We start from the raw sequence: 111,243 nt of genomic DNA on the forward strand, positions 1-111,243 counted from the left end.
GGGGCACGGCGAGCAGGGCCAGGAGGACCGGCAGGACGAGGCCCGCGCGACTCCGGCGGGGCGGGGCCGGCCGGGCGGTGCGGGGCGGTCGCGGCGCCTCCTGCGCGGGCCTCGGCCCTCGCGTCGCGTCGAGCGGCACCACCGCCATCACGCCCCCCATCGTCGCCTTCGGTCACGGATCAGGCGCAGAGCGTAGCCAGGGGGTGGGCGGGGGCGGTTCGCGGGCGGGGGCGACACGACGTGCGCGGGCGTGCGCGTCCCCCGTTCGGCCCCCGGATCAGGGCCCGCACCCCAGGCACGTAACAGGATGAAGTGGTCGATTCTCGGCGAGAAGGCGGTACGGGCATGCAGTTCGACGACGACGCCAACCTGGACACGTCAGAGGTCCAGGACGTGCGCGGCAGCCGGGTCCCCGGGGGCAAGGCGACCATCGGGGGCGGTCTCGCCGGGCTGATCGCGCTGTTCTTCGGCCTGTTCTTCGGCACGAACGAGTTCGGGCTCTCGTCGGACGACACCGGCGCGCCCGCGACGACGGTGTCGAGCGCGGCGCAGGTGCAGCAGCAGTGCCGCACGGGATCGGACGCGAACACCAAGGAGGACTGCCGGATCGTCGCCGTGGTCAACTCCGTCCAGGACTACTGGCGCCAGGAGTTCCAGCGCCGCAGCGGCAGCTACGGCGCCGCGTCCACGGTGTTCTTCACCAACCGGGTGCCCACGGCGTGCGGGCAGGCGACGTCGGCGGTCGGCCCGTTCTACTGCCCGGGCGACCGGAAGGTCTATCTCGACCTGGGGTTCTTCGACGAGCTGCGGACCAAGTTCGGTTCGAGCGGCGGGCCCTTCGCGCAGGCGTACGTGGTGGCGCACGAGTACGGGCACCACGTGCAGAACCAGATGGGCACCCTGCAGCGCTCGCAGGACGGGCGCACCGGGCAGAACAGCAACGCCGTGAAGGTCGAGCTGCAGGCCGACTGCTACGCCGGCGTGTGGGCGCGGCACGCCACCACGACGCCCGACGAGTCGACCGGCAGGCCGCTCATCACGAGCCTGACCGACGCCGACATCCGCGACGGCCTGGACGCCGCGGCGGCGGTCGGCGACGACCGGATCCAGGAGCGGTTCCAGGGCCGGGTGACGCCCGAGTCATGGACGCACGGCTCGGCCCAGCAGCGCCAGCAGTGGTTCTACCAGGGGTACAGGAGCGGCGACATGGCGCAGTGCAACACCTTCCGGTGAGCCGCGCCCAGGCGCCTAGGCGCCGCCGGTGTGCACCTGGAAGGCGGCCCGGCGGACCGCCTTGGCGAGCGCCGGGTCGGGGTGCGCGGCGGCCAGGGCGACCAGGACCTGGACCGTGCGGGGGTGGCCGACGGCCCGTACCTCCGCGATCAGCGCGGGCACGGTGGGCTGCACCGCGGACTCCAAGTGCCGTACGAGGAGCGGGGCTTCGCCGTGGTCGGCGACCGCGGCGGCGGTGTCGACCCAGAGCCAGGTGGCCTCCTCCCGGGTGAGCACGGTGTGCACGTCCTCGGGGTCGGCGCCCTCGTACTCGGCGAGCCACAGCAGCGCGTAGGGCCGCAGGTGCGGGTCCTCGGCGGCGCGGCGGACCTCGGGTTCGGCGGGGGCGCCGACGACGCGCAGCGCCTCGAAGGCGAGGCCGCGCAGCAGGGCGTCCTCGCCCCGGGCGCCGTCGAGGAGTTCGGTGATGGCGGTGCCGACGTCGCGGGCGGCGAGCCAGGCCCGGTACTCGGCGCGGGCCGCGTTCGGGCGGAGCCGGGCGCAGCCGCGCAGCATGTCCTCGGCGGACTGCTCGATGTTGCCCGCCGGGGACTGGGCGGCGACGCAGATCTGCTCCAGCTTGACCCAGACCGCCCAACTCCCCAGCGGGGTCAGGGTGGCGTGCCCGTCGGCGTACGTCAGCGCGCCGACGGCGGCGAGGCCGCGCAGCGCCCAGTCGAGCAGCGGCAGGAGCGGGGTGTCCTGCGGCGGCACCGGTTCCGGCTGGGGCCCGAAGGGGATCTCGCAGCGCTCGGTGCGCAGCTCGGTGACGCGCTGGTCGAGGAGGTCGAGGAGCTGGGCCGCCGGGACCGGGTCGGCCATCAGCTGGAGGAACGAGAGCAGCTGCGGCACGGCCTCGACGGCCTCGGCCACCGCGGCGGCCTCCAGGGAGTCCGGCGCCGGGTGGACGAGCGACCACGCGTCGAACAGGGCGACCCAGCCGCGCAGTACGGCGGTGTCGTCGCGGTCCCAGGCGCGCAGCCGCCAGCCGGGGCGCGCGGTGTCGCCGTGCACCTCGACGAGTCCGGCCAGCCGTGCGGTGTCCCAGTCGGCGCGGACCTGGCGCACCGTCAGACCGAGGTCGTCGGCGGCGCGCCGGGCGGTCGCGTCGGAGAGGGTGCCCTTTCCGTCGCCGGCCGCCGTGTCGTTGCCGGGGCTCAGGGTGGCATCCGCCCAGCGGGCCACCCGCACGGCGGCGGCCAGGCCGAGCCGTGCGGTGCGGGCGAGTTCGGCGGGGGGTGGGGTGCCCTCCGGGGGACGCGGCGCGGGGCGGCGGGTCGCTGCGCGCGGGGCGGCGGCGGCCAGGGGCTGGCGGCGTGGGCGGACAAGTCGGAGCCGGGAGTCGCGCGGGGTACGGGACGTCACTGGAGCAGTCTCCAGGGTGACCCTCCGAATTCCCAAACGGGAGCTTCTGTTCGGGGTTCGGTCCGCGGTTCGTGGCGGCTTCCGGTTCGGCGGGCCGACACCGGTCGAACCGTCACATCAACGGCGTGAGGAAGCGTCGCAGGGCCTCTTCGTAGCCCGCCGGGTCCGCGTTCCACATCGCGTTGTGCGGGGCGTCGTCGACGGTGTGCAGGGTGACCAGGTCGCGGCGCCGCTCGGCCAGGCGGCGGGACAGGGACCAGGGGGCGACCTCGTCGTCGGGGCCGTGCACGACGAGCGTGGGGACCTTGAGGGCGGCCGGATCGGCGGCCTCGGCGAGGCGGTCGCCGCTCAGTCCCGTGCGGCCCTGGGCGGCGCGGACCGCGAGCGGCAGCAGCGGGCCGGGGGTGCGGCGGGCCCGGGCGAGGGCGCGCAGGGTCGCCTCCCAGGAGAGCACCGGGGAGTCGAGGACGAGGCCGGTGACGCGGTCGCGCAGCGCGGAGTGGGCGGCGGCGTGCAGGGCCATCGCGGCGCCGGTGGACCAGCCCATGAGGATGACGCGCCGCGCCCCGTAGCGCACGGCGTAGCGGATCGCCGCGTCCAGGTCGCGCCACTCCGTCTCGCCGAGGTGGTTCAGGCCGTCCGGGGAGCGGGGCGCGCCGAGGTCGCCGCGGTAGGCGAGGTCGAGCACCGGGAACTGGTGGCGGTGCAGGAACTCCATGAGGTTCATGGGGTGTTCGCGGGTGGTGCCGAGGCCGTGCACGGTGATGACCCAGGTGTCCCGGACGCCGGGCACGAACCAGGCGGGCAGTGCGCCGAGCTCGCCGGGCACGTCGACGTCGGCGTGGTCGAGGCCGAGCGCGGACTTGGGGTCGCCGATGTGGACCTGGGGCGTGAGCCAGGCACGGGCGCCGGGTTCCAGGACGCCGTGGGTGACCCGCTCCAGTCTGCGGACGACGGCGTCGGCCTCGTGCGGCGCCGACTCGACGACCGGGCCGATGACCGCGTGGAAGCCGTCGCCCGCGAGCCCGTAGGTGCCCGCGCGCCGGGAGGCCAGGTCACGGGTGAGGGTGATCTGGCCGGCCGCGGTGGCGTGGACCGTGAGCCGGGGTTCGGTGGGCAGCGGGCGGCCGGCGGGCGCCTTGAGCGCGGCGTCGCTGGCCAGTCGGCCGGCGGCGATCGCGGCGGCCGAGGCCCCGAGGACGGCGGTGACGGCAGCGGCCGTCGCTTTGGCGGTGCGCACCCGTCCAGTGTCGACGGACGGGCGCGCCGCGGCCAGCGGGGCGGTGGGCAGGGGTGACGGCGGTGGGCCGCCGGGGCGGGTGGGGCGGGATTTCCGTGCGTCACGGGGATGGCGGCCGCTGCCCGTATCCGCTGAGCCGCTCCCCCGCCGCCCGCAGCTGCTCGTCGGTGAGGAGCGACGGGGTCAGCCCGGGCACGGAGTGGGCGGTGAGCCACAGCCGGCACATCCACTCGAGCTGCGCGGTGCGGTCGTAGGCCTGGGAGAGACTGCCCCCGTATGTGACGGTTCCGTGGTTCTGCAGCAGACACCCGGTGCGCTCGGCCAGCGCCATGAGCATGTTCTCGGCCAACTCCTCGGTGCCGTACGTGGCGTAGGGGGCGACGCGGACGGGACCGCCGAGGGCCGCCGCCATGTAGTGGACGGGCGGGAGCTCGGGGACGAGCGTGGACACGGCGGTGGCGTGCACGGCGTGGGTGTGCACGACGGCGCGGGCGTCGGTGTGCCGGTACACGGCGAGGTGCAGCGGCAGCTCGCTGGTGGGTTCGAGGGTGCCCGCGTGCCGCTCGCCGTCGAGGTCGACGGCGACGACGTCGCGCGGGCCGAGCCGGTCGTACGGGACGCCGCTCGGGGTCACCAGGACGATGCCGTCGCCCACGCGCACCGAGACGTTGCCGGAGGTGCCGACGACCAGTCCGTCGGTCACAGTCCTGCGGGCCGTCGCGACCAGTTCTTCCCACGCCTGCTCGAGTTCCGTCATGGCGGGCATCCTGCCAGCCCGCGAGCGCGGCGGGCCGGTGCGGATCCCGGGGATCCGGAAGCCCTCATATGGGCATAGATCCCCTTCTGAGGACGATTGGCTTGGCTTCGACGGGCAAGACGGGATCATCCGGTAATCTCTGGGAGATTTGTCATGCACGTCGCCATCCGGGGGGAAATATGGCTCGTGATCACAAACCGTCCCGCCGTCGCGCCCGCATCGCCGTCGCGACCTCCGTCGCCGCTCTGACCCTGGGGGGAACCGCGCTCGCGGAGCTGCCGGCCCAGGCGGCGGGGAAGCCGAGGGGGCACGACGTCTCGTCGCACCAGAAGAAGGTCAACTGGCAGAAGGCGAGGAACAAGGGGGCCCGGTTCGTCTACGTGAAGGCGACCGAGTCCACGACCTACCGCAATCCCTACTTCACGCAGCAGTACAACGGCGCCCGCAACGCCGGGATCATCCGCGGCGCCTACCACTTCGCCCTGCCGAACAAGTCGTCCGGCGCGACGCAGGCCTCGTACTTCGTGCGCAACGGCGGTGGCTGGCGACGGGACGGCTGGACGCTGCCGCCCGCGCTCGACATCGAGTACAACCCGTACAGCGCGAAGAAGTGCTACGGCCTGAGCAGGTCGAAGATGGTCCGGTGGATCTCGTCCTTCAGCAACGAGGTGAAGCGCAGGACCGGGCGGCGCCCGGTGATCTACACCAACTACCACTGGTGGAAGCGGTGCACCGGCAACAGCGGCGCCTTCGCCACCAACCACGCCCTGTGGCTCGCCCGCTACGACGAGAGCGCGGGGTCACTGCCCAAGGGGTGGTCGTACTGGACGTTCTGGCAGTACGGCAACAGCGGTCGCCTGCCGGGTGATCAGAATCTCTTCAACGGGTCGATGACCCAGCTCAAGAGGTTCGCCCGGGGATAGGTCCGAAGGGCCTTGCCGAGAGTCCCGGAGCCCGAGATTCCGGGGCTTTCGGAGGGTCGGGCCGGGGGCGATCCGGAATGCGTGCCACCGCCACGTGTCAAGCGGAGCGGGGGGCCTCCGGATCGGGTCACCGTGCCGCCCGACCCAGTTCATCTTCCGTTCACCCAGCTTGCCTACGTTCACCGTGCCACTGACGTCCAACCGAAGCCTGGGTAAATGGAACACATCACGCTGCTCCTTGCGATCGTGATCGTCACCGCGCTGGTTTTTGATTTCACCAACGGTTTCCACGACACCGCCAACGCGATGGCGACGACCATCTCGACAGGCGCTCTCAAGCCGAAGACGGCGGTGGCCATGTCCGCCGTGCTCAACCTCGTCGGCGCGTTCCTCTCCGTGGAGGTCGCGAAGACCATCTCCGGCGGCATCATCAACGAGGACGGCCTCAAGACAGAGGTCATATTCGCGGCGCTCGTCGGCGCCATCCTCTGGAACCTGCTGACCTGGCTGGTCGGCCTGCCGTCCAGCTCCTCGCACGCCCTGTTCGGCGGCCTCATCGGCGCCGCCGTCATGTCGATGGGCTGGTCCTCGGTGAACGGCGGCACCGTCGTCACCAAGGTGCTGCTCCCCGCGGTCGCCGCACCGATCGTCGCCGGCCTCGCCGCGATGCTCGCCACGCGCCTGACCTACCGCATCAGCAAGAAGACCGACCAGAAGGCCACCGCCAAGGGCTACCGCGCCGGGCAGATCGCCTCGGCCGGCCTCGTCTCGCTCGCGCACGGCACGAACGACGCGCAGAAGACGATGGGCATCATCACGCTCGCCCTGATCACCGGCGGGGTCATCGCGCCCGACGCCGACCCGCCGCTGTGGGTCATCGTCTCGGCCGGCATCGCCATCGCGCTCGGCACGTACCTGGGCGGCTGGCGCATCATCCGCACCATGGGCAAGGGCCTGACCGACCTGCAGCCGCAGCAGGGGTTCGCCGCGCAGACCAGCGCCGCGACCGTCATCCTCGCCTCGTCGCACCTGGGCTTCTCGCTCTCCACCACGCAGTCGTGCTCCGGCGCCGTGATGGGTTCGGGTCTCGGCCGCAAGGGCGGCGTGGTCCGCTGGTCCACCGCCAACCGGATGTTCGTCGCGTGGGGCCTGACCCTGCCGGCCGCCGGTCTGGTCGGTGCGGGCGCCGAGTTCCTCACCAAGCAGGGCCCGTGGGGCATCGGCCTGACGGCCGCGCTCCTGGTCGCCGGTTCCGCGGTCATCTGGAAGCTCTCGCGCCGCAACTCCATCGACCACCGGAACGTCACCGACGACGAGGTCGGCACCCCGGCCGCCGCCGAGGAGCCCGCGGGCGTCGTGACCACGGCCATCGCCGCCGTCACCCCGCCGCCGGCCGGCACCCTCACCACCGAGGAGTCCGCGGTCGCGGCGGAGGTCAAGGCGACCATCCCCGCCCCGGCCCCGGCCGACCCCGCGCGCCCCGCCGGCGCCACGCTGTAAGGAAGCAGGACCAGCTATGAAGATCGACTGGGCAGCTCTCGGCTCCGTGTTCGGAGTCAGCCTCGTGGTCACCGTGGCCCTGGTGGGCCTGTTCACCCTCGGCATCGTCGGCCTCTCCAAGAAGGAGGCCGCGGCGGAGCGGGGCGGGTCGGCCGCGGCCGTCACGTCCGGTGCGTACCTCTGCTTCGCGCTGTGTGCGGCGGCTGTGGCGTACGGGATCTATTTGATCGTCGCGTGATCGGAGCCGGTCCGCCTTCACTTGTCGAACGCGAACCGGCCGGGACAGCACCCGAGCGGGGTGCGGGACGTACGGCGTCCCGCACCCCGCTTTCGCGTTCGAGTCGCCGCCGGAACGGGCACGCATGCCGGCCACAGGCGACGGGTGGGAATGGCGGTACTTCGCGGCCGCCGCTCACGGACTCGACCGCACCGATGGTGCTGGTGATGCGCCTGGCACGGGAGTGACGGACTCCGGCGGCCCCGGCGGCCCGGCCGCACCCGAACCCACGGGCACCGGCGGCGAGCCCGGCGCACCGGTGGACGGGGCCTCGTACGGCGTCGTGGTCATGCACGTGTCGGACGACGACGGCCGCACCGAGCGGGCGGACCGCGGACCGCTCTCCGTCTGCCGGTTCCAGCCTAGGGACGCCCGGTTTTCGACACCTAGAGGAAACCCGGCCCTGTGGCGCGGCCACGCATCCCGTTGTGGACCTCCCCACACTCACCCACCCCAGGTCAACAGCAAGTTGACGCACCTTCTCGGAGCGTGGTGGACTTCCCCCGCCATATACGGCAGCAGTTGAGGAAGCCGGTGCGAATCCGGCGCGGTCCCGCCACTGTCAGTCCCCTTCGTGAGGGGGCGAGCCAGGAACTCACGCTGTCGGTCTCGTCGAACCAGGGCGTGGACACCCTGAGTGAGGACAACCACCGCCATGTTCGCCCTTCGCGGCGCCGGGCGGGCCGAGCGCGTGTATGCGTGCGGGGCCGCCGCAGGACTCCTTGCCGATCTGCTGCTCGGCGATCCGCGCCGCGGGCACCCCGTCGCCGGTTTCGGCCGGGCCGCGGGCGCCGTCGAGCGGCTGCTGTGGCGGGACCACCGGGGCTGGGGCGCCCTGCACACCGCCGTGTGTGCGGGCGGGGCCACCGCCGTCGGTCTGGCCGCCGCGCACGCCGTACGCCGCTCCCCCGCCGCCTCCGTCGCGCTGACGGCCGCCGCGACCTGGGCCGTGGTCGGCGGGACCTCGCTGGGCCGGGAGGCCCGGGCGGTCGGGTCCGCGCTGGAGGCCGGCGACGTGGCACTGGCCAGGGAGTTGCTGCCGCGCCTGTGCGGCCGGGACCCGGCCGGTCTCGACGCCGACGGGATCGCCCGGGGCGTCGTCGAGTCCGTCGCCGAGAACACCTCCGACGCCGTCGTGGGCGCGCTGGTGTGGGGGGCCGTGGGCGGAGTGCCGGGGCTGCTCGCCTTCCGCGCCGTGAACACGCTCGACGCGATGGTCGGGCACAAGTCCGCGCGGTACCGCAGGTTCGGCTGGGCCTCGGCCCGGCTCGACGACGTCGCCGGATGGCCGGGAGCCCGGCTGACCGGGGCGCTCGCCGTGCTGGCCGGGGGGCGTCCGCGCGCCGCCGTACGGGCCTGGCGGGCCGACGCGCACCGGCATCCGAGCCCGAACGCCGGGGTCGTCGAGGCCTCGTTCGCGGGGGCGCTCGGGGTGCGGCTCGGCGGGACGTTGTCGTACGGGGGCAGGGTCGAGCACCGGCCCGTCCTGAACGCGCCGGGGCGCGCGGTCGAGGTGCGTGATGTGGAACGGGCCGCGCGGTTGTCGCGGCGGATCGGTCTTGCGGCGTGGGGAGTCTGTGTGGGCGGGCGGTTGCTGTGGAGGCTTCGATGACCGGGCGCAAGGGCGGCGGGCTGCTCGTCGCGGGCACCACCTCCGACGCGGGGAAGAGCGTCGTGACCGCCGGGATCTGCCGGTGGCTGGTGCGCCAGGGCGTGAAGGTCGCGCCGTTCAAGGGGCAGAACATGTCCCTCAATTCGTTCGTGACGCGGGAGGGCGCGGAGATCGGCCGCGCCCAGGCCATGCAGGCGCAGGCCGCCCGGGCCGAGCCGAGCGCGCTGATGAACCCGGTGCTGCTCAAGCCGGGCAGCGACCGGAGCAGTCAGGTCGTGCTCATGGGGAAGCCCGTGGGCGAGTTGAGCGCGCGGGGCTATCACGGCGGGCGGCAGGCGGCGCTGCTGGACACCGTCGTGGGGTGCCTGGAGGAGTTGCGGGGCAGTCATGATGCCGTGATCTGTGAAGGGGCGGGCTCTCCCGCCGAGATCAATCTGCGCCGCACCGACATCGTGAACATGGGCATCGCGCGGGCCGCGCGGCTGCCGGTGCTCGTCGTCGGCGACATCGACCGGGGCGGCGTCTTCGCATCGTTCTTCGGGACGACGGCGCTGCTCGCGCCGGAGGACCAGGAGCTGATCGCCGGGTACCTCGTGAACAAGTTCCGGGGCGACGTGACCCTGCTGGAGCCGGGCCTCGACATGCTCGAGTCCCTGACCGGGCGGCCGACTTACGGAGTGCTGCCGTTCCAGCACGGGCTGGGCATCGACGAGGAGGACGGCCTGCGGGTGTCCCTGCGGGGCACGGTGCGGGAGTCCGTGGTGGCGCCGCCGGTCGGCGAGGACGTGCTGCGGGTCGCCGTGTGCGCGGTGCCGCTGATGTCGAACTTCACCGATGTCGACGCGCTGGCCGCCGAGCCGGGTGTCGTGGTGCGGTTCGTGGACCGGGCCGAGGAGCTCGTCGACGCGGACCTGGCCGTGGTGCCGGGGACCCGCGGGACCGTCAGGGCGCTGGAGTGGCTGCGGGAGCGCGGGCTTGCCGACGCGCTGGTGCGGCGGGCCGCCGAGGGGCGGCCGGTGCTCGGGATCTGCGGCGGCTTCCAGCTGCTCGGCGAGCGCATCGAGGACGAGGTGGAGTCGCGGGCCGGGGTCGTGGACGGGCTCGGGCTGCTGCCCGTACGGGTGCGGTTCGCCGCCGGGAAGACGCTGGAGCGGCCGGTGGGTTCGGCGCTCGGCGAGCACGTCGAGGGCTACGAGATCCACCACGGGGTCGCCGAGGTGCTGGGCGGGGACCCCTTCCTCGACGGGTGCCGGGTCGGCGCCGTGTGGGGCACGCACTGGCACGGGTCTCTCGAATCGGACGGGTTCCGGCGGGCGTTCCTGCGCGAGGTCGCCCGGGACGCGGGGAGACGGTTCGTGCCCGCGCCCGACACGTCGTTCGAGGCGCTGCGCGAGGAGCAGCTGGACCGGCTCGGCGATCTGGTGGAGCGGTACGCCGACACCGACGCGCTGTGGCGGCTGATCGAGGGCGGGGCGCCCGCCGGGCTGCCGTTCGTGCCGCCGGGGGCCCCGACGTGAGCGCGTCGATGCCCGCGTCCCGCGGCACGGCCGCCGACCGGCACAGCCCCGCGCCCCGCACGGGACGCGCCGAAGACCATCTGGAGGGTCGATGACCACGCCGTACCCGTTCACCGCCGTCGTCGGTCAGGACGATCTGCGGCTCGCCCTGATCCTGAACGCCGTGTCGCCCGCCGTGGGCGGTGTGCTGGTGCGCGGCGAGAAGGGCACCGCCAAGTCCACGGCCGTACGCGCGCTCTCGGCGCTGATGCCGGACGTCGACGTCGTCGCCGGCTGCCGGTTCTCCTGCGACCCGGGGGCGCCGGATCCGCAGTGCCCGGACGGGCCGCACCCGGACACGCCCGGGACCGCGCGGGCCGCGCGGATGGTCGAGCTGCCGGTCGGCGCGTCCGAGGACCGGCTCGTCGGGGCGCTCGACATCGAGCGGGCGCTCGCGGAGGGCGTGAAGGCGTTCGAGCCGGGGCTGCTGGCCGACGCGCACCGCGGGATCCTGTACGTCGACGAAGTGAACCTGCTGCACGACCACTTGGTGGACCTGCTGCTCGACGCGGCCGCCATGGGCGCCTCCTACGTCGAGCGCGAGGGCGTCTCCGTCCGGCACGCCGCGCGCTTCCTCCTCGTGGGGACGATGAACCCCGAGGAGGGCGAGCTGCGCCCGCAGTTGCTGGACCGGTTCGGGCTGACCGTGGAGGTCGCCGCGTCCCGGGAGCCGGAGCAGCGGGTCGAGGTCGTCAGGCGGCGGCTCGCCTACGACGACGATCCGGAGACGTTCGTCGCCCGCTGGGCCGAGGCGGAGGCCGAGGTGCGGGAGCGGATCGTGGCCGCGCGGGAGCTGCTGCCCCGGGTGACGCTCGGGGACGGGGCGCTGACGCAGATCGCCGCCACGTGCGCCGCGTTCGAGGTGGACGGGATGCGGGCCGACATCGTGATGGCCAGGACCGCGACGGCGCTCGCCGCGTGGGCCGGGCGCGCCGAGGTCCTCGCGGAGGACGTGCGGCAGGCCGCGCTGCTCGCGCTGCCGCACCGCAGGCGACGCAATCCGTTCGACGCGCCGGGCCTCGACGAGGACAAGCTCGACGAGACGCTGGACGAGTTCGGGCCCGACGACGACCCGGAGCCCCCCGACGGTCCTGACGGCGGGCCCGACGACGGCGGCTCCGGTCCGGACGGTGGCGGCGGGGTGCCGCCCCAGGCGTCCGAGCCGTCCCAGCCGTCGGAAGCGTCCGAGCCGGCCGGTGAGAGCGGCGGGGAGTCCCCGGAGAGTCCTGCCGAGTCGCCCGCCGAGGCCCCCGCGGCCGGTGCCGGCGGCCGGCAGCAGCAGGCCGTGTCGGCCGGCGACCCCTTCCGTACGAAGATGCTGAGCGTCCCGGGTCTGGGTGACGGCGCTGCGGGGCGCCGGTCCCGGGCCCGTACCCAGCACGGCCGGACGACGGGGTCGACGCGGCCCCGCGGCGCCCTCACGAAGCTGCACCTGGCGGCGACGGTGCAGGCCGCGGCGCCGCACCAGCGGGCCCGCGGCCGGTCGGGCCCCGGGCTCGTCGTGCGCCGCGACGACCTGCGGCAGGCGACCCGCGAGGGCCGCGAGGGCAACCTCGTGCTCTTCGTGGTCGACGCCTCCGGGTCGATGGCGGCGCGGCAGCGGATGGGCGCGGTCAAGGGCGCCGTCCTGTCACTGCTGCTCGACGCGTACCAGCGGCGCGACAAGGTGGGGCTCGTGACGTTCCGGGGCACGGGCGCCGAGGTGGCGCTGCCCCCGACGTCGAGCGTGGACGCGGCCGCCGCCCGCCTGGAGACCCTGCCGACCGGTGGCCGCACGCCGCTGGCCGCCGGACTGCTCACGGCGCACGAGGTGCTGCGGGTGGAGCGGCTGCGGGATCCGGCGCGCCGGCCGCTGCTGGTGGTCGTGACCGACGGGCGGGCCACCGGCGGCCCGGAGCCGGTGCAGCTGGCCGGGCGCGCGGCGGGGCTGCACGCCGTGGAGGGCACCGCCTCCGTGGTGGTCGACTGCGAGTCGGGCCTGGTCCGGCTCGGGCTCGCCCAGGAGCTGGCGGGTCGACTCGGCGGCACGGCCGTCACGTTGGACGAGCTGCGGGCCGACGCCATCGCCGGCCTCGTCAAGGACGTACAGAGCACACACGGAACGCCGAACCACACCAGCAGGAGGGCCGCCTGATGCCGCAGGGACAGCCGAGTGTCGTACCGGACGACGGACTGACGACGCGTCAGCGCCGCAACCGTCCGCTGGTGTTCGTGCACACGGGCATCGGCAAGGGCAAGTCGACGGCGGCCTTCGGGCTCGCGCTGCGCGCCTGGAACCAGGGCTGGCCGATCGGGGTGTTCCAGTTCGTCAAGTCGGCGAAGTGGAAGGTCGGCGAGGAGAACGCGCTGAAGGTGCTGGGCGCCTCCGGCGAGGGCGGCACCGTCGACTGGCACAAGATGGGCGAGGGCTGGTCCTGGGTCCAGCGCGACGATCAGGCGGACAACGAGGAGAAGGCGCGCGAGGGCTGGGAGCAGGTCAAGCGGGACCTGGCCGCCGAGACGTACAAGCTGTACGTGCTCGACGAGTTCGCCTATCCGCTGCACTGGGGCTGGATCGACGTCGACGAGGTCGTGCAGGTGCTGCGCGACCGGCCCGGCACCCAGCACGTCGTCATCACGGGCCGCAACGCCCCGGAGAAGCTGGTGGAGTTCGCGGACCTCGTGACCGACATGTCGAAGGTGAAGCACCCGATGGACACGGGTCAGAAGGGCCAGCGAGGCATCGAGTGGTAGTGACCGTTCCGCGGCTCGTGGTCGCCGCGCCCGCCTCCGGGTCCGGCAAGACGACGGTGGCGACCGGGCTGATGGCCGCGTTCGCCGAGCGGGGGCTCGCCGTGTCGCCGCACAAGGTGGGGCCCGACTACATCGACCCGGGCTACCACGCGCTGGCGACGGGCCGGCCCGGCCGCAACCTGGACGCGTACATGTGCGGGCCCGACCTCGTCGCGCCGCTCTTCGCGCACGGCGCGCAGGGCTGTGAACTCGCCGTCGTGGAAGGCGTGATGGGCCTCTTCGACGGGGCGTCGGGCGAGGGCGAGCTGGCGTCGACGGCGCACGTCGCCAAGCTCCTGAAGGCGCCCGTCGTCCTCGTCGTCGACGCGTCGTCGCAGTCGCGGTCGGTGGCGGCGCTCGTGCACGGCTTCGCGTCCTTCGACCCGGAGGTCCGGCTCGCGGGCGTCATCCTGAACAAGGTCGGCTCCGAGCGCCACGAGCTGCTGCTGCGGGAGGCGCTGGAGGAGGTGGGCGTCCCGGTGTACGGGGCCCTGCGCCGCACCCCGCAGGTCGCCACGCCGTCCCGGCACCTGGGCCTGGTCCCGGTGGCCGAACGCAGCACGGACGCGGTGGACTCGGTCCGTGCGTCGGCGGCGATGGTCCGCGAGGGCTGCGACCTGGAGGGTTTGCTGGCGCTGGCAAGCACGGCTCCCCCTCTCCACACGGAGGCATGGTCCCCGACTCCTTCAGGGGCGCGGGGCAGTGTCGATCAGCGGCTCCGCCGCGGGGCGCGACCAGCCACGACGGACCCGCACCCGCCCACGAACCCGGTGGTGGCCGTGGCAGCAGGCGCAGCCTTCACCTTCTCCTACACGGAACACACGGAGCTCCTGCGGGCGGCGGGTGCCGAGGTGGCCCCGTTCGACCCCTTGCACGACGAGTCCCTCCCGGAGGGCACCGCCGGGCTCGTGATCGGCGGCGGCTTCCCCGAGGTCTACGCCCCGGAGCTGTCCGCCAACGACCGGCTCCGCAAGCAGGTGGCCGAGCTGGCCGCCGGCGGCGCCCCCGTGGTGGCGGAGTGCGCGGGCCTGCTCTACCTCGCCCGCTCCCTCGACGGCCGGCCGATGTGCGGGGTGCTGGACGCCGACGCCACGATGACGGGCCGGCTCACCCTCGGCTACCGCGACGCCGTGGCCCTGACCGACAGCCCGCTCGCCGCGGCGGGGACCCGGCTGCGCGGTCACGAGTTCCACCGCACCGCCCTGGAGCCGGGCGCCGGGCCGACGCCCGCGTGGGGCATGCGGCTCCCGTCCCGGCGGGTCGAGGGCTTCGTGCAGCAGGGCGTGCACGCCAGCTATCTGCACACGCACTGGGCGGCGCTGCCCGGCATCGCCCGGCGCCTGGTCGAGTGGTGCGGCACTCCGTGAGGTCAGCCCGCGAGGCCCACCACGAGCCAGATGAAGGCCGCGCCCGCGACCGTGCACAGCAGGGTCGAGCGGGCCGGATGGTCGTGGTGGGCCTCCGGCAGGATCTCGGCGGCGGCGAGGTACAGCAGCACACCGCCGAAGAACCCCAGATAGCCACCGAGCAATTGCTCCGGAATGGTGAACAGGAGCGTCGAGGCCGCGCCCACGACGGGCGCCACCGCGTCCGCGAACAGCATCATCAGCGCCTTGCGGCGGGCGTTCCCGTACAGGCTCGTGAGCGTGTACGTGTTGAACCCGTCGGCGAAGTCGTGGGCGATCACGGCGAGCGCCACGGCGAGGCCCATGCCGCCGCCGACCTGGAACGCGGCGCCGATCGCCATGCCGTCCATCAGGCTGTGCCCGACCATCGCGGACGCGGCCGTCAGGCCCACCTCGGGGACCCGGCCGTTCGCGTGCTCGTCGGCGCCGTGCGCGGCCTGCCGCTGGGCGAGGAGGTGTTCGAGGACGTGCGCGGCGAGGAACCCGGCGACGAACAGCAGCAGCGCCGCCGGCACTCCGAACACGTCGCCGCCGGCCGCGTCCAGCGCCTCCGGCAGCAGGTCGAGTCCGACCACGCCGAGCATGAGTCCACCCGCGAGACCGAGCACCAGGTGGCGCCGGTCGGTGACCCGTTGCGCGGTCCAGCCGCCGACCAGGGTCATCACAAAGGCGCCGAGCGCCACGAACACCGCCATGGGCCCTTGCTAACCCATCCGACCCCCGCGCCGCACGTCCTGACCGCTTCCGGACGTGTCGGCCGGGTCGTGGTCGGGGTCGGCGCCCGCGCCGGGGTGGCGGCCGACGAGGTGCTCGGTCTGGTCCGGGCGGTGCTCGCCGAGGCGGGCGCCGGTGCCGCGGACCTGGTGGCGCTGGCGACCGTCGACGCGAAGGCGGCGGAGCCGGGGATCGTGCGGGCGGCGGAGGTGCTCGGGGTGCCGCTGGAGACGTATCCGGCGGAGCGGCTCGCGGCGGTGCCCGTGCCGCATCCGTCGGAGGGGGTGCGTGGCGCCGTCGGCACGCCGTCCGTCGCCGAGGCCGCCGCGCTGGTGCGCGGGGGGCGGCTGCTCGTCGCGAAGCGGGTGTCGGCCGGGGCGGGCGGGGCGCCCGGCCGGGTGACGTGTGCGGCGGCCCGGACCGGGTAGGGTCCGGTCCTCGCTCGCCCCGTTCCCCAACTCCCCTCTGAGATACACCCGTTCGCAAGGAGCTCGTCCGTGCACACCCCTCCCCCGGCCCTGCTCGCCGCACTGGAGCAGCGGCTCGACGACGTCCTGGGCGGCGGTGCCCGCACCCCCTACGACCGGGCGGGCGTGACGGTGCTCCTGGTGGGGGCCGGCTCGGCCGACCCTGCCGTCAATGCCGAACTCGTGGCGGCGGCGCGGCTGTTGTGGGAGGGCAGCGGATACGCGGGGGTCGAGACGGCGTTCGTGTCGGGGGCGGCGCCCGATGTGCCGTCGGGGCTCGACCGGTGCGCGGCGCTCGGTGCGCGGCGGGTCGTCGTGCTGGCGTGGCCGGGCTCGGCCTCCGAGCGGTGGGCGGCGCAGGCGGAGGGGTGGGCGGCCGCGCACCCGGAGGTGTCGGTGGAGCGGGCGGCCCCGCCGGAGGAGCCGGTGGCGGTCGGCGACGGCCCGGATCTGCGGCACCACGGGGACGCCGAAGTCCGGGACGACGGCGAGAAGTTGACGGATCTCGCGGTGAACGTGCGCACGGGTACGCCGCCGCGCTGGCTGCGCGAGCGCGTCATGGGTTCGGTGGAGGGGCTCGCCGCGTATCCCGACGGGCGGACGGCGCGGGCGGCGGTGGCGGCGCACCACGGGGTGCCGGTGGAGCGGGTGCTGCTGACGGCGGGGGCGGCGGAGGCGTTCGTACTGCTGGCGCGGGCGCTGCGGGTGCGGCGGCCGGTCGTCGTGCATCCGCAGTTCACCGAGCCGGAGGCGGCGCTGGCGGACGCCGGGCATGCGGTGGGGCGGGTGCTGTTGCGCGAGGAGGACGGGTTCCGGCTCGATCCGGCGCTGGTGCCGCCGGACGCGGATCTGGTCGTCGTGGGGAATCCGACGAACCCCACGTCGGTGCTGCATCCGGCGGACGTGCTGACGCGGCTCGCACGGCCGGGACGGTTCCTGGTGGTCGACGAGGCGTTCATGGACGCGGTGCCGGGTGAGCGGGAGTCGCTGGCCGGGCGGACGGACGTGCCGGGGCTCGTGGTGCTGCGGAGCCTGACGAAGACGTGGGGGCTCGCGGGGTTGCGCATCGGGTACGTGCTGGCCGCGCCGGAGGTCGTCGCCGCGCTGGAGGGGGCGCAGCCGTTGTGGCCGGTGTCGTCGCCTGCGCTGGTGGCGGCGCAGGCGTGCGTGTCGGAGCGGGGGGTGGCGGAGGCCGCTGCCGCCGCGGTGTCGGTCACGGGTGACCGGGAGCATCTGGTGGGTCTGTTGCGGGAGTTGGCGGGGGCCGGGGTGTCGGTGGCCGGGCCGGCGGAGGGGCCGTTCGTGCTGGTGCGGGTCCCGGGCGGCCGGCTGGTGCGGGAGCGGCTGCGCGGGGTCGGGTTCGCGGTGCGGCGGGGCGACACGTTTCCGGGGCTGGGGCAGGACTGGGTGCGGGTCGCCGTGCGGGACCGGGAGACGAGTGCGCGGTTCGTGGCGGCGCTGGCCGGAGTGCTGGCCGGCTGACGGGCACCGGGGGTGCGCGCCGGTGCCGCCCTCGCCGCGGGCTCAGGAAGAAGTGACGATCTGCGGCCGCAGCGGTGCGAGCCGGTCGGCGATCGTCGCGATCAGCTCGGCGGAGACGCCCGCCTCCGTCAGGGAGGCCGCCAGATGGGTCACGACGCGGTCGAAGTCGCCGTCGGCCAGGCCCAGTTCGGCATGGGCCTCGCCCACGGGACGGCCCTGGTACGCCTCGGGGCCGCCCAGCGCCGTCGTGATGAAGGCGCGCTGGTGGGCCTTGAGGGCGGGCAGCGCCGTGGTCCGGAAGTGGGGTGCCAGGTCGTCGTCCGCGAGGACCTTGGCGTAGAAGAGGTCGACCACCGCGGCCACGGCGGGGGCGCCCCCCACGGTCTCGTAGAGGGACGGGGACGCCGGTCCGTCATGGGGATCAGTCATGACGATCGAACGTATCTGCGGAATCCGGCATTCGGAAGCCGGTGCCGGAACACCGCCCCCACGGCAGCGCTCCGGCACCGGGAGACCCACTAGACCCGGGAGCGGCCCCGGCGGGCCATCGCGACCGCGCCGCCGCCCGCCACGAGGAGGACGATCGCACCGCCCGCGACGTACGGCGTCATGGAGTTGCCGCCGGTCTCCGCCAGGTCCGCCTTGGCGGGTGCCGCGACCGGCTTGTCGGCCTTGGCGCCCTGGGGCTGGACCTCACCGGGCTCCGCGGGCTTCGGCGAGGCGGGTGCCGGGGCCGCCTTCGGGGCCTCGCAGGTGGCGCCCGCGAGGGTCACCTCGCCGTTGACCTCGGCCACGTTCAGCTTCAACGGGTTGACGGAGACCTTGAGTTGGAGTGCGGAGGCCGCCGCCGTCGTGGAGGTCGTCGATGTGTTGGACAGGCCGAGCGTCACCTCGCCGACGCCGGGCACCTCGACCTCGGTCGTGCCGCCCGTGGACAGCGTGACCTTCTTGCCGAGGACCGTGACGGAGCCGAGCAGGTTCGACTCGGCGACCGGCTTCTTGCCCGCCTCGCACAGCGCCTTGGAGGTCACCTGGTCGACCTCGATCAGGGAGAGCAGCGGCAGGCCGGGGACGTGGATCTTGGCGTGGGCGAGCTGGGTGAAGCCTTCGGCCTTCTTGTCGTCGACCGTGGCCCTCGCCTTCGCCACGTCGGCCTGCAGCACGCTGAACGGCTGTCCGCCGTCCACGCCGTCGAGCTTCACGGTCAGCGCGGTCTTCTCGGCGCTCGCGGGGGCCTGCACCTCGTTCAGGGAGACCTTCAGCGGGACGTTCACGGTCTTGTTCAGGAGCGAGACGTCCAGGCCGGTGCGGAGCACGACCGCGCCGGCCCGCCCGCCGTGGTCGCCGGTCGCCGCCGCCGGGCCGGCGGCGGCGAGCGCGACGGGTCCGGCGGCGAGCGCGGTGGCGGCGGCCGTCGCGACGAGACGGCGGGCGGGCGTGGTCAGGGCGGTGGTCAGGGTGAAGCTGGGCATGCTGGTGGGACCCCCAGGAACATGGGACAGAAAAGGACATGGAACAAAGGACAGAGGACCGGGGAACCGCGATGCTGTCGGGGCGGGCGCCATGGGGACAGCGCGCGGAGCCGCCGACAGCGCCGACCGGTCATCGATGAAGGAATCTTTACGCACTGAGAGTGAACAGGCCACAACTGGGCGTGAGTTCACCCCAAAGGGGGGTTTCCGCGCATGTCTTCGAATCCAGGGGCTCGCTTGTTCCTTGAAGTCCCTCTGAACCCAGCCGAACCGCACGGCCCCGTTGACATGCCCCGCGCGGCCGAGTTGTGTGCAACGAGCAGCGGGACCCGCAGGTCACGCTGCGTCAACTCGCCCGTTCCTTACCGGATCCAGGAGACCGATGCCGCGCAACGTCGTTCTGATCACCGCCGACCAGTGGCGCGGCGACTGTCTGTCCGGGGCCGGGCATCCCGTCGTCCGTACGCCGTACCTCGATCAACTGGCCGCCCGTGGCGCCCGGTTCGAGCGCGCGTACACGGCGGTGCCGTCGTGCATCCCGGCCCGGGCCGCGCTGCACACCGGTCTGGCCCAGACCTCGCACGGCCGCACCGGCTACCGGGACGGCGTGCCGTGGGAGTATCCGGTGACGCTGGCCGGTGAGTTCGGGCGGCACGGGTACCAGACGCGGGCGATCGGGAAGCTGCACGCGTATCCGGAGCGGAACCGGATCGGTTTCGACGAAGTCACCCTGCACGACGGTTACTTGCACGCGGCCCGCGACCGGCGTACCGATCCGCGCTGCCACGACGACTACGCGGCCTGGCTGGAGCGGCAGCCCGGCGGCGGCGACTACACGGACCACGGGCTCGACTGCAACAGCGTGGTGGCGCGGCCCTGGGACCGGCCCGAGCGGCTGCACCCCACCAACTGGGTGGTGACGGAGGCGATCGACTTCCTGTACCGCCGGGATCCGACCGCGCCGTTCCTGCTCCACCTCTCCTTCCACCGGCCGCATCCGCCCTACGATCCGCCGCGCTGGGCGTTCGAGCAGTACCTGGACGCGCCCGCGTACGAGCCGGTGGTCGGGGACTGGGCGGACGCGCTCGAAGGATGGCGGGACGACGCGCGCGCGGACGCCAACTACGCGACGTACGACGGCCGTACGGCGCATCGGGCCCGCGCGGGCTACTACGGCCACATGTCCCACATCGACCAGCAGGTCAACCGGTTCGTGCAGGCGCTCGGCGAGTTCCGGCTCGCCGACGACACGTGGATCTGCTTCACGTCGGACCACGGCGAGATGCTCGGCGAGCACCGGTTGTGGCGGAAGGCGTATCCGTACGAGGGGTCGGCGCGGGTGCCGCTGATCCTGTCGGGGCCGGGTGGGGAGCTGCCCGGGGGGACCGTGGTCGGTGCGGACACCGTGGCCGAGCTGCGGGACGTCATGCCCACGTTGTTGGAGTGTGCGGGGCTCGGCGTGCCGGACGGGCTCGACGGTCACAGCCTTCTCGCGGCGGCGCGGGGCAAGGAACTTCCCTCCCCCCGGCCCTACTTGCACGGTGAGCACGCTCTGTTCGGGGAGTCGATGCACTGGCTCACGGACGGGCACGCCAAGTACGTGTGGTTCTCGGGTGAGGGGCGTGAGCAGCTCTTCGATCTGGACGCGGATCCGCAGGAACGGCACGATCTCGGGCCCGCGTCGCCGGGTGAGCTCGCTGTGTGGCGGGCGCGGCTCGTGGCGGAGCTGATGGGGCGACCGGAGGGGTACGTCGCGGCGGGCCAACTGGTCGCGGGCCGCCCCCCGACGGACCAACTGCCTCCCGGCTGGGCGCCGGCCGCGTCTACCGGGCCGACCAGGGCCTGAGCGGCCCTTGCCCGAAACCCCGACTGCGTCTGCCGGGCTGGTCTCTCATCGGCCCCTGCAGGCCGGTGGCACTCCTCGCGCAGTTCCCCGCGCCCCTAAAAACCCGACTGCATCCACCACCCTGAGCTCTCGTCGCGGCCTGCGGGCCGGTGGGGGCTGGCCGCGCAGTTCCCCGCGCCCCTGAGATGCGCACTTCGTGCGGCATCTCCCCGCCCGGGGAAGGCTGCGCGTCAGCGCATGCCTTCAGGGGCGCGGGGAACTGCGCGAGAAGCCCCACCAGGCCGCAGCCCGCGACGAGACACCGGTCGGGCAGACGCAGTCGGGTTTCCAGGGGCGCGGGGAACTGCGCGAGAAGCCCCACCGGGCCGCAGCCCGCGACGAGACACCGGTCGGGCAGACGCAGTCGGGTTTCCAGGGGCGCGGGGAACTGCGCGAGAAGCCCCACCGGGCCGCAGCCCGCGACGAAAGACCGGTCGGGCGGACGCGGTCGGGATTTCAGGGGCGCGGGGAACTGCGCGGCCAGCCCACACCGGAGCCGCGGACACCGTCAGACGCGCACCGCTAACCCACCACCGCGCCGCGCAGCACGACGCGGCGGGGTGCGGCGAGGACGGTGACGTCCGCTCGGGGGTCCGTCTCGTACACGACCAGGTCCGCGGACGCGCCCTCCTCCAGGCCCGGCCGCCGAAGCCACGCCCGCGCGTCCCACGCCGTCGCCGAGACCGCCTCGACGGGCGGGATGCCGGCCCGGACCAGCTCGGCCACCTCCCCCGCGACCAGCCCGTGCGCCAGGGAACCCCCCGCGTCGGTGCCGACGAAGACCGGGATCCCGGCGTCGTAGGCGTCGCGGACCGTGTCGTAGCGGCGCTCGTAAAGCCGCCGCAGATGCGCCGACCAGCGCGGGAACTTCCGCTCGCCGCCGGCCGCGAGATCCGGGAACGTGGCGATGTTGACGAGGGTCGGGACGATCGCGACGCCGCGCTCCGCGAAGAGCGGGATCAGCTCGTCGGTGAGGCCCGTGGCGTGCTCGATGCAGTCGATGCCCGCCTCGACCAGGTCCCGCAGGGAGTCCTCGGCGAAGCAGTGGGCCGTCACCCGGGCACCGAGCCGGTGCGCCTCGGCGATCGCCGCCTCCACCGCGCCGCGCGGCCAGCACGCCGTCAGATCGCCGACCTCCCGGTCGATCCAGTCGCCGACCAGCTTGACCCAGCCGTCGCCGCGCCGCGCCTCCTGGGCGACGTACGCGACGAGGTCGTCCGGCTCGATCTCGTGCGCGTAGTTGCGGATGTAGCGGCGGGTGCGGGCGATGTGCCGGCCGGCCCGGACGATCCGGGGCAGGTCGTCGCGGTCGTCGATCCACCGGGTGTCCGACGGCGAACCGGCGTCGCGCAGCAGGAGCGTGCCCGCGTCGCGGTCGGTCAGGGCCTGCTTCTCGGCGGTCTCGGCGGGGACGGGTCCGTGGGCGTCGAGGCCGACGTGGCAGTGCGCGTCGACGAGTCCCGGCAGCGTCCAGCCCTCGACCGTCGTCACGTCGAGGCCCGTCGTGCCGGGGCGGTCGTACGTGATCCGGCCGCCGATCACCCACAGTTCGTCGCGCACGTCGTCGGGTCCGGCCAGGACCCTGCCCTTCACGTGCAGCACCTCGCGGTCGCTCATGGCACTCATGAGCGCAGCCTATGGGGGCGGTGGGTACGCTCGTCAGCGGCATCCCGTCCGAACCCGTGACCGAAGAGAGCACCACCGTGACGCATCCGTTTCTCGATCTGGCCCCGCTGAGCGCCGCACACTTCGCCTCCGTCGAGGACCGCGTGGCCCGGCTGATGGACACGTCGCAGGACGTCGTGATCATGCAGGGCGAGGCGCTGCTGCCGCTGGAGGGTGCGATCCGCGGGACGGCGGGTCCCGGCACCGTCGCCCTGAACGTGATCACCGGACCGTACGGGCAGACCTTCGGCGACTGGCTGCGCGACTGCGGTGCCACGGTGCACGACCTGGCCGTGCCGTTCCACACCGCCGTCACCGCCGAGCAGGTGCGGGAGGCGTTCGCCGCGCACCCCGACATCGACTTCGTGTCACTGGTGCACGCGGAGGCCGCGACCGGCAACACCAACCCGGTCGCCGAGATCGGTGAGGTGGTGCGGGAGCACGGCGCGCTGTTCTACCTGGACGCCGTCGCGTCGATCGCCGCCGAGCCGGTGCTGCCGGACGCCTGGGGCGTGGACCTGTGCGTGATCGGCGCGCAGAAGGCGATGGGCGGCCCGGCCGGCGTCTCGGCCGTGTCGGTGAGCGCCCGGGCCTGGGAGCGGATGGCCGGCAACCCGCAGGCGCCGCGCCACTCGTACCTGTCGCTGCTCGACTGGAAGCAGCGGTGGATCGACGGCGGCCGCAAGGCGCTGCTGCACGCGCCCGCGCAGCTGGAGATGCTCGCCCTCGAGGCGTGTGTCGAGCGGATCGAGAGCGAGGGTCTGGACGCCCTGATGGCGCGGCACGCGAGCGCCGCGGCGGCCACCCGGGCCGGCACGCTCGCCCTGGGCGGCGGGCTGGAGCCGTACGTGCACGAGGCGAAGGACGCGGCGCCGGTCGCCACGACGCTGCGGGCGCCCGCCGGGACCGACGCCCGGGAGCTGGTCGCCAGGGCGCTGGCCGTGGACCCGGTGCTGCCGCTGGTCGCGGGCGGCGGCGCGCTCGCCCAGGAGATGATCCGCGTCAACCACTACGGCCCGCAGGCCACGCGCGGCGTCGTGCAGTCCTCGCTCGCGGCGCTCGGCGGGGCGCTCGCGGAGGCCGGGCTCGCGGTCGACCTCGAAGGGGCCCGCAAGGCGGTCGCCGCCGCCTGGCAGTAACCCCGCCGGTCCCGTCAGTCCCGTCTGCGCACACCCACATCGGCGCCGCCCATTCAGGGCGGCGCCTTTGCATTTCCGCAGACATTCTTCAGGCATTTTTCATGTGTTTATTGGAGGCAGCTTCACGTTCTGCTTCTGCCCGCTTTTTCGGGCCGTAAACGCAAAGATTTCAACAACAGGAAACGACGTAATTCGGACGCGTCTCGTGACGGTTTCCAGCTTGTGACGCACTCCACACCTAGATCACTTTGCACCTTTTGACCCGAGCAAATGCCCCCATAACGCGGACGCCTCGCGCGCAGGCTCACCCGCGCGCGATAACACAGACGGGCTCCTGCCGTAACCCCTCCCGCAGATGCAATCCCAAAAATTGCTCGGTAAATTCAATTCGCATGACCGCCGCACAAGCGCAATTCCAGCTCGACCATCCAGGCGTGGCCGACGGAGCCGCGATCTGGCGTATCGCACGTGACTCCAAGGTGCTCGACCTCAACTCGTCCTACAGCTATCTGCTGTGGTGCCGGGACTTCGCCGCCACCTCGGTGGTGGCCCGCGACGAGGCGGGCTCGATCGCCGGGTTCGTCACCGGATACGTCCGGCCGGAGCGACCGCACACGCTCGTCGTGTGGCAGGTCGCCGTGGACGCGGCCCACCGCGGCCGCGGCCTGGCCGGCGAGATGCTGGACGGGCTGACCGCCAAGGTCCTCGGCGCCGGGCGGCCGGTCACGACGGTCGAGACGACCATCACTCCGGACAACTCGGCGTCGCAGGCGCTGTTCCTGTCGTACGCCCGCCGGCACGGTGCCGGCGTGGAGCGCACCGTCCTGTTCGACGCGGGGCTGTTCCCGGACGACGGGCACCTGCCCGAGGAGCTGTACCGCATCGGTCCGCTGGCCTGAGCGAACTCAGACCCCACCCTCCGCCAACCCCCCTCAACTCCCCTCCCAAGAGGAGCATTTGCTGTGACCATCACCCAGCCGGACCTGAGCGTCTTCGAGACCCTTGAGTCGGAGGTGCGCAGCTACTGCCGCGGCTGGCCCACCGTCTTCGACCGGGCCCAGGGCAGCCGCATGTACGACGAGGACGGACACGAGTACCTCGACTTCTTCGCGGGTGCGGGCTCGCTCAACTACGGCCACAACAACCCGGTGCTGAAACGCGCCCTGATCGACTACCTGGAGCGGGACGGCGTCACGCACGGTCTCGACATGTCGACCTCGGCCAAGCGCAACTTCCTGGAAGCGTTCCAGAACATCGTGCTGCGCCCGCGTGACCTGCCGTACAAGGTCATGTTCCCGGGCCCGACGGGCACCAACGCCGTCGAGTCGGCGCTGAAGCTGGCCCGCAAGGTCAAGGGCCGCGAGTCGATCATCTCGTTCACGAACGCCTTCCACGGCATGTCGCTCGGCTCGCTCGCGGTGACCGGCAACGCGTTCAAGCGGGCCGGCGCGGGCATCCCCCTCGTGCACGGCACGCCCATGCCGTTCGACAACTACCTCGACGGGCAGACCCCGGACTTCATCTGGTTCGAGCGGCTCCTGGAGGACTCCGGCTCGGGTCTGAACACCCCGGCGGCCGTGATCGTCGAGACGGTGCAGGGCGAGGGCGGCATCAACGTGGCCCGCGCCGAGTGGCTGCGCAAGCTCGCCGACGTCTGCGAGCGCTGGGACATGCTGCTGATCGTCGACGACATCCAGATGGGCTGCGGCCGCACCGGTGCCTTCTTCTCCTTCGAGGAGGCGGGCATCACACCGGACATCGTGACCGTTTCGAAGTCCATCAGTGGGTACGGGCTTCCCATGTCCCTGTGCCTGTTCAAGCCGGAGCTCGACATCTGGGAGCCGGGCGAGCACAACGGCACGTTCCGCGGCAACAACCCCGCGTTCGTGACGGCCGCCGCCGCCCTGGAGACCTACTGGACCGACGGCCCCGCCATGGAGAAGCAGACCCTGGCACGCGGTCAGCAGATCGAGGAGACGCTCAGCGCGCTGCGCGCGGAGTACCCCGAGGACACCGTCGAGTACCGCGGCCGCGGACTGGTCTGGGGCATCGAGTTCCGCGACAAGGACCGGGCGAACAAGGTGGCCAAGCGCGCCTTCGAGCTCGGCCTGCTCATCGAGACCTCCGGCCCCGAGAGCGAGGTCGTCAAGCTGCTTCCGGCGCTGACGATCACGCCCGAGGAGCTGGACGAGGGGCTGCGCACGCTCACCCGGGCCGTGCGCGAGACCGCCTGACGCACCATCAGGGGTGCGGGCATCCCCCTCATGACGTAGAAGAGAAAGGCAGCAACTCACCGTGATCGTCCGTTCGTTCAAGGAGATCGAGAACACCGACCGGCACGTGAAATCGGCGTCCGGCACCTGGGAGAGCAAGCGCATCGTCCTCGCGAAGGAGAGGGTCGGCTTCTCCCTGCACGAGACGATCCTCTACGCGGGCACGGAGACCGACATGTGGTACGCCAACCACATCGAGGCCGTGCTGTGCGTCGAGGGCGAGGCCGAGCTCGAGAACCGGGAGACCGGGGAGAAGCACTGGATCGAGCCGGGCACGATGTACCTCCTGAACGGCCACGAGCGCCACACGCTGCGCCCGAAGACCGACTTCCGCTGCGTGTGCGTGTTCAACCCTCCCGTGACCGGACGGGAGGACCACGACGAGAACGGCGTCTACCCGCTGCTGACCGAACCCGAGGAGGTCTGACCCGTATGAGCACCGACCTGTACCCCACCCGCGGCAGCTCCGAGGTGGCGACCCCGCGTGTCGACCCGGTCGTCTGGTCGGCGCCGGGGGCCCGCGGTCCGATCCGCCAGTCGGACCTCGCGGCCTTCGAACGGGACGGCTTCCTCTCGATCGAGGAGCTGGTCGGTCCTGACGAGATCGGCACGTACCAGGCCGAGTTGAACCGGCTGATCTCCGATCCCGCGATCAAGGCCGACGAGCGTTCCATCGTCGAGCCGACGTCGCAGGACGTGCGCTCCGTCTTCGAGGTGCACAAGATCAGCGAGGTGTTCGCGAACCTGGTGCGCGACGAGCGCATCGTGGGGCGGGCGCGGCAGATCCTCGGTTCGGACGTCTACGTCCACCAGTCGCGGATCAACGTCAAGCCGGGCTTCGGCGCGAGTGGCTTCTACTGGCACTCGGACTTCGAGACCTGGCACGCCGAGGACGGTCTGCCGAACATGCGGACGGTGTCCGTCTCCGTCGCGCTGACGGAGAACTACGACACCAACGGCGGGCTCATGATCATGCCGGGCTCGCACAAGACGTTCCTCGGCTGCGCGGGTGAGACGCCGAAGGACAACTACAAGAAGTCGCTGCAGATGCAGGACGCTGGCACGCCGAGCGACGACGCGCTGACCAAGTTCGCCGACCGGCACGGCATCCGCCTGTTCACCGGCAAGGCGGGCTCGGCGACGTGGTTCGACTGCAACGCCATGCACGGCTCGGGCGACAACATCACCCCGTTCCCGCGCTCGAACGTGTTCATCGTGTTCAACAGCGTGGAGAACGCGGCGGTGGAGCCGTTCGCGGCACCCGTGCGGCGCCCGGAGTTCATCGGGGCACGGGACTTCACCCCGGTGAAGTGAGGCTCACCCGCGGACGAGTCGGGACAGCAGTCGGGGCGGGACCGTGCACGGTCCCGCCCCGACTGCTGTCCCGGGGGACGGACTACCGGGTGGGGTAGTCCGTGTAGCCCTTCTCGTCGCCGCCGAAGAACGACGACGGGTCGGGGGTGTTGTACGGGCCCTCGGTCCGCAGGCGGTCCGGGAGGTCGGGGTTGGCGAGGAACAGGGCGCCGAAGGTGACGACGTCGGCGAGACCGTCCTCGATCAGGGTGAGCGACGTGTGGTCGGTCGGGCCCTCGGTGAACGCGTTGAGCAGGAAGGTGCCGCTGAACCGCTTGCGCAGGTCGGCGGTGACCTCGCGGACGTCCGGGGTGGCCTCCAGGACGTGCAGGTACGCGATGCCGAGCGGTTCGATCTCCGCGAGCAGCGCGTGGTAGACCTCGGCCGTGTCGGTGCCCGGCATGGAGTTGTACGGGTTCAGCGGGGAGATGCGCAGTGCGGTGCGCTCGGCGCCGATGGCGGCGGCGACCGCCTTGACCACCTCGGCGGCGAACCGGGCGCGGTTCTCCGCGCTGCCGCCCCACTCGTCGGTGCGCAGGTTCGCGCCGGGCGTGAGGAACTGGTGGATCAAGTAGCCGTTGGCGCCGTGCAGTTCGATGCCGTCGAAGCCGGCCTCGATCGCGCCGCGGGCCGCGTCCGCGTAGTCGGCGACGGTGGCGCGGATCTCGTCGGCGGTCAGCTCGCGCGGGGCGACGAAGTCCTGGAAGCCGTCGTTCGTGAAGGCCTTGCCCTCGGGGGCGACGGCCGACGGCGCCACCGGCAGGCCGCCCGCCGGCTGGAGCGACGGGTGGCTGATCCGGCCCGCGTGCATGATCTGGGCGAAGATCGTGCCGCCCGCGGCGTGCACGGCGTCGGTCACCTTGCGCCAGGACGCGATCTGCTCGGCGCTGTGCAGACCCGGGGTCCAGGCGTAGCCCTGGCCGGCCTCGGAGGGCTGGATGCCCTCGCTGATGATCAGGCCCGCGGACGCGCGCTGCGCGTAGTACTCGGCGGTCAGCTCGGTGGCGATGCCGCCCTCACCGGCCCGGCTGCGGGTCATCGGGGCCATGGCTATGCGGTTGGGGAGCCGGCGGCCGGCGAGGTCGTGGGAGTCGAAAGCGGTGGTCATGGCTACTCCGATCAACAGGATCAGGGAATTATGTGGTCGGCCAATCAATCGCGCTGACGCCACTGTAGCGCATTAATTGGTCGACCAAGGTAATCTCTGGGTGAAGGACCGACCAGCCGCCCGCAGGAGCCCTCATGACCAAGCCCGACGACCCCGTCTGTACCGATCACACGCCCCTGGCCGCCCGCGGCGGACCGGTCAGCCTCGCGCTGGCCCGGGTCGCCCGGCTGCACCGCACCGCGGCGGGACGGAGGCTGCGCGGGCTCGGCCTCTACCCGGGGCAGGAGTTCGTGATGATGCACCTGTGGGACCAGGGGCCCGTGCGGCAGTCGGAGCTGATCAAGGCGGTCGACCTCGATCCGTCGACGGTCACCAAGATGCTGCAGCGCCTGGAGCAGTCCGGGCACGTGACGCGCTCCCCCGACCCGCGGGACCGGCGCGCGGTGCTCGTCGAGGCGACCGAGGCGAGCTGTCGGCTGCTGGAGGACGTGGCCGGGGTCTGGGCGGCCCTGGAGGAGCAGACCCTGGCCGGGCTCTCCGGGCCGGACCGCGCGGAGTTCGTGCGACTGCTCGGCCTGGTGGAGGGCAACCTCTGCACCGAGGCCGGGGACTGCCCCGACTGACGCCGGGAAGAACCGCCGCTCAGAGCCAGGCGAGCCGTGCCGCCTGGTCGAGGACGGACCGGGCGGCGTCCTCGTCGCCGCCGACGCTCCTCGGGACGGTGCCGGGGGTCGCCCTGCCGCCGATCAGCAGACAGAAGTCGAGGGAGTCCAGGACGAGTTCGGCGCGCACCGGCTCGCCCTCCGCGCCCACGATCCACTCCGTGGTGCGGCCGGCGTCGGTGACGGTGAGGGCGACGGTCGGGGCCTGCGGGCCCAGGGCGAGACCGAGGATCCGCACGGCGAGCCTGACCAGGCGCCACAGGTGCGCGGCGGGCGGCGGCGGGACCGGGCGGTCCAGGGCGCGGCCGATGTCGTCGGCGTGGATCCAGGTCTCGAAGGCGCGGACCAGGAAGTGGTCGGCGACCGGCAGCCGCACCCCCAGCAGGGTCGCGGCGCGGGCGGCCTGTTCGCCGTCGTGCGCGGCCGGGGTGGCGAGCAGCGCCGCGGCCTGCTCGCGCCAGGTGGCGACGGTGGCGTGCGGCGGCCTGGCCCGCTCGTGGGCGATGACGCGCTGGGTGCGGGTCGCCCAGGCCGTGCGCCACCGGTCCCCCGCGGCGGGTGCCGGGGCCGGGGGTTCGTTGGCCGGGAGACCCAGGTGCACGGCGAGGTGTTCGTCGGCGGCGACGAGGTGCGCGACGGTGTCCTGCACGCTCCAGTCGTGGATCACCGGCGTCCCCCAGCGCAGACCGCTCTCCGTGAGCTCGACGAGCAGCGCCTGCAGGGCCGCGACCGCGGCGGCGTAGGGCTCGGCGTGCGGGCCGGTGCGCGGCACGGGCGGTCGACGGGCGAGGGCCCGGGCGAGGATCTGGTTCATGGGGTGCGACCCGGAAGACGGTGCGGCGGACTCGGCCGGCTCGGCGGAGGCCGGAGCGGTGGGGGCGGGGCCGTCCAGGTGACGGACCGTGGTGCGGAGGCGTTCCGCCTCCGCCGCGCACTCCTCGCAGTCCGCCAAGTGGGCCGGGACCAGGCGCTGTTCGGCGGGCGGCAGGGCGTGCACGGCCCAGGCGCCGAGGAGTTCGCGTACCGACGCGTGGTCGTGGGCGTCCGTCGTCATGTCACGCACCCCTCTCGTAGGCCGGGTCGGGCGGGTCCGCCAGGGTTTCGGCCAGGCGGTGCAGGGCCGTGCGCAGGCGGGTCTTGGCGGTGCCTTCGGGGATGCCGAGTTCGGCCGCCGCCTGACGGTACGTCCGGCCCGCGAAGTACGCCAGGTGCACCACCTGCCGTTGCGGCAGCGGGAGTTCGGCCAGGGCCGAGTGGAGGAGGAGGCTGCGCTCGCGGTCCACGACCCGTTCGTCGGGGCCGGGCTCGGCGGCCGGGATGGCGTGCAGGACCTCGTCGTCGGCGGCGGCCGCCTTGCGGTGCCGGGCCTCGCTGCGCACCCAGTCGACGGCGCGCCGGTGCGCCAGCATGGACAGCCAGGTGCGCAGCGAGCCGCGGCGCGCGTCGAAGGCGTAGGGCCGGGTCCACAGGTGGGCGAAGACCTCCTGGGCGACGTCGTCGGCGGCGCCGGCCGAGCGGGTCACCCGGACGGCGACGCCGCGGACCAGCCCGCCGTAGGTGTCGTACACCTCGGAGAGCGCGCTCTCGTCGCCGTAGACGAGGCGCTGGTGCAGATCGGCGTCGCGCGTCCGTGGGCCTGTCCGGTCCACCGGGTCGGTCGGGTCAGTGCGAGCCACCGGCACCACCACCTTCAGGCCCCTTCCTAGCGTCCGGCGGGACCGGACGCCAGGGGGCGGGCCGGCTTCAGCCGGTGAGTGCGTCGAGCAGCCGGTCGACGTCGGCGACGGTGTTGTACAGATGGAACGAGGCCCTCAAGTTCCCCGCCCGGTCGGAGAGTTCGATTCCGCGCTCGTGCAGCGCGGACTGGCGCGCGCCGAGTCCGGGGACCGACACGATCGGGGAGCCGGGCGCCGGGACGGGCTCGTGCCCCAGGGCAGCGAGGCCGTCCCGGAACCGGTCGGCCAGGGCGAGGTCGTGGGCGCGGATCGCGTCGGGGCCCAGCTCCTCGACGAGGGCGAGGGAGTGCCGGGCGCCCGTGTACGACAGCAGGCCCGGCGTCTCGTCGAACCGGCGGGCGGAGCGGGCGAGTTCGGTGACGGGGCCGTAGCAGCTGTCCCAGGGGCGCTCCCCCGCGACCCAGCCGCCGAAGACCGGGTCGAGGGACTCCAGGTCCTCGGGGCCGACGAAGAAGGCCGCGCCGCGCGGGCAGGTGAGCCACTTGAAGGCGACGGAGGAGACGTAGTCGGCCGCGGCGGCGTGCTCGGCGAGCGGGAACCAGCCGGCGGCCTGCGAGGCGTCGACGTAGAGACGGGCGTCGTGGTCCCGGGTCGCGGTGCGCAGCGCGGCGAGGTCCGCCACGCGGCCGTCCGCCGACTGGGCCGCGCTGACCGCGACCAGGGCCGTGCCGGGCCGGACGGACTCGGCGAGCGCGTCCAGCGGCACGATGCGCACCTTGAGGTCACGGCGCACGTGGAAGGGGTTGATCGTGGAGCTGAACTCGCCCTCCGCCGTGAGGACTTCGGCCCCCTCGGGCAGCGATGCGGCGATCAGGCCGGTGTAGACGGCCACGGAGGCGCCCGTCGCCACGCGGCCGGCCGGCACCCCGGCGATCCGCGCGAAGGCGGCCCGCGCCTCCTCCACGTCGGTGAACAGGGAGTCGATGGGGCCGCCCTGCGCCATGGCGGTGACGGCGTCGCGGACGGCGTCCGCCGCCCGCCCGGGCAGCAGGCCCGAGCTGGCGGTGTTCAGGTAGGTGGTGGCGGGGGTGTACTGGGCGCGGACCAGTTCCAGGTCCAGGACGGGGCCGTGGTGCTCACCGGAGGTCTCCATGGCACCACTGTGCCCCGCCGCCAACTACCCGTCCATTGCGAATAATTGAGCAGTATCTCTAAGGAACCCTTATCAGTGCTGGTCAGGCACCCGGGACCGCGCAGCCGCCGGGGCCGCAGGCGTCGCCGCCGCCGGCGCTGTCGATGACGGTCAGCGGGGAGCGGGCGCCCCAGGCCTGGGTGAGGGCCTGGGTGAAGACCTCGGCGGGCTGGGCGCCGGAGACGCCGAACTTGCGGTCGAGCACGAAGAACGGCACGCCGTTCGCGCCCAGCTCGGCCGCCTCGCGCTCGTCGGCGCGCACCTCGTCCGCGTAGGCGGTGGGGTCGGCGAGGACGGCGCGCACCTCGGCCTCGTCGAGACCCGCCTCGACGGCGAGCCGGACGACGTGCTCCTCGTCGGCGAAGACGGAGCCCTGGTCGGCGAAGTTGCCGCGGTACAGGGCGTCGATCATGGCGTCCTGGACGCCCTTCTCGTGCGCGAGGTGGAGCAGCCGGTGCAGGTCGAAGCTGTTGCCGTAGTCGCGGCCCTCGGTGAGGTAGGGCAGGCCGAGGGCTTCGGCCTGCTGGCCGAGCCCCTTCTCGTTGGCCGCGGCCTGGGCCTCGCTGATGCCGTACTTCTTGGCGATGTGCGGGACGACGAGCCCGGTGTCGCCCTTGGCGATGGTCGGGTCCAGCTCGAAGGACCGGTGCACGACCTCGACCTCGTCCTTGTGCGGGAACGCGTCGAGGGCCTGCTCGAACCGGGACTTGCCGATGTAGCAGAACGGGCAGTTGATGTCGGTCCAGATCTCGACGCGCATGGGGGTCTTCTCGCTTCAGCCGGTGTCGTACGGGCGCAGGTCCACCCTGCGTCCCTGGTACAACCGGATGCCCCCTCCGCTCATTCCCGACGCCCACCCGCGCCCCCGGAAGGGGCGCGGGGAACTGCGCGACCGGCCCCCACCGGCGGACAGCCGACCGTCAAGAGCCGTCGCGCAGCCCCTGCGGCCAGTTCGGGCGGAACTCGATGCCGTCGTACGTGACCACGCACCCCTCCCCCACCGGGGACTGCGCCAGGAAGCCCACGTGGGCCGCCGCCGCGGACTTCTCGTCACCGAGGGAGAAGATCCGGACGAAGGTCCACTTCTCGCCGTCGAGCGAGGCGTGGAACGCGAACGCGGCGCCGGTGCGGCTGATCCGCAGCCAGACCGAGGACCCGGCCACCACGAAGGCGTTCGCGTCGTCGGAGTGGCCGCGGGTGACGACCGTGCAGATCGTCGGCTCGTCCGGGGAGCGCTCGAAGCAGAGCTTCGCCCACTCCCGGTCCCCCACGTGCAGGTAGAGGACGCCCGCGTCGAACGCCGCCTCGAAACCGACCGTGACCCGGGCGATCAGCTGGAAGTCGCCGACCGGCGCCCCGAGCAGCCGGGGCGCGTCGGAGGCCGGTTCCAGCGCGTCACCGGTCGGCGGCACGAAACGGTCCTGGCGGGGACCCGCCCAGCCGGTGAGGGCCCCGTCCTCGTACGACCAGTGGCCGTCGGGGCCGTAGGTGCGCAACGGGAAGGGCAGCTCGGGGAGTTGGAGTTCCATGCCCTCAGTTTTCCAGGCGGCCGTCGTAGCGGCGCGGCAGCCCCAGCGGGTTGTCGTCCCGCAGCTCCGGCGGCAGCAGCGCCTCCGGCGTCGTCTGGTACGAGACCGGGCGCAGCCAGCGCTCGATGGCGGTGCCGCCCACCGAGGTGGAGGTGGAGGTCGTCGCCGGGTACGGGCCGCCGTGGTGCTGGGCGGGGGCGACGGCGACGCCGGTCGGCCAGCCGTTGACCAGGACGCGGCCGGCCACCGGGGTCAGCTCGGCGAGGATCTCGGTGCCCCGGCCCTCGCCCGCGGCCTCGCCGGCCGACAGCTGGACGGTGGCCGTGAGGTTGCCGGGGAGGCGGGAGAGGACCGCGGTGATCTCGTCGGCCGTCTCGTAGCGGGCGACGACGGTGACCGGGCCGAAGCACTCCTCCAGGAGCAGGTCGTGCGGGCCGCCCTGCTGGGCGAGGTGCCCGGCCGGGACCGTGAGGAAGCCGGGGCTGACGGTGTGCTCGCTGCCCGCGCCCGGGGTCACCGGGGCGTCCACGTCCGGCAGCTCGGCGCGCGCGGCGACACCGGCGATGAAGTTGTCGCGCATGCGGTGGTCGAGCAGCACGCCGGCCGCGGTGTCGCTGACGGCGGCCGTGAGCGACTTGACCAGGCTGTCGCCCGCCTCGCCGCGCGGCGCGAAGACCAGGCCGGGCTTCACGCAGAACTGGCCGACGCCGAGCGTCATGGACCCGGCCAGACCGGTGCCGATCTGCTCGGGGCGCTCGGCCGCCGCGGCCTCGGTGATCACGACCGGGTTCAGGGAGCCCAGCTCGCCGTGGAACGGGATCGGCACCGGGCGGGCCGCCGCCGCGTCGAACAGCGCCCGGCCGCCGCGCACGGAGCCGGTGAAGCCGGCCGCCGCGACGAGGGGGTGCTTGACCAGCTCGACCCCGGCCTCGAAGCCGTGGACCAGGCCGAGCACGCCCTCCGGGATGCCGTGCTGGACGGCGGCCCGGCGGATCACGGAGGCGACCAGCTCGGAGGTGGCCGGGTGGTCGGGGTGCGCCTTGACGACGACCGGGCAGCCGGCCGCGAGGGCGCTCGCCGTGTCGCCGCCGGGGACGGAGAAGGCGAAGGGGAAGTTCGACGCCGAGTAGACGGCGACGACGCCCAGCGGGATCTTGTAGCGGCGCAGGTCCGGGATCGGCGGCGTCGCCGTGTCGTCCGGGTGGTCGATGACGACGCCGAGGAAGGCGCCCTCGTCGACGATGTCCGCGAACGCCCTCAGCTGGAAGCAGGTGCGGGCGAGTTCACCGGTGAGCCGGACGGGGCCGAGCGCGGTCTCCGCGTCCGCGGCCTCGACCAGGTGGTCCTTGGCTTCGTCGAGCAGGTCCGCGGCCGTGCGCAGGAACGCGGCGCGGACGGTGCGGTCGGCGAGGGCGGCGCGGGCGTCCTGGGCGGCACGGACTGCCTGGTCCACTTCCTGGGCCGTGGCCTCGACCGCAACCTGTTCCCGCTGCTTCCCGGTTCGGGGGTCGACACTCCAGACTGGTGCTGCTGCCACGACTGCCACGACGGATTTCCTCCAGCTTTTCTCGCGGCTCGCAGGACGGGCCCCGAGGGTCGTTCGATATACTGAACGCTGTCTCTGATGATGAACTCTACGGAGACTATTTCTCGTCGAACGAAGGGGTCAAGGGCGATGTCGGCAGGCGAGACGGGGGCGGCAGCGGGCGCCGGAGCGGGTGGCGCACAGGTCAAGTCGGCGGTGCGCACGGTCGAACTGCTCGAATACTTCGCGGGGCGGCCCGGTATGCACTCCCTGGCCGCGGTCCAGGAGGCCGTGGGATATCCCAAGTCCAGCCTGTACATGCTGCTGCGCACGCTCGTGGAGCTCGGCTGGGTGGAGACCGACGCGACCGGGACGCGGTACGGGATCGGGGTGCGGGCGCTGCTCGTCGGCACCTCGTACATCGACGGCGACGAGGTCGTGGCCGCCGCCCGGCCCACCCTCGACCGGCTCTCCGACGACACGACCGAGACCATCCACCTGGCGCGGCTCGACGGCACGAACGTGGTGTACCTGGCGACCCGGCAGTCGCAGCACTACCTGCGGCCCTTCACCCGGGTCGGGCGCCGGCTGCCCGCGCACTCCACGTCGCTGGGCAAGGCGCTGCTCGCCACCCACACCGACGAGCAGGTCCGCAAGATGCTGCCGGAGACGCTGCCCGCGCTGACCGAGCACACGATCACCGACCGCGAGAAGCTCATCGAGGAGCTGCACGTGGTGCGCGAGCAGGGGTTCGCCGTGGACCGCGAGGAGAACACGCTGGGGCTGCGCTGCTTCGGCGTGGCGATCCCCTACCGGACCCCGGCGCGGGACGCCATCTCGTGCTCCGTGCCGGTGGCCCGGCTGACGCCCGCGCACGAGCAGATGGTGAAGGACGCGCTGTTCGACGCCCGGGACCGGCTGACGCTCGCCACGCGCCGGCTCTGAGGGACGGCCCGCCTCCCCCGCGCGGTGGAGGGGGATCAGCACCGGGCAGGACGTCCGGCGTGCGCGCCGGGACCAGCCTGGACGTATGACTCCCACCACCCGTTCCGTCCTGCGCGCCGGCGCCGTCCTCGCCTGCGTTCCCTATCTCGCCCTGAAGGTCGTCTGGATCGCGGGCGGCCGGATCGGGATCCCCGACGGGAGCGCGCTGCTCGACCACCGCGGCGTCATGGCCGCCGCCAACGCCTTCACCGTGCTGCTCGACGGCGCGGTCGTCGTGCTCGCGCTGCTGCTGACCCGGCCGTGGGGACGGCGGGTGCCCGCGTGGTCGCTCGCCGTGCCGATGTGGGTGGCGACCGGACTGCTCACACCGATCATGACCGGGTTCCCCGCGCAGCTGGCCGTCCGGGCCTTCGCCGGGTCGGCGCCCGCGGCGAAGGAGCGCGAACCGTTCCTCGACGACTGGGTGTTCGCGGTCGTCTACCCGGCCTTCATCGTGCAGGGGCTCTGCCTGGGCGCCCTGTTCGTCGACTACGCCCGGCAGCGGTGGGGACACCTCTGGCAGGGCCGGGTGCGGGACCTGGCCGGGCCGGCGCCGCGCGGCGCCGCCGTGGTCGCCGCCGTGCTCGCGCTGTTCCCCGGGGTGGTGCACCTGCTGTGGGCGGTCGGCGCCGACACCGGGCTCACCGCGGCCCGCGCCGACAGCAGGACCGGCGACTTCTTCGTCATGGAGGCCCTGAACGCGCTGTACCTGGCCACCGCCGTCGCCGGCGGACTGCTGCTGGCGTTCCGGCGGGGCCGGGACCTGCCGGTGAAGCTGCCGCTGGCGATGACCTGGGTCGGGGCGGGCGCGGTGGCGTGCTGGGGCGGCTGGCTGGGGCTCGCCTCGCTGATCGGTCTCGCCGACGACGCCGACCGGCCCACGGCGCTGATGAACCTCACCTACGCTGGGCAGATGATCACCGGTCTGCTCGTCGCCTCCGTCGGGGTCCGCTGCTTCGCCGCCCGCGCGCAGACCCCCGTACGGGCATGAGACGCGCCGCCCGCGCCCTGTTCGGCCGGGTCGCCCGCCGCCGGTGGGTCCATCTGATCCTCGGCGGCGCGCTCGCGATGCCGTACGTACTGGTGGGCTCGGTCGTCGTCGGACCGCTGGTCGGCGCGGACGACGTGTTCACCGATCTGCCGCTCCAACTCCTTTCGTTCCTGGTCGGGTTGCCGCTCGCCGCGGTCACCGCGCTGTTCCCGCTGACCCGGCCGATGTCGGTGGCCGCCGTGCGGGCGCTGTGCTCGGTCGACGGCGGGGCGCTGGCGGACGGGCCGCCGCGCAGCCGGGCCGCGCGGGGCCGCACCGTCGCCTGGTTCACGCTGCACCTGGGGTTCGGCGGGGTGCTGAGCGGGATGACGCTGGCGCTGCCGCCGTTCGCGGTGGCGCTGATCGCGCTGCCGTTCCTCCCGGGGCTGCGGGACTCGAAGCCGGCGCTGCCCGGCGTCCTGCGGCACGGCTGGGCGCTGGTACTCGCGCCGGTCGCGGGCGCGCTGATGCTGGTGGCGCTCGCGGCGGTCGTGGCGCTCGCCTCGGGGCTGCTCGCCCGGTGGGCGCCCGCGCTGCTCGGACCGACCCCGGCGGACCGGCTCGCGGCGGCCGAGGCCCGCGCCGCCGATCTGGCGGTGCGCAACCGGCTCGCACGCGAGCTGCACGACTCCGTGGGCCACGCGCTGAGCGCGGTCACGCTCCAGGCGAGCGCCGCGCGCCGGGTGCTCGACAGCGACCCGGACTTCGTCCGCGAGGCGCTCGCGGCGATCGAGGACACCACCCGCCGCACCGTGGGTGAACTCGACGCCGTCCTGGGCGTGTTGCGGGAGGCGGGCGACGCCTCGGACACCGCACCCGCGCCCACGCTCGCCGACGACCTCGGCGGTCTGCTGCGCCGCACCCGGGCCGCCGGTCTCGACGTGTCGGCGCGGGCCGACGTCGATCCGGCCACCGTTCCGCCGCTCGTCTCCCGGGAGGCGTACCGCATCGTGCAGGAGGCGCTGAGCAACGCCCTCAGGCACGCGGGGACCCCGCTGGAGCTGCGGCTCGTCCGGGACGGCGACGCCCTGCGCATCACCGCCGAGAACGCACTGCCCGCGCACCCCGTCGCCCCGGCCCGCGCGGGCGGCGGCCACGGCCTGTCCGGTGTCGCGGACCGGGCCCGGCTGCTCGGCGGCAGCGCCACGGCCGGGCCCGACGACTCCGGCACGTGGCGCCTCGACGTACGGCTCCCCCTGACCGGCCCCGCCCCGAAAGGACCCACGGCCCCGTGACCGAGCAACCCCTGCGCGTCGTCCTCGCCGACGACGAGCGCATGGTCCGCACCGCGCTGCGCGCCATCCTGTCCGCCGAGCCCGACATCGACGTCGTCGGCGAGGCGGCGACCGGCGCGGAGGCGGTCTCCGTGGTGCGGGAGCTGCGGCCCGACGTGGTCCTCATGGACGTACGGATGCCGGAGGTGGACGGGATCCGGGCGACCGAGCAGATCCTGCGCGGCGCGCCGGAGGGCGCGCCGCGCATCGTCGTCGTCACGACCTTCGAGAACGACGCGTACGTGTACGAGGCGCTGCGCGCGGGCGCGGCCGGGTTCCTGCTGAAGCGGGCCGACGCCGACGCGCTGGTGGGGGCGGTGCGGCTGGTGGCGCGCAGCGACAGCCTGCTCTTCCCGGCCGCCGTGCGGGCGCTGGCCGCGGAGCACGCCACGCGGCAGGCGGTCGCACCCTGGGTGGCGCGGCTCACCGGGCGGGAGAGCGACGTGCTGCGGCTGATGGCGGCCGGGCTGACGAACGCGGAGATCGCCGGCCGGATCGGGGTGGGCGCCGCCACGGTGAAGACGCACGTGGCGGCGGTGCTCGCGAAGACCGGGGCCCGGGACCGTACCCAGGCGGTGATCGCCGCGTACGAGGGCGGCTTCCTGCGGCGGGATTCGTGAGAGGTTTCTGAGAAAAGCAGGACTATCGGAACGAATCGATCGGGTTCGCTCGTCTTCTGTGCGGGATGAACAAGACGATCAGGCGTGCCTCCGTCTTCACGCTGCTGCTCATACTCGCCCTGCTGGTCAGGGCGACCTGGGTGCAGTTCTACGACGGCCAGGCCCTCGCGGACAACGACAAGAACCGGCGGAAGACGATCGCGCAGTACGCGTATCCGCTGGGCGACATCATCGTGGGCGGAAAGGCGGTGACCGGCTCGGCGAGAACGGGAGGCAGCAGTGACCTCGCGTACAAGCGGACCTATGAGAACGGCTCGCTGTACTCGGCGGTGACCGGCTACACGTCGCAGGTGTACGGCTCGACGCAGTTGGAGTCGATCTACCAGGGCGTGCTCGACGGCACCGACGTCCGGCTGAAGAACCCCCTGGACACGCTCACGAACAAGCGCGCCGACCCCGGTGACGTGGTCACGACGATCGACCCGGCCGTGCAGAAGGCCGCGTACAAGGCGCTCGGCGACAAGAAGGGCGCCGCCGTCGCGATCGACCCGGACACCGGGAAGATCCTCGGCATGGTGTCGACGCCCTCGTACGACCCGTCGAAGATCAGCGGTTCGGGCTCGTCGGACGCCCAGGCGTGGAAGGCGCTGACCGAGGACGAAGACTCGCCGACCACGAACCGGGCGCTGAAGCAGGCGCTGCCGCCGGGCTCGACGTTCAAGCTGGTGGTCGCCGCGGCCGCGCTGGAGGACGGGCTGTACGGGTCGGTCGACGAGAGGACCGACTCGCCGAACCCGTACCTGCTGCCGGGGACCAGCACGTACCTGAAGAACGAGAGCGCGAGCGCGCCCTGCGAGGACGCGACCATCCGGACCGCGCTCCAGTACTCCTGCAACAACGTCTTCGGGAAGCTGGCCGTCACTCTCGGACAGGACAAGGTCAGGGCGATGGCCGAGAAGTTCGGCTTCGACGACGCGAAGCTGGACGTGCCCGTGCGGGCCGCCGAGAGCGTGTACCCGTCCGGCATGGACAAGGCGCAGACCGGGCTCTCCGGCATCGGCCAGTTCGACGTCACGGCCACGCCGCTGCAGATCGCCATGGTCTCCGCGACCATCGCCAACGGCGGGAAGCTCGCCTCGCCCCACATGGTGTCCGAGGTGACGGACGCCGACGGCGACGCGATCACCAGCTACCCGGACTCCGACGACTCCCGGGTGGTGAGCGAGTCGACCGCGTCGCAGCTGCGGTCGGCGATGGAGACGGTGGTGTCGAAGGGCACCGGTACGAACGCGCAGATCCCGGGGGCGACGGTCGGCGGCAAGACGGGCACGGCCCAGCACGGCGAGAACAACAGCCAGACGCCGTACGCCTGGTTCACGTCCTACGCGAAGGACGACTCGACCGGGAAGAAGGTCGCGGTCGCCGTGCTCGTGGAGCAGTCCGACGCCGCACGCTCCGAGGTGAGCGGCAACGGGCTGGCGGCGCCGATCGCGAAGGCGATGATGGCCGCCGCGCTGGCCGGGTAGCGGTCCCCCGGCCGCTCAGCGGCGGCGCGACCACCACCGGCGCCGCGCCCGTTCCCCCGCCCGCTCCCGCCCGGATTCCGCGGGAGCGGGCGGCGGCGTCTCCGGCCGCTCCGCCCCGGGCCGCTTGTACCAGGCGTAGACGACCCAGGTGCCGCACGGCTCCCAGCCGTCGTGGGCCAGCTCCGCGTCGCGTGCGCCGCGGTCGCCGGACACCACCTCGCGGCGGTACTCCCAGTGGCGGGGGCGCTCGGGGTCGCGGCGGCTGACGAAGCGGCCGAGCGCGTCGACGTCCTCGACCTCCCAGCCCTCCTCGCCGAAGCGGTCGAGCAGCGTCTCGTCGGCGTAGGTGTCCGCTGACCAGCGCCAGATCTCGAAGCGTTCGTCCGCCGCCGCCCGCCCGGGGGCCAGCCGGCGGGCGAGCTCGGCCGCCGGTCCGAACGCGTCGGCCGGGTCCGGCGACCCTGGTCCGCCGCGGTGCGCCCCGAGTTCGGCGACGGTCGCCGCGGCGTGCTCCGGCGGCAGGCCGCGCGCGCTCAGGAGCCGGGTCAGCTCGTCCCAGTACGCCGGATGGGCCGTCATCCCACGCCCCTTCTCGTGCTTCTCGTGCGCTTCCCGTGCACCGCATTTTCCCCTGTGCCGGATTGGCCGGAACGAGGCGCTCCTAGATGTCCGGTATCACGGACGCCCTTCGAACCGCCGTACGGAACGCTGGTAGCCTCTCGCATCCCGTCGGGCCGCACAGTGAGGGAGGGATCAGCGTGAGCACCGTCGTGGACGACGCCTCCTCCGCCGAGTTCCATGCCTTCTTCGAACGGCATCACGCCGAACTCGCCCGCCTCGCCCACCTGTTGACGGGCGAGCCGGACGCCGCCGACGATCTCGCGGCCGATGCGCTGCTCGCGCTCTGGCACCGCTGGGACCGGGTCAGGGCGGCCGAACACCCCGTCGCGTACGCGCGCGGCGTCGTCGCCAACCTCGCCCGCACCCGGATCCGCAGCGCGGTCCGCGAGCGGCGCCGGGTCGCCCTGTTCTGGTCGGGGCGCCAGGAGCGCACCGAGGGACCGGACGTTCCGGCGGTCGTCGACGTGCAGGGCGCGCTGCGGGAACTGCCGTTCCGCAAAAGGGCGTGTGTGGTGTTGCGGCACGCCTTCGACCTGTCGGAGAAGGAGACGGCGCTCGCCCTCGGGATCTCGGTGGGTACGGTGAAGAGCCAGACCTCGAAGGGCCTGGCCGAGCTGGAGCGCCGGCTCGGCCAGGCCTTCGGTCCCGGTGGGGTGAACGAGCCGACGCCCCGGCGCGTACCCGCGGTGGGCGCGAGGATCGATGCCACGGAAGGAGGCGGGCGATGAGCGACGACCTGCACCAGCAGCTGCGCGAGGCGGCCGACGCGCACCGCCCCGACCGTGCGCGGATGCTCGCCCGCATCGAGCGCGGCATGGCCGAGCCGCCCGGATCGCACGACGTCCCGCCCGACCGGCGCGGACCGGTCGTCGGCTGGGTTCGGATCGCCGGGGTCACCGCCGGGGTCGCGGGCGTGCTCGCCGTGGGCGGGTTCGCGGTCGGCGCGGCGCTGCGCCCGGACGAGGCTCCGCAGCAGAAGGTCGCCGTGTCCCCGACGCCCACCCCGTCGCCGTACGCCACGTCGCGCGAACCCCGGCCGTCCGCGTCGTCGGACCGGCGGACCCCGTCGGCGTCCGCCACCACGCCGGCCCGCTCCGCCTCCGCGCCCGCGAAGCCGTCGGCGAGCTCCGGCCCGGACGACCACGCACCGCCCGCGTCGACCGCCCCTGACACCTCCGACGGGCCGCTGTGGTCGGACGGCTCCGTCGACCCGGGGTCCAACGACTACTGGGCCCAGAGCAACGTCACCTTCAAGTCGAAGGAGCAACTCTCCGCGCTGACCGTCGAGTTGCGGATCTCCCAGACCGGGAAGGTGGTCGGCACGGGCAACTGGCGCTCGCTGCCCGCCGAGGACTTCGACGTGTCCGTCGCCGAGCGGGATGGCTTCCTGGTGTACCGCTGGGTGCTGAAGTCCGGCCGGACGGTGCCGGCCGGCGAGTACGTCTTCGCCGGCCAGTACGACCACGCCGCCGGCAGGCGGGACGCCGGCGACGACGCCTTCGCGGTGACGGCGCGCACGGACGCCGGTGAACGGGCCGCCGTGGGCGGGGACTTCGCGTAGCCCCGAAACAGCGGCGGCCGGGCGGCAACCCTTCCGCGCGGTGCGACGACTAGGGGGCATGACCAAGAAAACCAACCACCCCCCACGTCACCGCCGCCGCGCCACCAGGGGCCGCGTCGCCATCGGCGGCCTCGCCGCGCTCGCGCTCACCGGCGGCGCCCTCGCCACGAGCGGCATGCTCAGCACCGCGGGCGCCGCGACCGCCTGGCCGGAGGCCAAGGGCACCCAGGCCGTGAGCAGCACGATCTCGGTGTCGGGCACCCTCGACGGCGGCTACAAGCGGTACTACGGCTCCGGCGACCTCGGCGGCGACGGCCAGGACGAGGGCCAGGACCCGATCTTCGAGCTGAAGGACGGGGCCACCCTCAAGAACGTCATCATCGGCTCCCCCGCCGCCGACGGCGTGCACTGCGCGGGCAGTTGCACGCTGCAGAACGTCTGGTGGGAGGACGTCGGCGAGGACGCCGCCACCTTCAAGGGCAAGTCGACCTCGTCGGTCTACACGGTGTACGGCGGCGGCGCGAAGTCGGCCTCCGACAAGGTGTTCCAGTTCAACGGCGCCGGCAAGCTCGTCGTCACCAAGTTCCAGGTGTCGAACTTCGGCAAGCTGGTCCGCTCCTGCGGCAACTGCTCGACCCAGTACAAGAACCGCAACATCATCGTCAACGACGTGGACGTGACCTCGCCGGGCAAGTCCATCGTCGGCATCAACTCCAACTACGGCGACACCGCGGCGCTGCGCAACGTCCGCATCCACGGCGACAGCAGCAAGAAGATCAAGCCGTGCGTCCGGTACGAGGGCAACAACACCGGCGCCGAGCCCAAGGAGGTCGGCAGCGGCCCCGACGGCACGTACTGCCAGTACACGGCGTCCGACCTGAGTTACGACTAGATCACTGATCCTGGGCCACTCGGAACCGAGACGCCCCCGCCGGTGGGACCCGGCGGGGGCGTTCTCCCGTCAGCTGACGTAGTACGTCGGGTTGGGGAACTTGTACGTGCGGTCGGCGTGACCGCCCTCCAGGTCGGAGTACTGGTCGCCGAAGTTGCCGACGATGTCGTAGCCGAGGGACTCGATGTGCTTGCGGGTGCCCGCCTTGTACTGGACCGTGGTGCAGTTCCAGGCGGCCGGGGTGGCGCACGAGCTCAGGTAGGCGGGCGGGTCGGTCTTGTCCTTGAGGAAGACGTGGCCGGCGTCGAGGTTGACGTCGATGCCGACCTTCTTGAGGTTCTCCACGGCGGCCGCGCGCTGCGACTCGCCGAGGCCGGAGTTGTAGAAGACCTCGACGCCCTTCGACTCCGCGTAGGCGATGAGCTCGGGGGTGCCGAACACGGCGGGCCGGTCGGCCTTGTTGACGTACTCCTTCCAACTGGCGTCGCTGTAGACGTAGTTGGTCTTCCGCTCGTAGTCGAAGCTGAGCAGCAGCGTGTCGTCGATGTCGAAGATCACGGCGGGCCGGTCGCCCTTGCCGTGGTACTTCTTCGCGGCCTTGGCGATCTGCTTCCTGGCGCCGGCCTGGACCCGCGCGAGGTCCTGTGCGTACTGGCTGTCGGCCGAGGCCTGCCAGACGCCGTCGGCGTCCTGGGTGGCCCCGTAGTAGGAGTCGATCTCCTTGACCAGGAGGCCGATGTTGTGGGGTTCCGCGGTGCTGTGACCGGTGGTGGGACCCGCGTCGGCGGAGCCGACGACGGCGAGCCCCGAGAGGGCGAGGGCGGCGACCGTCGCGGTGGCGGCGGCGAGGTGGCGCTTGCGCATCGGTGACGTGATCCGAATCTGGCCGTGGGGCCGTCGGGGACAGGAACTCCCTGGGGGGTTCCTGCAGGTTGCGGCATGTCTACGCGCATCACATCAGTCGTGCGGCACCCTTTACCCGATCGATACCGGCGGTGCGGCAATCACGGCCATTGCCCAGGTCTGAACCTCGCTTGACCTGGTGTTGAACCCGGCCATCTAAGGTCAGCAGCACACGCACGACACAGCCGGACATTCAGCGAGGACGAGACCACCGTGACTGCCGGAACCACCTTCGCCGCCGCGGGGCACGGGCCGTCGCCCGTGATTCTGGGTGCCTTTCTGCTCGGTGGAGTCGTGGCGGTCTGGACCGGTGTGAACTGGGCGCTCGACCTCCGCGGGATCAGCACCCGGCGGGGCGCCGCGGCGCCCACGGTGTTCGCGCGGCCCGGCTATCTCCGGCTGCTGGGCGCGCTGATGGCGGTGGCGGGGCTGCTGCTGATCCTCGTGGCGTACGCCCTGTGGCACCTGGGCTGAGGACGCGGGTGGTTCAGCGGCGGGGGCCCGCGTGGTGGGTGACGTACGCGGTGACGGCCGGTGCGGTGGGCCGCGGCCGGTAGGCGTAGCCGGGGAGTCGGCGCGGGTCCCAGCCGGTGTCGGAGGTGTAGCCGGCGCCGATGACGGCCGCTGCCCGGGTGTCGAGGTGGGCGGGGTGGCCGTCGATCCAGGAGCCTTCGTCGTGGAAGGCGGTGCCGCCGTAGGCGCCGATGACGGTCGGGGCGCCGTCCCCCGCCTCGTACGCGAAGACGTTGCGTTCGCTGACGACGGCGGATTCGACGCCGACGCCGAGCGCGTACTCGGGGCGGGCGCCGGTGTAGAGGTTGTTGTAGACGTGCACCTGGCCGAAGCGGACGCGCGGGGCGCGCTGCACGATGTCGTGGAACCAGTTCCGGGCGAAGGTGATCTTCAGTTTGCCGCGGTCGCGGTCGCCGCGGCTGTCGCCGGAGCCGATGAGCAGCGCCTTGTCGTGGTCGGTGAAGCGGCTGTCGGCGACGGTGATGTGGTTCGAGCCGTCCTCGATGTCGAGGAGTCCGTCGTGGCGTTGGACGGGCTCGCCGTGGAAGCCGGTCGGCGCCTTGGAGTCGGGGTGGCGGCCGTCGGTGAAGGTGCAGTGCTCGACGAGGATGCGGCTGCCGGTGACGACGGCCATCGCGTCGAAGCGGGCGTTCCAGTTGCCGCTCGCGCCGTCGTCGGGTGACCAGGTGGTGAAGTGGTCGACGGGTGCCTCCAGTTGGAGGTCGCGCACGATGATGTTGGTGCCGGTGTTGACGGTGAGGAAGACGCCGAGGAACCGGGCCCCGTGGACGCCCTGGAGGGTGGTGTTGGCGGGGACCGTCAGCTGGATCTGGAGCTTCTGCCGGTTGGAACCGGTCTGGCGGAGCTGGCGCTGCTGCTTGCAGTCGTCGTAGCGGGTGTCGGACCATTCGGCTCCGTCGGGGCCGAAGCACGCCATGTACCGGGTCCGGTCGTAGCCGGGGGCGTAGTCCTGTTCCCCGAGCAGCCGGCCGGTGCCGTCGTCGGCCTCGGCGCCGTCGATGTCGACGGCGACCCGGATGATCTTGGGTGCGGTGGGTGCGCCGTGGTTGGCGAGGGCCTCCTTGAGTTCGGCGCGGGTGCGCACCGTCCACACGGAGGCGGGGTCGGCGCCGGCGCCGCCGGTGACGGTGCCGCCGTCGGCGCCGGCCCAGCCCTCGACGGTCGGGACGGGTTCGGAGGCGGGTGCCGGGGCGGCGGCGGTCAGCAGGAGGGCGGCGGCGAGGGTCGCGAGGGCGGCGGGGATGGTTCGACGAAACATGACGTGCGGGTCCTTTCGTCGGTGGGGGGTACGGACGGGTGGTCCTCCAGGACGTCGTCCGGCCAGGCGGGTACCGCGTCCTGCACGGGGGCGGCGAAGACGTGGCCGTGCCCGGGCCGGGTCTCGGTGCGCAGCCGCTGCCCGGCGTGGCGGGAGCGCCGGACGGCGTGGTGGAACGCGGGACGGCTGCCGCGCACCGGTTCCGCGGCGGCGGCTCCCGTCCCGGGCCGGCGGGCCCCGACCGCCTCACGCACGGGGCCGCCACTCCCCCAGGTACGTCGCGCGGGTGTGCTCGGCGGCCTGGGCGGCGGTGAGCTGGGGCCGGTTCGCGGGGACGGTGATCGCGGCGCCGGGGCCGGTGTTGCGGTACTCGGCGAAGCGCTGGTCCTGCCACGGGAAGCCGGCGGACATGGTGGCGTAGGGGGCGACCGCGTCGATGCCGGCGCCGAGGTGGGTGTCGCGGACGACGAGCGCGGGCCGGGCGGTGGTGTCGGAGCTGGGCACCCAGGGGCGGGCCAGCTTGTAGAAGGCGTCCGGGGCGGTGGAGGTGACGCGGCTGCGGGTGACCAGGTAGCCGCGCGGGTTGGCGCCGGCGGTCGAGGGCGCGAACACGAACCCGTGGGGCGGGCCGGCGAGGTCGGTCCTGGCCAGGGTCCGGAAGTGGCAGCGGTCGAGGACCGCGGTGGCCCGGCCGAAGACGAAGTCGACGTCGCCCTCGACGTGGCAGTCGCGGAAGTACTGGCGGGCGAAGGCGGTCAGGGACGTCGAGTCGGCGTACAGGGTGTCCTGGTGGCCGAGGAACCGGCACCGGAAGAACGCCGAGCGGTCGCCCTGCACCTTGAGCGCGACGGCCTGGGTGCCGGTGATGCCGGGGTGGTCGGCGCGCAGCCAGTCGTTGGCGAAGGTGAGCGCGTGCGCGGTGAAGCCGTCGGCGCGCAGGGTGACGGTGGCCGAGCCGGTCGTGCCGTACGTGCCGGAGCCGTCGGGCTTCGGGGTGCCGGCGGCGTTGTCGTACACCACGACGGTGTCGCGGGGGTCGCCGGAGGCGCCGATCCAGGTCGCGCCGGTGGCGGTGGCGGGGGCCGAGACGGTCTCCCGGTAGGTGCCCGGGGCGATGACGAGGGTGTGGCCTTCGCCGGTCGCGGCGGTCGCGGCGGCCTGCACGGTGGTGAAGTCGCCGGCGCCGGCGGCGTCGACGTAGAGCGTCCGCTCGGTGAGGCGGGCCTTCGGCGATCCGTAGCGGCCGAAGGGGTGGTTCCTTCTGTCGGTGGCCGTGGCGGGGGGTGCGCCGAGGGCGGCGAAGGCGAGGGCGAGGGCGGCGCTCCCTCCGAGGAACCCTCTCCGGTTCGGGTGCGGGGTCATGGCGTGCTCCTTCGGGGTCGGCGGGTCCACTCGTCTGCCGGGTCGGTGCGGTGGGCTGGTGCGGGTCCGGTGGGGGCTGGTCGCGCAGTTCCCCGCGCCCCTGGAGCATGCGGCTTCGCCGCAGCCCCATCGGCGCCCCCTGAGACGGCGCACGAAGTGCGCCTCGCAGGGGCGCGGGGAACGGCGCGAGAAGCCCCGCCCACCCGCGCCCGACAACGAACTCAGCGGAGCGCTTGCGCTCCTGCGCCCCTCGACACGATCCCCGGCACCACCTTCGCCGGGTCGACATGGCCCCGCAGGACCGGAGTCCACCCCGCCCCGGAGCGGAGCGTCTCCTCCGGGATCTCGGCGTTGTGGACGGCGACGAGATCGACCGGCTTCCCGTTCACGAGGTTCCCGTCCGCGGTGATCGGCGCCTCGGACCACTTCTTCAGGATCTTCGCCGGACTCACCCCCGCGGCCAGCGTGAACGCGTTGTGCTCGGCGACGATCTGCGACTCCTTGCCGACGCCGAACGAGTAGCTGAAGTCGCCGTCGCCCACGAAGTGGTTGTTGTACGAGTCGACCTGCCCGAAGCGGACGCGCGGCGCGCGCTCGACCAGGTTCCTGAACAGGTTGTGGTGGAACGTGACCTTGAGGTGTCCGCGGTCGATGGCGGTGGTCGCCGCGTTGTCGCTGTTGCCGACGAGGATCGTCTTGTCGTGGTCGGCGAAGACGTTCCAGGAGGCGGTCACGTGGTCGGCGCCCTTGACGACGTCGAGTTCGCCGTCGTGCTGCTGGAAGATCCGGCCGTAGTAGCTGGGCAGCGTCGAGTCGGGGTGGGCGCCGTCGGTGAACGTGTTGTGGTCCATCCACACGTGCGTGGAGCCGTTGACGACGGCCGAGTCGTACTCGGAGTTCCAGTTGCCGTCGGCGGTGTCGGTGGGGTCCCACTGCGGGAAGCAGTCGAGCGGGGACTCCAGGGTGAGGCCGCGCACGATGACGTTGTCGACGCCGCCGATCTGGAGGCTGCCGCCGACGATCCCGGGGTTCCTGCCGACGCCGATGATGGTGGTGTTGGCGGGGACGTCCGCCTTGATGGCGGCGGCCTGGCGCGCGGCGGACAGGTTGCGCAGGTACTCCTGGGTGCCGGGGGTCTGCTTCTGCTCCTCCAGGTCGGTGTCGCGGCCCCAGACGGCCGGGTCGTAGTCGGCGAGGTACTGGTCGAAGTCGTAGCCGTCGACGGCGAAGTCGTCGCAGGTGGCGCCGTCCGCGTCGAGGGTTCCCTTGATCTTGATGATCCGCGGGGCGGTGCCGTCCTGGGCGAGGGCGGCCCGGAACTCGTCCCAGGTGGTGACGGTGTGGACGCGGTCGGGCGCGGCGGCGGCGCCGCCGGTGGTGCCGGTGCCCTCGGCGGCCCAGCCGTCACCGGCGGGCAGCACCTGGCGGGCGAGGTCGCGGCCGTGGGCCTGGGCGGCGCCGGTACCGGTGACGGCGAGCACCAGGGCGGTGCATCCGACGACCCCGGCTATGACACGCCCATGACATATCTGTGTACGCACTGTGCGGCTCCTCAGGCGGGTGGACTCACAAGAGACGGACGGGGATCTGGCGAGATTCGAGCAGGCGATCAAGCGATCGGGCGATCGGGCGATCGGGCGAGAACCGGGCAGGGGCTCAGGCGGGTGTCGTCCCGGGCAGCCAGCTCAGCCGGGACTGCCACGCCGGTGCCAGCTCGTCGATCTCGTCGCCGAGCCGGCGCACGTCGCGGGCCGGCAGGACCCGGGCGCGCAGCAGCTCGCGGGCGGCGAGGCGGGCCACGGCGATGGCGCCAGGCGGGTTGAAGTGGGTGTTGTCCTGCTCCGTCGCGGTCCAGTTGAAGTAGACCTTCGTCCGCTCGGCGCCGAGCTCCTGCCACAGCGCGAGGGAGAGCGCCTCGACGTCGAGCAGGGCGACGCCCTCCGCCTTCGCCAGGGCCCGCATCGCCGCCGGGTAGTCGCCGTGCGTGGGCAGGGCGGCACCGTTCGCGTCGAACTTCCGGCGCTCGACGGAGGTCGCGAGCACCGGGCGCGCACCCTTGGCGCGGGCCCCGTCGAGGTAGCGCTTCAGATACTGCTGGTACGTCGACCAGGGCTCCGTGTAGCGCGTGGGGTCGGCGCTCTTCTCGTCGTTGTGCGCGAACTGGACGAGCAGGAAGTCGCCGGGGCGGATCGTGGCGAGGATCGCGTCGAGGCGGCCCTCGTCGACGAAGCTCTTCGAACTGCGGCCGTTGACGGCGTGGTTGGCGACCTCGATGCGGTCGGCGAGGAAGAACGGCAGGGCCGTGCCCCAGCCGGTCTCGGGTTTGGCGTCGGCGTACTTCTGGGCGGCGGTGGAGTCGCCCGCGATGAACAGGGTGCGGCGGCCCGGGGCGGTCCCGGCGGCGGCCGGGGAGGCGAGGGCCGCCGCCAGGGGCAGCGCCGCGAGCGCGGCCAGCGTGGTTCTTCGAGTGGTCGACACGACGGCGTGCCGTCCTTTCGTGAGGGGGCCGGCGGCGGGAGCGGCGCGACGTGAGGCATCCCGCGGCCGGCCCGGTCGAGCGGGCGAGGGCAGTGGGAACCGGCTAGTTGGCCTGTTCCTTCCACTCCGCCTGCGCCTTGTTCAGCTGCTCGGCGAGGGTGTCGAGGAACTGCTTGGCGGTCTGCTTGCCGAGGAGCACCTTCTGGAAGTCGTCCTCGTTGTCGGCCTTGGAGATGGTGTTCCAGTCGGGCAGGTAGTACGGCAGCTGCACGATCTTGGTGGAGCCGGACTCCAGGGCCGCGGCGGCGAGCTTGGTCGGCTCGGACTTCTGGACCCAGTCGTCCTTGGCGGCCTCGGTGTTGGCCGGGATCTGCTTGGCCGACTCGTTCCACTTGCTGTTCTCCGCGTGCGACGCGGCGAACTCGATGAACTGCCAGGCGGCCTTCTTGTTCTTGCTCGCCTTGAACAGGCCGAGTCCGTCGACCGGGTTGGAGACCTGCACGCGCGTGCCGGTGTCGCCGGTCGGGTTGGGCAGGCCGCGGAACTTGTCGCCGAACGCCTTCACGTGGTCGCCGTAGGAGCCCAGGTTGTGGCTGAGCATGCCGATCTTGCCGTTGTCGAACTGCGAGACCATCTTGGTGAAGTCGTTGTTGACGTCGGCGGACGGCGTCGCCTTCTTGTACAGGCCGGCGTACTTCGCCAGCGCCGCGACGTTCTTCGGGTCGTTGACCGTCGTCTTGGTGTTGTCGGCGTCCCAGAACGAGGTGATGCCGCTCTGGCCGTACATCACGTCGAGGGCCTGGGCGATGGAGCCCTCGCCGCCGCGGATGGTGTAGCCGAACTCGTTCTTGCCGGTGGCGGTGAGCTCGGTGGCCGCGGCGAAGAACTTGGTCCAGGTCTCGGGGGCGTCCAGGCCCGCCTTCTCGAAGAGGTCGGTGCGGTAGTACAGGACGCCGTTGTTGGCCGAGGTCGGCACCGTGTACAGGTCGGATCCCGAGCCGCCCGCCGCCTTCACCGACTCCAGGAAGGCGTTGTTGAGCTTGCCGTTGAGGGAGCTGGTGGCGAGGCGGTCGTCGAGCGGTTCGAGGGCCTGCTGCGCGGCGATGCCGGCGAGCATCGCGGTGCCCACGCCGCCGACGTCGGGCAGGCCGCCGCCCTGGATGGCGGTGTCGTACTTGGACTGCACGTTCTCGGCGGGGATGCCGACGTACTTGACCTTGATGTCCGGGTACTTCTTCTCGAAGTCCTTGATGATCTCCATCCAGACGTCGCGGCGCACCGCCGTGTTGTTGTCCCAGAAGGTGATCTCGCCCTTGCCCGAGCCCTCGTCGCCCTTGCCGCCGCCACCGCTGCTGCCGTCGTCGCCGCAGGCGGTGGCGGTGAACGCGAGCACGGTGGTCAGGGCGAGGGCGGTGCCGGTGCGGAGCGCGCCTCTGCGCGTACGGATGTTCATGTTCGGCTCTCTTCTTCCGGTTCTTCTGCTGGATCCGACTAGGGGTTTCTCAAGGAGGCCTGGGGGCCGGAGAACTTCTTGACCAGGGCGGGCACGGCGGCGGCCGGGTCCAGGTGGTAGCGGTACTGGGCGCGCGGGTCGAAGGCGTCGCCCCAGGCGTCGGTGCGGCCCGTGGTGTTCTTCAGGATCGAGCCGCGCTGCACCAGTTCGGCCGTGGCGTCGGCCTGGTAGGGGTGCTGGACGCTGTCGTAGTAGCTGTTCTCGATGACCATCTCGGTGCGGCCGCGGGACCAGTTGCCGTACGTCCATACGGGGTCGCCGGGGTCGTTCTGGGCGGTCAGGTAGTTGTTGTAGAGGTGCGCGTACCGGCAGTTGTCGGCGGACGGGTTGCGCTGCTTGGTGCCGGTGAACCAGTTGTGGTCGATGGTGATCTTCGTGATGACGTTCGTGGTCCAGCCGATGCCGAACGTCTTGTTGTTGTTCTCGAACCGGTTGGCGGAGACCGTGATGTAGTCGCTGTCCTTGCGGATGTCGAGCTGGCCGTCGCAGATGTTCGAGAACCGGTTGTGGTCGATCCACACGTGGTCGGCGGTGTCCATCTGGATGCCGTCGAAGTCGGTGTCCTTGCAGTCCCAGTTGCCCTCGATCGCGGAGTCGCGGATCGTGAGGTTGCGGATGACGACGTTGCTGGTGCCGGGGTTCAGGTGGAGTTCGCCCTGGACGAGTTCGCCCCGCGTGCCGACGCCGACGATCGTCTTGTCGGAGGCGACGACCACGTTCGCGCCGAACGGCTCGGCCGTGATCGTGGCGGCGACGCGGATGACGTAGGGCTCCTCGGCGGCCGCGTACTTCTCCAGCTCGGCCTGGGTCGTGACGGTGACGACCCGGCCGCCCGCCCCGCCGGTGGTGCCGCCGGCCAGGGAGGCGAAGCCGTGCGCCGTGGCGGCCGGGCGGTCGATGGGGGCCGCCTGCGCCGACGGGCTCAGGGTGGTGAGGCCGAGGGCGGCGGCGAGCGCCACGAGGGCGGTTCTGGTCCGGTGGCGCTTGCTGCGGTGGAGGTGCATCGTTGCGGCTCCCAACAGGCGGGCGGAATCGGTCAGTTGTCGGTGATCCGGAAGTGCGTGAACAGGGCGGTCCCGGCCGGGCCCGTGCCGCTGGGGCCGGTCCCGGCCGGTGCCGCGGCGAACAGGCCGAGCAGGGCCCCGACCCAGCGCCACGGCAGCGCGGCGAACACCTGGCCCGAGGGCCGGAACCCGTCGCCGGTGTCGACGGAGAAGCGGCAGCGCGCCCCGTCGGCGACGTCCACGCGCAGCCGGGCCGTCCCGTCGGGTGCCGGGCGCGGGTGCGCGGCGTCCCGTTCCTGGTCGGCGACGGACTCGGCGAACCGGTGCACGACGTGCGCGGCGCCGTCCGTGCCGCGTTCCAGTCCGATCCAGGAGTAGGCGTCGCCGAGCACCACGAGTCCCGCCCTGGCCCCGGGCGTCGTGCTGGTGAGTTGGAGGTCGACCTCGACCCGCGACGGCAGCAGCGGCAGCCGCTGGGTCAGCAGGTGCGGGACGCGGCGCAGGTCGCGCACCCCGTCCGCGGAGCGCACGCAGGCGAGCCGGAGCCCGTCCCCGGCGTGCGAACTCGCCCATCCGTCACGGTGGTTGGCGGTCCACTGCCACTGCCGGCCGTACCGGCCGCCGGGAAAGTCGTCGTCCGTGGCGGGCGCGGCGGCGGGCTGCGGCGGCAGTGCGGGCTTGCGGTGGACGAGGACGGGGGCGCCGTCCGCGCCGAGCACCGGCCAGCCGGAGTCGTCCCAGCGCATCGGCTGCAGGTGCACCACCCGCCCGTACGGGCCGCGCTGCTGGAAGTGGAGGAACCAGTCCTCCCCCGCCGCGGTGCGCACCCAGCCGCCCTGGTGGGGTCCGTTGACGGCGGTGTCGCCCTGTTCGAGCACGACGCGCTCCTCGTAGGGTCCGAAGAAGTCACGGGAGCGGAAGGCGCCCTGCCAGCCGCTCTCCACGCTCCCGGCCGGGGCGAGGATCCAGTACCAGCCGTCGTGCCGGTACGCCTTGGGGCCCTCGACGGTGAACCAGCCGGGGATCCGGTCCCCGTCGATCACCACCCGTCCCTCGTCGAGGAGTTCGCGGCCGTCGAGGCTCATCCGGTGGCCGGTGAGCCGGTTCTTGATCCCGGCGCGGGACTTGGCGTAGGCGTGCACGAGGAACGCCTCGCCGCTCTCCTCGTCCCACAGCGGGCACGCGTCGATGAGGCCCTTGCCCGCCTTGAGCAGGTGCGGCTTCGTCCACGGTCCCCTGACCGAGGGCGAGTTGATCTGGTAGACGCCGTGGTCGGGGTCGCCCCAGAAGATCCAGAAGCGGCCGTCGTGGTGCCGGAACGACGGCGCCCACACACCGCAGTCGTGGCGCGGGGTCGCGAACGCCTCGGCGGGTTCGAGGCGGTCGAGGGCGTGCCCGACGAGGGTCCAGTTGACTAGGTCGCGGGAGTGCAGCAGCGGCAGTCCCGGTGCGCGGCCGAAGCTGGACGCGGTCAGGTAGAAGTCGTCGCCGACGCGGACCACGTCGGGGTCGGACCAGTCGGCGGCGAGCACCGGGTTGCGGTAGGTGCCGTCGCCCAGGTCGCCGGTGCGCGGTGCGGCGCTCATGCGGCCACCGCCCTGCGGACCAGGCTCGCGGCGCGCTTCCGGTCGAGGCGGCCGTCGGCGACGACGGTGACGACCCGGCGGACGGCGGTGCCGCCCGCGGGGATCGCCAGGCGCGCGTCGCAGGCGAGCGAGGAGCCGACGCCCGGGTACTCGCCGGTGCGCACGAACCAGGGGTCGCGGCGGGTCTCGGCGGTGGCGCCGGCGAACACCAGGGTCCAGCCGTCGCCGGTGAGCGCCAGCCAGTCGGCCGGGCGGCCGTGCACGGCGGACTCGCCCTCGGCCGTGGCGGTGAACACGGCGGGCGCGGCCGGTTCCTTGGGGGCGCGCCAGAAGAAGCCTCCGTAGGCGGCGCCGGGGCGGCCGTTGGTGGCGGGGCTGCCGATGGTCAGGTCCTCGGCCGCCGGGTTGGTGAGCGCGAAGGTGAGGTCGAGCGCCCACGCGTCGTCGCCGAGCCGGGTGACGGCGACGGTGCGCCGCTCGCGCAGCAGGACGCCGCTGTCGGCCCGCCACTGGAGGTCCTCGACGAAGCCGTCGGGGTCGCTGAGCTTGAACTCGGCGTGCCGCTGCTCGCCGTGGTTGTCGAGCTCGGTGGGGCCCTGGCCGCGTACGTAGGTGCGGCCGCCCCAGAAGTTGCGTCCGGCGACGTCGGGGACGGCGACGCTCACGCCCAGGTGGTGGGCGTGGTCGGCCGGGGCGGACTCGGTGACCGGGGTGCCGGCCAGCGTGGTGACGGGGTGCAGGTAGGGGCGCGGCGCGAGGCGGGCCGGGAGGTCTGGGCGGGTCTCGTAGCGGGCGACGGGGCGGCCCGCGCAGGTCAGGGTCAGGGGGGCGGTGGCGAGTCGGTTCACGGTGCGGCCTCCAGTCCTTGCCTGGCCCAGAACGCTCCGAGCCCGGCGTAGCCGGTGAGGGTGTCGGCGCTGGCGGCGACGAGTCCGTCGACGCCGTGCACGACGCGGCGGTCGGCGCCGCCCCGCTCGCCGGGCACGGCGGTCCACGCCTCGGCGGGCAGGGCGCCCGGTTCGGGCGCGGTGCGGATCGCCTCGACGACCCGCATGAAGGCGCCCGTCGCGGCGGGGGTGACGAGGAGTTCGGTGGCGCCGTCGGTGGTGAGGTGGTCGACCAGGTTCTCCAGGAGGTCCGTGCGCGCGTGCACGGTCTCCTCGGGCCCGTGTCCGGCGCGCTGCACGAGGACGCGGTCCTGCTTGTACCAGAAGGTGATCCGGCCCCGGCTGCCGTGCACGACGACGTACGGCTCGTCGGGGCGTTGCGCGCACAGGGTCGCGGCGACGGTGACGCGGGAGCCGTGCCGGGTGGTGATCCCGACGTACGAGGTGTCGTCGGCCTCGATGTCGTTGGCGCGGAAGAGTTCCGTGCGGATGTCGGCGAGGTCGTCGCCGCCGGTGGCCCCGTCGAGGGCGAGGGCGGTGGCGACGGCGTGGGCGAGGGGGTTGGTGAGGACGCCGTCGACGACATCGGTGCCGTCGTCGTAGCGGCGGCGTCCGGCCCACGGCGCGCGGCGGAAGTACGCCTCGTCGCGGGCCCAGGCGCCTGCGGCGCCGATGCCGAGGGGGTCGCCGATGAGGCCGTCGGACACCAGGTCGCGGATGCGGGACACGGCGTCCGAGCCGAGGGACTGGAATCCGATCTGGCAGGCGATGCCGGCGGCGGCGACGCCGTGCGCCATCCGCTCGTACGCGGCGTACGAGGGGGCGGGCGGCTTCTCCAGGAGCAGGTGCACGCCCCGCCGGGCGGCGACGAGCGCCAGGTCGGTGTGTGTGGGGATGGGGGTGCAGACGATCGCGACGCGTGCGCCCGTCGAGTCGAGCAGTGCCCCGAAGTCGGCGTCCTGGGCGACTCCTTCGAACCCGGCGAGCTCGTCGGCGTCGAGCGGCTTCAGCTCGCAGACCCCGGCGAGCCTGACCCGGCCCGCGGCGGTGAGGCGGCGGATGTTGGCCAGGTGCCAGCGGCCGTGGCCGCGGGCACCGGCGAGGACGACGGGGACCGGTTCCCGTACGCGCAGGGTCGTCATCCCTTCACCGCCCCGGCGCTGAAGCCCGTGACGAGCCACTTCTGGATGAAGGCGAAGACGATCACGACGGGCAGGGCCGCGACGACACCGCCGGCGGCGAGCGCGCCGAGGGCGACGGAGTCGGCGCCCATGAGGGTCGCGAGGCCGACCGGGATCGTCTGCTTGCCCTGGTCGGAGAGGAACATCAGGGCGAACAGGAAGTGGTTCCAGCTGTGCACGAAGGCGAAGGAGCCGACCGCGATCAGTCCGGGCCGCAGCAGCGGGAGCACGACGGCGCAGAAGGCGCGGAAGCGTCCGCAGCCGTCGACCCAGGCGGCCTCCTCCAGGGACATCGGCACGTTCTTGATGAACCCGCTGATCAGGATCATCGTCAGCGGCAGCTGGAACACGGTCTCGGCGATGATGACGCTGCCGAGCGAGTTGATCATCCGCAGGTTGGCGAAGATCTCGAACAGCGGCACCAGCATCAGCGCGCCCGGGATGAACTGCGAGCACAGCAGCGCCAGCATGAAGCCCTGTTTGACGCGGAAGTTGAAGCGGGCGAGCGCGTAGCCGCCGGCCAGGGCGACGACGGTCGTCATGAGCATCGAGGCGACGCCGACGAGCAGGCTGTTCTGGAAGAAGGTCGCGAAGGCCCGCTCGTTCCACACCTTGTCGAAGTGTTCGAGGGTGAGCGGCCACGGCACGAGCGAGGTCGAGCCCGCGGGCCGGAACGCGAAGAGCAGCATCCAGTAGAAGGGGACGAGGGTGAACAGGAGGTACACGCCGAGCGGGACGTAGATCTGCCAGCGCGGCACGTCGTCCCAGGCGCGGCCCTTCTTGGGCGGGGCGGGGACGGCGCGGTGCCGTCCGGCCGCGGACGCGGGTGCGGTGGTGCCCACCAGGTCGGTCGACCGGGCTTCCTTGACGGTCACTTGTCGTCGCCCCCGAACTTGCTCAGGCGGAGATAGAGCATCGAGCAGAAGAGGAGGATCACGAAGGCGATGGAGGTCAGCGCGGACGCGTAGCCGAAGTCGTGGGAGTCGACGGCGATGGAGGCGATGCGCAGCGGCAGGGTGGTCGTCTCGCCCGCGGGTCCGCCGCCGGTGAGGGTGTAGAGGAGGTCGACGTTGTTGAACTCCCAGACGGCCCGCAGCAGCGTGGACAGGATGATCGCGTCCTTGAGGTGCGGCAGGGTGATGTGGAAGAACTGCCGCAGCCGGCTGGCTCCGTCGACCTCGGCGGCCTCGTAGAGGTCCTTCGGGACGGACTGCAGGTCGGCGAGGATGAGGATCGCGAAGAAGGGGACGCCGCGCCAGAGTTCGGCGGTGACGACGGCCGGGAACACGGTCGCGGTGTCGGACAGCCACGAGGTGCCGTAGCTGCCGATGCCCGCGTCGGCGAGGTAGCGGGTGAGGCCGGTCTGGGAGTTGTAGAGCAGCATCCAGACGGCCGAGGTGAGCACGCCGGAGACGGCCCACGGGGAGAAGACGAGGGCGCGGGCCATCCCGCGGCCGACGAACGTCTGGTTGACGACGAGCGCGAGCCCGAGGCCGAGCAGCAGCTGGAGGACGACCTGGACGACGACCCACTGGAGGCTGAAGCCGAGCGTGCTCCAGAAGTCGGGGTCGTCGGTGAACGCGGTGACGAAGTTGTCGAGGCCCGCGAAGCCGTTGCGCCAGGGCTTGGTGGGGTTGTAGTGCTGCAGGCTGTAGTAGAAGACGCTGATGACGGGGTACGCGATGAAGCCAAGCATCAGCAGCCCGGCGGGCGCGATCAGCAGGTAGGGCAGCCTGCGCGGGGTGGCTGACCTGCGGCGCCGGGACGGCGGGCTCTTGGCCACGGCTGCGGCTTGGGCCATGACGGGACTCCGTTCTCGGTGGCTCATATGTGGTGCAGGTGAAGCGCTTCACCGACGGTCGGCTCGAAGCGCTTCTCAGACGTCGTTCGGGGTGTCGACCAGGAGCGGGGGCGGCGGTCCGGGGAGGCGGCGGCCCGCGCCCCTCCCGCCGTGCGTTCAGCTCGCGTACGGGTCCGGTACCTTGCCCGGCCTGGCCAGGAAGGCGAAGTCGCAGCCGGTGTCGGCCTGCGTGATCTGCTCGTTGTAGAGCGCCCCGTATCCGCGCTCGTAGCGCTCGGCCGGTGCGCTCCACTCGCCCTGCCTGCGGGCCAGCTCGTCGTCCGGCACGTCGAGCCGGAGGGTGCGGGCGGCGACGTCGAGGGTGATGGTGTCGCCGGTGCGGACCAGGGCGAGGGGCCCGCCGACGTACGACTCGGGGGCGACGTGCAGCACGCACGCGCCGTAACTGGTGCCGCTCATCCGGGCGTCGGAGATCCGCACCATGTCCCGTACGCCCTGCTTGAGGAGGTGGTCGGGGATCGGCAGCATGCCGTACTCGGGCATGCCGGGGCCGCCCTTGGGACCGGAGTTCCTGAGCACCAGGACGCTGTCCGCGGTGATGCCCAGCTCCGGGTCGTTGATGGTGCGTTGCATGGTCTTGTAGTCGTCGAAGACGACGGCCCGGCCGGTGTGCTTCAGCAGGTGGGGCTCGGCGGAGATGTGCTTGATGACGGCGCCGTCGGGGCAGAGGTTGCCGCGCAGGACGGCGACCCCGCCCTCGGCGGCGACCGGGTTGTCGCGGGGGCGGATGACGTCGTCGTCGTGGACGACGGCGCCCGCCAGCTGCGATCCCAGCGTCCCGTTGACCGTGGGCCGTTCGAGGTGCAGCAGATCGGTGATCCGGGAGAGGAACGCGGGCAGGCCGCCGGCGAAGTGGAAGTCCTCCATCAGGTATGTCTGTCCGCCGGGCCGCACGTTCGCGAGCACGGGGACGGTGCGCGCGACGCGGTCGAAGTCGTCGAGGGTCAGGCGGACCCCGGCCCGTCCTGCCATGGCGATCAGATGGATCACGGCGTTGGTGGAGCCGCCGAGCCCGAGGACCGTGGTGACGGCGTCCTCGAACGCGTCGGCCGTGAGGATCTCGGACGGACGGAGCGCGGTCCAGGCCAGCTCGACGGCACGGCGCCCGGAGGCGGCGGCCATCCGCTCGTGCGCGGAGTCGACCGCGGGGATCGACGAGGCGCCGGGCAGGGTCATCCCGAGCGTCTCGGCCGCCGCGGTCATGGTGGAGGCGGTCCCCATGGTCATGCAGTGGCCGGGAGAGCGCGCCAACCCGCCCTGGAGTTCCCGGAGTTCGCAGTCGGTGAGGTTGCCCGCGCGGTGCTCGTCCCAGTACTTCCACATGTCGGTGCCGGAGCCGAGCGTCTCGCCGCGCCAGTGGCCCGGCAGCATCGGGCCCGCGGGCACGAAGAGGGACGGGACGTCGGCGGAGGTCGCGCCCATGAGGAGCGCGGGCGTCGACTTGTCGCAGCCGCCGAGCAGCACCGCCGCGTCGACCGGGTAGGAGCGCAGCAGCTCCTCGGTCTCCATGGCGAGGAGGTTGCGGTAGAGCATCGGGGTCGGCTTCTGGTATGTCTCCGAGAGCGTGGAGACGGGGAACTCCAGCGGGAAGCCGCCCGCCTGCCACACGCCCCGCTTGACGGCCTCGGCGCGCTCGCGCAGGTGGACGTGGCAGGGGTTGATGTCGGACCAGGTGTTGAGGACGGCGATCACCGGGCGGCCCCGGTACTCCTCGGCCTCGTAACCGAGCTGCCGCATACGGGCGTTGTGGGACCAGGTGCGCAGGGCGCCCTCGGTGCCGTACCACTGGTGCGAGCGGAGCTGCTCGGGGGCGAGGCGGGCTCTGGCGGCGGCGCTCATATGGACCACCCCGCCGCGATGCCGGCGACCTCGGCGCGCTCCGCCTCGGGCAGTTCCCGGCTCGGCGGGCGGACCTCGCGGCGGCACAGGCCGAGCGCGGCGAGGGCCTCCTTGACGACGGAGACGTTGTTGGCCGAGGCGTCGGCGCCGCGCAGTTCCTCGAAGCGGCGGATCTGCTCCCAGACCTTCATGGCGGCCGGGTAGTCACCGGATCGAAGCGCTTCGATCATGGACAGCGAAATGCCCGGCGCGACGTTCACGAGCCCGGAGGTGAAGCCGGTGGCGCCCGCCGAGAAGTAGGCGGGCGCGTACGGCTCGGCGAGCCCGGCGACCCACACGAACCGGTCGAGGCCGGCGTCCCGGGCGAAGCCCGCGAAGCGTGCGGCGTCCGGCACGGCGTACTTCACGCCGATCACGTTCGGGCAGGCCGCGCCGAGCTCGGCGAGCCGCTCCCCGGGGAGCGAGGCGTTCTTGATGTAGGGGACGACGCCCAGTTCGGGCACGGCGTCCGCGATGGCCCGGTGGTAGTCGACCCAGCCGGCGGCGGAGACGTACGGGTGCACGGGCTGGTGCACCATCACCATGTGGGCGCCGTGCTCGCGGGCGTGGCGGGCGGCGTCGATCGCGGTGGGCAGGTCGTGTCCGACACCGACCAGGATCGCGGCCCGCCCCCCTGCCTCGTCGAGCGTCGACTCGGTGACCAGGCGGCGCTCCTCGGGCGCGAGGGCGTAGAACTCGCCGGTGTTGCCGTTCGGGGTGAGGATGCGCACCCCGCCGTCGAGCAGGCGACGCAGCAGGGACCTGAAGGTCGCGTCGTCGATCGATCCGTCCTCGGCGAACGGGGTCACCGGGATCGCGACGACATCGGCGAGCGCGGCCCGCTGGGTCTCGAACGCGTACGGCGACGGTGTGCTCGGCGTCGCGTCGGTCGGCAGGGTCATGAGTGCTGCTCACCCTCTTCTTCCCGGGCCTCGGGGAAGGCCCGCTGGACGAACGACGCGATGTGGTCCCGCAGCGCGCGCGAGGCGCCCTGCGCGTCCCCGGCGAGCGCGAGTTCCAGGATCTCCCGGTGCTCGGTCGCCTCCCGCTCCCACGACGGGTCGGCGGCCCAGGCCACGGCGGAGACCAGGGCGGCCTGGTCGCGGACCTCGTCGAGCATCCGGCCGAGCAGCGGGTTGCCGCACGGGACGTACAGGGCGCGGTGGAACTCCCGGTTGGCCAGGGAGCGTTGGGCGGTGTCGGTCGCGGTGTCGGACCGTTCGAGGGCGGACCGAGCCTCGTCGAGGGAGGCGCGGCGCTGCACGGTGCGGCGCAGTGCCTCCGGTTCGAGCAGCAGGCGCACGTCGTAGACCTCGCGGGCCATGTCCGCGTCCACCATGCGCACCGTGACGCCCTTGTACTGGCTCATCACGACGAGTCCGGTCCCGGCCAGGGTCTTGAGCGCCTCGCGCACCGGCGTCTTGGAGACTCCGAACTGCGCGGCGAGGTCGGTCTCGACCAGGGCCTGGCCGGGGCTCAACTGCCCGGTGAGGATGCGGCTCTTGATGCCCTCCAGGACGTACTGGGTACGGGAGGGGATCGGGGTGGGCACAGAGGTCATGCGCGCCTCTCGGTGTCGCGGTCTCGCACGGGGGGTGGTGCTCGTGCTGGTGGTACTCGCGTGTGATGTCTGGCGCATCCCGTAGGACATGCCTCGTACGGCATGCCTCATACGACATGTCTCGTACGGCGTATCTCGCGTACCGCGTATCGCGTCTCATATATGACGTACGAAGTACGACGCGTTGAAGTTAGAAGCACCGGCATGTTTCGTCAACGCTTCTGGCAGAAGAAGTCCCGTACTACGGTGGCTCGTTGACGGTCACACCCGTACGACCTGCACTGTCCTGTCCCGCGTGACCCGATGGTTACCTTCCCGTGAGCACAACGCGGCCCTCATGTGCGGAGACTGCGTCCATGCCCCGTACCGCACCCCGTCGCCGGGGGCTCGTCCCGGCGCTCACCTGCGCCGTCGTACTGCTCGCCGCGTCCTGCACGGGCGACGACGAGAGTGCCCGCCCCGCCTCCCCGGGGCGCTGCACGACCCCGCCGGCCGCGTCGCCCGCTCCCGCGCCCGAGCGGACGGCCGGCGACCGCAGGCGCGCCCCGAACCGGGACGACTTCGACGGCGACGGCCGGCGCGATCTGCTCCTGACGGGCTGGAACAAGAAGCGCGGCGAGGCCTGGGAGCCCAACCGTTCGCTGCTGCTCGGCTCCTCGTCCGGTGCTCCCGAGGGCCGTCAGGTCTCGCTCACCGACCACTTCCCCGGCATCGACGCCCCGATCGTCGGCAACCCGGGGACGCAGGGCGGGCCCGTCGCGTCCCTCACCGGCGACCTGGACGGCGACGGCCGCGCCGACATCCTCCTCACCGCCTACCGGACGAAGCGGAACGGGGACTTCGACCACTACGAGGAGCAGGTCCTGTGGGGCGGCGCGGGCGGGGTCAGCGGCCGGCGCCACCGGCTGCCCGACACCTCGGTGCCGCACCTCGCGATCGGCGACCTCGACGGCGACGGGCACCTCGACCTGGTGTCGGGACCGTACCGGGCGACCAAGGGCGCGACGAACGAAGTCCGGTGCGCGGAGGTCGAGTTCGGCCCGTTCGACCACGCCGACGGCAGTCCCGACCAGCGCCGGTTCATCGACATCACCCAGCGCGGCCGGGTCTACACGGACTCGCTCACCGCGGGCGACTTCGACGGGGACGGCCGCGACGAGTTCGTCACCACGGGGGTCCACGCGGAGGGCAGGGAGACCGAGGACGCCTGGCCGAAGGTGTTCGCCGACGCGTCGTACTACCGCGTCGGCGCGGACCGTTCGGTGGTGCGGGCCGGCGGGATCGCGGCGCTCGGCCACGGCAAGCAGCTCCCGTACGACCCGGAGGGCGACGAAGGCGGCCTGCCGATCCTCCATCCGGCCAACGGCCTGGCGGTCGACCGCACGGCCGACTTCGGCGGCAACGGCCGCGTCGACCTGATCCACGACGACAAGGTGGTCTACGGCGGCCCCGCGGGCCCCGGCACCGGCCGCGCCACGACCGAGCCGCCCGAGGGCCACAACTCGGCGGTGGGCGACGTGAACGGCGACGGCCGCGACGACCTGGTCACCGCCGACTACAGGGACCGGCAGAACCAGATCGGCAACGTCGCGGTCTTCCTCGGCGGGCGCGACGGACTCGCGACGACCGCCTCGTACACCTTCGACCGCACCGACGTCGGCATGCCCGGCCTGCCGACCGAGGACTACGAGCGGGACTACTTCGGCACCGAGCTGGCCCTCGCCGACCTGGACGGCGACGGCTGCGACGAACTGGCCGTCGAGACCCACGAGTTCCACACGCTGCGTCCGGCCCGGCAGGGCGTGTACTGGATCGTGCCGGGCAGCCGGCAGGGTCCGGTCACCGGCCGGGCGTTCCGGCTCGACGCGTGGCGCATCGGCCGCGACTGACCCCTGCCCGCCGCAGCACCCCACCGGCCCACCACCACACCCACACCCACACCCGCACTCACACCGGAGACCGCACCCGATGAACACGCCCCCGTCGCCGCACGAGCCCCTCCTGATCGGCGCCCTCGCTCCCCTCACCCGGCCCGGCTGGACCGAGGCGGGCCGGCATCTGGTCGCCGGCCTCGGACTGGCCGTGGACGAGGTGAACGACGCCGGCGGGATCGGCGGACGGCCCCTCGACCTGCTGGTCCGGGACACGGCCGCCGATCCCGGGCGGGCCACGGCGGCGGTGGACGAGCTGGCCGCTCTGGGCGTGGCCGCGCTGGTCGGCGAGTACCACAGCGTCGTCGCCCGGGCCGCCGCCGCCCGCGCCGAAGCCGTCGGTCTGCCGTTCCTCTGCTCGTCCGCGGTGCTCGACGCGCTCACCGACGGCCCGGCCGACCGGGTGGCGCGGCTCGCCCCGCCGCAGTCGCGCGGCTGGCGGGTCTACGCGGACTTCCTGGCCGGCGCCGGCCACCGCCACGTCGCGGTCGCCACCCAGCCGAGCGTCTACTGGGCGTCGGGCGTGCGGATCCTGCGGGAGCGCCTCGCCGAGCACGGCGGCAGCGTCACCGAGCTCGACCTGCGCGAGCTCACCCCCGCGGCCGTCTGCGACGCGCTCGCCGGCCTTGGCGCGACGGCGCTCCTGCTGCTTGCCGGCCATCCGGACCCGGCGGTGCCGGTCGTCCGGGCGGTGCGCGGCGACGCACGCCTGACCGGGATGCTGCTGGGCGCTCCGGCCGGGCAGCCGGAGTTCACCGAGTGGGTGTCGCTGCTGGGCGCGGACGGGGCGGGCATCCCGTTCCTGCGGTACCTCCCCGAGCGGCCGGGGCCCCTCGCCGAGCGCGTCGGGAAGGCGCTGCGCGAGCGGCTGGCCGAGGCGCCCTCCTTCGTCGCCTTCGAGGGCTACGACGCGGTCCTCGTGCTCGCCGACGCGCTGCGCTCACCCGGTGTGTCCTGGCCGGACGCCACGGCCGACGGCACGCGCGGCCCGGTCCGGTTCGCGCGCACGCCGGGGATCGGCGTCTGGCAGTCCACCGGGATGCCCGTCCAGGTCGCCGACCGCGACCCGGCGGACCACGACCGCTTCCGGGTCCTGCACACGGACGCCGAGGCTTAGGCGAACCGGCCACCGGCCACCGGCCACCGGCCACCGGCCACGGCTACGGCTACGGCTACGGCTACGGCTTCCAGTACGGGTCCCGGCCGCTCAGGCCGATGACCCGGTCGAGGAGCGGGGCCTCGTCCGGCACCGGTACGACCGGGCCGAACAGGCCGTCGCGGCCGTCGTCACCGTCGCCGGCCGGTGTGAGCAGCTGCTGCGCCGCGCGCAGCGCCGCCTCGTCGGGCACGTACGGCTGGCCGGTGGCCCGTGCCACGTCCCAGCCGTGCACGACCAGTTCGTCGGCGGTGACGAGCCCGGCGACGGCGCCGGGCAGGTCGAGGCCGCCCGCCTGCGTCATGCCCTGCCAGGCGGCCGGGTCCTGCCACGCCTCGGCGAGGTCGTCGAGCGCCCTGGGCAGCGCGGCGCGCCAGTCGGGTCCGAGGTCGGGCAGGTCGGTGCCGGTCGCCTCGCCGGTCTCCTTGCGTCCGGTGGCGCGCAGCGCGACGGCCAGGCCGACGACGTGGCCGAGCAGATGGCGCACCGCGTACTCGGGGCAGGGGGTGGGCAGGTCGAGCTGTTCCTCGCGGACGCCGTGGGCGAGGCGCGCCACGATGCGGGCCTGCGGGCCGATGTCCACTGTCGTGTCACTCATGGTGACCCTTCCGGTGAGTCCGAGATCTCACCGGTGCAGACCGGCCCGCGGCCCGTAACTCATCGGTGCCGTACGCATCGGCGCCGTACGCATCGGTGCCGTTCGCTCAGAGCCCGGCGAGGGCCTCCGTGACGGCGTCGAGGTCGGCGTCCGACGCGAGACCCGCGTGGTAGAGCCGCAGCTCGGTGGCGCCCAGCTCGCGGGCGGCGCGCGCGTCGGCGGCGAGGGTGCCGGGGCTGCCGCCCATGCCGCGGACGACGGTGAGGTTCGCGGCGACCACTCCCCTGCCCTGTGCGGCGAACGGGCCGACGAGTCCCGCGCCGCCGGTGCAGGGCACGACGACGCCGTCGGCGACGGAGAGGACGTGGGCGGGGTCGACGCCCGCGTTGGCGCCGCAGTGGTACGAGACCGGGTCGGCGTGCAGCAGTACCTGGAAGCCGTCCGGGGCCGCGTCGCGGACCGCCGCGACGGCCGTCTCCTGGAGGCTGCGGGCGGTCGCGTCACGGAAGGCGCGGGTCGCGGTGGCGGTCTCGGCCCCGAGCAGCTTCTCGACGGCGTCCCAGCCGCCGTCGGGCGTCTCGCCGCGCCACACGGGTTCCAGGGCGGCTCGCACCGATTGCGCCAACGCGTCGGCGTCCAGGCCGTGTTGCCCGTACCCGTCCCGGCAGGACGGGCAGAAGCAGAGCGACATCAGGTACTGCCCGGCCTCGCCGAGGCCGACCCCCGCCGTCTTGTCGTGGGCGTGCAGGTGCGCGAGGCCGTACCAGCCGAGCGACTCCAGTTCGGTGCCGCGCGCGCCGGGCCGGGTGGCGGCCTCGGCGGCGAGGTCGACGAGGTAGGTGCGGGTGGTGGGCTGGGCGATGCAGGGGGCCCAGGGGTAGCGGTCGCCGTAGGCGTTGACGACGGAGGTGTGCGGATGGTCCGCGCCCAGGCGGGAGTTGTGGGCGAGGACAACCCAGGTGTGGACGTCGAGTCCGGCCGCGGCGAGCGCGTCTGCGGCTTCGCCGAAGGCGTCACCGGGGGCCCAGTCGCCGGCCGCGTACGGCGCCAACTCCCTCCCCTTCCAGCGCTGTTCGTCGACCGGGTAGAGGACGGCGGCGTGTTCGGCGGTGACGATGCGGTGGCGCGGGTGGCGCGGGGTGAGGGCCCGGGTGGAGTGGTAGGCGGCGGCGAGCGTGACCTGCTGGACGCCGAGGTCCGCGATGCGGCGGGCGGCGTCCGGGTCGCCGACGACGTCCCAGGGGTAGACGAAGGCGGAGGTCTTCACTCACCGGCTCCTTCCAGCAACTGCTGCCCGCGCTCGATGAGTTCGGCGAGCTGCTTGACGTGTTCCTCGCGGGGCTCCTGCAGCGGCGGGCGCACCTCGCCGACGTCGAGCCCGCGCAACCGTACCCCGGCCTTCACGAGCGCGACCGCGTACCCCTTCCCCTGGTTGCGGAGTTCGACGAGGGGCCGGTAGAAGCCGTCGAGGAGCCGGTTCACGGTGGCGTCGTCGCCCGTGTTCAGGGCCTTGTGGAAGCCCTGGGCGATGTCGGGCGCGAAGGCGAAGACGGCGGAGGAGTAGAGGGTGATGCCGATGCCGCGGTAGGCGAGCCCGGTGAGTTCGGCGGTGGGCAGCCCGTTGAAGTAGAGGAACTCCTCCGGGACCTCGGACCGTACGGCGCTGACGATGCGCTGCATCAGGTCCAGGTCGCCGAGGCCGTCCTTGAGGCCGAGGACCTTGGGGTGGCGGGCGAGCTCGACGACGGTCCGCGGGGTGAACACGGCGTTGTCGCGCTGGTACACGATGATGTCGAGGGAGGTCGCGTCGGCCAGTTCCGCGTAGTGCCGGAGCAGCCCCTCCTGGCCGGCCACGACGAGGTAGGGCGGCATCGCCAGCAGGGCGTCCGCGCCCGCCCGTTCGGCCCTGCGCGCGTACTGGACTGCGAGCGCGGTGCCGTACCCGGCGCCCGCGACGACGGGCACCCGGCCGGCCGTCGCCTCGACCGCGGCCGCGACGCACTCCTCGAACTCCTCGGGCGCGAGCGCGTGGAACTCGCCGGTGCCGCAGCAGGCGAACACGGCGGCGGCCCCGGCCTCGACGCCGCGCCGCACGTGGGTGCGGTAGGTGTCGAGGTCCACCGCACCGTCGGGTCCGTACGCGGTCACCGGGAAGAACAGCGGCCCACGGGGGATGCTGAGTCGGGCGGCGAGCGGGGCTGGCGTCACGGGCTCTCCCTGAACATGTGCCTGAAACATGTGCACGTTTCTGATCCGCGTCTATATTTCTGAACGCGCTCACCGTAAGCCGCCCTCCAGGAGGCGGTCAAGCGTCCGAACTCGCCGCATTCACACGACTCTTGACGGGCCGGACGGCGGCTCCTTAGCGTTGCCTCTCGCATCCATGAATGTGAATGCAGCTCACGGACACGGAGACCACGCGCATGTCAGCCCTTCCCGGCACCCCGACGCCCCCCGGGCCCCGCACGATCCTGCTCACCGGCGCCGCCGGCGGCCTCGGCACGCTGATGCGGGACCTGCTGCCGCAGCACGGCTACGACCTGCGCCTGCTCGACGTGCGCCCCGTCGAGGACGCGCCGGACGCGATCGTCGCCGACCTCAACGACACGGCGGCGCTGCGCGAGGCGGTGCGCGGGGTGGACGGCGTGCTGCACCTCGCCGGGATCTCCCTGGAGTCGACCTTCGACAAGATCCTCGAGTCGAACATCAAGGGCACCTACCAGCTGTACGAGGCGGTGCGCGAGGAGGCGGCGTCGCGCGCGGACGGCACCGGCCCGCGGATCGTCTTCGCCTCCTCGAACCACGCGATCGGCTACACCCCGCGCCCGCGCGTGGAGGACGGCGCCCCCCTCGTCCCGGTGGAGACGCTGCGCCGCCCCGACACCTTCTACGGCCTGTCGAAGTCGTTCGGCGAGGACCTCGCCCAGTTCTACTGGGACGAGCACGGCGTGGAGACGGTGTCGGTGCGCATCGGCTCCTGCTTCAAGGAGCCGACCGACGTCCGCATGATGTCGGTGTGGATGAGCCCGGCCGACGGCGCCCGGCTGTTCCACGCGGCCCTGTCCGCCGAGAAGGTCGGGCACACGGTCGTCTACGGCTCGTCCGCCAACACCCGCGTCTGGTGGGACCTCTCCAGCGCCCGCGCCCTCGGCTACGCGCCGCAGGACAACTCCGAGGTGTACGCGGAGAAGCTCCTCGCCGAGCACGGCCCGCTCAGCGACGACAACCCGGCCCACCGCTTCATGGGCGGCCGCTTCATCAACGACCCGCCGATCTGGCCGTACTGAACGCCGGTCCCGCGGCCCGCTTCCGCCGTACGGGACTTAAGTCATGATTTCCGGCATTCCGGCCGGGCATCACTGAGATGCCCGGTCACCTCCGGGCAGCCAGGACGCCCGACGGAACCCGGACACGGAAGCAGGACACCTTCATGCCGCCCACACCCCGCCCCGCCGCCCCGCACCCGCCCGTCGCCTTCGGCGCGGCGCCTCCCGAGGAGCTGGCGGACCTGGCCGTGGACGCGATCACGCAGGAGATCTTCCTGGCGCCGAAACCGGGACTGCTCGACCCCCGGGCGCACGCGCCCACATCGGCCGCGTTCCGCTCCCTCGCGGGCACCGGCGACCTGCTCAGGGAAGCCTTCCTGGAGGCGGCCGAGGCCGGAGCGGACATCGGCCGGCTGGACGCGGCCTGCCGCCGGGCGCAGGGCGCCGTCCCCCAGGTGGCGTCCGACGACGGGCTCGACCGGGCGAGCCGCGTCCTGTGTCTGCTGGTGGCCGGCTGCGCCCACGGCGCCGACGGCGCGACCGACGCCTGCCGCCTCGCGCTCGACCTCGGCAGGGAGGTCGAACCCACCGGGGCGCTGGCCCACGACTACCCGCTGAGCACGGCCGAGAAGGAAGCCTGTCTGCGCCTCACCCAGGTCATGCTGCCCACGCTCGGCGCGGCCAGGTCCCGGGGCGTCGCCGAGGAGACCGTCCAGCTCGACGCGCTGCTCACCTACATCTCCTGGCTTCAGGACGACCGGGTGCTGCGCGAGCACGGCCCGCTCGCCCTGCGCATGATCCAGCGGGACGCGGCAGCGGTGCTGGCCGCGGGCGGCACCGGCAGCACCGACGGCCGCCACCTGCTGCGCGACATGGACGAGTCGGCCCGCCACTACGGAATCCGCCCCGCGGGCAGCGGCGCCCTCCTCCCCGTCCTCCTGTTCCTGGGCCTGATGACCCCACCCCAGGACCTCGAGAAGGCGGCGTGACCGATGCGGGGGGGCGGCCTCGTGACCCCGGCGAGGGCGGATCCGGACGGGGCCGGTCGGCGGCTCCCCGCTGGCCGCCGGGGGCCATCGCGGTGATCATGTTCGGCACGGCCGTACTTCCCGCGCACTGGAGGCCCGATCCGCATGATGGACCCCTCCTCGACGCGGGCCGCCCGCTCCCGCCTGGACCTCCAGGCGATCCACGAGCTGCTCGACGCCCAGCGCCGACGCGTCCGGAAGTACGCCGAGGCGCACCGCCCCCGCCCGCCGGTCACCCGGTCGGCCCCGACACCGCAGTACCCGGTGCCGCCGTCCGCGCAGCAGATCCTCGACGCCGTCCCGAATCCCGCGCTGCTGCTGGCTCCCGTGGTCGACGGCGCCGGCCGGATCCAGGACATCCTCTACGTGACCCAGAACGCGGCGGCCCGCGCCTACGCGACCGAGCGGCTCGCCCCCTCCATCCCGCCGACCTGGACGGCGCCGGTGTCGCTGTACGAGCACTTCCCCGCGGTCGGCGGCACCCCGGTCCCCGGCATGGTCGCCCGCGCCTTCCACGAGGGCACCGTCCAGGGCCCCGAGACCATCGAGTGGATCGCGGACACCCCGTCGGGCCCGACGCGGATCAACGATCAGGTGCAGATCACGCCGTGCGGCGAGCACGTGCTGGTCGTCTGGGAGCGCGGGCACCGGCTGCGCATGGCGGCCGCCGCGCAGCAGCTGGTCCGGGTCTGCTGGGCGGAGTGGAACCTCGGCGATCACGGCGTCGAGCCGTCCGGCAGCTTCCGTCAGGTCCTCGGCCTCGACACGAACGCGCCGCTGCCCGGCCTGGCCGACCTGGCCCACGCGGCCTCGCCCGAGAGCCTGCCCGGCCTCTACCAGGCGCTGTACGACGTCATCCTGCGCAAGCGGACGACGGACTGCGAGCTGCGGCTGCGCGGCGCGGGCGACCGGGTCATCCGGATGACGGCCGAGCCGATCCGGATCGCCCCCGGCAGCCTGGTGTGGGCGGTGCGCGGCGTCCTCGTCGACGTGACCGCGGAGCGCCGCCGCCGGGACGCCGCCGAACGCGCCGAGCGCGAGGCCCGCCTGCAGCAGGAACGCGCCGAGGCCGTCGCCGACGTCGCGAACGCGCTGCGCGAGGCGGTGCTGCCGCACTTCCAGGACGAGCTGGCCGCCTACGGTCTGGAGGCCGCCGCCGTCTACCGTCCCGACGCCCGCGAGGCCGGGGTCGGCGGCGACTGGTACAAGGCGCGCAGGCTGCCCGGCGACCGGCTGCTGATCGCGCTGGGGGACGCACGCGGCCACGGCCTGGACGCGGTCACCCTCATGGCGAAGCTGCGGTACGCGCTGGCCGGGCTCGCGTACACCGAACAGCGGGTCGAGCAACTGACGCAGTGGCTGAACGAGTTGGCCTGCGCCGACGGGATCGAGTCCACGGCGACCGCGATCATCGCCCGCTACCACCCCGAGATCGCCCTGCTGCGCTGGACGTGCGCCGGGCATCCGAACCCGGTCCTGGTCAGGTCCGGCCGGACGACGCAACTGCCCCTGCCGCCGGGCGGTCCCGGGCTGCCGGTGGGGGTGCTGCCCGGTGCCGCCTACACGGCGGCGGCCGTCTCGCTGGAGATCGGCGACATCGTGCTGCTGTACACGGACGGACTGACCGAGCGGCGCGGTCACGACCCGGACGAGGACACCGAACGCTTCCTGGCCGCCGCCCGGGACTGCTTCGCCGACGCGGCGCCCGGCACCGGCCGCGAGGACCTGCTGGACTACGCCCGGCGCCTGGTCGCCCGCCTCGACGGCCCGCACCGCCACGACGACGCCACGCTCCTCGCCCTGCGCCGCATCACCCCGCGCACCCCGTCCGCCCGGGCGGCGGGCTGACCACCCGCCGGGCCCGCCGCTCCGGCGCACGTGGTCGGCAAACGGGCCCGCGCGCCCTGTTGACCGGGCATCCACCGCGCCCGAACCCACCAGGTCCCCCGCTCCCGCGCAGGTCCGAGCCGGGCATCGCACACCGGGAACGGGCAGGAACGGGCACCATCGGGCCCGCGACAGACCTGGTCACCCCCGCCCGCCGCCGGTAGAACTTCCGGTGCGGGCCCTGCCGGGCCCGAACGGGCAGCGGAGCCGGGGAGGCGGGCGGCATGGGCGCCGAGGAACGACAGCGGGAGATCGTACGCGCGGCGCGCCGCACCGGTTCGGTCGACGTCACGGAGCTCGCGGCCGACCTGGGCGTCGCCAAGGAGACGGTCCGCCGTGATCTGCGGGCGCTGGAGGACCACGGTCTGATCCGGCGCACGCACGGCGGGGCGTATCCGGTGGAGAGCGCCGGGTTCGAGACGACGCTCGCGTTCCGCACGACGATGCACGTGCCGGAGAAGCGGCGGATCGCCACGGCCGCCGCCGACCTGCTCGGCGACGCCGAGACGGTCTTCGTCGACGAGGGGTTCACGCCGCAGCTGATCGCGGAGGCCCTGCCGCGCGACCGGCCGCTCACCGTGGTCACCGCGTCGCTGGCGACGGCGGGCGCGCTCGCCGAGGCCGACAACACCACGGTGCTGCTGCTCGGCGGGCGGGTGCGCGCGGGCACGCTCGCCACCGTCGACCACTGGACGACGAAGATGCTGGCCGGCTTCGTCATCGACCTCGCCTACATCGGCGCGAACGGCATCAACCGCGACCACGGCCTGACCACTCCCGACCCGGCGGTCAGCGAGGTCAAGGCGCAGGCGATCCGGGCGTCGCGGCGCACCGTCTTCGCGGGCGTGCACACCAAGTTCGGGGCGGTCAGCTTCTGCCGGTTCGCGCCGGTGGGCGCCCTGGAGACGATCGTGACGAGCACCCAGCTGCCCGCGTCCGAGGCGCACCGCTACTCGCTGATGGGCCCGCAGGTCATCCGCGTCTGACCGGCCGTACCCCGTCGACTTCCCCGGTACGTACGGCGGTTCCGCACACCCTCTCGCGTACCACTTCGTCCCCCGTCCCACGAAATGTCCAGGAGCATCCATGCGAACCCAGAGCCGACGGAGGCCGCCGGGCGCCCTGCTCGCGACGGCCGCCGCAGGGACGCTGCTCACCCCTCTCCTGTCCGGCTGCTGGGCCGGAGCCGGCGGGCTCGGGGGCGGCGACTCCATCAACGTCCTGATGGTGAACAACCCGCAGATGACCGAGTTGCAGAAGCTCACGGCCCGCTACTTCACGCGGGAGACCGGCATCAAGGTCAACTTCACCGTCCTGCCGGAGAACGACGTCCGCGACAAGATCAGCCAGGACTTCGCCAACCAGGCGGGCCAGTACGACGTCGCGACGCTCTCCAACTACGAGATACCGATCTACGCCCGCAACGGCTGGCTGCACGAGCTCGGCCCGTACGTGAAGAAGGACCCCGGCTTCGACCAGCAGGACATCCTCGAACCGATGCGGGAGTCGCTCACCGGCGAGGACGGCAAGCTCTACGGGGAGCCCTTCTACGGCGAGTCGTCCTTCCTGATGTACCGCAAGGACGTCTTCGCGAAGAAGGGCCTGACGATGCCCGCGCACCCGACCTGGCGGCAGGTCGCGGACCTCGCGGCGAAGGCGGACGGCGCCGAGCCGGGCATGAAGGGCATCTGTCTGCGCGGCCTGCCCGGCTGGGGCGAGCTGATGGCGCCGCTGACGACGGTCGTGAACACCTACGGCGGCACCTGGTTCGACAAGGACTGGACGGCCCGCCTCGACGACAAGGGCTTCAAGGACGCGACCCGCTTCTACGTGGACCTGGTCCGCAAGCACGGCGAGTCGGGGGCGGCCCAGTCCGGCTTCGCCGAGTGCCTCAACAACCTCACCCAGGGCAAGACCGCCATGTGGTACGACGCCACGTCCGCCGCCGGTTCGCTGGAGGCCGCCAAGTCCCCGGTCAAGGGCAAGATCGGCTACGTGTCGGCGCCGGTCGAGAAGACGGAGTCGAGCGGCTGGCTCTACACGTGGGCGTGGGGCCTGCAGAAGGCGTCCCACAACCCCGACAAGGCGTGGAAGTTCATCTCCTGGGCGTCCGGCAAGGAGTACGAGAACCTCGTCGGCGAGAAGATCGGCTGGTCGAACGTCCCGGCGGGCAAGCGCGCCTCGACCTACGAGATCCCCGAGTACCGCGCCGAGGCCGCCGCGTTCCAGGAGCAGACGCGCACCGCCATCGCGGGTGCCCGGCCGCGCGATCCGGGCGTGCAGAAGCGGCCCGCGCCCGGCATCCAGTTCGTCGGCATCCCCGAGTTCACCGATCTCGGCACCAAGGTCTCGCAGGAGATCAGTGCGGCCGTCGCCGGACGCCAGTCCGTCGACTCGGCCCTGCGCAAGTCCCAGGAACTCGCCGCCGAGATCGCGAAGGAGTACGAGGGACGATGACGACACCGACCACCGCCACCCCTCCCCCCGCCGTCTCCGTGCCGCGCGCCCGCACCGCGCAGAGTCCGGGCGCACCCGGCCGGCTGCGTGTCTGGGCGACCCGTGCGCCGCTGCTCCCCGCCCTGGTCTTCATGATCGTGGTCACCCAGCTCCCGTTCGTGGCCACGCTGGTGATCTCCTTCTTCGACTGGAACGCGCTGTACCCGGACGCCCGGCAGTTCACCTGGTTCGGCAACTACGCGGAGGTCCTCACCGACCCCGACCTGCGCAAGTCCGTCCTCACCACCATCCTCCTGACGGTGGCCGTGGTCGTGGCGAGCCTGGTCGTCGGGCTCGCGCTCGCCCTGCTGCTCGACCGGAAGTTCCGCGGCCGGGGCCTGGTCCGCACGCTGCTGATCGCCCCGTTCCTCGTCGTGCCGGTGGCGGCGGCGCTGCTGTGGAAGCACGTCCTGTACAACCCCGAGTACGGGCTCCTGAACGGCCTGTTGCACTACGTCGGCGGCCCGCAGCCCGACTGGATCTCCCGCACCCCGCTGCTGGCGGTGGAGGTCTCGCTGATCTGGCAGTGGACCCCGTTCATGATGCTGATCCTGCTCGCGGGCCTGCAGTCGCGCTCCCCCGAACTCATCGAGGCGGCCCGGATGGACGGCGCGGGCCCCTGGCAGATCTTCCGCCACCTCACGCTTCCGCACCTTCGCCGCTATCTCGAACTCGGCGCCCTGCTCGGCTCGATCTACATCGTGCAGAACTTCGACGCCGTCTTCACGCTCACCTCGGGCGGTCTGGGCACCGCCAACCTCCCGTACACCGTCTACCAGACCTTCTACCAGGCCCACGAGAACGGGCTCGCCTCGGCGGCCGGCGTCCTGGTCGTCATCGGTTCGATCATCATCGCGACGTTCGCGCTGCGCGTCGTCTCGTCGCTGTTCCGTGAGGAGGCGTCACGCGGATGACACTCTCGACCTTCTTCAGGACCAAGGGGCTCGGCCTCGTCGCCTGGCTGGCCGGCATCGTCTTCTTCCTGCCCGTCGCCTGGATGGCGCTGACGTCCTTCCACTCGGAGAGCGACGCGGCGACCAACCCGCCGTCGTGGGCGGCCTCCCTCACCCTCGACGGCTACCGCGACTTCTTCGGCGCGGGCGGCGGCGCGAGTCCCTGGCCCGCGCTCATCAACTCGACGGTGGCGTCGGTGGTTTCGACGCTCTGCGTACTGCTCCTCGCGCTCCCGGCGGCGTACGCGCTGTCCATCCGGCCGGTGAAGAAGTGGACGGACGTCCTGTTCTTCTTCCTCTCCACGAAGATGCTGCCGGTGGTGGCGGGGCTCCTCCCGCTCTACCTCTTCGCGAAGAACACCGACTTCCTCGACAACATCTGGCTCCTGGTCATCCTCTACACCTCGATGAACCTGCCGATCGCGGTGTGGATGATGCACTCGTTCCTCTCCGAGGTACCGGTGGCGGTGATCGAGGCGGCGCAGATCGACGGCGCGCGGCTGCCGACCGTACTGACCCGCGTCGTGGCCCCGATCGCGCTCCCCGGCATCGCGGCGACGTCCTTGATCTGCTTCATCTTCAGCTGGAACGAACTCCTCTTCGCGCGGGTCCTGACGGGCGTCGTCGCCCAGACCGCGCCCGTCTTCCTGACCGGCTTCATCACCAGCCAGGGCCTGTTCCTGGCGAAGGTGTGCGCCGCGTCCCTCGTGATCTCCCTGCCGGTGCTCGCGGCAGGGTTCGCCGCCCAGGACAAGCTGGTCCAGGGCCTGTCGTTGGGAGCTGTGAAATGAAGGCAGCCATCGTCGAATCCGTCGGCAAGGTCGTCGTCGGCGAGGTCCCGGACCCGACGCCCGGACCGCGGGACGTCGTCGTGGAGGTGGCCGCCTGCGGTCTGTGCGGCACCGATCTGCACATCCTCCAGGGCGAGTTCGCGCCGACGCTGCCGGTCGTGCCGGGGCACGAGTTCGCGGGCACGGTGGCCGAAGTGGGCAGTGCCGTCACGGAGTTGAGGGCGGGCGACCGGGTCGCGGTCGACCCGTCGCTGCACTGCCACGAGTGCCGCTACTGCCGCGCCGGGCGGGGCAACCTGTGCGAGCGGTGGGCGGCGATCGGGGTGACGACGGCGGGCGGCGCGGCCCAGTACGCGCTGGCCCCCGCCGCGAACTGCGTCCGCCTCCCCGACCACGTGCGCACCCAGGACGCGGCGCTGATCGAGCCCCTCTCCTGCGCGGTCCGCGGCTACGACGTGCTGCGCTCGCGCCTCGGCTCGCACGTCCTGATCTACGGCTCGGGGACGATGGGCCTGATGATGCTGGAACTGGCCAAGCGGACCGGCGCGGCGAGCGTCGACGTGGTCGACCTCAACCCGGACCGCCTCGCCACGGCCCGGCGCCTCGGCGTCTCGGCGTCGGCGGCGGGCCCCGACGAACTGGACCGCCCCGGCGGCTGGGACGTCGTCATCGACGCGACGGGCAACGCGGCGGCGATCCAGGACGGCCTCGACCGCGTCGCCAAGGCGGGCACGTTCCTCCAGTTCGGCGTCGCGGACTACGCGACGCGCGTGACGATCGACCCGTACCGCATCTACAACCAGGAGATCACCATCACCGGTTCGATGGCGGTCCTGCACAGCTACGAACGCGCGGCGGAACTCTTCGCGGCCGGCGCCCTGGACCCCGACGTCTTCATCAGCGACCGCCTGCCGCTGGCCGACTACCCGCAGGCACTGGACCAGTTCGCGTCGGGCGTCGGACGGAAGATCGTCGTGGTGCCGTAGCGACCCGGGCGGGGCGGTCGTTACGCAACGGAACCGGAACCCCCACGGAAGGACGTCCGTTGCGCCCGCTGTCCCGCCCCCGCCGCTGTCTCACGATCCTGGCCCTGTCCACCGCCCTGCTCGGCGCGGGTGCCGCGGTGCCCGCGGCGGCCTCCTCGGCCGGGCTCGCGCCCGCCGTGTCGAGCCTCGCCGGGCGGCCCTACGTGGAGACGAGCCTCTTCTTCGGTACCGCCCGGCCCGACGGCGGGCCCGACGTCACCGACGCGGAGTTCCGGGCGTTCGTCGACGCGTTCGTCACGCCGCGGTTCCCCGCGGGGCTCACCGTGCAGGAGGCGCGCGGTCAGTACCGGGACGCGCACGGCACGATCGAGCGGGAGCGCAGTTACGAGCTGATCCTGTTCTACCCGGCGCGCGAGGCCCGCCTGGCGGACCCGAAGATCGAGGAGATCCGCGCCGAGTACGAGGCGCGCTTCGGGCAGGAGTCGGTGGCCCGCGTGGACCGCCGCGTCACGGTCGACTTCTGACGCCGGCCGCGGAAGGACGAACGCGAGCCGTCCGCCCGGATTCCCCCGTGGGCGGACGGCTCGCGTCGTCGCGTGTCCAGAGTTCAGATCGGTGCAGGCGACATTTGGTGCTCTGGCCACTGAGCTACGCCGACCCGAAGTCGACGACGGGATTCGAACCCGCGACCGCCCCATTATGAGTGGAAGTAGCCCGCTCCTGCGCACCTGGACGGGACCACCGTAGCCAGCACGACGGTGGTCCCGCACCGCATTTTCCGGCGGCCCGCTACAGCGCCTGAGCCGCCGGCTTCACCATCCCGCGCACCGTGCGCGACTTCACGAAGTCGCCCATCGCCGTCATCTCCCACTCGCCGCTGAACTGCTTGATGAGCTTCGCCATCATCACGCCGGTCTGCGCCTCCGCGTTCGTGAGGTCGAAGCGGACCAGCTCCTCGCCGGTGGCCGCGTCGAGCAGCCGGCAGTACGCCTTGGCGACCTCGGTGAACTTCTGGCCCGAGAACGAGTTCACCGTGAAGACCAGGCCCGTGACCTCCTGCGGGAGCCGGCCCAGGTCGACGACGATCACCTCGTCGTCACCGCCGCCCTCACCCGTGAGGTTGTCACCGGAGTGCTTGATCGCGCCGTTCACGATCGACAGCTTGCCGAAGTAGCAGCTGTCGATGTGGTTGCGCTGCGGCCCGTACGCGATCACCGACGCGTCCAGGTCGATGTCCTTGCCGCGGTACGCGGGCTCCCAGCCGAGGCCCATCTTGACCTGGCTCAGCAGCGGCTTGCCGCCCTTGACCAGGGACACCGTCTGGTTCTTCTGGAGGGAGACGCGGCCCTTGTCCAGGTTGATCTTCCCGGCGCCGGGGGCGGGCGCGGCCGGGGCGGCCGGCTCCTCGACCGAGACGCCGAAGTCGGTGGCGATGCCGGCCAGCCCGTTCGCATACCCCTGGCCGACGGCGCGGGCCTTCCACGCGCCGTTGCGCAGGTACACCTCGATGACCACCAGGGCCGTCTCCGTGCCCAGCTGGGGCGGGGTGAACGTGGCGAGGACGGTGCCGTCCGCCGCGTTCCGGATCGTGGCCGTGGGCTCGATGCCCTGGAACGTCTGGCCCGCGGCGTCCGGGCTCGCGGTGACGACGATCTTCTCGATGCCGGGCGGGACCGCGGCCGTGTCGACCGTGATCGAGTCGGGGCTGCTGCCCCCGCCCGACGTGTAGGTGACACCGGGGCCCGAGGGCTGGTTGTAGAAGATGAAGTCGTCGTCCGAGCGCACCTTGCCGTCGGCGGTGAGCAGCAGGCCCGATACGTCGAGCCGCACGGGGGCCGAGACGTCCACCGCCACACGCTGCGCCGTGAGCGGGATGTTCGAGCCGGGGGTCATAGCTGTCATGCCAGGGGTAACGAGCGGGTCCGCTTTACCGTTCCCTTACCGAAGACTTTTCTTACCGGTCCGTATGCGGACCGGATGCGGCCCGCTACGGCTTGGTCCGCACCCCTTCGAGCAGGAGCTGCTGGTAGCGGCCCATGTCCTTGGGTCCGTCGCCCGCGAGCTCGGCCGCGGTGACCATCGCGTGGTTGAGCCGCAGCAGCTCCAGATGGGTGAGGTCGGCGCGCACCTCGCCCGCCTCCTGGGCCGCCGCGAGCAGCTCGGCGGCGGCCGTCTTGAGGACGTCGCCGCACTGGACGACGACGGGTGAGCCGCCCTCGGCGACGGCCGCGCCGAGCAGCGCCTTGAGGGCGCGCACCCGCACGATCTGCTCGCCGAGGTCGGCCAGCCAGCTGAAGAGCGCCTCGCCGGGCGGCAGTTCGGCCGCCAACACGCGGGCCCGCTCGGCGAGTTCGTCGAACCGGTCGACGTACACCGCCTCCATCAGGGCCTCCCGGGTCGGGAAGTGCCGGTAGAGCGTGCCGGATCCGACGCCGGCCCGCTTGGCGATGTCGTCGAGCGAGGCCTCGGCGCCCTTCTCGGCGAACGCCTCGCCGGCCTCCCGCACCAGCCGGTCGTAATTGCGCCGCGCGTCGGCCCGCTTCGGCCTGACCGGCCGGCCCGCCGCTCCCACCTGGGTCATTCACCACTCCTGCCAGGACGCCTTGCACAACCGGGGACCCTCTCCGTATCTTAGCCGGAGCTAAACGGAGACAGTCCCCGCTTCTTCTCGCGGGCAGTCCGGGCTGCCCGCGCGTTCCCTCAACCCACCGTCCCAGTACGGGAGTCGAGCATGTCCTCCGCACCGCCCACCACCGCGTCCCAGGCCTTACCGCGCACCGTAACGCGCCCGGGCGCCGTCCTCACCCTCGTGGTGACCGCCTACTTGATGGTCGGCATCGACGCCACCGTCGTGAACGTCGCGCTCCCCGACATCCGGCGCACCCTCGACTTCTCGCCCACCGGCCTGTCCTGGGTCCTCAACGCCTACACCCTCGCCTTCGGCGGTCTGCTGCTGCTCGGCGGCCGGGTGGGCGACATCGTCGGCCGGCGCCGGACCCTGACCGCCGGCGTGCTCGTCTTCGCCGCCGCCTCGCTGGCCGGCGGACTCGCCACCGACAGCGGTCTGCTGCTCGCCGCGCGGGCCGTGCAGGGCGTCGGCGCCGCGCTCATCGCGCCGAGCACCCTCGCCCTGATCACCACGCACTTCACCGAGGGCGCCGCCCGCCACCGCGCCCTCGCCTTCTACTCATCGGCGGCCGGCATCGGCGCGTCCGTCGGGCTCGTCGTCGGCGGCGCGCTCACCGACCTCGCGTCCTGGCGCTGGGCACTCCTGATCAATGTGCCGATCGGGGTCGCGGTCGCCCTCGCGCTGCCCCGGGTGGTCCGGGAGACCCCGCGGCACAGCGGGACGTTCGACGTGGCGGGCGCCGTCACCGGCACCGCCGGGATGTCCTTCCTCGTCTACGCCTTCGTCCGCGTCTCGGACAGCGGCTGGTCCGACACCCTGGCGCTGACCTGCTTCACCTCGGCGGCCGCGCTGCTCGCCGGCTTCCTCCGGGTGGAGTCGCGCGCCGGGCAGCCCATCGCGCCGCTCGCCCTCTTCCGCGACCGCAACAGGGCGGGCGCGTACGCGGGCATCCTGCTGCTGCCCGCCGGCAACTTCGGCGCGTTCTACTTCCTCACCCTCTACATCCAACAGGTCCTCGGCTACACCCCGTTGAAGGCCGGCGTCGCCTTCCTGCCGCTGACGGCGGGGGTGTTCGCGACGGTGCGGTGCGTGCCGCGACTGCTCGCCCGGTTCGGCACGAAGCCGGTCCTGGTCGCCGGCTCCGTGCTGCTGATCGCCGCGGGCGGCTGGCTGTCCCGGCTGGGCGTCGGCGACGGCTACGCGACCGGACTGCTCGGCCCGATGCTGCTGCTCGGGGTCGGCGTCGGCCTGAGCTTCCTGCCGCTCAACGCGACGATCCTCGCGGGCATCGCACCCCGCGAGGCGGGCGCCGCCTCGGGGCTGCTCCAGACCTTCCAGTGGCTGGGCGGCACGCTCGGCCTCGCGGTCCTGGTCACGGTCTACGGCACGGCGACCCGCCACGCGCACGGCTCCGCCGACGCGGTCCTGGTGCACGGGGCGGGGCGGGCGTTCGCGGTGGGGACGGTGATCGCGGCGGCCGCGCTGGTGGTGATCGCGACGGTGCTCACGCAGCGCCGCGCGGAACCCGCACCGGCCGGCGCCGCACCACGCACCTGACCCGCGGGACGGGACACCCGACGAGCCGGGGCGAGCGGCACCCGACCGCCCGCCCCGGCCCACCCGGGCCCCCACCGTTCCCCCGCTCAGCCCCGCCCGGCCCACGGCCACACCGCGTCGCGCCCCGCCTCGACCAGCGACACCATCCGGAACGCCTGGTCCGACAGACCCCCGAACACGTGCCGGTTCGGCCCGGACGCCGCGTGCCCGGCCCGGTACCCGGCGAGGTTCCACGTATAGACCGGCACCTCGGCCGGCACCAGCTCCGCCGGGTCCCCGTACCGGCTGTACGCGGCCTGCTCGTCGGTGACGATCAGCACCCGGTCGTGGCCCCGGTAGTGCCGCCGCACGGCCTCCGCCGTGTTCGTCCCGCCGAGGTCGCCGAACCGCTCCAGGACCTTCAGCACGGAATCGCCCTTGCGGTACAGCACGTCGGTGCTGCCGGAACCGAACTGCACCAGGTCGGCCCGCTCCGCCCGCAGCGCGAGCGCCGTGCCGAACACCGCGGCCGCGTCCGCCCGGTTGAGCTGGGAACGCCCGGACAGCGGGCCCCACATGGAGCCGGAGCGGTCCACCAGGATCAGCGAACGGCCGCCCAGGGACGGCACGTTGGCCAGTGCATGGCCGAGCGCCGTCTCCAGCGCGTACGCCCAGCGCAGCGACGGCGCGTGCCGGTAGGCGGCCAGGTAGCGGAACGGGAACTGCCGCGAGCGCGCCACCTCGGCCGGATCGGAGATCTTCGCGGCGACGCGCGCGGCGACCTCGTCCGAGACCCCCGCCTCGTCGAAGTTCCGCAGGTTCCGGGTCAGCGCCATCGCGCCCATCGACGGGATCACGGCCTCCCAGGCCGCCCTGTCCATCGGCCCCTGCAGCCAGCCGGCCAGCGCCTCCCACGTCAGGCCGGCCGCGGCGAGGCGGCGGGGCCCGTCGGGAGCCAGCAGCACGGCGCGCCGCTCGGCGACCGGCACCGCCGTCAACTCCCGGTGCGCGACCAGGACTTCGCTGGACGCCGGGGGAACGGCCGTGTCCGGGGCGTGCCGCCGGTCGAGGGCGTACGCGAACAGCTCGCCCTGCCACGGCTTCGCCGGGTCGGGCGCCGGGTGCACCAGGTTCAGGACGTCGCCGAACCGGTACGCCTTGGACGCGGTGTCGTACTTCAGGAGCGCCGTGCCGTGGTACAGCCGGCGCACCGCGTCGGCGATGCCTCGCTTGACCGGCTTGGGGACGGCCCGGCCGTAGGTCTGGGTCCAGTAGCCGAGCAGCTCACCCGGCTCGTCCGGGCGACGCAGCACGGAGGCGACGACCTGCCGGTTCGACGGTCCCGCCGTGACGCCCGCGTCGAGCCGTGCCTTCACGTACTGGGCGGCGCCGACGAGCGACGCGGTGCGCATGCCGCCCTCGCCGCGCAGCCAGCCGAGCAGGCCGGCGGTCCACTCCGGGTCGGTCACGGCGAGCCGGCGCACGAGCGATGCGAACCGGTCGTCGCGGTCCGCGCCGTCCTCGTAGAAGGTGCGCTGGGAAACGAAGTTGGCGACGGCCAGCAGAAAGAGCTCGGAGCGCGGGTCGCGCTCGAATCCGAGACCGCCCTGATGGGTGCGCGTGGTGCGCCCGGTGGTGCGCACCAAGGAAAGGACGGCCGTCTTCCCGGTCTTCCGGTTGAAACGCGACATGAGAATTCCCCCCGAATTCTTGAACCGGAATCGGCGACGGTCCGGATTTCCGCTGGTTCTCCGGAAAGGAAGCAACCGCGGTCCGCGCACCACGAGGTGCGGACTCTTCGTGCGAATGACTGTACGGCGGCGCGCGTCTGCGACGCCAAGGATTAATTTTGCGAGAGTTCCGGAGTGAACCCGGAAAAACACCAAGACGCGCATCTGGACGACCCGATCACCGCCGAAGGCGTCACCGACGCCGGTGACCTCGGCTACGCCAAGGCCCTCAAGCCACGCCACATCAGCATGATCGCCATCGGTGGCGCGATCGGCACGGGCCTCTTCCTCGGCGCGGGCGGGAACCTCGCCAAGGCGGGGCCTGCGCTCGCGTTCGCCTACGCCGTCTGCGGCGTGTTCGCCTTCTTCGTGGTGCGGGCTCTCGGTGAACTCGTCGTGCACCGCCCGTCGTCCGGCTCGTTCGTGAGTTACGCCCGGGAGTTCCTGGGCGAGCGCGGCGCTTTCGTGGCGGGCTGGATGTACGTACTGAACTGGTCGACGGCCGGCATGGCCGACATCACGGCGGTGGCCCTGTACGTGCACTACTGGTCGATGTTCACGTCGGTCCCGCAATGGGTGCTCGCGGCGATCGCGCTCGCGATCGTGCTCACCGTGAACCTGATCTCCGTGAAGACCTTCGGTGAGATGGAGTTCTGGTTCGCCATCGTCAAGGTCGCGGCGCTCGTGCTGTTCCTGCTGATCGGCATCTTCTTCCTCGTCACGGGAAAGCCCGTGGACGGCAACGAACCCGGTTTCACGCTGATCAGCGACCACGGCGGCTTCTTCCCGCTGGGCGTGCTGCCGGTCGTCCTCATCACGCAGACCGTGGTCTTCGCTTACGCGGCCGTCGAGATGGTCGGTGTGACGGCGGGCGAGACCGAGGACCCGGAGAAGCTGGTCCCGAAGGCCGTGAACTCGATCATGTGGCGGGTCGGCATCTTCTACGTCGGGTCCGTGGTGATGCTGACGCTGCTGCTGCCGTGGACGGCGTACTCCGCGGACGAGAGCCCGTTCGTGACGGTGCTGTCCAAGATCGGGGTGCCGTCGGCGGGCGGCATCATGAACCTGGTGGTGCTCACCGCCGCGATGTCGTCCCTCAACTCGGGCCTCTACACGACGGGCCGCATCCTGCGCTCGATGGCGATGGCGGGCTCCGCGCCGTCCTTCACCGCGCGGATGAGCGGCAGCCACGTCCCGTACGGCGGCATCCTGCTGACGGCGACGGCCGCCCTGTTCGGGGTCGCGCTGAACGCGTGGCTGCCGGAGGACGCGTTCGCGATCGTCACCAACATCTCCTCGCTCGGCGTCATCTCCACCTGGTGCATGATCATGCTCTGTCACCTGGTGTTCGTGCGGCGGGCGCGGGAGGGCGTCGTGCGGCGGCCGGCGTTCCGGCTGTGGGCGTCGCCGTGGATCGAACTGACCACGATCGCCTTCCTGCTGGCGGTGGTCGTGATGATGTGGTTCGACAAGGACGGCGCGGGCCGGGACACCGTCCTGATGCTCATCCCGATCGCGGTGTGCCTGACGATCGGCTGGTACGCGGTGCGCGGGCGGGTCCACCGGATCGCCTCCGAGAGCGAGGCTCCGCCGGTGGACCCGCTGCAGTAGCCGTTACCGCTGGCGCTTCCAGGGGCCGGTGATGGCGAGCATGATGCCCGGCGTCTGGATGTTGGCGTACAGGGTGCGTCCGTCCGGCGAGAAGGTGACGCCGGTGAACTCGCTGTACTCCGGCTCCGCCTCGGTGCCGATGTTCAGCTCGTTGCGCGCGATCGGGTACGTGCGGCCCTTCTCGGTCGCGCCGAACAGGTGCTGGACGCCTTCGCCGTCCTCGGCGATGACCAGACCGCCGTACGGGGAGACGGTGATGTTGTCCGGCCCGTCGAAGGCGCCGTCCTTCGACGGGGCCGGGTTGACGCCGAGCAGCACCTTCAGGGTCAGGGTGCGGCGCTTGGGGTCGTAGAACCAGACCTGGCCGTCGTGCGCGACGGGGCTCTCCTCACGGGCGAACGAGGAGACGATGTACGTGCCGCCGTCGCCCCACCACATGCCCTCCAGCTTGCGGGCGCGGGTGATCTCGCCGTCCTTGAACTGCTTGCGCACGGAGACCGTCTTGGCGTCGCGGTCGGGGACGTCGGCCCAGTCCACGCCGTACGTGGTGCCGATCTTCGTGGCGCGGGACAGGTCGTCGACGAACCGGCCGCCCGAGTCGAAGCACTTGGCCGCCTGGAGGACGCCCGCGTCCTCGGCGAGGGTGCGCAGCTGTCCGCGGCCGTGCTTGAAGCCGTGCGGCGGGACCCAGCGGTAGAGCAGTCCGTTGGGCCCGGACGCGTCCTCCGTCAGGAAGGCGTGGCCGCGCTTGGGGTCGATGACGACGGCCTCGTGGGCGTACCGGCCGAACGCCTTGATCGGGTGCGGGGCCCGGTTGGCGCGGCGGTCGTAGGGGTCGACCTCGAAGACGTAGCCGTGGTCCTTGGTGAAACCGTTCTTGCCGGCCTTGTCCTCGGTCTCCTCGCAGGTGAGCCAGGTGCCCCACGGGGTGGAGCCGCCCGCGCAGTTGGTGGCGGTGCCGGCGATGCCGACCCACTCGGCGACCTCGCCGCCGCGGCGCACCTCGACGACGGTGCAGCCGCCCGCGGCCGCCGGGTCGTAGACGAGCCCCTCGGTGAGCGGGACCGGGTGCGGCCACTGGGCGCGGGCGCCGGCCAGCTCGTGGTTGTTGACGAGGAGGGTGGTGCCGCGCGGGCCCTCGAAGGTGGCGGTGCCGTCGTGGTTGGACGGGGTGGGCTCGCCCGACTCCAGCGTGGTCTTCCCGCTGTACGTGATGATCTTGTACGAGAAGCCGGCGGGCAGCGCGAGGATGCCGGCCGGGTCGGACTTCAGCGGGCCGTACCCGATGCCGTGCCCGCCCTTGCGGTCCTCGGCGCCGGCGAGCTCTTCGGTGCCGTCGTCGGTGGCCGCGAGCGCGCCCGGCGCGGTGGCGAGGGCGCCGACGGAGCCGGCCAGCGCGACGCCCGCGCCGGTGGCCGCGGAGCGTCTGGCGAAGTCCCTGCGAGTGAGCGACATGTGGCTGTCTCCCGGTGGAGTGGTGGTGAGGGCGGGGGGCGGACCCTGTTTTCGGCCACACGGTCTCGCTCGCGTATAAACGGCGGTTGAACACCGTCCGACGTCGAGGGGCCCGCTTCCATGACTTCAGTGAACCTGCCGAAAACCGGACGCCGCGTCCTCGTGACCGGTGCGTCGCGCGGGCTCGGCCGGGCCCTGGCGCGGGAGTTCGCGGCGAACGGGGACCGGGTCGCCGTGCACTACGGGTCCCGGGAGGCGGCGGCGCGCGACACGCTCGACTCGCTCGCCGGGGCCGGGCACGTCCTGGTGGGCGGCGACGTGGCCGATCCGGCGGGTGCGGCGTCGGTCGCCGATCGGGCGGCGGAGGGGCTCGGCGGCATCGACGTCCTGGTGAACAACGCGGCCGTCAACCTGCCGCATCCGCCCGCCACCACCTCGTACGAGGAGTGGTCGGAGCTGTGGCAGCGGCACGTCGCCGTGAATCTGCTGGGCACGGCGAACCTGAGCCATCTCGCCGCGCGCCGCATGATCGACCAGGGCACGGGCGGCCGGATCGTCAACGTCGGCTCGCGCGGCGCCTTCAAGGGCGAGCCCGACCACCCGGCGTACGGGGCGACGAAGGCCGCCGTGCACGCGCTGGGCCAGTCCCTCGCGGTCGCGCTCGCGCCGCACGGGATCGGGGTGGCGTCGGTGGCGCCCGGGTTCATCGAGACGGAGCGGGTGGCGCACCGGCTCGACGACGCGGTGCGGGCGCAGAGTCCGTTCGGCCGGGTCGCCTCGGTGGAGGAGATCGCCGGTGCCGTGCTGTGGCTGGCGTCGCCCGGGGCGCAGTGGGCCTCGGGAACCGTCCTCGACCTCAACGGTGCCTCCTACCTGCGGACCTGACAGCGCTTTCCGAAAACGTCGGAAGAATCTTCGTAAAGAAGGTCAACAGCCGTATCTCATACGCAATCCCAAGATTTCACGCAGAACGCCTTGACCCCCCCTGCCGTACGGCAATAGACAGGCCCTACCTGCATCACCGCATCACCGCATCACCCGCTGAGGGGGTGGCGAGCCGAGTGGACGCACGTCGGGCACGCGGCCTCCATGAGAGCCGGCTGATGAAGCTGGCCAATGTCACGGGAGTCGGTACGGGAAGGGACGAGCACTCGGGGGCGGACGTGATCGTCGTCTTCGTCACCCGGAAGGTGCCCCTCGACCGGCTTCGCGCGGAAGACGTGGTTCCCGAGGAGCTCGACGGCGTACCGGTGCGCGTCCTCGCGATCGGCGAGGTCCAGGCCCACGAAGGACCGTCCGGCGAGCTGTGACGGAACCCCTGCAGTCAGGGGAAGAGGTGGTCTGGTGTGAACCAGCCCGAACTGATGCGAGGACCCGCCGGCGGTCAGCTGAGCGACAGCTCCCGCCAGCAGGCGACCAGTGACTTCCTGCGGCGCGAACAGCCGCTGGCCAACGTGGTCGGCTTCGGCCACGGCGTGAAGTGGGTCGACGGACGGCCCACCGGCGAGCAGGCCGTGCTCGTCTTCGTGACCCAGAAGGTGCCCGAGTCCCTGCTGCCGGAACGGGACGTGATCCCGCGGCAGATGGACGACGGCACCCCCACCGACATCGTGGCCGTCGGCCACGTCTCGGCCCAGCGGCGGCAGACCCGGCCCTCCAGGGCCCGCGCCGAGGAGAGCGTCTCCTACGGTCCCGACGGCGGCGTCGCGCAGCAGCTGTCCGGCTTCAACCAGCCGCTGCTGGAGGAGCTCGGCGGGCTCGGCACGTTCGAGCCGCAGATCCTCAACCACCGCATGCGGCCCTGTCCCTCGGGCTTCTCGATCGGCAACGTCGCGGTCACCGCGGGCACCCTCGGCAGCGTCGTCTACGACTTCCTGCCGGGCGCCGCCGTCGACCCGCCGGGCCCTGGTCTCGGTGTCCCGTCGAAGTTCTACGTGCTGTCCAACAACCACGTCCTCGCCGACTCCAACCGGGCCCAGCTGGGCAGCCCGATCGTGCAGCCCGGCCGGTTCGACGGCGGCACGGACCCGGCGGACCGGATCGCCACGCTGTCCCGGTTCATCACCATCCAGTTCGCCCCGCAGACACCGCTCGACCAGCAGAACAACGTGGTCGACTGCGCACTCGGCGAGGTCTCCTTCCAGGACGCCACCCGGGAGCAGTACTTCAGCGGCGCGCCGCGTGCCTGGCGGCGCAAGGCGAACGTCGCGGTCGGCGACCTCGTGAAGAAGTCGGGCCGCACGACGAACATCTCCTTCGGCCGGATCATCGCGGTCGACGCGACGATCGACGTGAACTACGGCACCGCGGGCACGGCCCGGTTCAAGGACCAGATCCTCACCACGAACATGTCGGCGGGCGGCGACTCCGGGTCCCTGGTGACCTCCCTCGACGACGTCGCGGCGGGCCTGCTGTTCGCCGGGTCCTCGCAGGTGACGGTCGCCAACCACATCGAGAACGTACGCGCGCTGCTGCGCGTCGAGATCTCCGAACTGCTCGCCTGACGCTCGAAGTTCCGAAGGGAGGTCGGTCCATGACCACTCAGGCACGCAAGCAGAAGTCCCAGGCCCGCGCCGAGCACCGCTTCCACAACCCGCAGGGCGCGGAGGTCAAGACGCGCGACGAGGCGTTCGCCGCCATGCAGCAGGAGGTGTCCGCCGAGGCGGTGTCGGTCGACTGCAAGCTGGAGCTCAACAACGGCACGGTCACCTTCGCCATCACCGCGAAGATCAACCCGAACACGCACCCGTACGTGGTGATCGGCGGTCAGATCACGTCCGGTATCTGCGGAGCCCCGTGGGACATCACCGGCGGCTTCATCGGCGACACGATCCGCCTCGACGCGAAGCGCTCGGGCCAGGGGTCCTGCGCCAACACGATCACCGTGGTCGGCGAGTACCAGAACCCGCCGGCGTACCGCGGCACCTACGGCTTCGACGGAGCGACGTCGTCGTTCAAGCACACGACGCGGTACCTCTGCTGACCGGTCCACCGCGCCCCTGAGGCGGCGGCGAAGCCGCCTGCCTCAGGGGCGCGGGGAACTGCGCGAGAAGCCACGGATCACCCGCGGACGCCGACGAGCAGCCGGTGGCGGACGCTACTGCGCCGCCGACCGGGCCTTGAACGCGGCCTTGCGGGCCTCCTTCGCCACCTTCTTGTCGGGGTGGAGCCGCCCCATCGCCTCCAGCACGTCCGCCGTCGCCGGGTGGTCGACGCGCCATGCCGCGGTGAAGAACCCGCTGTGCTGTGCGGCCAGCCCTTCCACCAGCGCCTGCAGCTCGTCCGAGTTGCCCTCCAGCGAGAGCTGCGCGGCGATCGTGTCGACGGTCAGCCAGAAGACCAGGTCCTCCGACGGCGGCGGCACGTCCGCCGCACCGTGCTCGGCGAGCCAGACCCGGGCGAGCCCGCCCAGCTCCGCGTCGTCCAGCACCTCGCGCAGCGCGGGCTCCGCCTCGGCGCCGACCAGCGACAGGGCCTGCTGACAGCGCAGCCGCCGCAGCGGCGCCCCCTCGTCCGCGCCGCGCGCCGCGGCGAGCAACTCCCGCGCCGCACCGAGCGGTTCGCGCCGGGCGAGCCACTGCTCGATCTCGGCCTGCGCCGCCGCCTGCGGGAACGTGGACGTGCTGTCGAGGAGGGTGTCGGCCCCCTTGTCGGCGAGGTCACCGACGGCCGGCGCGTCGACCCCGGCCTCCAGCATCCGCGCCCTGACCCCGTACAGACCGAGCGGGGTGAGCCGCACCATGCCGTACCGGGAGACGTCGGACTCGTCGAAGGGTTCGGTGACCGGCTCGTCGTCGTCGACGTCCGCCATCAGCGCCTCGTCGACCGGCTGGAACTCCACGAGCCCGACCGGGTCGAGCAGCCGGAACTGGTCGTCGAGCCGCATCATCGCGTCGGAGACCTGCTCCAGGACGTCGTCGGTGGGCTCGCCCATGTCGTCGGGCACGATCATCGACGCGGCGAGCGCGGGCAGCGGCACCGGCCCGTCGCCCGCGCCGCCCTCGCTGACGGTCAGCAGGTACAGATTGCCGAGCACGCCCTCCAGGAACTCGGCCTCCGCCTCGGGGTCCCAGTCGAGCTGCGAGAAGTCGATCTCGCCGGAGCCGTTCTCGAGGTCCATGGCGTCGACGAGGTCGTCGAGGTCGGGCACGCTCGCGTCGGCGAGCACCGTGTCGAGCGCGCCGAGCCAGAGGCCGAGCACGTCCGCGGGCCCGCCGGAGGTGAGGGTGCCGAGCTCGTCGCCGACGGTGACGGTGCCCTCCTCCTCGTCCACCACCTCCACCAGTCCGGTGTCGACGGCGACGCGCCACGCCTCGCTCGCGTACGCGGCGCCCTCCTCGTCGTCGGTGAGACCGAGCTCGGCCGCGGCGGCGGGGAGCTGTTCGTCGACGAGTTCACCGCCCGCGCCGACCCGGGTGTCGGGCCCGGCCCAGCGGGCGAGCCGCACCGCGCGCGACAGGAGGGGGGTGGCAAGGGCGTCCCGCGCCAGCTCCGCTTCGGCGGGCAGCCGCACCGGCGGCAGGGGGGAGCTGTCTGACATCGGCTGGTTCTCCTCGGAGCCAAGACATGAGGCTTACGTTGCGACCGCTCAGCCTAGACGGATTTGACCCTTTGCTGCCCGGTTCATGTACCCGTCAGGCTTCGGACGCCCGGCAGACATCCGCGAAACCTTGACAACTCCCCTGCCCAGGAAAGAGATTGACGCGCGTAGAAACGTAGAGAACGTGAGGGCCGGACGGCGACACCCGCCCCGGTTCCGTCCCTCACCCCTCGTCCCGGCGCTCGCCACACGCACGTCCCCGGAGGGATCCCTTGCCGAGCAAGTCAGCGCAGTCCCCGTTCTCCCGCTCGCGGCTCGCCGCGATCGCCGTCGCCGTCGCCTGCGGCGCGTCCGGCGCCGTCGTCGCGACCGCCCCGGCCCACGCGGCCGCCGTCGCCGTCCACGACATCCAGGGCAACACCCGGACGTCCCCGCTCGCCGGCCGGCAGGTCACGGACGTGGCCGGCGTGGTGACCGGGGTCAGGACGTACGGCTCGTCCAAGGGCTTCTGGCTCCAGGACACCGCCCCGGACGCCGACCCGGCCACCAGCGAGGGCGTCTTCGTCTTCACGAGTTCCGCACCGACCGTACAGACGGGCGACGCCGTCACGGTCTCCGGCACGGTGTCGGAGTACGTGCCCGGCGGCGCCTCGTCCGGCAACCAGTCGCTCACCGAGATCACCAAGCCGACGGTCACGGTCGTCTCGTCGGGCAACGCGGTCCCGGTCACGACGATCGACGCGAAGTCGGTCCCGGCGGCCTACACCGGGGCGGGCGACCCGGCGGCGAACGGCTCGGTCAACGGCCTGCCGCTGCAACCGAAGAAGTACGCCCTGGACTACTACGAGTCGCTGGAGGGCCAGAACGTCCGGATCGGCTCGTCGCGCGTCGTGACCGCCTCCGACGCGTACGCGGAGCTGTGGGTCACGGTCAAGCCGCACGAGAACCGCACCAAGCGGGGCGGCACCCGGTACGCCTCGTACGACGCGCAGAACACCGGCCGGCTCCAGATCCAGTCGCTGGGCACGGTCGCCGACTTCCCGACGGCCGACGTCGGCGACGTCCTGTCGGGCACCACCGAGGGCCCGCTCGACTTCAACCAGTACGGCGGATACACGCTGGTGGCACGGGAGTTGGGCACGCTGGCCCCGGCCGGTCTGCAGCGGGAGACGACCCGGGCGCAGAAGTCCGGCGAGCTGGCGGTGGCGACGTACAACGTCGAGAACCTCGACCCGTCCGACGCCACGTTCGAGGAGCACGCGGCCGCGATAGTCGACCACCTGCGGTCGCCCGACATCGTGTCCCTGGAGGAGATCCAGGACAACAACGGCGCGAAGAACGACGGCACGGTCGCCGCCGACGCGACGATGAAGAAGCTGATCGACGCGATCGCCGCGGCCGGCGGCCCGGCGTACGACTGGCGCTCCATCGACCCGGTGGACAACCAGGACGGCGGCGAGCCGGGCGGCAACATCCGGCAGGTGTTCCTGTTCAACCCCGAGCGCGTGTCGTTCACCGACCGCGCGGGCGGCGACGCCACCACGCCGGTCGGCGTGACGAGCCGGAAGGGCCGGGCCGCGCTGACCGCGTCGCCCGGGCGGATCGACCCGGCGAACGACGCCTGGAAGAGCAGCCGCAAGCCGCTCGCGGGCGAGTTCACCTTCCGCGGGAAGACGGTCTTCGTGATCGCCAACCACTTCGCGTCGAAGGGCGGCGACCAGGCGCTGACCTCCCAGTACCAGCCGCCGACGCGCAGCTCGGAGACGCAGCGCCACGCGCAGGCGACGTCGGTGAACGCGTTCGTGAAGGACATCCTGAAGGTCCAGCGCAACGCCGCCGTGGTCACGCTCGGCGACATCAACGACTTCGAGTTCTCCGGCACGGCGCAGCGCCTGGAGGACGGCGGCGCACTGTGGTCGGCGATCAAGTCGCTGCCGAAGAGCGAGCGGTACACGTACGACTACCAGGGCAACAGCCAGGTGCTCGACCAGATCCTGATCAGCCCGTCGATCCGGGCGAAGGACGCGTTCGCGTACGACAGCGTGCACATCAACAGCGAGTTCCACGACCAGATCAGCGACCACGACCCGCAGGTGCTGCGCTTCCGTCCCTGACGCGGTGCCTCAGGCGAAGACCGAGTCCAGCCAGCCGCGCCACTCGGTCTCGTTCCGCTCGGCGTCGGCGTCCGGATCGAAGTCGTGGACGCTGATGCCGACGGGCGCGCCCCAGCGGCCCCGGCCGAAGATCCGGTAGAGGGCGTGGTCGGTGCGCAGCCCGATGAAGTGGTCGGTGCGGTAGTCGAGCACGGCGTCCAGGGCCGTCCCGCCGGGGCCCTGGACGCGCACCCGTGCGCCCTCGCCGGCGTCGCCGGGCAGCGCGAGCGCGCGGCCGACCGCGGTGAGGGCCTCGGGGCCCACGGACGCGGCGGGCCCGTCGAACGTGGTGAACGCGACCGGCCGGCCGGCGAAGAAGGTCACGTACTGGCGCAGGGTGTGCAGGTAGAAGTCGGTGTGCTTGTCGGCGCCGTCGTAGTACTCGTCCCAGTTGTCGGTGAAGATGCCGCTGTGGACGTAGCGCACCCAGGCGCGGCTGCCGCCGTCCCTGGGCTCGATCGTGTAGTCGAGCTGGTTCTTCGTCTGGAACGGGGGCAGGGCCGCCGGGTCCTCGGACAGGACGGTGAGCCGGTGCGGCGGGTCCCAGGTGGTGAGCACGGAGTTGAAGGGGCCGGCGCCGCCCTCCTTGGGCTCGTACTCCATGGGCCACTGCCAGCCGGCCGTGCCGTTGGTGACCGCGTCCCAGATCTGCTCGGGCCGGGCGTCGGCCTCGAACTCCCGGGCGACCTCGAACTCCTTGGCGCCGCTGTTCTCGCTCATGTCAGTCACTCCGTCAGTTCACGTGCCGTGGTGGGAAGTCGGGCGTCCGCGTCCGGGACGGGCTCCTTGAGCTCGGGATGCAGGGCGACCACCACCCGGTGGTCGCGGCCGCCCTCGGCGGCGCCGTCGTGGTACTTGAGGATCAGCGCCTCGACGCCCTGCGTCAGCTCCGTGACGAACGCGGCCCGGTCCGCGGCGGAGGCGAACCGCACCTCGCCGTCGAGCGCGAACGTGGCGAGCCGCTTGCGGGCCCGCGCGGCGCCGGTGAGCAGCGCGCCCACGTCCCGGACGAGACGGGCGGCGAGCGCGAGCAGCCAGCGCGCGGAGAGCTGGTCGCGGGCCCGGTCCGGGTCCGGCTGCACGGCGCCGAGCGCGCCGGGCGAGATCACGTACGAGGCCGCGGTGGCCCGCATCAGCCGCTCGGTGACATTGCCCTTGCGGCGCTCGCCCGCGAGCTCGACGAGCCCGTGCTTCTCCAGCGCCTTGAGGTGATAGTTCACCTTCTGCCGCGGCAGCCCGACCTTGGCGGCCAGCATCGCCGCGGACGCGGGCCCCTCGGTGAGCTCGGCGAGCAGCCGGGCCCTTGTCGGGTCGAGCGAGACCGCGGCGGCGGCCGGATCCTCGATGACGGTGACGTCCAACATGACTCCACCGTCCCACCGAAAACTTTTTTTGTCCAGGCGAGTGAAATCGTCGGTGGGCGCCGTGGCGTGCGCCCGGCCGACACCGGGGCGTGGGCCCGGCGGACACCGGGGCGTGCGCCCGGCCGACACCGCGGCCGGGCGCGTCAGCCAGGCGCGTCAGCCGGGCCAGACCCCGGTCAGCCGACGCACGCCCACCGCTCCGCCACGGTCCACCGCCGCCTTCACCACGGCGAAGACGGCTCCCTGCACGACGGCGGCCCCCAGCACCTCGCCCCAGCTCCGCCCCTCGTCCATCGCGTCCGGCGCGTCGTCCTCACCGGCCAGCGCCCGCCACGTCCGGTCGAAGGCGGCCCGGGCGAGGAGCCCGCCGGCCATCCCGAGGACCAGGCCGAGCGGCCGGTACGCGATCCTGACCGCGCGCCCCATCAGTGACGCCTCCCGTTCCACCGGCCGGCACCCCTGCTGATCCCCCTGCTGATCCCCCGGCTGTTCACCCGGCTGCTGACCCGGCCGTTCACCCGGTGCCTGGTCACCGCGACGGCGACCACGACCCCGGCGGCCGCCGCGAGGGCCGGACGCGGATGTCCGGTCGCGGCCCGTGCGACGGCCGACGTCGCATGGCGCACGGGCTCCGGCGTCCGGCCCCGCACCCGGTCCGCCACGCGCACGGCCGTGCCGCGGGCCCGGCTCCGCACGTCGGCCCGGGCCGCCAACTCCTCCACTGTCTCGGCGAGTTCCACCCTGCTGCGCGCGATGTCGCGGCGTATCGCGGCGGGCCCTTCGGCCCCGCTCGCCTTGTCGGTACGGCTCATCGGCGCGCCCTCTCCTTGATCTCCTCGGCATCGGCCTTGAGGCCGTCCATGGCCTCCGTGGGCAGTGGCGGCGCCGCGCGCCCCAGCTCCCGCCGCCCGGCCAGCGCGAGCACCGCCGCCACGGCGAACAGCACGCCCGCGACGATCAGCGCGCCCGCCCAGACGGGCAGGACCAGCGACAGCGCGGCGGTGCCGGCCGCGGCGAGCACCATGAACCCGACGTACGCGGTGGCCCCGGCGGCGCCGAGCAGCCCGCCGCCGCGTCCGGCCCGCCGCCCCTTCTCGCTCAACTCCCAGCGGGCGAGCGCCATTTCGTGTCGTACGAGCGTGGAGAGCTGTTCGGTCGCCCGCTCGACGAGTTCGCCGACGGAGCGTCGCTCCGCAGGCCGATCGGTGGTCCCGGTCACCGTGTCCCGCCTCCTTCCGTGCGTGGACACGCCGGGTACCCGGAGGCGGGCACACCATCCCTTCCCGCCCGGCCCGGTCCTGCCGGTCCTGCCGGAGCCGCTCAGCGCTCCCCGGGCTCGGGACCGGCGCCGCCCATCGCCTCGCCGAGCCGCGCCAACTGCCCCTGGAACCAGTCGAGCCGGGCCTGCAGCAGCGCCGCCTCCGCGACCAGCTCCGGCATGCCGGGCGCCGCACCGGTCAGCCGGGCGCCCGGGGCCGCCACCACCTGAAGGCCCTCCCCGGCGAGCCGCGCGAACGCGTCGAGGGTCCACCGGGCGCGCCCGCCCACGCATCCGGCGCACGCCGCCTCCAGGACGCGCCGCCCGTCCCGGCCCCAGCCCGCGTCGGCGAGCACACCGGCCGCGGCACCGCACGGGCACGGCGCCACGGTCATGGTGCGCACGCGCTGCCGCTGGTAGCGGAAGCCGTGCTCGAAGCGGATGTAGGCGCCGAGCACGGAGACCTGGAGCAGCACCGCCCTGCGGTACTGCTCGCTCACCAACAGGCCCTCGGCGACCGCGCGTTCGTGCACGCAGTGGAAGCCGCAGTCGCAGCGCCGGTGCGGGGCGCGGTGCCGCCGCCCGTAGACGCAGCGCGCCTCGTCGAGCACCCGGTAGGGCGCGGCGGCACCGAGCGAGACGCCCAGGAAACCGGCGCGCCCACCGTCCGCGTCGATCACGGGGTGGGCGATCTTGTGACCGGTGGGCGGCTCCTCCGGGCGTTCCTCCGGGAGCCGGGGCCTCATCGGGCGGCCGGGACCTCGACGGGTTCCGGTGTCGCCTCGACGACGTCGTCGATGGACAACTCCCGCTCGGGCGCGGTCACTTCGGGCTGCGCGGTGTCCCGAGGAGCCTCTTCGGCGATCCCGGTGGCGAGTGCTTTGCCGAGCCTCATGGTGCCTCCCCTGAACGGCCTTCGGCGGCCCGGTCCCCGGCCACCGGCCTCTCATGGTGACGCACCCCGGACGATTTGGCACCAGTGCCCGCCGCGTCGTGCAGGAGGAGCGCGTACTGGTCGGCCACCACGGCCTCCGCGACGGCGACCGCCCGCTCCCCCGCCAGACGTATCCCGGCCTGCGAGTACGGCGGCGGCGACGGACGCCGCTGCCGCCACAGGGCGGCAGCGGCCGCATAGATCCCACTCGCGCACATCAGCACGGGCATGGCCAGGGCCATCACCACGTCTTGCACCTCGAACACCTCTGAACCGGCCGAGCAACACGTTCTGTGCAGTTCATCGGATTGCGGACGAGTGACCTGAAGACCCCCTCTCGGCCAAAAGTCACCGAGAACGACCGAAAGGTGCTCCCCGTCACCCGTAACCTTCAGGAGTGCTCCGCTCCACCTCGTAGAAGATTTAAGTGGAGCTTCACCGTCGGGCGGCCGAGACTAACCCCATGAACGAGACCCGCCCCGCCCCCTTCGGCCGCGCGCTGTGCGCGATGGTCACGCCCTTCACCGACACCGGCGCGCTCGACCTGGACGCCGCGCAGCGGCTGGCCGAGCGGCTCGTCTCGCAGGGCTGCGAGGGGCTCGTGCTGTCCGGCACGACCGGCGAGTCCCCGACCACGTCCGACGACGAGAAGACGGATCTGGTGCGGGCGGTGCGCGCGGCCGTCGGCGACCGGACCCCGGTCGTCGCGGGCATCGGCACCGCCGACACCCGGCACACCGTCGAGCTCGCCCGCCGGGCCCAACAGGCGGGTGCGGACGGCCTGTTGGCGGTCACCCCCTACTACAGCCGCCCGCCGCAGGACGCCGTCGAGGCGCACTTCCTGGATCTCGCCGACGCCACGGAGCTGCCGGTGATGCTCTACGACATCCCGGGCCGCACCGGCACCCGGATCGAACCGGAGACGATGATCCGGCTCGCCGGGCACCCCCGGATCGTGGCGGTGAAGGACTGCGCGTACGACCTGCTCGGTACGCAGAGGGTCATGGCGGCCACCGACCTCGCGTACTACACGGGCTGCGACGAGTACGTGCTGGCGCTGTACGCGCTCGGCGGCGCCGGGTACGTCTCGACGGTGGCGAACGTGGCGCCCGCCGCCTTCCGCGCCGTCGTCGACGCCTACGACGCGGGCGACACGGCGGAGGCCGCCCGGCGCCAGCGGCTGACCGTGCCGCTCACCGAGCTGATGATGAACGCGGGGCTGCCGGGGACGGTCACGGTCAAGGCGCTGCTCGGCGGCCCGGTCCGCCCGCCGCTGCGGCCCGCCGGCCGGGCGGCGGCCGACGGACTGCGGGCGGCGTACGAGGAGCTGCTCAGCGCGTCGTGAACTCGGGGCTCCAGCGGCCCGGATAGTCGGCCGACGCCTTGCGGAAGTCGCTGAGCTGGACGACCTTGTCGCTGCCGATCGTCACCAGCAGCAGCTGGTTGCGGAACTCCCCCTTGCCACCGCACTTCTCGGGGTCGCAGCCCCAGGCGATGAGCCGCTTGTCGTCGGCCCAGGCGAGCAGCTGCTGGGCGGGCAGCTTGTCGACGAGCTTGCCGGTCCTGGCGTCGTTCACGGCGACGGCGATCGTCTTGCCACTGCCCGCGAAGTCCCCGGCGACGTGCTTGCCGTCGGGCGAGAGCCCCGCCTGGACGAACCACTGGGCGAACCGCTCGTTGGCCGGCACGGCCGCCTTGCGTCCCTGGAGGTCGAAGTACTGCTCCGGCACGCCGCCCGTCATGACCCCGGCGTGCACCAGGGTGCCGGTGGAGTCGAACGCGAAGTCCTGGCGGGCGTTGGTGTCCTCGTTCTCGGTGACCTCGTGCCAGTCGCTGCGCCCGGACTTCACGTCGACGACGGCGAAGCCGGTCCTGGACGACTCGAAGTCGGCGCCCGGCATGGTCTTGCCGTCGCCGTAGTCGACCTTGTTCCTCTTGTAGAGGGCGTCCGGGTCCTTCGCGTAGGTCGTGGCGACGAGCTTGCTGCCGTCCGGCGAGTACGCGAGCCCGGCGACCCCCTCCTCCACCGGGATCCAGCGCGTCACCTTGTTCGTGGCGAGGTCGAGCAGACCGATCCGCTCGGCCGGCACCTTCTTCTCCAGGACGGCCGCCGTGCGCAGCCCCGGTGCGACGGTGAGCCAGGACCAGTCGGTGGTCCTGCGGTACCTCTTGGTCGTGGGATCGAGGACGCCGTACGTCCGCACCCGCTGCCCGTCGCCGTTCTTGAAGACGACCTCCTTGGACGTGGAGAACGACGCGAGTGCCGTCCGGCCGGCCGCGATGACGTCCCTGGGCGGCGACTGGCGGGGGTGGGCGATGACGTCCGCCGAGCCGGTCACGCCCGCGGGCCGCACGTCCTCGCCGCCGCCGATCTGCGGCACCACCAGCGCCCCGGCGACCACCGCGGCGGCCGCGACCGCAGCGCCGACGACCGTGCGCCCGCGCCGCTTCCTGCGGACCGAGAGGACCCGGTCGGCGAAGTCCGCGGGTGCGGGTCCCACGCCGTCCGCCTGCTCGCGCAGCGCATCCTTGAGCATGTCGTCGACGTTCACGGGCGCACCTCCACAGGGGCGTGGTCGCGGGACGGGGGCTGCTCGGCGTCGGCCCGGCCGAGCGAGGCCAGTTCGGGTGCCAGGCCGCGGAGCCTGACGAGGGAGCGCTGCGTCGTGGAGCGCACGGTGCCGACCGAGATGCCGAGGACCCGGGCGACGTCGCCCTCGGGCAGGTCCTCGAAGTAGCGCAGCACGAGCACGGTGCGCTGGCGCGGGGTGAGCCGGGCCAGCGCGGCGCGCATGACGACCCGCAGCTCGGCGGCGGAGGTCCCGCCGTCCCCTGCGGCGCCGTCCGGCACCTCCCCGTAACTCACCTCGCGGCGCGGCCACTTGAGCCGCCATCTGCTGACCTGCTGGCGGTACAGGACCTGACGCACGTACGCCTCGGGGTCCTCCACCCTGCTCCACCGTCCGGCGACCTTGATCAGCGCGTTCTGCAGCAGGTCCTCCCCGGCGTGCCGGTCGCCGCCGCTGAGCAGGACCGCCGTCTTCAGCAGCGCCGACGACCGGTTCGCCACGAACTCCCGGAAACCTTCCGCACTCTCACCGCGCTGTTCCCGTACGGCATCCATCGTCACCTTCACTTTCCCCACCCTCGTGATGCTCTCTGTCTGTGGTGACGCGTCCGGACCGCCCTCGCTATGCCACCCCCGGGAAGTTTCTTCGCGCGCGACGCACGACGGCCCGCGCCGGGATCCCGGCGCGGGCCGCTGTGCAGACCTGTGAGGGTCAGTTGTGGCTGTGCAGCACCTCGTTCAGGCCGCCCCACACCGCGTTGTTCGGGCGGGCCTCGACCGTGCCGGTCACCGAGTTGCGGCGGAAGAGGATGTTCGAGGCGCCGGAGAGGTCACGGGCCTTGACGATCTCGCCGTCGGGCATGGTCACGCGCGTGCCGGCGGTGACGTACAGGCCCGCCTCGACGACGCACTCGTCGCCGAGCGCGATGCCGACGCCCGCCTCGGCGCCGACCAGGCAGCGCTCGCCGATGACGATGCGGACGTTGCCGCCACCGGACAGGGTGCCCATGGTGGAGGCGCCGCCGCCGATGTCCGAGCCGTCGCCGACGACGACGCCCGCGGAGATGCGGCCCTCGACCATCGACGTGCCGAGCGTGCCCGCGTTGAAGTTCACGAAGCCCTCGTGCATGACCGTGGTGCCCTCGGCGAGGTGCGCGCCGAGGCGGACGCGGTCGGCGTCGGCGATGCGCACGCCCTTGGGGGCGACGTAGTCGGTCATGCGCGGGAACTTGTCGATCGACGTGACCTGGAGGTGCAGGCCCTCGGCGCGGGCGTTCAGCCGGACCGTCTCGACGGCGTCGACGGCGACCGGGCCGAGCGAGGTCCAGGCGACGTTGGCGAGCAGCCCGAACAGGCCGTCCAGGTTCTGGCCGTGCGGCTTGACCAGGCGGTGGCTGAGCAGGTGCAGCCGCAGGTACGCGTCGTGCGCGTCGAGCGGCTTGTCGTCGAGGGAGGCGATGACCGTGCGGACCGCCACGATCTCCACGCCGCGCCGGGCGTCGGGGCCGATCGCCTTGGCGGCACCGGCGCCGAGCAGCTCGACGGCCTTCTCGGCGGAGAGCTTCTCGGTACCGGCCGGGCCGGGCTCGTCCTGGAGGACGGGGGCGGGGAACCAGGTGTCGAGAACGGTGCCGTCGGTGGTGACGGTGGCGAGGCCGGCGGCGACGGCGCCGGTGGAGCGAGTAGCAGTGTCGGTCATGGGGCCAACCTAATCGGCGGGCCCCCGTGGAGGCGAACCGGCGGGGAGCCCGTCTCAGCACCCGGGCTCCCTTCGCTCGCCCCTTCTCCCTCGCCCTCTTCCCCTCAGCGGTTCAGGGGCGCTGCCCCTTCTTGTCGACGACGGCGGCGGTGAGCCGCGCGTCCTGCAGCCAGATGTCGCCCGCCTTCCACGGCCGGTCGGGGGTGTCGTCGGCGCCGGGGTAGTCCTGCACGTAGTCCCGCAGCACGATCCAGCGCGATCCGGCGTACGCGTAGGTGCGCGGGTCGATGAGGATCTCGTCGCGCATCCGCGCCTCGGGCCCGGCCCGCAGGCCGATGGCGATGGCCTCGCGGCCCGCGACGTCCCGTACGACGTGGTCGGTGATCTCCACGCCCGGGACCGTGGCCAGCGCCCGGTAGACCTTGGCGAGCCCGTCGGGCGGCATCGGATAGCTCTCCATGAGCACGCGCAGGGCCCCGAAGTCCTGCGCGGCCCGCGACTCGTGGCTCTTCTGGCCACTCGGGTAGAACGTCCGGACCTTCTTCAGGACGCCCGCCGGATCGTCGGGCAGCGCCTTCAGGAAGCGGTACCGCTCGCGCGGCGAGTGGTCGTCGCCCTCCCGGCCGTTCTCGAAGCGCGGGTCGGCGTACTTCTTCCACTCGTTGTGGGTCTTCGGCTCCCCGGGTCCGTCGCCGTCGTCCGGCCAGACCCCGGAGTCACCGTTCACGACCCGCTCGTACATCCACTGCGTGGATCCCGGCTCCGGCACCGCGGGCCCCTGCTCGACGGTGTCGGCGATCCGGCCGAGCACCTCGGCCGGATCGCCGAGGACGAGCCGGCTCGCGGCGGGCATCGGCGGTCCTGCCGTGCCGTCGCCGCCGACACCCGTCACCACCATGGTGATCGCCGTGATCGCCGCGACCGCGCCGGCCGCCGCCGCCGCGGTGAACCGCCAGTCGGACCGGAACCCGCGGGCCCGGGCGCGTCCGCGCAGCGCCTGCTCCAGGCGGTCCCTGCCCGGGGCGAGCCGGGCCCGGTCGGCGACGGGCGCGTCGTCGCGGAACTCCCGCACCTCGTTCATCTCGTCCACGCTCACGGCCGGACCACCTCCGCCACATCCACGTCGGTCATGAACGCCGGGTCGGCCCCCAGCGCGGCCCGCACCTTGCGGCGGGCCCGGTTCAGCCGGGACCTGACGGTCCCGACGGGTATGCCGAGCGCCTCGGCGACGTCCTGGTACGTGAGGTCGGCCCAGGCCACGAGCAGCAGGACGTGCCGGTCGGCGGCGGACAGCGCGGCGAGCGCGTCGGCGAGGGGTCCCTGGGCGGCGATCCGGTTCTCGGTGTCCTCGACCCAGGTGGCGGCGACGGGGTCGTGCCCGGTGCGCGCGAGGGCGCGCAGGGCCCGTACCTCGGTGCGCCGCTGCTTGCCGATCAGATGGGCCGCGATCCCGTACAGCCAGGGCCGGGCGCTGGCCCGCGCCGTGTCGTACCTTCCCCGCACCCGGAACGCCGTCAGGAACGTGTCGGCGGTGATGTCGTCCGCGGCGTGCTCGCCGAGCCGCCGGGCCGCGTAGCGGTGGATGTCGGCGGCGTACCGGTCGTAGAGGCGGGCGAAGACCTCGGGCTGTTCCAGGGAGTGCGCGATGACGCGGCCGTCACTGCCGTCGGGATCGTGCGGTGGTGGTCCGCTCACAGGTCCTCCGTACGCGGGGCGGGGTCGAGCATGTCACCCTCTGTTCCCCACAGCCCGTACAAAGGTTCACGGTCCCGGGCGGCGCGTCAGGGAATGAGCCGCGCCAGCATCTCCCGCGCGTAGTCCGCGTCGTACTCCCCGCCGGTCAGCAGCACCTGCAGCGAGATCCCGTCCATCAGCGCGACCAGGGCGCGGGCCGTGACGGGGTCGGTGCGGTCCTCGATGGCGTCGGCCAGTTCCCGGCACCACTCGGCGGCGACGGGGCGCAGCGCGGGCCGGCGCAGCGCGGCCAGGTACAGCTCGTATTCAAGCTCCACGCCGACCCGGTCGCCGGCCAGCCATTCGCCGAGGAGTCCGGCCAGTTCGCCGGCCAGGTCGACGGCCGGGTCCTGGAAGGCGCCGCGCGCGGCGACGACCTTGGCGAACCCCTCGTTGGCCTGGCGCAGCGCGGCGACCATCAGCTCGTCGAGCGTCTTGAAGTGGTACGTCGTCGAGCCGAGCGGCACGTCGGCCTCGGCCGCGGCGGTGCGGTGGCTGAGGCCTCCGATGCCCTTCGAGCCGACGACGCGGATGGCGGCGTCGATGATCCGCTGGCGCCGCTCGGGGTCGTAGCGCCGCGCCATCAGTGGGCCCCTCCCAGGTTCAGGAGCACGACCCCGCCGATGACGAGGACGATGCCCGCGACCTTGGCCGCGGTCAGCCCCTCACCGAGGAAGACCATGCCGATCGCGGCGATGACGGCGGTGCCGACACCGGCCCATATCGCGTACGCGGTACCGATCTGCACGGTCTTCAGCGTCTGTGCGAGCAGTGCGAACGCGATCACGTATCCGGTGACCGTGACCAGCGAGGGCCAGAGCCTGCTGAACCCCTCGCTGTACTTCATGGCCGTGGTGGCGGCCACTTCGGCGGCGATGGCGCCGGCCAGCAGAACGTATCCCATGTGTACGAGTGTACGCATCGTTGCGTACACCCGTACACAGGATCGCTCGGCCGTGTCGCCGCGGACCGTGCTACGAGACCGTGAACCAGGTCGCCCGGGACTTCTTCCACTCGTCGTGGGTCAGGTCCTTGGCCTCGGTGCCGTCGCCGTACAGGTCGGCGGCGCCGTCGTCGGTGATCAGCTGCGCGCGCTGTCCGGCCACGGACAGGTCGGGCACGGAGACGACCGACTCCCAGCCGCCCGGGTCGGTGGTCGGCAGGTCGGCGACCTTCGTCGGGGCGGTGCCGGCGACGCCGTCCCAGCGGTACAGGGCGTACGGGTCGGAGTTGTCGTCGGCGGCCCAGCTGCCGGCCACGATCAGGTACTGGTTCGCGGCGTTCTTGCGGATGTCGCGGACGGCGAGGCCGCCGAGGTCCAGCTCGATGGGCGTGCCGAAGACGGGCGTCGAGCCGCTCGCGACGACCTTGTCCATGTTGGTGACGGGCACGATCAGCGCCTTGCCGCCGTTCTTCGGCGGCACGAGCGGGGCGCGGAAGCCGACGTAGGCGGTGGTGGTCGAGCCGGGCGCGAACTCCAGGCCCTCGACGTTGAACCCGTCGATCTGCTTGGGCACTTCGCCGGAGGCGGTGCCCGCGGCGAAGCCGTACCGGTTGCCGTTCGCCTTGTCCCACGACACGAGCTGGTCGCGCAGCTTCTTGTAGGAGTGCGCGTAGGTCAGCTGGGTGGACGCGCCGCTGCCGCTGACCGTGGTGGTGAAGACGGTGTTCCGGTCGGCCTTGTACTCGCCGTCCTTGTTGTTGCCGAGCGAGCCGGTCCAGTAGATGAGGTCGCCGACGCGGGTGCCGCCCTCGATGTCGATCTCCTTGTCGGCGCCGACCTTTGAGGACATGTCCCAGGTCTTCACGGGGGCGCCGGAGGCCGAACCGTCGTACAGGCGCAGCACGTTGGACTCGTCGTCCGCGACGACGACGTAGCCGCCGCCCACGTCGACCGCGGCGGACGCGTCGCTGGAACCGGTGAAGTACCGGGTGCCGGACGGGTTCTGCACGGACTGGGAGGCCGCGTAGTGCAGTTTGGTGGTGGCCGTGGAGCCGCCGCTGCCCGTGACCTTCAGCGTCAGGTCGGTGTAGCCCTGGCCGCGCGCGGCGACGGACACGGTGCGGATCGCGCCGGTCCCGCCGACGGTGACGTCGCCGGTCTGCGCGACGGACGTCTTGCTGCTGGCGGACGCCGTCACCGTGAGGGCGGAGGCGTCGGTCCCGCTCTGCGCGACGCTCACGGTGACCGTCGGGTCGCCGACGCCGCCGACGGCGCCGCTGAGGTAGGCGGCGGAGAGCGTGATGGTCGGCGTGGCCGAACCGGCCGCGCCCGCCGGGAAGTTGCCACTGACGGCGGCCAGCGTGAGCAGACCGCCCGCTGCGGCGGCGAGCGCCGCGCGGCGCAGGCGCGGAGTGGAGTGCGGCACCGAGGTTCCCTTCGTCGACGTGATGTCGACGGAAGGTTCCGCTCCGCACCCCAACGCCGCGTGTCGATCACCGGTACGGCGGCCGAACGCCGCACGGCCGAAACGCCGATCGGCCCCGGCGGGAGTCCCACCGGGGCCGATCGGTCGTACGCAGTCGGACACTCAGACGTTGAAGCCCAGCGCCCGCAGCTGCTCGCGCCCGTCGTCCGTGATCTTGTCCGGGCCCCACGGCGGCATCCAGACCCAGTTGATCCGCAGCTCGTTGACGATGCCGTCGGTGGCGGACTTCGCCTGGTCCTCGATGACGTCGGTCAGCGGGCAGGCCGCGGACGTCAGCGTCATGTCGATCGTCGCGATGTTCGCGTCGTCGATGTGGATGCCGTAGATCAGGCCCAGGTTGACCACGTCGATGCCCAGCTCGGGGTCGACGACGTCGTACAGCGCCTCGCGGACCTCCTCCTCGGAGGCCGGCTTCATCTCCACTGCCGTGTTGTCACTCATGCGGTCTTCGCCTCCTCCGCGAAAGCCTGCGCCGTCGCGTCCTTCCACGCCATCCAGCTCAGGAGGGCGCACTTCACTCGCGCCGGGTACTTGGAGACCCCGGCGAACGCGACGGCGTCCTCCAGGAGCTCCTCCATCGAGTCGTCCGGCTCGATCTGTCCCTTGGACTGCATCAGCTCCAGGAAGGTCTCCTGGATCTTCTGCGCGTCGGCCAGTTCCTTGCCGACCAGCAGGTCGTTCAGGACGGAGGCCGAGGCCTGGCTGATCGAGCAGCCCTGGCCCTCGTACGAGACATCGGCGATGGTCTCGCCGTCGTACTTGACGCGCAGCGTGATCTCGTCGCCGCACGTCGGGTTGACGTGGTGCACCTCGGCGTCGCCATCCCGGAGACCGCGCCCGTGCGGGTGCTTGTAGTGGTCCAGGATGACTTCCTGGTACATCGAATCCAGCTTCACGTTCCCAGCCAGCCCCTCAGCCGAAGAAGTTCCGTACGTGCTCCAGGCCGTCGACCAGAGCGTCGATCTCGCCGGGCGTGGAGTACAGATAGAACGACGCTCGCGTGGTCGCAGGAATTCCGTACCGCAGGCAGACCGGCCGCGCGCAGTGGTGACCGACCCGGACCGCGATGCCCTGCTCGTCGAGGACCTGGCCCACGTCGTGCGGGTGGATGTCGCCGAGCGTGAAGGAGATCGCGGCGCCCCGCTCCTCGGCCGTGGTCGGGCCGATGATCTTCAGGTCCGGGACTTCCTGCAGCCGCTTCACGGCGTACTCGGTGAGCGCCTGCTCGTGCCGCAGGACGTTGTCCATGCCGATCGAGTTCAGGTAGTCGATCGCCGCCCCGAGGCCGATGGCCTGCGAGATCGGCGGCGTGCCCGCCTCGAACTTGTGCGGCGCCGGCGCGTACGTCGACGAGTGCATGGAGACGGTCTCGATCATCTCGCCGCCGCCCAGGAACGGCGGCAGGTCCTCCAGGAGCTCCTGCCGTCCCCAGAGCACGCCGATGCCGGTCGGGCCGCACATCTTGTGGCCGGTGAAGGCCACGAAGTCGGCCTGCAGCGCCTGCACGTCCAGCGGCATGTGCGGGGCGGCCTGCGAGGCGTCGATGAGGACGAGGGCGCCCACCTCCTGGGCGCGGCGCACGATGGCCTCGACCGGGTTGTGGGTGCCGAGGATGTTCGACACGAGGACGAACGAGACGATCTTCGTCTTCTCGGTGATGACCTCGTTGATGTTGCTCAGGTCGAGCCGGCCGTCGTCCGTCAGGCCGAACCACTTCAGCTTCGCGCCGGTGCGCTGCGAGAGCAGCTGCCACGGAACGATGTTGGAGTGGTGCTCCATCTCCGTGATGACGATCTCGGTCTCGTGATCGACCTTGTACGGCTCGTCGGCCCAGCCCAGCATGTTGGCGACGAGGTTGAGCGACTCCGAGGCGTTCTTCGTGAAGATGACCTCGTCGCGGCTCGGCGCGTTGATGAACGCGGCGACCTTGTCGCGCGCGCCCTCGTACAGCGCCGTGGCCTCCTCGGCGAGCACGTGCACGCCGCGGTGGACGTTGGCGTTGTGCTGCTCGTAGTACTCCGTCAGGACGTCGAGGACCTGGCGCGGCGTCTGGCTGGTCGCCGCGTTGTCCAGGTACACGAGCTTCTTGCCGTCGTGGAGCACCCGGTCGAGGATCGGGAAGTCCTTGCGGATCGCCTCGGTGTCGAGGAGGCCCGGCAGCTGTGTCACGCGGATGCGCCACCCTTCACGTACTTGTCGTAGCCCTCGGCCTCGAGCTGGTCGGCGAGCTCGGCGCCGCCGGACTCGACGATCTTGCCGCCCGCGAAGACGTGGACGTGGTCGGGCTTGATGTAGCGCAGGATGCGCGTGTAGTGGGTCACCAGGAGGGTGCCGACCTCGCCGTTCTCACGGACGCGGTTGATGCCCTCGGAGACGATGCGCAGCGCGTCGACGTCCAGGCCGGAGTCGGTCTCGTCGAGGATCGCGATCTTCGGCTTGAGGAGCTCCAGCTGGAGGATCTCGTGGCGCTTCTTCTCACCGCCGGAGAAGCCCTCGTTCACGTTGCGCTCGGCGAAGGACGGGTCCATGGAGAGCTTCTCCATGGCCTCCTTGACCTCCTTCACCCAGGTGCGCAGCTTGGGGGCCTCGCCGCGCACGGCCGTGGCCGAGGTGCGCAGGAAGTTGGAGACGGAGACGCCGGGGACCTCGACCGGGTACTGCATGGCGAGGAAGAGGCCGGCGCGGGCGCGCTCGTCGACGGACATCTCCAGGACGTCCTCGCCGTCGAGCGTGACGGTGCCGGAGGTGATCGTGTACTTCGGGTGACCCGCGAGGGAGTAGGCGAGGGTCGACTTGCCGGAGCCGTTCGGGCCCATGATGGCGTGCGTCTCGCCCTGCTTCACGGTGAGGTCGACGCCCTTGAGGATCTCCTTCGTGGCGTTGTCGGCCTCGACGGTGACGTGCAGGTCCTTGATTTCAAGCGTTGCCATGGGTGCCTCAGGACTCCTGGGTGAGGGAGACGAGCACGTCGTCTCCTTCGATCTTTACGGGGTATACGGGGACGGGGCGCGTCGCGGGGAGGCCGGACGGCTTCCCGGTGCGCAGGTCGAACGCGGAGCCGTGCAGCCAGCACTCGATCTGGCAGTCCTCCACCTCGCCCTCGGAGAGCGACACGTTCGCGTGCGAGCAGATGTCGTTGATCGCGAACACCTCGCCCTCCGTCTGCACGATGGACACGGGCGTGCCGTCGAGCTCGACCCGCTTCGGGGTGTCGCTCTCCAGCTCGCTCAGCCCACAGGCGCGTACGAAGGCCATCAGACGGTGGCCTCCAGCTCGGCCTCGATCTTCTCGAGGAGGCGCGCCTCGATGTCGTCGACGCCGATCTGCTGGACCAGCTCGGCGAAGAAGCCGCGCACGACGAGACGGCGGGCCTCGTCGGCGGGGATGCCGCGGGCCATCAGGTAGAAGAGCTGCTCGTCGTCGAAGCGGCCGGTCGCGGAGGCGTGACCGGCGCCGACGATCTCGCCGGTCTCGATCTCCAGGTTCGGCACGGAGTCGACGCGGGCGCCGTCGGTCAGAACCAGGTTCCGGTTCATCTCGTACGTGTCCGTGCCCTCGGCGGCGGCCTCGATGAGGACGTCACCGATCCACACGGCGTGCGCCTCCTCGCCCTGCAGCGCGCCCTTGTACACGACGTTCGACTTGCAGTGCGGGGTGTTGTGGTCGACCAGGAGGCGGTGCTCCTGGTGCTGGCCGGCGTCGGTGAAGTAGAGGCCGAACAGCTCGGCCTCGCCGCCGGTGGCCGCGTACTGGACGCGCGGGTGCAGCCGGACGACGTCACCGCCGAAGGTGACGACGACCGACTTGAAGGAGGCGTCGCGGCCGACGAGCGCGTTGTGCTGCGCGACGTGCACGGCCTTGTCGTCCCAGTCCTGGACGGAGACGACGGTGAGCTTCGCGCCGTCGCCGAGCAGGTAGTCGACGTTGGCGGCGAGCACCGCGTCACCGGTGTGGTCGATGACGACGACGGCCTCGGCGAAGGCGCCCAGCTCGACGACCTGGTGGGCGAAGGCGGTGCCGCCCTCGCCGTGCACGGCGATCCGGATCGGCTCGGTGAGCACCGTCTCCTTGGGGACGGTGATCACGCCGGCCTTCTCGAACGCCGAGTACGCCTGCGCGGCGACCCGGTCGACGGGCTTGCCGGCCTTGCCGATGCGGGCGTCGTCCCGGCCGACGGTCTCGACGGTGACGCCGGCCGGCGCCTCCACGTCGACCTTGACGCCGGTGCCGGTGGCGACGGCGGTGCCGTCGTGCAGGCCGCGCAGCCGCTCCAGCGGCGTGAACCGCCACTCCTCCTCACGGCCGTGCGGGACCGGGAAGTCCTGCACGTCGAAGGACGGGGGCGCGCTCATGCGCGTGGCGACGGTCGACTCTGCGGCCACCGCGATGGTTCCGGCGGTGGTCGAACCGGCCGGGATGTTCTGAGCCTCAGCCATGGCTGTCGTAGCGCTCGCTTTCTTACGTAAGTGGGCTGATGGAGACGTCAGTCGACCGGGGTCAGCCGACCGACCCTTCCATCTGCAGCTCGATCAGCCGGTTGAGCTCGAGGGCGTACTCCATGGGGAGCTCCTTGGCGATCGGCTCCACGAAGCCGCGCACGATCATCGCCATGGCCTCGAACTCGCTCAGTCCGCGGCTCATCAGGTAGAAGAGCTGGTCCTCGGAGACCTTGGAGACGGTCGCCTCGTGACCCATGGAGACGTCGTCCTCGCGGACGTCGACGTACGGGTACGTGTCGGAGCGGGAGATCGTGTCGACGAGCAGCGCGTCGCACAGCACGTTCGACTTCGATCCGGCGGCGCCCTCGCCGATCTCGACGAGACCGCGGTAGGAGGTGCGGCCACCGCCGCGCGCCACGGACTTCGAGACGATGTTGGACGACGTGTTCGGCGCCATGTGGACCATCTTGGAGCCGGCGTCCTGGTGCTGGCCCTCGCCCGCGAAGGCGATGGAGAGCGTCTCGCCCTTGGCGTGCTCGCCCATCAGGTAGACGGCCGGGTACTTCATGGTGACCTTGGAACCGATGTTGCCGTCGATCCACTCCATGGTCGCGCCCTCGTACGCCACGGCGCGCTTGGTGACCAGGTTGTAGACGTTGTTCGACCAGTTCTGGATCGTCGTGTAGCGGCAGCGGGCGCCCTTCTTCACGATGATCTCGACGACGGCGGAGTGCAGCGAGTCCGACTTGTAGATCGGCGCGGTGCAGCCCTCGACGTAGTGGACGTAGGCGTCCTCGTCGACGATGATCAGCGTCCGCTCGAACTGGCCCATGTTCTCCGTGTTGATGCGGAAGTAGGCCTGGAGCGGGATCTCGACGTGCACGCCCTTCGGCACGTAGATGAAGGAGCCGCCCGACCACACCGCGGAGTTCAGCGACGCGAACTTGTTGTCGCCGACCGGGATGACCGTGCCGAAGTACTCCTTGAAGAGCTCCGGGTGCTCCTTGAGGGCGGTGTCGGTGTCGAGGAAGATGACGCCCTGCTCCTCCAGGTCCTCACGGATCTGGTGGTAGACGACCTCGGACTCGTACTGGGCCGCGACACCGGCGACGAGGCGCTGCTTCTCCGCCTCGGGGATGCCGAGCTTGTCGTACGTGTTCTTGATGTCCTCGGGCAGGTCCTCCCAGGACTCCGCCTGCTTCTCCGTGGAGCGCACGAAGTACTTGATGTTGTCGAAGTCGATGCCGGAGAGGTCGGAGCCCCAGTTCGGCATGGGCTTCTTCTCGAAGAGCTTCAGGCCCTTGAGACGGAGCTTGGTCATCCACTCCGGCTCGTTCTTCTTGGCGGAGATGTCCCGGACGACGTCCTCGTTGATGCCGCGCTTGGCAGAGGCACCGGCCGTGTCGGAGTCAGCCCAGCCGTATTCGTACTTGCCCAGGCCTTCGAGCTCGGGGTGGGCAGTCTCCTCGATGGGGAGAGTCATGCGGGGTTCCTCCCGGCGGTGCTTGCAGATGCGTTTTCAGTGGTCTTGGGGATGAACGTCGTGCAGACGCCGTCGCCATGGGCGATCGTGGCCAGCCGCTGGACGTGGGTGCCGAGGATCTGGGAGAACATCTCCGTCTCGGCCTCGCAGAGCTGTGGGTACTGCTCGGCGACGTGGGCGACTGGACAGTGGTGCTGGCAGAGCTGCTCGCCTCTTTGCGGGAGGGGCGCGCTACGCGCCGTAGCAGCGTACCCGTCCGCGCTCAGGGCCTTCGCCAGGGCCTGGGCCCGCTCCTCCGGGGCCACCGCCTCGATCGCCGCCTTGTAGGGGGCGGCCTGGGCGGCGATCCGGTCGCGGGCGAAGGCGACGACCGCGTCGTCTCCCCCGGCGTGCTCCTTGATCCAGCGGAGCGCCTCGGCGGCGAGCTTGTCGTAGGACTGGTCGAAGGCGTCGCGACCGCAATCGGTCAGGGCGAACACCTTGGCGGGCCGGCCGCGCGTGCGCGCTCCGTAGACCCGCTGCTCGCGGGGCTCCACGACGTCGTCGGCGACCAGGGCGTCGAGGTGGCGGCGGACGGCGGCGTGGGTGAGGCCGAGGCGTCCCGCGAGATCGGCGACCGTGGACGGGCCGTGGTCCAGGATGGAACGCGCGACCCGGTTGCGCGTCGAACGCTCACCGGTCGCGAGCTCTTCCTGAGGGGCCCCCGTGGGTGCCTCCTGAGCCTCGCCGACGTTTTTCACAACGCCATTGTTGCGTAATTCCTCAGACCCTGACAAGCGGGCTGGTGATCGCCCTCGGTGCCGTGCGTCACTTAGGCAGACCTAAGTAGACACCGCGCGTGACCTGCGGAAACGATCTTTGATCGATCAGAACACCGAGGTCGTCCGGATGCCGCCCACGGGAATTCCGTGGCGCCCCGACCCCCTCCGCAAGGACACTCCTTCCATGTCCACACCCCCTCCGACCGGCCCACTCGTCACCCGCGCCGCCCTCGCCACCGACCTGCGCGCGCTCGGCGTCGAACCGGGCGAGACCCTGCTCGTGCACTCCTCGCTCAGCAGCCTCGGCTGGGTCAACGGCGGACCGGTCGCCGTCGTCCAGGCCCTGCTCGACGCACTGGGTCCCGCGGGCACGCTGGTGGTGCCCGCGCAGTCCGGCGATCTCAGCGATCCGTCGCTGTGGGGCGCGCCGCCGGTGCCGGCCGACTGGTGGGAGCCGATCCGGGCGACGATGCCGGTCTACGACCCGGCGC

Annotated in this window: 110 protein-coding genes, 1 pseudogene and 1 riboswitch (1 of these 112 only partly in view); of the genes and pseudogenes, 48 read left to right on the forward strand and 63 right to left on the reverse strand. The window is 72.5% G+C overall.

The features are described 5' to 3' along the window. Positions 1-345: 345 nt before the first annotated feature. On the forward strand, positions 346-1,233 hold the full coding sequence (locus RBJ77_RS24145; protein ID WP_372346947.1) for a neutral zinc metallopeptidase: 888 nt from the start codon (positions 346-348) through the stop codon (positions 1,231-1,233). A 15-nt stretch (positions 1,234-1,248) separates the two neighbouring features. Here RBJ77_RS24145 and RBJ77_RS24150 read toward each other — a convergent pair whose 3' ends face one another. The 3 genes from RBJ77_RS24150 to RBJ77_RS24160 all read right to left on the reverse strand — a co-directional run bounded on the left by RBJ77_RS24150 (position 1,249) and on the right by RBJ77_RS24160 (position 4,634). Then, a complete protein-coding gene (locus tag RBJ77_RS24150) occupies positions 1,249-2,637 on the reverse strand; it encodes a hypothetical protein (RefSeq protein ID WP_372346948.1) in 1,389 nt (462 codons plus the stop codon). A 112-nt stretch (positions 2,638-2,749) separates the two neighbouring features. Further along, on the reverse strand, positions 2,750-3,877 hold the full coding sequence (locus RBJ77_RS24155; RefSeq protein ID WP_372346949.1) for an alpha/beta hydrolase: 1,128 nt from the start codon (positions 3,875-3,877) through the stop codon (positions 2,750-2,752). 100 nt (positions 3,878-3,977) lie between these two features. Then, positions 3,978-4,634 carry a class II aldolase/adducin family protein gene (locus RBJ77_RS24160; RefSeq protein WP_372346950.1) on the reverse strand — a complete coding sequence of 219 codons (657 nt, stop codon included), beginning with the start codon at positions 4,632-4,634 and terminating at the stop codon, positions 3,978-3,980. 179 nt (positions 4,635-4,813) lie between these two features. On the opposite strand from RBJ77_RS24160, the gene RBJ77_RS24165 reads away from it, so the two are divergent. From RBJ77_RS24165 to RBJ77_RS24200, 8 genes are all read left to right on the forward strand, one after another. Then, positions 4,814-5,557 carry a lysozyme gene (locus RBJ77_RS24165; protein WP_372346951.1) on the forward strand — a complete coding sequence of 248 codons (744 nt, stop codon included), beginning with the start codon at positions 4,814-4,816 and terminating at the stop codon, positions 5,555-5,557. Between the two features lie 216 nt (positions 5,558-5,773). After that, positions 5,774-7,057 carry an anion permease gene (locus RBJ77_RS24170; RefSeq protein WP_372346952.1) on the forward strand — a complete coding sequence of 428 codons (1,284 nt, stop codon included), beginning with the start codon at positions 5,774-5,776 and terminating at the stop codon, positions 7,055-7,057. Positions 7,058-7,073: 16 nt separating this feature from the next. Next, positions 7,074-7,295, forward strand: coding sequence for a hypothetical protein (locus RBJ77_RS24175; protein ID WP_255981553.1), 222 nt, complete (start codon positions 7,074-7,076; stop codon positions 7,293-7,295). 509 nt (positions 7,296-7,804) lie between these two features. Next, positions 7,805-7,952, forward strand: a riboswitch (cobalamin riboswitch). A 37-nt stretch (positions 7,953-7,989) separates the two neighbouring features. After that, the gene (locus RBJ77_RS24180) at positions 7,990-8,946 is read left to right on the forward strand and encodes a cobalamin biosynthesis protein (RefSeq protein ID WP_372346953.1); all 957 of its coding nucleotides are present in this window, start codon (positions 7,990-7,992) and stop codon (positions 8,944-8,946) included. Then, the gene (locus tag RBJ77_RS24185; protein ID WP_372346954.1) at positions 8,943-10,463 is read left to right on the forward strand and encodes a cobyric acid synthase; all 1,521 of its coding nucleotides are present in this window, start codon (positions 8,943-8,945) and stop codon (positions 10,461-10,463) included. The genes RBJ77_RS24180 and RBJ77_RS24185 overlap by 4 nt, the downstream gene beginning before the upstream one ends. 91 nt (positions 10,464-10,554) lie before the next feature. Then, a complete protein-coding gene (locus RBJ77_RS24190; protein WP_372346955.1) occupies positions 10,555-12,636 on the forward strand; it encodes a putative cobaltochelatase in 2,082 nt (693 codons plus the stop codon). Continuing rightward, positions 12,636-13,235, forward strand: a complete 600-nt coding sequence (cobO, locus tag RBJ77_RS24195) for a cob(I)yrinic acid a,c-diamide adenosyltransferase (RefSeq protein ID WP_255981543.1) — start codon at positions 12,636-12,638, stop codon at positions 13,233-13,235. Before RBJ77_RS24190 ends, cobO begins: the two co-directional genes overlap by 1 nt. Beyond that, positions 13,235-14,641 carry a cobyrinate a,c-diamide synthase gene (locus RBJ77_RS24200; protein ID WP_372346956.1) on the forward strand — a complete coding sequence of 469 codons (1,407 nt, stop codon included), beginning with the start codon at positions 13,235-13,237 and terminating at the stop codon, positions 14,639-14,641. The genes cobO and RBJ77_RS24200 overlap by 1 nt, the downstream gene beginning before the upstream one ends. Positions 14,642-14,643: 2 nt before the next feature. Here the strand turns inward: RBJ77_RS24200 and RBJ77_RS24205 are convergent, their stop codons facing one another. Further along, entirely contained in the window at positions 14,644-15,375 is a 732-nt protein-coding gene (locus tag RBJ77_RS24205) for a ZIP family metal transporter (RefSeq protein ID WP_372346957.1), read from the reverse strand. A 6-nt stretch (positions 15,376-15,381) separates the two neighbouring features. On the opposite strand from RBJ77_RS24205, the gene RBJ77_RS24210 reads away from it, so the two are divergent. From RBJ77_RS24210 to cobC, 3 genes and pseudogenes are all read left to right on the forward strand, one after another. Further along, positions 15,382-15,822, forward strand: a complete 441-nt coding sequence (locus tag RBJ77_RS24210) for a cobalamin biosynthesis protein (RefSeq protein ID WP_372346958.1) — start codon at positions 15,382-15,384, stop codon at positions 15,820-15,822. 222 nt (positions 15,823-16,044) lie between these two features. Beyond that, positions 16,045-16,122, forward strand: a pseudogene (locus RBJ77_RS24215) (hypothetical protein); the annotation flags it as partial. A gap of 135 nt (positions 16,123-16,257) precedes the next feature. Then, a complete protein-coding gene (cobC, locus tag RBJ77_RS24220) occupies positions 16,258-17,343 on the forward strand; it encodes an Rv2231c family pyridoxal phosphate-dependent protein CobC (protein WP_372347098.1) in 1,086 nt (361 codons plus the stop codon). A gap of 42 nt (positions 17,344-17,385) precedes the next feature. Here the strand turns inward: cobC and RBJ77_RS24225 are convergent, their stop codons facing one another. Together RBJ77_RS24225 and RBJ77_RS24230 are read right to left on the reverse strand one after the other, a co-directional pair. Then, the gene (locus RBJ77_RS24225; protein WP_372346959.1) at positions 17,386-17,772 is read right to left on the reverse strand and encodes a group 1 truncated hemoglobin; all 387 of its coding nucleotides are present in this window, start codon (positions 17,770-17,772) and stop codon (positions 17,386-17,388) included. A gap of 89 nt (positions 17,773-17,861) precedes the next feature. Then, positions 17,862-18,815, reverse strand: coding sequence for an SCO1860 family LAETG-anchored protein (locus RBJ77_RS24230; RefSeq protein WP_372346960.1), 954 nt, complete (start codon positions 18,813-18,815; stop codon positions 17,862-17,864). A 382-nt stretch (positions 18,816-19,197) separates the two neighbouring features. Between RBJ77_RS24230 and RBJ77_RS24235 the strand changes: the two genes are divergently transcribed. Continuing rightward, on the forward strand, positions 19,198-20,661 hold the full coding sequence (locus RBJ77_RS24235) for an arylsulfatase (RefSeq protein WP_372346961.1): 1,464 nt from the start codon (positions 19,198-19,200) through the stop codon (positions 20,659-20,661). Positions 20,662-21,222: 561 nt separating this feature from the next. Here the strand turns inward: RBJ77_RS24235 and RBJ77_RS24240 are convergent. Beyond that, positions 21,223-22,317, reverse strand: coding sequence for an amidohydrolase family protein (locus RBJ77_RS24240; RefSeq protein ID WP_372347099.1), 1,095 nt, complete (start codon positions 22,315-22,317; stop codon positions 21,223-21,225). Between the two features lie 86 nt (positions 22,318-22,403). Between RBJ77_RS24240 and RBJ77_RS24245 the strand changes: the two genes are divergently transcribed. The 5 genes from RBJ77_RS24245 (at position 22,404) to thpD (ending at position 27,091) form a co-directional block, all read left to right on the forward strand. Then, entirely contained in the window at positions 22,404-23,504 is a 1,101-nt protein-coding gene (locus RBJ77_RS24245) for an alanine--glyoxylate aminotransferase family protein (RefSeq protein ID WP_372346962.1), read from the forward strand. Positions 23,505-23,896: 392 nt separating this feature from the next. After that, positions 23,897-24,403 (forward strand): diaminobutyrate acetyltransferase, encoded by a 507-nt coding sequence (gene ectA / locus RBJ77_RS24250; RefSeq protein WP_255983046.1) that lies wholly within the window; start codon positions 23,897-23,899, stop codon positions 24,401-24,403. 63 nt (positions 24,404-24,466) lie between these two features. Then, complete coding sequence (gene ectB / locus RBJ77_RS24255; protein ID WP_372346963.1) at positions 24,467-25,738, forward strand: diaminobutyrate--2-oxoglutarate transaminase; 1,272 nt, start codon at positions 24,467-24,469, stop codon at positions 25,736-25,738. Positions 25,739-25,799: 61 nt separating this feature from the next. Further along, positions 25,800-26,204, forward strand: a complete 405-nt coding sequence (locus RBJ77_RS24260) for an ectoine synthase (protein WP_255983238.1) — start codon at positions 25,800-25,802, stop codon at positions 26,202-26,204. A 5-nt stretch (positions 26,205-26,209) separates the two neighbouring features. Further along, on the forward strand, positions 26,210-27,091 hold the full coding sequence (gene thpD, locus RBJ77_RS24265; RefSeq protein ID WP_372346964.1) for an ectoine hydroxylase: 882 nt from the start codon (positions 26,210-26,212) through the stop codon (positions 27,089-27,091). Positions 27,092-27,173: 82 nt separating this feature from the next. Here thpD and RBJ77_RS24270 read toward each other — a convergent pair whose 3' ends face one another. Continuing rightward, on the reverse strand, positions 27,174-28,238 hold the full coding sequence (locus RBJ77_RS24270) for an alkene reductase (RefSeq protein WP_372346965.1): 1,065 nt from the start codon (positions 28,236-28,238) through the stop codon (positions 27,174-27,176). 134 nt (positions 28,239-28,372) lie between these two features. Between RBJ77_RS24270 and RBJ77_RS24275 the strand changes: the two genes are divergently transcribed. Further along, on the forward strand, positions 28,373-28,861 hold the full coding sequence (locus RBJ77_RS24275) for a MarR family winged helix-turn-helix transcriptional regulator (RefSeq protein WP_372346966.1): 489 nt from the start codon (positions 28,373-28,375) through the stop codon (positions 28,859-28,861). Between the two features lie 19 nt (positions 28,862-28,880). Here RBJ77_RS24275 and RBJ77_RS24280 read toward each other — a convergent pair whose 3' ends face one another. The 6 genes from RBJ77_RS24280 to RBJ77_RS24305 all read right to left on the reverse strand — a co-directional run bounded on the left by RBJ77_RS24280 (position 28,881) and on the right by RBJ77_RS24305 (position 34,834). Next, positions 28,881-29,954 (reverse strand): maleylpyruvate isomerase family mycothiol-dependent enzyme, encoded by a 1,074-nt coding sequence (locus RBJ77_RS24280; protein ID WP_372346967.1) that lies wholly within the window; start codon positions 29,952-29,954, stop codon positions 28,881-28,883. A 1-nt stretch (position 29,955) separates the two neighbouring features. Then, complete coding sequence (locus RBJ77_RS24285) at positions 29,956-30,588, reverse strand: RNA polymerase sigma factor (RefSeq protein ID WP_372346968.1); 633 nt, start codon at positions 30,586-30,588, stop codon at positions 29,956-29,958. A 55-nt stretch (positions 30,589-30,643) separates the two neighbouring features. Next, positions 30,644-31,729: an aminotransferase class V-fold PLP-dependent enzyme gene (locus RBJ77_RS24290; protein WP_372346969.1), complete on the reverse strand. Its 1,086-nt coding sequence runs from the start codon at positions 31,727-31,729 to the stop codon at positions 30,644-30,646. 82 nt (positions 31,730-31,811) lie between these two features. Further along, entirely contained in the window at positions 31,812-32,528 is a 717-nt protein-coding gene (locus RBJ77_RS24295) for a DsbA family oxidoreductase (RefSeq protein ID WP_372346970.1), read from the reverse strand. A 160-nt stretch (positions 32,529-32,688) separates the two neighbouring features. Then, positions 32,689-33,297: a DUF1349 domain-containing protein gene (locus RBJ77_RS24300; RefSeq protein ID WP_372346971.1), complete on the reverse strand. Its 609-nt coding sequence runs from the start codon at positions 33,295-33,297 to the stop codon at positions 32,689-32,691. Between the two features lie 4 nt (positions 33,298-33,301). Beyond that, on the reverse strand, positions 33,302-34,834 hold the full coding sequence (locus RBJ77_RS24305) for an aldehyde dehydrogenase (NADP(+)) (protein WP_372346972.1): 1,533 nt from the start codon (positions 34,832-34,834) through the stop codon (positions 33,302-33,304). A gap of 138 nt (positions 34,835-34,972) precedes the next feature. Between RBJ77_RS24305 and RBJ77_RS24310 the strand changes: the two genes are divergently transcribed. The 5 genes from RBJ77_RS24310 (at position 34,973) to RBJ77_RS24330 (ending at position 40,256) form a co-directional block, all read left to right on the forward strand. Next, positions 34,973-35,767, forward strand: a complete 795-nt coding sequence (locus RBJ77_RS24310; RefSeq protein WP_255972742.1) for an IclR family transcriptional regulator — start codon at positions 34,973-34,975, stop codon at positions 35,765-35,767. Positions 35,768-35,852: 85 nt separating this feature from the next. Then, complete coding sequence (locus tag RBJ77_RS24315) at positions 35,853-36,797, forward strand: hypothetical protein (RefSeq protein ID WP_372346973.1); 945 nt, start codon at positions 35,853-35,855, stop codon at positions 36,795-36,797. Then, positions 36,794-38,071: a sensor histidine kinase gene (locus tag RBJ77_RS24320; RefSeq protein ID WP_372346974.1), complete on the forward strand. Its 1,278-nt coding sequence runs from the start codon at positions 36,794-36,796 to the stop codon at positions 38,069-38,071. Before RBJ77_RS24315 ends, RBJ77_RS24320 begins: the two co-directional genes overlap by 4 nt. Positions 38,072-38,112: 41 nt before the next feature. Further along, positions 38,113-38,730, forward strand: a complete 618-nt coding sequence (locus RBJ77_RS24325; RefSeq protein WP_372347100.1) for a response regulator — start codon at positions 38,113-38,115, stop codon at positions 38,728-38,730. A gap of 65 nt (positions 38,731-38,795) precedes the next feature. After that, positions 38,796-40,256, forward strand: coding sequence for a peptidoglycan D,D-transpeptidase FtsI family protein (locus RBJ77_RS24330; protein WP_372346975.1), 1,461 nt, complete (start codon positions 38,796-38,798; stop codon positions 40,254-40,256). Between the two features lie 15 nt (positions 40,257-40,271). Here RBJ77_RS24330 and RBJ77_RS24335 read toward each other — a convergent pair whose 3' ends face one another. Continuing rightward, positions 40,272-40,835, reverse strand: coding sequence for a hypothetical protein (locus RBJ77_RS24335; RefSeq protein WP_372346976.1), 564 nt, complete (start codon positions 40,833-40,835; stop codon positions 40,272-40,274). A gap of 179 nt (positions 40,836-41,014) precedes the next feature. On the opposite strand from RBJ77_RS24335, the gene RBJ77_RS24340 reads away from it, so the two are divergent. Genes RBJ77_RS24340 through RBJ77_RS24350 form a run of 3 tightly spaced genes read left to right on the forward strand, consistent with a single transcriptional unit; the run spans position 41,015 to position 43,330 of the window. Then, positions 41,015-41,605 carry a SigE family RNA polymerase sigma factor gene (locus RBJ77_RS24340; protein ID WP_372346977.1) on the forward strand — a complete coding sequence of 197 codons (591 nt, stop codon included), beginning with the start codon at positions 41,015-41,017 and terminating at the stop codon, positions 41,603-41,605. After that, positions 41,602-42,438, forward strand: a complete 837-nt coding sequence (locus tag RBJ77_RS24345) for a hypothetical protein (RefSeq protein ID WP_372346978.1) — start codon at positions 41,602-41,604, stop codon at positions 42,436-42,438. Before RBJ77_RS24340 ends, RBJ77_RS24345 begins: the two co-directional genes overlap by 4 nt. A gap of 58 nt (positions 42,439-42,496) precedes the next feature. Beyond that, complete coding sequence (locus RBJ77_RS24350; RefSeq protein WP_372346979.1) at positions 42,497-43,330, forward strand: pectate lyase; 834 nt, start codon at positions 42,497-42,499, stop codon at positions 43,328-43,330. Between the two features lie 69 nt (positions 43,331-43,399). On the opposite strand, the gene RBJ77_RS24355 is transcribed toward RBJ77_RS24350, so the two are convergent. Continuing rightward, complete coding sequence (locus RBJ77_RS24355) at positions 43,400-44,194, reverse strand: HAD family acid phosphatase (RefSeq protein WP_372346980.1); 795 nt, start codon at positions 44,192-44,194, stop codon at positions 43,400-43,402. A 252-nt stretch (positions 44,195-44,446) separates the two neighbouring features. Between RBJ77_RS24355 and RBJ77_RS24360 the strand changes: the two genes are divergently transcribed. After that, a complete protein-coding gene (locus RBJ77_RS24360; protein WP_372346981.1) occupies positions 44,447-44,707 on the forward strand; it encodes a hypothetical protein in 261 nt (86 codons plus the stop codon). Between the two features lie 13 nt (positions 44,708-44,720). On the opposite strand, the gene RBJ77_RS24365 is transcribed toward RBJ77_RS24360, so the two are convergent. The 15 genes from RBJ77_RS24365 to RBJ77_RS24435 all read right to left on the reverse strand — a co-directional run bounded on the left by RBJ77_RS24365 (position 44,721) and on the right by RBJ77_RS24435 (position 61,336). Beyond that, positions 44,721-46,025, reverse strand: a complete 1,305-nt coding sequence (locus RBJ77_RS24365; protein WP_372346982.1) for a polysaccharide lyase family 1 protein — start codon at positions 46,023-46,025, stop codon at positions 44,721-44,723. Continuing rightward, positions 45,968-46,279: a hypothetical protein gene (locus RBJ77_RS24370; RefSeq protein WP_372346983.1), complete on the reverse strand. Its 312-nt coding sequence runs from the start codon at positions 46,277-46,279 to the stop codon at positions 45,968-45,970. Before RBJ77_RS24370 ends, RBJ77_RS24365 begins: the two co-directional genes overlap by 58 nt. Beyond that, positions 46,272-47,387 carry a pectinesterase family protein gene (locus tag RBJ77_RS24375; RefSeq protein ID WP_372346984.1) on the reverse strand — a complete coding sequence of 372 codons (1,116 nt, stop codon included), beginning with the start codon at positions 47,385-47,387 and terminating at the stop codon, positions 46,272-46,274. Before RBJ77_RS24375 ends, RBJ77_RS24370 begins: the two co-directional genes overlap by 8 nt. 221 nt (positions 47,388-47,608) lie before the next feature. Next, the gene (locus RBJ77_RS24380) at positions 47,609-48,928 is read right to left on the reverse strand and encodes a polysaccharide lyase family 1 protein (RefSeq protein WP_372346985.1); all 1,320 of its coding nucleotides are present in this window, start codon (positions 48,926-48,928) and stop codon (positions 47,609-47,611) included. Positions 48,929-49,043: 115 nt separating this feature from the next. Next, positions 49,044-49,865 carry a rhamnogalacturonan acetylesterase gene (locus RBJ77_RS24385; RefSeq protein ID WP_372346986.1) on the reverse strand — a complete coding sequence of 274 codons (822 nt, stop codon included), beginning with the start codon at positions 49,863-49,865 and terminating at the stop codon, positions 49,044-49,046. Positions 49,866-49,968: 103 nt separating this feature from the next. Then, positions 49,969-51,318: a sugar ABC transporter substrate-binding protein gene (locus tag RBJ77_RS24390; RefSeq protein ID WP_372346987.1), complete on the reverse strand. Its 1,350-nt coding sequence runs from the start codon at positions 51,316-51,318 to the stop codon at positions 49,969-49,971. A 38-nt stretch (positions 51,319-51,356) separates the two neighbouring features. Continuing rightward, positions 51,357-52,382: a polysaccharide lyase family 1 protein gene (locus RBJ77_RS24395; protein WP_372346988.1), complete on the reverse strand. Its 1,026-nt coding sequence runs from the start codon at positions 52,380-52,382 to the stop codon at positions 51,357-51,359. A 32-nt stretch (positions 52,383-52,414) separates the two neighbouring features. Next, a complete protein-coding gene (locus RBJ77_RS24400) occupies positions 52,415-53,968 on the reverse strand; it encodes a family 43 glycosylhydrolase (protein ID WP_372346989.1) in 1,554 nt (517 codons plus the stop codon). Then, entirely contained in the window at positions 53,965-54,816 is an 852-nt protein-coding gene (locus RBJ77_RS24405) for a PmoA family protein (RefSeq protein WP_372346990.1), read from the reverse strand. Before RBJ77_RS24405 ends, RBJ77_RS24400 begins: the two co-directional genes overlap by 4 nt. Continuing rightward, positions 54,813-55,997 (reverse strand): Gfo/Idh/MocA family protein, encoded by a 1,185-nt coding sequence (locus tag RBJ77_RS24410; protein WP_372346991.1) that lies wholly within the window; start codon positions 55,995-55,997, stop codon positions 54,813-54,815. Before RBJ77_RS24410 ends, RBJ77_RS24405 begins: the two co-directional genes overlap by 4 nt. Beyond that, positions 55,994-56,794 carry a carbohydrate ABC transporter permease gene (locus tag RBJ77_RS24415; protein WP_372347101.1) on the reverse strand — a complete coding sequence of 267 codons (801 nt, stop codon included), beginning with the start codon at positions 56,792-56,794 and terminating at the stop codon, positions 55,994-55,996. Before RBJ77_RS24415 ends, RBJ77_RS24410 begins: the two co-directional genes overlap by 4 nt. A gap of 113 nt (positions 56,795-56,907) precedes the next feature. Beyond that, a complete protein-coding gene (locus RBJ77_RS24420; protein WP_372346992.1) occupies positions 56,908-57,837 on the reverse strand; it encodes a carbohydrate ABC transporter permease in 930 nt (309 codons plus the stop codon). 156 nt (positions 57,838-57,993) lie between these two features. Then, positions 57,994-59,736 carry an L-arabinonate dehydratase gene (gene araD, locus RBJ77_RS24425; RefSeq protein ID WP_372346993.1) on the reverse strand — a complete coding sequence of 581 codons (1,743 nt, stop codon included), beginning with the start codon at positions 59,734-59,736 and terminating at the stop codon, positions 57,994-57,996. After that, entirely contained in the window at positions 59,733-60,677 is a 945-nt protein-coding gene (locus RBJ77_RS24430; RefSeq protein ID WP_372346994.1) for a dihydrodipicolinate synthase family protein, read from the reverse strand. The genes araD and RBJ77_RS24430 overlap by 4 nt, the downstream gene beginning before the upstream one ends. Further along, positions 60,674-61,336, reverse strand: coding sequence for a GntR family transcriptional regulator (locus tag RBJ77_RS24435; RefSeq protein WP_372346995.1), 663 nt, complete (start codon positions 61,334-61,336; stop codon positions 60,674-60,676). The genes RBJ77_RS24430 and RBJ77_RS24435 overlap by 4 nt, the downstream gene beginning before the upstream one ends. A gap of 356 nt (positions 61,337-61,692) precedes the next feature. Here RBJ77_RS24435 and RBJ77_RS24440 point away from each other — a divergent pair, with 356 nt between their 5' ends. Next, entirely contained in the window at positions 61,693-63,225 is a 1,533-nt protein-coding gene (locus tag RBJ77_RS24440; protein ID WP_372346996.1) for an FG-GAP repeat domain-containing protein, read from the forward strand. Positions 63,226-63,304: 79 nt separating this feature from the next. Beyond that, the gene (locus RBJ77_RS24445) at positions 63,305-64,384 is read left to right on the forward strand and encodes an ABC transporter substrate-binding protein (protein WP_372346997.1); all 1,080 of its coding nucleotides are present in this window, start codon (positions 63,305-63,307) and stop codon (positions 64,382-64,384) included. A gap of 61 nt (positions 64,385-64,445) precedes the next feature. Here the strand turns inward: RBJ77_RS24445 and RBJ77_RS24450 are convergent, their stop codons facing one another. The 3 genes from RBJ77_RS24450 to RBJ77_RS24460 all read right to left on the reverse strand — a co-directional run bounded on the left by RBJ77_RS24450 (position 64,446) and on the right by RBJ77_RS24460 (position 67,229). Beyond that, positions 64,446-65,021 (reverse strand): TIGR03086 family metal-binding protein, encoded by a 576-nt coding sequence (locus tag RBJ77_RS24450; protein WP_372346998.1) that lies wholly within the window; start codon positions 65,019-65,021, stop codon positions 64,446-64,448. A 106-nt stretch (positions 65,022-65,127) separates the two neighbouring features. Next, entirely contained in the window at positions 65,128-66,288 is a 1,161-nt protein-coding gene (locus RBJ77_RS24455; protein ID WP_372346999.1) for a hypothetical protein, read from the reverse strand. Continuing rightward, positions 66,285-67,229 (reverse strand): 5-dehydro-4-deoxyglucarate dehydratase, encoded by a 945-nt coding sequence (locus tag RBJ77_RS24460; RefSeq protein ID WP_372347000.1) that lies wholly within the window; start codon positions 67,227-67,229, stop codon positions 66,285-66,287. The genes RBJ77_RS24455 and RBJ77_RS24460 overlap by 4 nt, the downstream gene beginning before the upstream one ends. Positions 67,230-67,444: 215 nt before the next feature. On the opposite strand from RBJ77_RS24460, the gene RBJ77_RS24465 reads away from it, so the two are divergent. The 9 genes from RBJ77_RS24465 (at position 67,445) to RBJ77_RS24505 (ending at position 76,952) form a co-directional block, all read left to right on the forward strand. Beyond that, entirely contained in the window at positions 67,445-68,308 is an 864-nt protein-coding gene (locus tag RBJ77_RS24465; RefSeq protein ID WP_372347001.1) for an NAD-dependent epimerase/dehydratase family protein, read from the forward strand. Between the two features lie 143 nt (positions 68,309-68,451). Then, the gene (locus tag RBJ77_RS24470) at positions 68,452-69,276 is read left to right on the forward strand and encodes a triphosphoribosyl-dephospho-CoA synthase (protein WP_372347002.1); all 825 of its coding nucleotides are present in this window, start codon (positions 68,452-68,454) and stop codon (positions 69,274-69,276) included. 144 nt (positions 69,277-69,420) lie between these two features. Then, entirely contained in the window at positions 69,421-71,163 is a 1,743-nt protein-coding gene (locus RBJ77_RS24475; RefSeq protein WP_372347003.1) for a PP2C family protein-serine/threonine phosphatase, read from the forward strand. A gap of 263 nt (positions 71,164-71,426) precedes the next feature. Beyond that, complete coding sequence (locus RBJ77_RS24480) at positions 71,427-72,188, forward strand: DeoR/GlpR family DNA-binding transcription regulator (protein WP_372347004.1); 762 nt, start codon at positions 71,427-71,429, stop codon at positions 72,186-72,188. A gap of 100 nt (positions 72,189-72,288) precedes the next feature. Next, complete coding sequence (locus RBJ77_RS24485) at positions 72,289-73,659, forward strand: sugar ABC transporter substrate-binding protein (RefSeq protein ID WP_372347005.1); 1,371 nt, start codon at positions 72,289-72,291, stop codon at positions 73,657-73,659. Continuing rightward, positions 73,656-74,612 (forward strand): carbohydrate ABC transporter permease, encoded by a 957-nt coding sequence (locus RBJ77_RS24490; protein WP_372347006.1) that lies wholly within the window; start codon positions 73,656-73,658, stop codon positions 74,610-74,612. The genes RBJ77_RS24485 and RBJ77_RS24490 overlap by 4 nt, the downstream gene beginning before the upstream one ends. After that, the gene (locus tag RBJ77_RS24495) at positions 74,609-75,442 is read left to right on the forward strand and encodes a carbohydrate ABC transporter permease (RefSeq protein ID WP_372347007.1); all 834 of its coding nucleotides are present in this window, start codon (positions 74,609-74,611) and stop codon (positions 75,440-75,442) included. The genes RBJ77_RS24490 and RBJ77_RS24495 overlap by 4 nt, the downstream gene beginning before the upstream one ends. After that, positions 75,439-76,428 (forward strand): zinc-dependent alcohol dehydrogenase family protein, encoded by a 990-nt coding sequence (locus RBJ77_RS24500; RefSeq protein WP_372347008.1) that lies wholly within the window; start codon positions 75,439-75,441, stop codon positions 76,426-76,428. Before RBJ77_RS24495 ends, RBJ77_RS24500 begins: the two co-directional genes overlap by 4 nt. A 59-nt stretch (positions 76,429-76,487) precedes the next feature. Beyond that, positions 76,488-76,952, forward strand: coding sequence for a DUF3574 domain-containing protein (locus RBJ77_RS24505; protein WP_372347009.1), 465 nt, complete (start codon positions 76,488-76,490; stop codon positions 76,950-76,952). A 265-nt stretch (positions 76,953-77,217) separates the two neighbouring features. Here RBJ77_RS24505 and RBJ77_RS24510 read toward each other — a convergent pair whose 3' ends face one another. Together RBJ77_RS24510 and RBJ77_RS24515 are read right to left on the reverse strand one after the other, a co-directional pair. After that, positions 77,218-78,321, reverse strand: a complete 1,104-nt coding sequence (locus RBJ77_RS24510; protein ID WP_372347102.1) for a TerD family protein — start codon at positions 78,319-78,321, stop codon at positions 77,218-77,220. Between the two features lie 94 nt (positions 78,322-78,415). Then, positions 78,416-79,009 carry a TetR/AcrR family transcriptional regulator gene (locus RBJ77_RS24515; protein WP_372347010.1) on the reverse strand — a complete coding sequence of 198 codons (594 nt, stop codon included), beginning with the start codon at positions 79,007-79,009 and terminating at the stop codon, positions 78,416-78,418. 150 nt (positions 79,010-79,159) lie between these two features. Between RBJ77_RS24515 and RBJ77_RS24520 the strand changes: the two genes are divergently transcribed. Beyond that, entirely contained in the window at positions 79,160-80,614 is a 1,455-nt protein-coding gene (locus tag RBJ77_RS24520) for an MFS transporter (protein WP_372347011.1), read from the forward strand. 86 nt (positions 80,615-80,700) lie between these two features. Here the strand turns inward: RBJ77_RS24520 and RBJ77_RS24525 are convergent, their stop codons facing one another. Further along, positions 80,701-82,284: a TROVE domain-containing protein gene (locus RBJ77_RS24525; RefSeq protein ID WP_372347012.1), complete on the reverse strand. Its 1,584-nt coding sequence runs from the start codon at positions 82,282-82,284 to the stop codon at positions 80,701-80,703. A 288-nt stretch (positions 82,285-82,572) separates the two neighbouring features. Between RBJ77_RS24525 and RBJ77_RS24530 the strand changes: the two genes are divergently transcribed. After that, complete coding sequence (locus RBJ77_RS24530) at positions 82,573-83,934, forward strand: amino acid permease (RefSeq protein ID WP_372347103.1); 1,362 nt, start codon at positions 82,573-82,575, stop codon at positions 83,932-83,934. A 3-nt stretch (positions 83,935-83,937) separates the two neighbouring features. Here RBJ77_RS24530 and RBJ77_RS24535 read toward each other — a convergent pair whose 3' ends face one another. Then, positions 83,938-85,389, reverse strand: a complete 1,452-nt coding sequence (locus RBJ77_RS24535; protein WP_372347013.1) for an alkaline phosphatase PhoX — start codon at positions 85,387-85,389, stop codon at positions 83,938-83,940. Positions 85,390-85,509: 120 nt separating this feature from the next. Between RBJ77_RS24535 and RBJ77_RS24540 the strand changes: the two genes are divergently transcribed. The 4 genes from RBJ77_RS24540 (at position 85,510) to RBJ77_RS24555 (ending at position 88,372) form a co-directional block, all read left to right on the forward strand. Continuing rightward, complete coding sequence (locus RBJ77_RS24540) at positions 85,510-86,274, forward strand: SDR family NAD(P)-dependent oxidoreductase (protein ID WP_372347014.1); 765 nt, start codon at positions 85,510-85,512, stop codon at positions 86,272-86,274. A gap of 218 nt (positions 86,275-86,492) precedes the next feature. Next, complete coding sequence (locus RBJ77_RS24545; protein ID WP_372347015.1) at positions 86,493-86,699, forward strand: hypothetical protein; 207 nt, start codon at positions 86,493-86,495, stop codon at positions 86,697-86,699. A gap of 36 nt (positions 86,700-86,735) precedes the next feature. After that, positions 86,736-87,893: a hypothetical protein gene (locus tag RBJ77_RS24550; RefSeq protein ID WP_372347016.1), complete on the forward strand. Its 1,158-nt coding sequence runs from the start codon at positions 86,736-86,738 to the stop codon at positions 87,891-87,893. 29 nt (positions 87,894-87,922) lie between these two features. Further along, the gene (locus RBJ77_RS24555) at positions 87,923-88,372 is read left to right on the forward strand and encodes a hypothetical protein (protein ID WP_372347017.1); all 450 of its coding nucleotides are present in this window, start codon (positions 87,923-87,925) and stop codon (positions 88,370-88,372) included. A 114-nt stretch (positions 88,373-88,486) separates the two neighbouring features. Here RBJ77_RS24555 and RBJ77_RS24560 read toward each other — a convergent pair whose 3' ends face one another. Continuing rightward, positions 88,487-89,929, reverse strand: a complete 1,443-nt coding sequence (locus RBJ77_RS24560; RefSeq protein ID WP_372347018.1) for a hypothetical protein — start codon at positions 89,927-89,929, stop codon at positions 88,487-88,489. A 272-nt stretch (positions 89,930-90,201) separates the two neighbouring features. On the opposite strand from RBJ77_RS24560, the gene RBJ77_RS24565 reads away from it, so the two are divergent. Continuing rightward, the gene (locus RBJ77_RS24565) at positions 90,202-92,043 is read left to right on the forward strand and encodes an endonuclease/exonuclease/phosphatase family protein (RefSeq protein ID WP_372347019.1); all 1,842 of its coding nucleotides are present in this window, start codon (positions 90,202-90,204) and stop codon (positions 92,041-92,043) included. A 9-nt stretch (positions 92,044-92,052) separates the two neighbouring features. Here RBJ77_RS24565 and RBJ77_RS24570 read toward each other — a convergent pair whose 3' ends face one another. From RBJ77_RS24570 to RBJ77_RS24605, 8 genes are all read right to left on the reverse strand, one after another. Next, positions 92,053-92,802 carry an SRPBCC domain-containing protein gene (locus tag RBJ77_RS24570; protein ID WP_372347020.1) on the reverse strand — a complete coding sequence of 250 codons (750 nt, stop codon included), beginning with the start codon at positions 92,800-92,802 and terminating at the stop codon, positions 92,053-92,055. A gap of 5 nt (positions 92,803-92,807) precedes the next feature. Then, positions 92,808-93,446, reverse strand: a complete 639-nt coding sequence (locus RBJ77_RS24575; RefSeq protein WP_372347021.1) for an ArsR/SmtB family transcription factor — start codon at positions 93,444-93,446, stop codon at positions 92,808-92,810. Positions 93,447-93,602: 156 nt separating this feature from the next. Continuing rightward, a complete protein-coding gene (locus RBJ77_RS24580) occupies positions 93,603-93,872 on the reverse strand; it encodes a DUF4235 domain-containing protein (protein WP_255969494.1) in 270 nt (89 codons plus the stop codon). After that, entirely contained in the window at positions 93,872-94,258 is a 387-nt protein-coding gene (locus tag RBJ77_RS24585) for a DUF3618 domain-containing protein (protein ID WP_372347022.1), read from the reverse strand. The genes RBJ77_RS24580 and RBJ77_RS24585 overlap by 1 nt, the downstream gene beginning before the upstream one ends. Further along, on the reverse strand, positions 94,255-94,665 hold the full coding sequence (locus tag RBJ77_RS24590) for a phage holin family protein (RefSeq protein WP_372347023.1): 411 nt from the start codon (positions 94,663-94,665) through the stop codon (positions 94,255-94,257). Before RBJ77_RS24590 ends, RBJ77_RS24585 begins: the two co-directional genes overlap by 4 nt. A 101-nt stretch (positions 94,666-94,766) precedes the next feature. Next, the gene (locus RBJ77_RS24595) at positions 94,767-95,450 is read right to left on the reverse strand and encodes a hypothetical protein (RefSeq protein ID WP_372347024.1); all 684 of its coding nucleotides are present in this window, start codon (positions 95,448-95,450) and stop codon (positions 94,767-94,769) included. Then, positions 95,447-95,599 (reverse strand): hypothetical protein, encoded by a 153-nt coding sequence (locus tag RBJ77_RS24600; protein WP_372347025.1) that lies wholly within the window; start codon positions 95,597-95,599, stop codon positions 95,447-95,449. Before RBJ77_RS24600 ends, RBJ77_RS24595 begins: the two co-directional genes overlap by 4 nt. Beyond that, the gene (locus RBJ77_RS24605) at positions 95,596-95,904 is read right to left on the reverse strand and encodes a hypothetical protein (RefSeq protein ID WP_372347026.1); all 309 of its coding nucleotides are present in this window, start codon (positions 95,902-95,904) and stop codon (positions 95,596-95,598) included. The genes RBJ77_RS24600 and RBJ77_RS24605 overlap by 4 nt, the downstream gene beginning before the upstream one ends. Positions 95,905-96,101: 197 nt before the next feature. Here RBJ77_RS24605 and dapA point away from each other — a divergent pair, with 197 nt between their 5' ends. After that, the gene (dapA, locus tag RBJ77_RS24610; RefSeq protein WP_372347027.1) at positions 96,102-96,983 is read left to right on the forward strand and encodes a 4-hydroxy-tetrahydrodipicolinate synthase; all 882 of its coding nucleotides are present in this window, start codon (positions 96,102-96,104) and stop codon (positions 96,981-96,983) included. Here dapA and RBJ77_RS24615 read toward each other — a convergent pair. From RBJ77_RS24615 to RBJ77_RS24690, 16 genes are all read right to left on the reverse strand, one after another. Further along, the gene (locus RBJ77_RS24615; RefSeq protein ID WP_372347028.1) at positions 96,970-98,190 is read right to left on the reverse strand and encodes a WD40 repeat domain-containing protein; all 1,221 of its coding nucleotides are present in this window, start codon (positions 98,188-98,190) and stop codon (positions 96,970-96,972) included. The two genes, dapA and RBJ77_RS24615, sit on opposite strands and share 14 nt — an antisense overlap. Next, entirely contained in the window at positions 98,187-98,762 is a 576-nt protein-coding gene (locus tag RBJ77_RS24620) for a SigE family RNA polymerase sigma factor (protein ID WP_372347104.1), read from the reverse strand. Before RBJ77_RS24620 ends, RBJ77_RS24615 begins: the two co-directional genes overlap by 4 nt. A gap of 157 nt (positions 98,763-98,919) precedes the next feature. Then, positions 98,920-99,906, reverse strand: a complete 987-nt coding sequence (gene dapD / locus RBJ77_RS24625; protein ID WP_255969519.1) for a 2,3,4,5-tetrahydropyridine-2,6-dicarboxylate N-succinyltransferase — start codon at positions 99,904-99,906, stop codon at positions 98,920-98,922. 112 nt (positions 99,907-100,018) lie between these two features. Beyond that, positions 100,019-101,002 (reverse strand): CU044_5270 family protein, encoded by a 984-nt coding sequence (locus RBJ77_RS24630; RefSeq protein WP_372347029.1) that lies wholly within the window; start codon positions 101,000-101,002, stop codon positions 100,019-100,021. Beyond that, positions 100,999-101,601 carry an RNA polymerase sigma factor gene (locus RBJ77_RS24635; RefSeq protein ID WP_372347030.1) on the reverse strand — a complete coding sequence of 201 codons (603 nt, stop codon included), beginning with the start codon at positions 101,599-101,601 and terminating at the stop codon, positions 100,999-101,001. Before RBJ77_RS24635 ends, RBJ77_RS24630 begins: the two co-directional genes overlap by 4 nt. 86 nt (positions 101,602-101,687) lie before the next feature. After that, the gene (locus RBJ77_RS24640) at positions 101,688-102,224 is read right to left on the reverse strand and encodes a TetR/AcrR family transcriptional regulator (RefSeq protein WP_255969528.1); all 537 of its coding nucleotides are present in this window, start codon (positions 102,222-102,224) and stop codon (positions 101,688-101,690) included. Further along, a complete protein-coding gene (locus RBJ77_RS24645) occupies positions 102,224-102,544 on the reverse strand; it encodes a multidrug efflux SMR transporter (RefSeq protein WP_372347031.1) in 321 nt (106 codons plus the stop codon). The genes RBJ77_RS24640 and RBJ77_RS24645 overlap by 1 nt, the downstream gene beginning before the upstream one ends. Before the next feature lie 70 nt (positions 102,545-102,614). Further along, the gene (locus RBJ77_RS24650; protein ID WP_372347032.1) at positions 102,615-104,009 is read right to left on the reverse strand and encodes a DUF3616 domain-containing protein; all 1,395 of its coding nucleotides are present in this window, start codon (positions 104,007-104,009) and stop codon (positions 102,615-102,617) included. Between the two features lie 162 nt (positions 104,010-104,171). Continuing rightward, complete coding sequence (locus RBJ77_RS24655) at positions 104,172-104,510, reverse strand: metal-sulfur cluster assembly factor (protein WP_255969537.1); 339 nt, start codon at positions 104,508-104,510, stop codon at positions 104,172-104,174. Beyond that, positions 104,507-104,965 (reverse strand): Fe-S cluster assembly sulfur transfer protein SufU, encoded by a 459-nt coding sequence (sufU, locus tag RBJ77_RS24660; RefSeq protein ID WP_255969540.1) that lies wholly within the window; start codon positions 104,963-104,965, stop codon positions 104,507-104,509. The genes RBJ77_RS24655 and sufU overlap by 4 nt, the downstream gene beginning before the upstream one ends. A gap of 16 nt (positions 104,966-104,981) precedes the next feature. Then, positions 104,982-106,238, reverse strand: a complete 1,257-nt coding sequence (locus RBJ77_RS24665; protein ID WP_372347033.1) for a cysteine desulfurase — start codon at positions 106,236-106,238, stop codon at positions 104,982-104,984. Beyond that, complete coding sequence (gene sufC / locus RBJ77_RS24670; protein WP_372347034.1) at positions 106,235-106,999, reverse strand: Fe-S cluster assembly ATPase SufC; 765 nt, start codon at positions 106,997-106,999, stop codon at positions 106,235-106,237. Before sufC ends, RBJ77_RS24665 begins: the two co-directional genes overlap by 4 nt. 7 nt (positions 107,000-107,006) lie before the next feature. Next, on the reverse strand, positions 107,007-107,324 hold the full coding sequence (locus RBJ77_RS24675; protein ID WP_255969549.1) for a non-heme iron oxygenase ferredoxin subunit: 318 nt from the start codon (positions 107,322-107,324) through the stop codon (positions 107,007-107,009). Continuing rightward, positions 107,324-108,505, reverse strand: a complete 1,182-nt coding sequence (gene sufD / locus RBJ77_RS24680) for a Fe-S cluster assembly protein SufD (protein WP_255969552.1) — start codon at positions 108,503-108,505, stop codon at positions 107,324-107,326. Before sufD ends, RBJ77_RS24675 begins: the two co-directional genes overlap by 1 nt. A gap of 61 nt (positions 108,506-108,566) precedes the next feature. Then, entirely contained in the window at positions 108,567-109,991 is a 1,425-nt protein-coding gene (gene sufB, locus RBJ77_RS24685) for a Fe-S cluster assembly protein SufB (protein WP_255969555.1), read from the reverse strand. Further along, on the reverse strand, positions 109,988-110,731 hold the full coding sequence (locus tag RBJ77_RS24690) for a helix-turn-helix transcriptional regulator (RefSeq protein ID WP_372347035.1): 744 nt from the start codon (positions 110,729-110,731) through the stop codon (positions 109,988-109,990). Before RBJ77_RS24690 ends, sufB begins: the two co-directional genes overlap by 4 nt. Positions 110,732-110,936: 205 nt before the next feature. On the opposite strand from RBJ77_RS24690, the gene RBJ77_RS24695 reads away from it, so the two are divergent. Continuing rightward, positions 110,937-111,243: the 5' portion of an aminoglycoside N(3)-acetyltransferase gene (locus tag RBJ77_RS24695; RefSeq protein ID WP_372347036.1), read on the forward strand. Its footprint extends 482 nt past the window's final position; only the first 307 of its 789 coding nucleotides appear in the window; the start codon lies at positions 110,937-110,939; its stop codon lies off the right edge, out of view.

This window comes from Streptomyces sp. KL116D (assembly GCF_030766975.1).
Classification (GTDB): Bacteria; Actinomycetota; Actinomycetes; order Streptomycetales; family Streptomycetaceae; genus Streptomyces; species Streptomyces longispororuber_A.

Bases quoted from the DNA above. Each gene is read 5' to 3' on its own strand.
- RBJ77_RS24145 (WP_372346947.1), top strand. From the start codon at position 346: ATGCAGTTCGACGACGACGCCAACCTGGACACGTCAGAGGTCCAGGAC.
- RBJ77_RS24160 (WP_372346950.1), bottom strand. From the start codon at position 4,634: ATGACGGAACTCGAGCAGGCGTGGGAAGAACTGGTCGCGACGGCCCGC.
- RBJ77_RS24165 (WP_372346951.1), top strand. From the start codon at position 4,814: ATGGCTCGTGATCACAAACCGTCCCGCCGTCGCGCCCGCATCGCCGTC.
- RBJ77_RS24170 (WP_372346952.1), top strand. From the start codon at position 5,774: ATGGAACACATCACGCTGCTCCTTGCGATCGTGATCGTCACCGCGCTG.
- RBJ77_RS24175 (WP_255981553.1), top strand. From the start codon at position 7,074: ATGAAGATCGACTGGGCAGCTCTCGGCTCCGTGTTCGGAGTCAGCCTC.
- RBJ77_RS24180 (WP_372346953.1), top strand. From the start codon at position 7,990: ATGTTCGCCCTTCGCGGCGCCGGGCGGGCCGAGCGCGTGTATGCGTGC.
- RBJ77_RS24185 (WP_372346954.1), top strand. From the start codon at position 8,943: ATGACCGGGCGCAAGGGCGGCGGGCTGCTCGTCGCGGGCACCACCTCC.
- RBJ77_RS24190 (WP_372346955.1), top strand. From the start codon at position 10,555: ATGACCACGCCGTACCCGTTCACCGCCGTCGTCGGTCAGGACGATCTG.
- cobO (WP_255981543.1), top strand. From the start codon at position 12,636: ATGCCGCAGGGACAGCCGAGTGTCGTACCGGACGACGGACTGACGACG.
- RBJ77_RS24205 (WP_372346957.1), bottom strand. From the start codon at position 15,375: ATGGCGGTGTTCGTGGCGCTCGGCGCCTTTGTGATGACCCTGGTCGGC.
- RBJ77_RS24225 (WP_372346959.1), bottom strand. From the start codon at position 17,772: ATGACTGATCCCCATGACGGACCGGCGTCCCCGTCCCTCTACGAGACC.
- RBJ77_RS24230 (WP_372346960.1), bottom strand. From the start codon at position 18,815: ATGCCCAGCTTCACCCTGACCACCGCCCTGACCACGCCCGCCCGCCGT.
- RBJ77_RS24235 (WP_372346961.1), top strand. From the start codon at position 19,198: ATGCCGCGCAACGTCGTTCTGATCACCGCCGACCAGTGGCGCGGCGAC.
- RBJ77_RS24240 (WP_372347099.1), bottom strand. From the start codon at position 22,317: ATGAGCGACCGCGAGGTGCTGCACGTGAAGGGCAGGGTCCTGGCCGGA.
- ectA (WP_255983046.1), top strand. From the start codon at position 23,897: ATGACCGCCGCACAAGCGCAATTCCAGCTCGACCATCCAGGCGTGGCC.
- thpD (WP_372346964.1), top strand. From the start codon at position 26,210: ATGAGCACCGACCTGTACCCCACCCGCGGCAGCTCCGAGGTGGCGACC.
- RBJ77_RS24270 (WP_372346965.1), bottom strand. From the start codon at position 28,238: ATGACCACCGCTTTCGACTCCCACGACCTCGCCGGCCGCCGGCTCCCC.
- RBJ77_RS24275 (WP_372346966.1), top strand. From the start codon at position 28,373: ATGACCAAGCCCGACGACCCCGTCTGTACCGATCACACGCCCCTGGCC.
- RBJ77_RS24280 (WP_372346967.1), bottom strand. From the start codon at position 29,954: ATGACGACGGACGCCCACGACCACGCGTCGGTACGCGAACTCCTCGGC.
- RBJ77_RS24290 (WP_372346969.1), bottom strand. From the start codon at position 31,729: ATGGAGACCTCCGGTGAGCACCACGGCCCCGTCCTGGACCTGGAACTG.
- RBJ77_RS24295 (WP_372346970.1), bottom strand. From the start codon at position 32,528: ATGCGCGTCGAGATCTGGACCGACATCAACTGCCCGTTCTGCTACATC.
- RBJ77_RS24300 (WP_372346971.1), bottom strand. From the start codon at position 33,297: ATGGAACTCCAACTCCCCGAGCTGCCCTTCCCGTTGCGCACCTACGGC.
- RBJ77_RS24310 (WP_255972742.1), top strand. From the start codon at position 34,973: ATGTCGGCAGGCGAGACGGGGGCGGCAGCGGGCGCCGGAGCGGGTGGC.
- RBJ77_RS24315 (WP_372346973.1), top strand. From the start codon at position 35,853: ATGACTCCCACCACCCGTTCCGTCCTGCGCGCCGGCGCCGTCCTCGCC.
- RBJ77_RS24320 (WP_372346974.1), top strand. From the start codon at position 36,794: ATGAGACGCGCCGCCCGCGCCCTGTTCGGCCGGGTCGCCCGCCGCCGG.
- RBJ77_RS24325 (WP_372347100.1), top strand. From the start codon at position 38,113: ATGGTCCGCACCGCGCTGCGCGCCATCCTGTCCGCCGAGCCCGACATC.
- RBJ77_RS24330 (WP_372346975.1), top strand. From the start codon at position 38,796: ATGAACAAGACGATCAGGCGTGCCTCCGTCTTCACGCTGCTGCTCATA.
- RBJ77_RS24335 (WP_372346976.1), bottom strand. From the start codon at position 40,835: ATGACGGCCCATCCGGCGTACTGGGACGAGCTGACCCGGCTCCTGAGC.
- RBJ77_RS24345 (WP_372346978.1), top strand. From the start codon at position 41,602: ATGAGCGACGACCTGCACCAGCAGCTGCGCGAGGCGGCCGACGCGCAC.
- RBJ77_RS24350 (WP_372346979.1), top strand. From the start codon at position 42,497: ATGACCAAGAAAACCAACCACCCCCCACGTCACCGCCGCCGCGCCACC.
- RBJ77_RS24355 (WP_372346980.1), bottom strand. From the start codon at position 44,194: ATGCGCAAGCGCCACCTCGCCGCCGCCACCGCGACGGTCGCCGCCCTC.
- RBJ77_RS24365 (WP_372346982.1), bottom strand. From the start codon at position 46,025: ATGTTTCGTCGAACCATCCCCGCCGCCCTCGCGACCCTCGCCGCCGCC.
- RBJ77_RS24375 (WP_372346984.1), bottom strand. From the start codon at position 47,387: ATGACCCCGCACCCGAACCGGAGAGGGTTCCTCGGAGGGAGCGCCGCC.
- RBJ77_RS24390 (WP_372346987.1), bottom strand. From the start codon at position 51,318: ATGAACATCCGTACGCGCAGAGGCGCGCTCCGCACCGGCACCGCCCTC.
- RBJ77_RS24395 (WP_372346988.1), bottom strand. From the start codon at position 52,382: ATGCACCTCCACCGCAGCAAGCGCCACCGGACCAGAACCGCCCTCGTG.
- RBJ77_RS24400 (WP_372346989.1), bottom strand. From the start codon at position 53,968: ATGAGCGCCGCACCGCGCACCGGCGACCTGGGCGACGGCACCTACCGC.
- RBJ77_RS24410 (WP_372346991.1), bottom strand. From the start codon at position 55,997: ATGACGACCCTGCGCGTACGGGAACCGGTCCCCGTCGTCCTCGCCGGT.
- RBJ77_RS24420 (WP_372346992.1), bottom strand. From the start codon at position 57,837: ATGGCCCAAGCCGCAGCCGTGGCCAAGAGCCCGCCGTCCCGGCGCCGC.
- araD (WP_372346993.1), bottom strand. From the start codon at position 59,736: ATGAGCGCCGCCGCCAGAGCCCGCCTCGCCCCCGAGCAGCTCCGCTCG.
- RBJ77_RS24430 (WP_372346994.1), bottom strand. From the start codon at position 60,677: ATGACCCTGCCGACCGACGCGACGCCGAGCACACCGTCGCCGTACGCG.
- RBJ77_RS24435 (WP_372346995.1), bottom strand. From the start codon at position 61,336: ATGACCTCTGTGCCCACCCCGATCCCCTCCCGTACCCAGTACGTCCTG.
- RBJ77_RS24440 (WP_372346996.1), top strand. From the start codon at position 61,693: ATGCCCCGTACCGCACCCCGTCGCCGGGGGCTCGTCCCGGCGCTCACC.
- RBJ77_RS24445 (WP_372346997.1), top strand. From the start codon at position 63,305: ATGAACACGCCCCCGTCGCCGCACGAGCCCCTCCTGATCGGCGCCCTC.
- RBJ77_RS24450 (WP_372346998.1), bottom strand. From the start codon at position 65,021: ATGAGTGACACGACAGTGGACATCGGCCCGCAGGCCCGCATCGTGGCG.
- RBJ77_RS24465 (WP_372347001.1), top strand. From the start codon at position 67,445: ATGTCAGCCCTTCCCGGCACCCCGACGCCCCCCGGGCCCCGCACGATC.
- RBJ77_RS24470 (WP_372347002.1), top strand. From the start codon at position 68,452: ATGCCGCCCACACCCCGCCCCGCCGCCCCGCACCCGCCCGTCGCCTTC.
- RBJ77_RS24475 (WP_372347003.1), top strand. From the start codon at position 69,421: ATGATGGACCCCTCCTCGACGCGGGCCGCCCGCTCCCGCCTGGACCTC.
- RBJ77_RS24480 (WP_372347004.1), top strand. From the start codon at position 71,427: ATGGGCGCCGAGGAACGACAGCGGGAGATCGTACGCGCGGCGCGCCGC.
- RBJ77_RS24485 (WP_372347005.1), top strand. From the start codon at position 72,289: ATGCGAACCCAGAGCCGACGGAGGCCGCCGGGCGCCCTGCTCGCGACG.
- RBJ77_RS24490 (WP_372347006.1), top strand. From the start codon at position 73,656: ATGACGACACCGACCACCGCCACCCCTCCCCCCGCCGTCTCCGTGCCG.
- RBJ77_RS24495 (WP_372347007.1), top strand. From the start codon at position 74,609: ATGACACTCTCGACCTTCTTCAGGACCAAGGGGCTCGGCCTCGTCGCC.
- RBJ77_RS24500 (WP_372347008.1), top strand. From the start codon at position 75,439: ATGAAGGCAGCCATCGTCGAATCCGTCGGCAAGGTCGTCGTCGGCGAG.
- RBJ77_RS24510 (WP_372347102.1), bottom strand. From the start codon at position 78,321: ATGACCCCCGGCTCGAACATCCCGCTCACGGCGCAGCGTGTGGCGGTG.
- RBJ77_RS24515 (WP_372347010.1), bottom strand. From the start codon at position 79,009: ATGACCCAGGTGGGAGCGGCGGGCCGGCCGGTCAGGCCGAAGCGGGCC.
- RBJ77_RS24520 (WP_372347011.1), top strand. From the start codon at position 79,160: ATGTCCTCCGCACCGCCCACCACCGCGTCCCAGGCCTTACCGCGCACC.
- RBJ77_RS24525 (WP_372347012.1), bottom strand. From the start codon at position 82,284: ATGTCGCGTTTCAACCGGAAGACCGGGAAGACGGCCGTCCTTTCCTTG.
- RBJ77_RS24530 (WP_372347103.1), top strand. From the start codon at position 82,573: ATGATCGCCATCGGTGGCGCGATCGGCACGGGCCTCTTCCTCGGCGCG.
- RBJ77_RS24535 (WP_372347013.1), bottom strand. From the start codon at position 85,389: ATGTCGCTCACTCGCAGGGACTTCGCCAGACGCTCCGCGGCCACCGGC.
- RBJ77_RS24540 (WP_372347014.1), top strand. From the start codon at position 85,510: ATGACTTCAGTGAACCTGCCGAAAACCGGACGCCGCGTCCTCGTGACC.
- RBJ77_RS24545 (WP_372347015.1), top strand. From the start codon at position 86,493: ATGAAGCTGGCCAATGTCACGGGAGTCGGTACGGGAAGGGACGAGCAC.
- RBJ77_RS24555 (WP_372347017.1), top strand. From the start codon at position 87,923: ATGACCACTCAGGCACGCAAGCAGAAGTCCCAGGCCCGCGCCGAGCAC.
- RBJ77_RS24560 (WP_372347018.1), bottom strand. From the start codon at position 89,929: ATGTCAGACAGCTCCCCCCTGCCGCCGGTGCGGCTGCCCGCCGAAGCG.
- RBJ77_RS24570 (WP_372347020.1), bottom strand. From the start codon at position 92,802: ATGAGCGAGAACAGCGGCGCCAAGGAGTTCGAGGTCGCCCGGGAGTTC.
- RBJ77_RS24575 (WP_372347021.1), bottom strand. From the start codon at position 93,446: ATGTTGGACGTCACCGTCATCGAGGATCCGGCCGCCGCCGCGGTCTCG.
- RBJ77_RS24580 (WP_255969494.1), bottom strand. From the start codon at position 93,872: ATGGGGCGCGCGGTCAGGATCGCGTACCGGCCGCTCGGCCTGGTCCTC.
- RBJ77_RS24585 (WP_372347022.1), bottom strand. From the start codon at position 94,258: ATGAGCCGTACCGACAAGGCGAGCGGGGCCGAAGGGCCCGCCGCGATA.
- RBJ77_RS24595 (WP_372347024.1), bottom strand. From the start codon at position 95,450: ATGAGGCCCCGGCTCCCGGAGGAACGCCCGGAGGAGCCGCCCACCGGT.
- RBJ77_RS24600 (WP_372347025.1), bottom strand. From the start codon at position 95,599: ATGAGGCTCGGCAAAGCACTCGCCACCGGGATCGCCGAAGAGGCTCCT.
- dapA (WP_372347027.1), top strand. From the start codon at position 96,102: ATGAACGAGACCCGCCCCGCCCCCTTCGGCCGCGCGCTGTGCGCGATG.
- RBJ77_RS24620 (WP_372347104.1), bottom strand. From the start codon at position 98,762: ATGGATGCCGTACGGGAACAGCGCGGTGAGAGTGCGGAAGGTTTCCGG.
- dapD (WP_255969519.1), bottom strand. From the start codon at position 99,906: ATGACCGACACTGCTACTCGCTCCACCGGCGCCGTCGCCGCCGGCCTC.
- RBJ77_RS24640 (WP_255969528.1), bottom strand. From the start codon at position 102,224: ATGGCGCGGCGCTACGACCCCGAGCGGCGCCAGCGGATCATCGACGCC.
- RBJ77_RS24645 (WP_372347031.1), bottom strand. From the start codon at position 102,544: ATGGGATACGTTCTGCTGGCCGGCGCCATCGCCGCCGAAGTGGCCGCC.
- RBJ77_RS24655 (WP_255969537.1), bottom strand. From the start codon at position 104,510: ATGAGTGACAACACGGCAGTGGAGATGAAGCCGGCCTCCGAGGAGGAG.
- sufC (WP_372347034.1), bottom strand. From the start codon at position 106,999: ATGGCAACGCTTGAAATCAAGGACCTGCACGTCACCGTCGAGGCCGAC.
- RBJ77_RS24675 (WP_255969549.1), bottom strand. From the start codon at position 107,324: ATGGCCTTCGTACGCGCCTGTGGGCTGAGCGAGCTGGAGAGCGACACC.
- sufD (WP_255969552.1), bottom strand. From the start codon at position 108,505: ATGGCTGAGGCTCAGAACATCCCGGCCGGTTCGACCACCGCCGGAACC.
- sufB (WP_255969555.1), bottom strand. From the start codon at position 109,991: ATGACTCTCCCCATCGAGGAGACTGCCCACCCCGAGCTCGAAGGCCTG.